Source organism: Rugamonas fusca (genome assembly GCF_014042365.1).
Taxonomy (GTDB): domain Bacteria; phylum Pseudomonadota; class Gammaproteobacteria; order Burkholderiales; family Burkholderiaceae_D; genus Rugamonas; species Rugamonas fusca.
In genome coordinates, this window is sequence record NZ_JACEZS010000001.1 from 398,322 (window position 1) to 513,306 (window position 114,985).

Here is a 114,985-nt window from a genome sequence, read left to right on the forward strand (position 1 = left end):
GGCCGGTGACCCTGCTGTTTGGCGCCCGCGGCGAGCGCGATCTTTACGGACTCGAAGCCATCCAGGACATCGCCCGGCACTGGCCGGCGCAGTTCAGCTTCCTGCCGGTCCTGTCCGGGCCGCCCGACGCCGATGGCTGGCAGGGTGCGCGCGGCATGGTCGGTGACCATCTCGCCCGGCATGTGGCTGGCGATGCGCACGCTTACCTGTGCGGGCCGCCAGTCATGGTCGACGCGTGCACGGCCACGCTGACGCACTGCGGGGTGGCCCGTGAACACATCTTTGCAGATCGATTTACAACTATAAGGGGACAACAATGAGCATTTTCCATTATCTCAAGTATTTTCTGTTTCACGTGATTGGCTTGTGCGCGCTGGCCGCGCTGGTCGCTGGCGGCACCGCCATCCCCATCGGCTTCGTTGCCGTGGTGGCGACCTACCTGATCGGCGACGCGATCGGCGGTGACGACACCAGCACCCCACGCATCGGCTATCCCAGTATCCTGACTTTCCAGTTGTGGCTGGCGTTACCCTTGCTGGCGACTATCGTGTTTGCATCGGTGTGGAGCGTGTGCCAGACAGACGTGCTGGGCTTCGGCGCCTGGGTCACGGGGCTGAGTGGTATCGACGTGCTTGCCTCACGGCATGCCACCACGCCATGGCAGCACGGCGCGGGCGTCCTGCTGACGGGCCTGATGATAGGCATGATAGGCACCATTCCCGGTCATGAATTGACGCACCGGACATGGGACAAGGTTTCCATGCTGGTTGGGCGCTGGTTGCTGGCGTTTAGCTTCGACACGATCTTTTCCATCGAGCACGTGTACGGCCACCACCGCTACGTATCGACCGTGGAAGACCCCGCCACCGCGCCACGCGGCCGCAACGTGTACTTCCACGTGATCATCTCCACCATCCGCGGCAATGTCAGCGCCTGGAACATCGAGAAGAAGCGCTTGCGGCGCGCAGGGCGGGGCGCCGTGTCGCCATACAACGCCGTGATCCGTGGCCACCTGATGAGCGCCTTGCTGGTCGCCGCCGCCTGGATGGCGGGTGGCGCGACCGCCGCCGGCTATTTCATCCTGTGCGGTTTGGCCGGTAAAGCGCTGCTGGAAATCGTCAACTACATGGAACACTACGGCATCGTGCGTGATCCCGCCACGCCGGTCCAACCACGCCACTCGTGGAATACCAACCGCCGCTTCAGCTCCTGGACCATGTTCAACCTGACCCGCCATTCCCATCACCACGCGCAAGGCGAAGTGCCATACCAGGACTTGAAGCCGTTCCCGGACGCGCCGATGATGATCAGCGGCTACCTGACGACGATCGTGGTGGCAATGATTCCACCGCTGTGGCACCGCCTGATGACGCCCAAAGTGATGGCCTGGGACCGCGACCACGCGACGCCGGCCGAGCGCAAGCTGGCAGCGGTGGCGAACGCACGCAGCGGCATGGCGGCGTTCGTGCGGCAGGAGGCCCGGCATGGAGTTTGATTATGTGATCGTAGGCGGCGGCTCCGGCGGCGCGACGCTGGCCGCCCGCCTCAGCGAAGACCGCACGGTGAGCGTGTGCCTGATCGAGGCCGGCGGCGAGGGCAACGGCATCCTCGTGCGCGCGCCGGCAGCCGTGGTGGCGATGGTGCCCGGACGGCCCAAGATCAACAATTATGCGTTTGAAACAGTGCCGCAAGCGGAGCTGAACGGCCGGCGCGGCTACCAGCCCAGGGGCAGGTGCCTGGGCGGCTCCAGCGCCATCAACGCCATGCTGTACATCCGAGGCCAGCGCCAGGATTACGACGAGTGGGCGCGCCTGGGCTGCACGGGCTGGTCGTTCGATGATGTATTGCCGTATTTTAAACGTGCGGAAGGCAATGAACGGGGTGCCTGTGCCTGGCATGGCGCGGACGGCCCGCTGCAGGTGGCGGAACAACGTAATCCGCGCCGCATCACGGAAGATTTCGTGCGGGCTGGCGAGGAGTGCGGATACCGGCGCAACCACGATTTCAATGGCCCCGATCAGGAAGGCGTGGGCCATTACCAGGTGACCCAGTTCCACGGCGGCGCGCGCAATGGCGAGCGGTGTTCGGCGGCCGCAGCCTACCTGCATCCGGTGCTGGATCGGGCCAACCTGAACGTGATGACCCATACGCAAGCGCTGCGGGTGGTGTTCGAGGGCAAGCGCGCGGTCGGGGTCGAGGTACGCCGTGGCGCGACCACTGCGGTCATCCGCGCACGCCGCGAAGTGGTACTTTCTGGTGGAGCTTTTCATACGCCGCAGCTGCTGATGTTGTCCGGCGTGGGCGATCCGGCCGAACTTGTTCGCCATGGAATTGCTGTCCGGCATGACCTGCCGGGCGTGGGCAAGAATTTGCAGGACCATCTGGATTACATCCTGGCCTACCGTTGCAAGGAGACGGATCTGTTCGGTATCGGCGCCACCGGCGCGTTGCGGCTGGCCAAGGCAGCCAACGAGTGGCGCAAGACAGGGCAGGGCATGATTGCGACGCCGTTCGCGGAAGGGGCGGGGTTCATCAAATCCCATCCGGGTGCGGAACGTCCGGATCTGCAGTTGCATTTTGTCATAGGCATCGTTGATGACCATGCGCGCAAATTGCGCCTGGGCTATGGCTTTTCCTGCCATGTCTGTGTGCTGCGCCCGAAGTCGCGCGGGGAGGTCGGCTTGCTAGACGCCCATCCGTCGTCGGCGCCACGCATTGATCCGAAATTTCTGTCCCATCCGGATGACCTGTCCGTGTTGATTAACGGCGCCAGGCGCACCCATGCCATCATGAGCGCGCCCGCCATGGCCAGGTATGGCCACCGGAATCTGTACCCGGTCGACTTTGAGGACGACGCTGCGGTGGCCGCGCAGATCCGGGCCCGCGCCGATACGATTTATCACCCGGTCGGTACCAGCAAAATGGGAACAGACATGATGGCGGTGGTTGATCCTCAATTACGCGTACATGGCATTGAGGGTTTGCGAATAGTTGACGCCTCTGTTTATCCGGCCCTTATCAGCGGCAATACCAACGCGCCAACCATTATGATCGCGGAGCGCGCGGCGGAGTTTATTCGGACGGCGGGCAGGGCTGCGGCGTGATGCCAGTTTGGCGGGCACAAAATGCCGGCAGTCGATGCCGGTATTGATTGCCCGCCAATTTCATTTCGATCTTTCGGTTCCCCATTTTTTAATTACCATTTTTCGTCCCCGCAGCCGTCAGACCAGGATCCTCGCGGTCTCGCGCGCGCCGCAAAACATGCTGGTTTCTGGTCTTTCCGTGCCAAAAGCTGGCACGTGGACGAGCGGAGCGAGGCTCGCCCAGGGATGGCGCTGATCCCATTCCAACTTCTCATACGCCCGCGAGCGGGCCATTCCAACAGTTCATACAGCGGGGCCGCCTGGTGCGCCGTGCATAGCGATAAATTCGTTTAAAAACATTGAGTTAGCTGTCGCATTTGCGTGTTTTGGCACCGGGCACGCCGATTGCTATTACCCCCTCCAGACCAGGACGCTGGTCGCCCTCGACAACAACGGAGCAGGCCAACGACGCCCGCTCCCATCCATAGGCTGGAGGAACGCAATGAAAAAACAACGCCCGTTGACCATCTATATCCTGATCGCGATGGTGCTCGGCATTTTGGTGGGCTATGCCTGCCATGAGACTTTCCCCGATCAGAAAATCACCACGGATATCGCCGCCCATATTTCGATTGCTACGGATGTATTTCTGCGGTTAATCAAAATGATTATTTCGCTACTGGTATTTTCCACCCTGACGATTGGTATTGCCCATATGGGCGATGGCAAAGCGGCAGGCCGGATTGGCGCCAAAGCGATGAGCTGGTTCATTATCGCTTCGCTGGTGTCGCTGACCCTGGGCATGTTGCTGTCCAATTTCCTGCAACTGGGCGCGCACCTGGGATTTCCATTGCCGGCGACTGATGCGTCCACCGGCCTGAAAACGGCGGCCTTTACGCTGAAGGATTTCGTGGCCCACATGGTGCCCAAATCGCCAATCGAGGCGATGGCCAACAATGAAATCCTGCAAGTGCTGGTGTTCGCCATCTTCTTCGGCAGCGCACTGGGCGCCATGGGTGACGCGGGCCGCAAGCTGACGGCCGTGATCGACCAGCTGGCCCAGGTGATGCTGCGCATCACGGGTAGCATCATGAAGCTGGCGCCACTGGCCGTGTTCGCGGCCATGGCGTCCGTCGTGACCACCAATGGCCTGGCCATCCTGGCCACGTTCGCCAAGTTCATGGGCGGTTTCTACCTGGGCATGTTCTGCCTGTGGGTACTGCTGATTGCCGGTGGCTTCGCCTTCATCGGTCGCCGCGTGTTCACCTTGATCGGCTTGATCCGCGAACCTTTCCTGCTGGCTTTCTCGACCGCCAGCTCGGAAGCGGCTTACCCCAAACTGCTCGACGCGCTCGATAAATTCGGCGTGCAGCGCAAGATTTCCAGTTTCGTCTTGCCCATGGGCTACTCGTTCAACCTGGACGGCTCGATGATGTATTGCACCTTCGCCGTGCTGTTCATTTCCCAGGCTTACGGCATCGACCTGTCCATCGGCACCCAAATCACGATGCTGTTGCTGCTGATGCTGACGTCCAAGGGCATGGCTGGCGTGCCGCGCGCCTCGTTGGTGGTGATCGCCGCCACCCTCAACCAGTTCCACATTCCGGAAGCGGGCTTGTTGCTGCTGATGGGCATCGACCAGTTCCTCGACATGGGCCGTTCGGCCACCAATGCGGTTGGCAATGCCGTCGCCACGGCGGTCGTCGCCAAGTGGGAAGGCGCACTGCACGACCCGCAGGAAGCCAGCGACGTGAACGTCGCCACCGCACAAATCCGCGCATAACAACTACATCTTTTATTTGGGAGACAACTATGAAAGCAGCAATCAAATCGGCAACCCGCGGCATGATGGCCTTCGGCATGGTATCGGGCGTGGCCATGGCACAATCGAACGTAACCATTTACGGCGTGGCCGACGCTGGCCTGGCTCTGGAGCGGGGTGGCCCGGCCGGTAGCGTCAGCAAGGTTACCAGCGGCATCGCCTCCGGTTCGCGCCTGGGCTTCAAGGGCAAGGAAGACCTGGGTGACGGTCTGGCTGCCAATTTTGTGGTGGAAAATGGCTTCGGCATCGATACCGGCGCGGCTGGACAAGGCGGGCTGCTGTTTGGCCGCCAGGCTTGGGCTGGCTTGTCCGGCAGCTTTGGCGCGGTGGCGCTGGGCCGCCAGTATTCGCCGCTGTACAAGACGCTGCGCGATGTTGCCGATCCGTTCTGCGATGGCCTGGCCGGCGCGATCACCAACGTCTTCGTGGGCAACACCCGCGTCGATAATATGGTGAGCTATGCCTCGCCGAGACTGGCGGGCTGGTCGGCTGAGCTGGCCTACGGCGCCGGTGAGGTGGCCGGTGACGCGGCGGCCAATCGTACCCTGGGCGCCAGTGCAACCTATGGCGAAGGCCCGTTGACTGTGGTGCTGGTCCACCACCAGCGCGAGAATCCACTCGCCACCGCGCATAGCCGCAACACCCTGCTGACGGCGCGCTATGTGTTCGCCAACGGTGTGACGGGCCACGTGGCCCATGCAGTCAACCGCGACCTGGCCGGCAACGGCAGCAAGGACACCTTGCTGGGCGGCACCATGCGCATGGGTGCTGGCAAGTTCATCGCCTCGGTGATCTACCATCAGGATGATACGGCGGCCGATCGCGATGCGCGCCAATATGCCGTGGGCTATCTTTACTCCCTGTCCAAGCGTACGGACCTGTATACTGCCTATGGTCACGTCAACAATCGCAACGGCGCGAGCTTCAAGATAGGTAATGCCACCGATAGCGGCTCCGGTGCCACGGGCGTTAACCTGGGCATGCGTCACGTCTTCTGAGGCCGGCTGCCGCTTGCTGCGGCATGCGGCGCGGTGCGTGTTTGATCGTGCACCGCGTCGCCCCGGAACCAGAAGAAAGCACTATGCCCCAAGCCGTTACAACCGCAGCCACCAACGTCACGCAAACGGGGCGCAAGCGCTGGACCGGCCGCGCCGTGGTCGTGTGGAGCGTCGTGGCGGCGGTGGGACTGGCGCTGGCCAGCGTCGCCTACCTGTGGGCCGAACGTCTCACCACCGAGCGCTTGCGCGTGAGCGGCGCGCAGCGGCTGGAGGTCTACGCCGGCAGCCTGGAGAATTTGCTCGGCAAGTACGATTTTCTGCCGGGCACGCTGGAATTGAGCGATGATGTGATCGATTTGCTGCAAAAGCCAGAGGATGGCGCTTTGCAGCGGGCGGTCAATGAGCATCTTGAACGGTTGAACGGACTGGCGGGTTCGACCAGCATCTATGTCAGCGATTTACGGGGCATAACGCTTGCGGCTAGCAACTGGCGCGAACCCAATAGCTTCGTCGGTGATAATGTCGCATTCCGTCCTTATGTCAGGGATGCTTTGCGCGGCAGGCCGGCTGGCTTTTATGGGGTCGGCACCACTTTCCTTGAGCCGGGGTATTTCTTCGCCCATGGCATATACCGCAACGGCCGGATGCTGGGTGTGGCGACGGTCAAGGTCAACATCGAAAGGCTGGAAAAGACCTGGATACAGGGGACCGACAAGGTGTTGCTCAGTGACGAACATGGCGTGATCTTCCTGACTTCGGTGCCCGCGTGGAAGTACACCACGCTGAGGCCGCTGTCGGCCGACGTGCGGCGCGAGCTGGCCGCCACGCGCCAGTATTATTCCCATGCACTGACGCCGCTCGATATCCGCTACGAGCCGACCCGTGACGATGGGGTGCAGTTCGTGACGATACGGGCCGCCGCGGCGGGCAGCGGGGCCGATACCTCGCGCCGCATGCTGAGCCAGCGGCTGTCGCTGGCGCCGCGACATTGGCAGTTCATTTATTTGTCGGATCTGAGCCCGGCCCGTTCCAACGCGCAGACGGCATTCCTGCTGGCCTGCCTGTTACAGGGATTCCTGATCGTCCTGTACCTGTATATGCGCCAGCGCCGCCGCAGCCTGCGGCTCAAGCTCAAGGCCAAGGAGGATTTGCAACATGCCTATGACAATCTGGAATTGATGGTGGCGGAACGCACCTACAACCTGAAGCAGATGACGCGCAGCCTGAGTGATGAAATCGCGGTGCGCCAGTGGGCCGAAGACAAGCTGCGCGAAACCCAGAATGAGCTGGTCCAGGCCGGCAAGATGGCGGTACTGGGCCAGATGTCGGCGGGCATCACCCACGAGCTCAACCAGCCTTTGACGGCCTTGCGCACCATGTCCGACAACGCGGCCGTCTTGCTCGATCGTGGCCGGATCGACGATGCCAAGGCCAATCTGGGCATCATCTCCCAACTGGTCGGCCAAATGGGCACGATTACGGGTCAATTGAAGGCATTTTCGCGCAAATCCACCGGTAATATGGCACCGGTGGCGATCCAGCCTGCCGTGGCCAACGCCTTGTTCCTGGTCGAGCGCCGCCTGGAACAGGAGCGGGTAGGATTCCGCCTGAACGTGCATCACCAGGATGCCTGCGCCCTGTGCGAAGGCAACCGCCTGGAACAGGTGCTCGTCAACCTGTTCAACAACGCGCTCGACGCCATGGCCGGGATGGACAACCGCCAGTTGACGGTCAGCATAGACCGCCAGGGTAGCCGGGTGTTGATCTGCGTGGCCGACACCGGACCTGGCATCCCGGACGATGTGCGCGCGCGTTTATTTGAACCGTTCTTCACCACCAAGGAGCAGGGGGCGGGGCTCGGCCTGGGCCTGGCCATTTCCGAGCGGATCGTGGTGGAGTTCGGTGGTATATTGAGGGCCGATCAGGCGCCCGGTGGCGGCGCCCAATTCACGATCGATTTGCCTATTTCGGAGCAGGGAGCGGTACATGGTTGACGGGTTGCAGGTGTTGCTGGTGGAAGATGACGCCACGGTGCGCGCCGGAAGTGTCCAGGCCCTGGACTTGGCTGGCATCACCGTGCAAGGCTACGCGTCTGCCGAGCCGGCGTTGAAAGTCTTAACGCCGCATTTCCCCGGCATCATCGTCACCGACGTCAAGCTGCCGGGCATGAGCGGGTTGGAATTGTTGACCGCCGCCAAGGCGATCGACCCGGAACAGCCCGTCATCCTGGTGACCGGCCACGGTGACATCAACATGGCCGTGCAAGCCATGCGGGACGGCGCCTATGACTTCATCGCCAAGCCCTATTCGTCGGAGCAACTGGTCGAGGTGGTGCAGCGCGCACTGGCGACGCGCGGCCTCATGCTCGAAGTGCAAAGCCTGCGGCGCAAGCTGGCGCAAAGCGCGGGGATAGAAGCCATGCTGCTGGGCGAGTCGCCCGCGATGCGCGAATTGCGCCGCCTGATCGTGGACCTGGCCGATGAGCCCGCCGACGTGCTGGTCTTTGGCGAGACGGGGACGGGCAAGGAAATGGTGGCGCGCAGCCTGCACCAGCACAGCATCCGTGCCAAGCACCACTTTGTCGCCATCAATTGCGGGGCGATACCTGAAAATATCTTCGAAAGCGAGGTGTTCGGACACGAACCGGGCGCTTTTACGGGCGCGGCCAAAAGGCAAATCGGCAAGATCGAACATGCCAACGGTGGCTCGCTGTTTCTGGACGAGGTGGAGAGCCTGCCGCTGGCCATGCAGGTGAAGTTGCTGCGCGTACTGCAGGAGCGCTACGTGGAGCGGCTGGGATCAAACCAGCCGGTGCCGGTCGATGTGCGCATCATCGCGGCGACCAAGGTGGACCTGAAGGAGCTATCGGACCAGCAAAAATTCCGCAGCGACCTGTATTACCGCCTGAACCTGATCGTGCTCCACCTGCCGCCGCTGCGCGAACGGCGCGAGGACATCCCCTTGTTGTTTGAACATTTCGTGCTGGGCGCCGCTGCCCGCTACAAGCGCGAGGTGCCGGTGATGCCCGGTGGGCTGATGCAACGGTTGATGGCGCACACATGGCCTGGCAACGTACGCGAACTGCGCAATATCGCAGACCGTTTCGTGCTCGGCCTGTCGAGCGGTGGCGATGGCTTGCTGGCCGCCTCGGCCGCCACGCCGTTGGCCTTGCCCGAACAGGTGAGCCGCTTTGAACGTGCGCTGATCGAGCAGGAACTGCGCAATGTGGCTGGCAATGTCGCGGAAGCGAGCGTGACCTTGGGCCTGCCCAAGCAAACCCTGTATCACAAGATGCAGAAGTACAACCTGGTGGCCGACGACTTCAAATAATTCGCGGCAATAAAAAAGCGCTTCACGGGGAAGCGCTTTTTTACAGGCGATGGGCCAGGACCAATTACTGGATCTTGGCTTTCTTCATCAGCTCGTCGCGGTAGGCGGCGATCTTACGCTGTTGCAGCGATTCCGCCACCTGGCCTTTGACTTCTTCCAGGGCCGGCAGTTTCACGGCGCGCGAATCTTCCAGCTTGATCACGTGGTAGCCGAATTCCGTCTTGACGGGGGTCTCGGTGATCTGGCCATTCTTCAGGGCCACCATGGCGTCGGCGAAAGGCTTGACCAGTTTGCCGGGAGTCATCCAGCCCAGGTCACCGCCATTGTTGGCCGAACCGTCTTTCGATACTTTCGCCAGTTCCTCGAACTTGCCGCCCGCTTTCAGCTTGGCGATGATGTCCTTGGCTTCAGCTTCGGTACCAACCAGGATGTGGCGCGAGTGGTATTCCTTGTCGCCCATGGCGGCCTTGTACTTGTCGTACTCAGCCTTGATGTCGGCATCCTTGACCGGGTTCTTCTTCACGTAGTCGGCCAGCATGGCATTGATGATGATGCTCTGGCGGGCGTTCTCGATGGCGGCCTTGACGTCGGCGTGGGTGCCGTAGCCTTGCTTGTCCGCTTCCTGGATCAGCACTTCACGGCCGATCAGGTCCTTCTTGATGGCTTCGCGCAGTTGCGGCGAATCCGTTTGCTGGCCCTGGGCCACGACTTGCTTGACGATCTGGTCGATACGCGATGCGGGAATGGCCTTGCCGTTGACGGTGGCGGCGTTCTGCGCGAATACCGGAGCTGCAACTACAGCGATCATCGCTAACAACAGGCGTGCTGGCTTCAAAATCATTATCAAATCCTATAAAAATACAAGAGATCGCGCCTGGCGGACAGTGCGCATTGTTGAACGCAGAACTAAAAACGGCGCCCAGTGGGCGCCGGTGACGACTATATTACTGAATCTTTGCTTTCTTGACCATTTCTTGTTGGTAAGTTTGCAGTTTCTTCTGGGTCAGTGCTTCCGCGATCTGTGGCTTCACTTCTTCCAGGGTAGGCAGCTTGGCTGGACGGATGTCGTCCACCTTGATCACGTGGAAGCCGTTCGGGGTTTGCACTGGCTTCTCGGTGAACTGGCCTTTTTGCAGGTTCACGAAGGCGTCCGAGAATGCAGGTGGGAACGACGATGGGGTCGCCCAGTCCAGGTCGCCGCCGGTCGAGGCGGAGCCGGTGTCCTTCGATGCCTTGGCCAGGTCTTCGAACTTGCCGCCGGCTTTCAGCTTGGCGATGACGTCGTTCGCTTCCGCTTCGGTGCCCAGCAGGATGTGGCGTACATGGTATTCCTTGTCGCCGGCTTGCTTGGTGAAGCGGTCGTATTCAGCCTTGATGTCGGCGTCCGAGACGGGGTTCTTCTTGACGAAATCGCCAACCAGGGCGTTGATGATGATGGCCTGGCGCGCGTTCTCCAGCTGTTGCTTGACGTTCGGATCCTTGGCGAAGCCTTGCTTTTCCGCTTCCTGCATCATCACTTCACGGCCGATCAGGTCTTTCTTGATCAGTTCACGCAGTTGCGGGGAATCTTGTTGCTGGCCTTGAGCGACCACTTGCTTGACGACGGCGTCGACGCGCGAAGTAGGAATAGCCTTGCCATTGACGACAGCAATGTTTTGAGCAAAAGCAGGTACGGCGGCAACGGCGAGAAGTGCAATCAGCAAACGGGCTGGCTTGAAAGTCATTATTAATTCCTGTAAAGGGAAAGTTTAAGCTAAAAGTAGTTGGCTCAGGTTAGACCGTCATGGTGGCGTCATGTTTCAAGACTATTCTGTATCCAACCTAAACCTTGCGCTACATCATACTTCGGATGGTGCCAGTGCGGTAATGGCCAATGCATGAATTTCTTTATGCATCATATCGTGCACGGAATCATACACGAGTCGATGTCGCATGACGAGTTTGATCCCTTCGAATCGGGCGGAAACAATGCGCACCGTGTAATGGCCACCACCGGAGGCGGCGCCGGCGTGGCCGGCGTGCATGGCGGACTCGTCGCCAATATCCATTGCCAGCGGCGCCAGGGCTGCTTGCAGGCGGGTACGGATCTTTTCCAGACGTGGATCGTTCATCAAGCTTCATCCTTCATGTGTTTCGACAAATACAGGGTCTGGCCCACGATAAATACAAACATGATGGACGTGGAACCAAAAGCCTTGAAGCTGACCCATGCGCCCGTATCGCCTTTGAACAGCACAAAGGCGACAAACAGGTTCAAGAAACCCATGGCCGCGAAGAAACAAATCCATGCCAGGTTAATCCGGTTCCAGATCACATCAGGTAAATGAATGATGTGTTCCATCGATTTACGCATGAGGTTCTTTTTGAAAGCCAGTTGCGAAACCAGCAGGCCGATGGCGAAACACCAATAAACGATAGTCAGCTTCCATTTGATGAAGTTGTCGTCATGGAAGTAAATCGTCAGGCCGCCGAAGAATATAAACATGAACAGGGACAGCCACAGCACGAAGTCCACTTTCCGGCCGCGCAGTTTGATGTAAACAATCTGGCCCATGGTGGCGATAATGCCGACCAGCGTGGCGATGATGATGGGCGACTGGGCCGCCGTGACCACGCCGCCGGATACCAGCGCGCTCAGGTAGGTATTGATGAAGTCTTGCGCCGCGTCGGCATGGATGCCGGCCAGTTTGTAGGCGGCGAAGAAGGCCAGCAGCGGGAGAAAGTCGAACAGGAATTTCATGGTGGGATAGAGAATGGCGGTCGATCAGGTTTCAGGGTCAAAGCGCAGCGAAGCTGAATTAATGCAGTAACGCAATCCGGTCGGCGGCGGGCCGTCCGGAAATACATGTCCCAGGTGGGCATCGCAGACGGCGCACAGGATTTCGGTGCGCAGCATACCATGCGAACGGTCCACTTTCTCCGTCACGTGGGCCGGATCGAGCGCTTCGAAGTAGCTGGGCCAGCCGCAGCCGGAATCGAACTTGGCGTCGGAACGAAATAGCGGCGTGTTGCAGCACACGCAGGTGTAGATGCCCGCTTCGTGGTGATCCCAGTACTTGCCCGTGAACGCCCGCTCGGTGGCGGCGTGGCGCGTCACTTCGAACTGCATCGGGTCCAGCTGGGCGCGCCATTCGGCTTCGCTCTTGTGTACTTTGTCTGTCATGTTGATCCTCAGGAAGAACAGCTCACTTCAAGATGGCTTGCCCAGTCCGGCGGCAAGGCGGCATAGTGCTCATGCTCTGGCTGTTCGTCGTATGGACGCTGCAGAACTTTCAACAAGCGTGCCACTTCAGTAAAGTCCTTATTTTGCGCCTTTTCAATCGCAAGCTGCGCGAGGTAGTTGCGCAAAACATACTTGGGATTGACACGGTCCATGGCGAGGCGGCGCGGCGCGTCCACGCTGTCTTCGGCGCGCAGGCGGGCACGGTACTGCGTGGCCCAGGCGTCGAAAGCAGGACGGTCCAGGAACAGGTCGCGCAGCGCGGTATCGGCGCCGGGATTGGCCACTTCCAATTTGCCCAGGGTACGGAAGAACAAGGTGAAATCAACGCTGTTCGCTTGCATCAGCGCGAACATGGCGTCAAATAGCGATTCGTCGCCGTCGCGCTCGCTGCTCAGGCCCAGTTTGGCACGCAACAGCGCGCTGATCTTGTTCGCGAACGCGGGCTGATAGACGTCCAATGCGGCCTGGGCCGCTTCGACCTCGCCGATCAATGGCAGCAACGCTTGCCCCAGGGCGTAGCAATTCCAGTGGCCGATCTGCGGTTGCATGGCGTAGGAATAGCGTCCTTGCTGGTCGGTGTGGTTGCAGATGTGCTGCGAGTCGAAGGCTTCCATGAAGCCGAACGGACCGTAGTCCAGGGTCTGGCCCAGGATGGACATATTGTCCGTGTTCATCACGCCATGCATGAAGCCGACGGCTTGCCAATGGGCGATCAGGTGCGCCGTGCGGCGCGTCACTTCTTCCAGCAAGGCCTGGTAAGGATTGCCAGTGTCGCGCAACTGAGGATAAAAACGGTCTATCACATAATCGGCAAGCAGCCGCAGCTGTTCCGGCTTGTTCTGGTAGAACCAATGTTCAAACGAGCCGAAGCGCACGAAACTGGGCGCCAGCCGGACCACGACGGCGGCCGTTTCCGGCGTTTCGCGCATCACGCCCTGGTCCGACCCGGTCACCGACAGCGCCCGCGAGGTGGGGATGCCCAGGGCGTGCATGGCTTCCGAACACAGGAATTCACGGACGGATGAGCGCAGCACGGCACGCCCGTCACCCATGCGGGAATAGGGCGTCAGGCCGGCGCCTTTCCACTGCAATTCCATGGGCCCCTCAGCACTGTCCACATTGCCCAGCAAGATGGCGCGGCCGTCGCCCAACTGGCCGGCCCATACGCCAAACTGATGGCCGGAATATACGGCCGCCAGCGGCTGGGACTGTTCAGGCACGAGGTTCCCCGTCAACAGGTCGACATAATCGGTTCGCCCCAGGCGTGTGGGGTCGAGCCCGATCAACGTGGCGGCCGCGTCGCTGACGCCGACCAGGTAAGGCGAGGGCAGCGGGGTGGGCATCAGCCGCGTGTAGAAGGCGGGAGGCAGGGACGCGAACGAATTGTCCAGCGGCAGTTTAGCGGCAGTAATGGTAATTCCAGTCGATGGTCATGGGTGCATAAGCGGGCTGTCGGATTTTACCCTACAGCGCCGATTCTATTGGGGCGCATCGCCAAATGACATGGTGGTTACACTCGGTAACGTCCGGCGCGCCACAGACCGGGTTGTTTATTGCAATGCAACATTGAAAAGCGTTGACGGCTTTCGGGCGGCCGTTTCAAACTTGAACGCAAGTCCAACCTCTCCAGGAGTGTCGATGTCCTTTCCACAAAGCCCCGTCATGGGGCAAATGATGAACCAGCCACTGCTGATCTCCAGTATTGTCGAATTCGCGTCGCGCCACAACGGCGGCAGTGAGATCGTCTCGCGCCGGGTCGAGGGCGACATGCACCGCTATACGTTCCGCGAGTGCCACCAGCGTGCACGCCGCCTGGCCAACGCGCTGCAGGGCCTGGGCGTGAAGATGGGCGATCGGGTGGCGACGCTGGCCTGGAATGGTTACCGGCACCTGGAAGCGTACTACGCGGTGTCGGGTTCCGGCGCCGTCTTGCATACCATTAATCCGCGCCTGCACCCGGAACAGGTGGCGTACATCATCAACCACGCGGAAGACCAGTTGCTGTTCTTCGACCTGACCTTCCTGCCCGCCATCGAGGCCGTGGCCGCCCACTGCAAGATGATCAAGGGCTATGTGCTGATGACGGACCGCGCCCACATGCCGGCCGACAGCAAGATCCCGGACCTGATGTGCTATGAAGATCTGATCAATTCGCACTCGGATGACTACACCTGGCCGCAGTTTGACGAAAATTCGGCGGCTACCTTGTGCTACACCTCGGGCACGACGGGCAATCCCAAGGGGGCCCTGTACTCGCATCGTTCGACGGTGTTGCACGCTTATGCCTCAGCGTTGCCGAACGCGCTCAACGTCACCTCCCACGACACGGTGCTGCCGGTGGTTCCCATGTTCCACGTCAACGCCTGGGGCTTGCCATATTCGGTGCCGTTGACGGGCGCGCGCATGGTGTTCCCAGGTCCTGCGCTCGATGGCAAGTCGCTGTACGAGCTGTTCGAGAGCGAAGGCGTGACCATGTCGGCCGGTGTGCCCACGGTCTGGCTGGGTCTGATCAATTACGCCTTGCAGAACAAATTGAAGTTTTCCACGTTCCGCCGCACGGTGATTGGCGGTTCGGCCTGCCCGCCGGCCATGATGAACACCCTGATCGACGAGTTCGGCGTTGAGGTCGTGCACGCCTGGGGCATGACGGAAATGTCGCCGCTGGGCACGGCATGTGTGTTGTCGAGCAAACACAAGGCTCTGCCGCAGGAGGAGCAGCGCAAGATCCTGCAAAAGCAGGGCCACGCCATCTTTGGCGTCGACATGAAGATCGTCGACGACGATGGCAAGGAGTTGCCGTGGGATGGCGTCGGTTATGGACACTTGCTGGTCAAGGGGCCGTGGATCATCAGCAGCTATTTCAAGGGCGAGGGCGGCGATGTGTTGCAGAACGGCTGGTTCCCGACGGGTGACGTCGCCACGATCGACCCCGACGGCTACATGCAGATCACCGACCGCAGCAAGGACGTCATCAAGTCTGGCGGCGAATGGATAGGCACGATCGACCTGGAAAATATTGCGATGGCGCATCCGGCCGTCCTGCAGGCGGCTTGTATCGGCATCTACCACCCGAAATGGGACGAGCGGCCGCTGCTGATCGTGGTGCGCCGCCCCGGCCAGGACGTGAGCCGCGAGGAGTTGCTGGCGTTCTATGAAGGCAAGATCGCCAAGTGGTGGACACCGGACGACGTCGTATTCGCCGACGCCTTGCCGCTGGGCGCCACCGGCAAGGTGCAAAAGAACAAGTTGCGGGAACACTACAAGGACCACCAGCTTCCCACCGCTTGAGCAAGCCGCCCCGGCTGGCCGGGGCGTTCTTGCTAAAAGGGCCGTACCCCGATCAGCCAGCCATGCAGCAGGAAGGCGAACACGGCCCAGCCGGCCAGGCCGGCCACCACCGTCGTCACCGTGGCGCCGGCGGTGCCAGCCGGATACACCTTGCCCTCGGCCGCATCGCGCTGGCGCGCGGCCCGGAAACAGAGGATGGCCCAGGCCAGGAAACTGCCGAACAGCACCACGTCATGCAGCTTGCCGTTCGCCAGCAAGTGGGCCAGGGCCCACACTTTCACCCCCAGCAGCATGGGATGGTGGACGCGGGCCTTGATGCCGTTGCGGGGAATATCCTTGGCCGCCAACAGGATGAAGGCCACCGCCGTCAGCAAGCCCGCCACGTGGCGCATGGCGACGGGCGGCGTCCACAGCACGACGGGGTTGTGCCGCGCCAGGCCGAAGCCCCATACGATCAGGATGAACCCCGCCAGCGATAGCAGGCTGTATCGCGCTTTCCACTTCGCTTCGCCAAGTTGCGCGCGTTGGGCCGTGCGCCAGTCGTCTGCCACGACGCGCACGGAATGCACGCCCAAGAACAGCACCAGTCCCAGTATCAAGATGACCATCGTTATCCTCTGTCGCAGATCGTGTTGTGGCGCCGCCAAAGACGCATCCCCATCGCCTTTTCGGCAACGTTGATTATACGTTCAGTCGGGCGCTGGCTTACAATGCAGCGCGCGGAGCACGATCGAACAAAAAATAATACGACCGTTCTTTTTCTGAGGTATAGTAAGGTTTTCGCAGCAAGCCCGTTACCAACACAACAAGGAAGAGACATGACCGCCGAATATCAAGTCAACGGTTCCGTTGCCGTCATTACCCTGAACAATCCACCCGTCAACGGCCTGGGCCTGTCCACGCGCACGGCCGCCGTGGCTGGCATCAAGCAGGCGCTGGCGGATGACGCCGTCAAGGCCATCATCATCACGGGCGCCGGCAAGGCGTTTTCCGGCGGCGCCGACATCAAGGAATTCAATTCGCCCAAGGCGCTGGCCGAGCCGAGCCTGCACACGCTGATCGCCACGGTTGAAAATGCCACCAAGCCAGTGATTGCCGCCATCCACAGCGTCGCCATGGGCGGCGGCCTGGAACTGGCGCTCGGTTGCCACTACCGCGTGGCCTTGCCGGGCGCGCAGATCGCCCTGCCGGAAGTGAAGCTGGGCTTGCTGCCGGGTGCCGGTGGCACGCAGCGCCTGCCGCGCGTGCTGGGCCTGGAAATGGCGCTCAACATGATCGTCTCCGGTACGCCGGTGATGTCGGAAAAGCTGGCCAAGACGGCGCTGTTCGACGAACTGCTGCCCGCCGACACTGACCTGATGGCTGGCGCCGTGGCGTTCGCCAACAAGGTGGCCGACGTGCGTCCGCTGCCGAAAGTGCGTGACCGCAAGGTCGATTATCCGAACCACGAAGCCTTCCTGCAGTTCTCGCGCAACACCGTGAAGGCCATGTCCGGCCCGTTCCCGGCGCCGCTGGAATGCGTGGAAACCGTGGCCGCCACCGTCACCAAGAAGTTCGAGGATGGCCTGAAGTTCGAGCGCGACCGCTTCCTGCACCTGATCCAGACCACGGAATCGAAGTCGCTGCGCCATGCCTTCATCAGCGAGCGCCAGTGCAGCAAGGTGCCCGACGTGCCGGCCGATACGCCGGTGCGCGCCATCAAGTCGGCGGCCGTGATCGGCGCCGGCACCATGGGCGGTGGCATCGCCATGAACTTCCTGAACGCGGGTATCCCCGTCACCCTGCTGGAAACCAAGCAGGAAGCGCTGGACAAGGGCATGGCCACGATCCGCAAGAACTATGAGAACACGATGAAGAAGGGCAAGCTGACGCAGGAGAAGTTCGACCAGCGCATGGCCCTGCTCGGAGGTACGCTGTCGTATGACGACATCGGCCAGGCCGATATCGTGGTCGAAGCCGTGTTCGAGGACATGGGCGTCAAGGAAACCGTGTTCCGCAAGCTCGATGAAGTGATGAAGCAGGGCGCCATCCTGGCCAGCAACACCTCCACGCTGGACGTGAACCAGATCGCCAGCTTCACCGCGCGTCCGCAGGACGTGATCGGCCTGCACTTCTTCAGCCCGGCCAACGTGATGAAGCTGCTGGAAATTGTGCGCGGTGCCAAGACCGGCAAGGACGTGCTGGCCACGGCGCTGGCCCTGTCCAAGAAGCTCAAGAAAACCGGCGTGGTGTCGGGCGTGTGCGACGGCTTCATCGGCAACCGCATGATCGAGCAGTACAGCCGCCAGGCCGGCTTCCTGCTGGAAGAAGGCTGCCTGCCTGAGCAGGTGGACAAGGCGATCGAGAAATTCGGCTTCGCCATGGGCCCGTTCCGCATGGGCGACCTGGCCGGCAACGACATCGGCTGGTACATCCGCAAGCGCCGCTACGTCGAGTCGCCCGAGATCAGCTATTCGAAGACGGCCGACCTGTTGTGCGAAATGGGCCGCTTTGGCCAGAAGACGGGCGCCGGCTGGTATGACTACAAGGCAGGTGACCGCAAGGCTTACCCATCGGACGTGGTCAACGCCATGATCGTCAAGCACTCGGCCGACATCGGCGTCGAGCGCCGCAAGATCAGCGACCAGGAAATCGTCGAGCGCCTGGTGTTTGCGATGGTCAACGAGGCGGCCCTGATCCTGGAAGAGGGCATCGCCATGCGTGCCTCCGACATCGACATGGTCTACCTGACCGGCTACGGCTTCCCGCTGTTCCGTGGCGGCCCCATGTTCTATGCCGACACGGTGGGCTTGCCCAACGTGTTGGCTGCCATCGAGAAGTACGGCCGCGGCCACCACGGCGAAGCGTGGAAACCGGCGCCGCTGCTGCTGCGCCTGGCCGCCGAAGGGAAGACCTTCAACGGCTAAGCAAGTCGGGCCGCCTGCCAGGGCGGCCTGCTATGGGGCTGGCGGTCCTCGCTGACCGCCCCCCCGCGTTCGCGCAGCCATGGTGCCGCTTCCATTTCGCTAGTGTTGCCGCGTTTGGACAGCGGGAGCGGATTCAGCGGCGCCTGTCCCCGCCCCATTGTCCCGGCTTGAAATTCATGTAAGACTTGCTCCAGATTCATTGCTCCCACCGCAACCGGAGAGGAAGTCCCCATGAGAGTCTGGCATCATGGCCGAAACCGCTAAACCCCGCAACGACATTAACCGCCTCAGCCTGCGCGCCAGGCTGCTCATCTGCTTCTCCGCGCTCGTGGTGCCGGCCGTGCTGGCGGCCCTGGCTTCGCTGCTGATCCACGAGCGGCTGGTGGCCACCATGGGCGCCTATCTGGACCAGGATGCCCGCATCGTCGAACTGGCCCTGCGCAGCAGCGCCGCGCTGGCGAACGCTGGCGCGACGCCGGCCGGCCAGAAGGCCGCGATGGAGGAAGTGCGCAACAACATGCGCAGCGCGGCCGCGCTGGCGCCGGACGCACTCAAGCAGGAAGCGCTCGACATTGGCGTGCTCAGCTACGACAGCCCACCCGATAAGCTGGCCGCCCGGCTGGCCACGCTGACCCAGCACGCGACCGACGCCAGTGCGGGCACGGAAGCGAGCTTGCGGCAATGGCGGGCCTTGTCGCGCGTGGTGCTGCTGCTGGGGCCCGCGTTGGCGCTCACACTGGGCACGGTATTGGCCTACGGCATCGCACGCGGCATGTACCGTACGCTCAGTGACTGCATCGCCTTCGCGCGCGACATCGCCGACGGCAAGATGCCATCGCGCCTGGTCCCGGACAGCAAGAACGAATTTGACGTGCTGGTCATTGCCGTCAACGACCTCATGCTCGACGCTCGCCACAATTCGCAATTGCGTCACGAACATGAGGCGCGGATCGCGGTGCTCGAGCGGGCCGCGCTGCTGCACGCGGCCGGCAGCAAGGCCCTGGCCACAGGCACGGACGAGGACGGCTTGTTGGCCGCTTTTTGTCACGGGCTGGTCGAGCAGGGCGGCTACCGGGCCGCATGGATAGGCCACGCGCGCCAGGACAGCGACCACAGCATCGAATTGGCCGCGCACGCCGGCATCGACCGCGAATTCTTCGAATCGCTCCACCTCAGCTGGGGCCAGGACTTGCGCCGCCATGCCGCGTGCGGCGGCGCCGTCCTGCTGAAGAAGCCGCAGGTGGTGCGCGACATGGCTGACGCGCCCGCGTTCGCCACGTGGCGTGGCGCGTTGTTGATGCGCAACTTGGTCAGTTGCATTGCCGTGCCCTTGTTGCGCGGTGGCGAGGCGCTGGGCGTATTGGCCGTGTATGCCAGCGACGCCAGTCCGTGCAACGACGACGAAGTGGCCTTGTTGCAGGAGCTCAGTCACACGCTGGCGGCCGGCATGGAGCGCTACCGTGAACTGGCCGCGCGCCAGCGCGCCGAGCAATTGCTGGAACGGCGGGCCAATTACGATGCGCTGACGGGCTTGCCAAACCGGGCCACGCTGGAGGCGCAATTGCTGCCGATGGCGAGCGCCGCCGATGCGGGCGGCAAGCGCCTGGCCGCCCTGTTCATCGACCTCGACCGCTTCAAGGAAGTGAACGACAACCTGGGTCACAAGGTGGGCGACACCATGCTGGTGGAAGTGGCGCGCCGCCTGGAAACGCTGGCCGGCGAGGGCAATCTGGTGGCGCGCCCCGGTAACGACGAGTTTGTGATCTTGCTGCAAAATCTGGAAGCGGGGGGCGATGCGGCCGCCGTGGCCAGTGCTGTCGTGGCCGGCTTGGCCCAAGCGCTGCCCAGCGGGCCGGCGCAAGTGCGCCCGCTGGCGTCGGTCGGCATCAGCCTGTACCCGGACGACGGCGCCGACGTGGCCAGCCTGCTGCGCCTGGCGGACCTGGCCATGCAGGACGCCAAGAGCACGGGCGGCAATACCTTCCGCTTCTACGCGCCCGCCATGAACGCGCGCATGGCGGACCGCTTCGCCATGGAGGCCGACTTGCGCCAGGCGCTGGAGAAGGGCGAATTGCTGATGCATTACCAGCCCCAGGTGAGCCTGGTCAACGGCGCCATCACGGGGGCGGAAGCGTTGCTGCGCTGGCGCCATCCCACGCGTGGCATGGTGGCGCCCAACGAATTCATCCGGCTGGCCGAGGAAACGGGTCTCGTGCTGCCGCTGGGCGAATGGGCGATCGGCCACGTGTGCGCGCAACTGGCGCGCTGGCGCAAGGCGGGGCTGGCCGTGCCCACGGTGGCGATCAATTTATCGGCCCAACAATTCCACCAGCCAGGACTGGTGGAGGTGGTGCGCAAGGCGCTCGACGCGAACGGGCTGACAGCGCGCATGCTGGAGCTGGAACTGACGGAGAGCGCCGTCATGCGCGATGTGCACGCGGCCACCGCCATCCTCAAGCAGCTCCAGCAGATGGGCGTGGGCGTGACGCTGGACGATTTTGGCACGGGCTATTCGTCGCTGTCCTACCTCAAGCGTTTCCCCTTGAACCACTTGAAGATCGACCGTTCGTTCGTGCGCGACGTCACCACCTCGCCCGACGATGCGGCCATCTGCAACGCCGTCATCAGCCTGGCGCACAGCATGCAAATCACGGTGATCGCGGAAGGCGTGGACACGGAGGGCCAGATGCACTACCTGCGCCGGCGCCTGTGCGACCAGATGCAGGGTAATCATTTCAGCAAGGCGCTGTCGGGTGACGCCTTCGCCCAGCTGCTGACGGACGGCAAGCGCATGCTGCTGCCGGCAGACCGGACCCAGCGCACCTTGCTGATCCTCGACGACGAGCCCAACATCGTGCGCGCGCTGGCGCGGGCCTTGCGTCCCGATGGCTACAAGCTGTTGCTGGCCACGTCGGCGGCCGAGGCGTTGCAACTGCTGGCTGTCAACGAGGTGCAGGTGGTGTTGTCCGACCAGCGCATGCCGGAAATGAGCGGCACGGAATTCCTGGCCAAGGTCAAGGACCTGTACCCGGAAACGATACGGCTGATCCTGTCCGGTTACGCTGACCTCGAATCGGTGATTGACGCCATCAACCGCGGCGCCATCTACCGCTTCTTCACCAAGCCGTGGGAAGATGAAGCACTGCGCCGCTGCATCGCCGAAGCGTTCCGCCAGCAGCAGGTGGAGCATGGCGCCGACGCCGTTGCTAGCGCCTGAGCAAAATCGGGGACGTAACACGGTTTTCCCATGCGGAAAAACCGTGTTACGTCCCCGATTTTGCTTTGGTGCTAGTTGGGCCTAGTCCGCGGCGTAGATGTCGTTGTCGCGGGTTTCCTTGACGAACAGCGCACCGATGACCACCGTGAGCAGCGCCACGACGATCGGATACCACAGGCCATAGTAGATGTCGCCCTTGAATGCCACCAGGGCGAACGCCGTGGTCGGCAGCAGGCCGCCAAACCAGCCGTTGCCGATGTGGTAGGGCAGCGACATGGACGTGTAGCGTATGCGGGTGGGGAACATTTCCACCAGCATGGCGGCGATCGGGCCGTACACCATCGTCACGTACAGCACCAGGATGAACAGGATCAGCACCATCATCGGCCGGTTGATCTGGTCCTCGTCGGCCTTGGCGGGATAGCCGGCGGCCTTGACGGCGGCCGCCGTATCCTTCTTCAGGGCCGCTTCGGCCTTCTTGCTGGCGGCGTCGAAGTTCAGGCCATCGGGCGTCATCACGGCGTTGAACGAGGCGATCTCCTTGTCGCCGATCTTGATCACGGCCACCGAACCGGCCGGCGCGTCCACCTTGGTGTAGGCGACCGAGCTGTTCGACAATATGCCGGTGGCGATGTCGCACGAGGACGGGAATTTCTTCTGGCCCGTCAGGTTGAACTGGAAGTGGCAGGAGGCCGGGTCGGCCACCACGGTCACGGGCGAATTCTTCAGGGCCGCTTCCAGCGCCGGGTTGCCATAGTGGGTCAGTGCGCCAAACAACGGCATGTAGGTGACGGCGGCCAGCAGGCAGCCGCCGAGGATGATGTACTTGCGGCCCACCTTGTCGGCCAGGCTGCCGAAGAAGATGAAGAACGGCGTCGCCAGCGCCAGCGCCACGGCGATCATCAGGGTGGCGTTGACGATGTCGATCTTCAGGGTCTGCTGCATGAAGAACAAGGCATAGAACTGGCCCGTGTACCACACGACGGCCTGGCCCATGGTCAGGCCGATCAGGGCCAGCACCACGATCTTCAGGTTGCGCCACTTGCCGAACGCTTCGCTCAGCGGGGCCTTGGAAGTCCGGCCTTCGGCCTTCATGCGGGCGAAGGCGGGCGATTCATTCATCGACAGGCGGATCCACACGGAAATGCCCAGCAGCAGCACGGACACGAGGAAGGGCACGCGCCAGCCCCAGGCGTTGAACGCCTCCTCGCCGATGGCCTTGCGGGTGCCCAGGATCACCAGCAGCGACAGGAAAAAGCCCAGCGTGGCCGTGGTCTGGATCCATGAGGTGAACGCGCCGCGCTTGCCGTTGGGCGCGTGCTCGGCCACATAGGTGGCGGCGCCGCCGTATTCGCCGCCCAGCGCCAGCCCTTGCAGGATGCGCAGCGACACCAGGATGATGGGCGCGGAAATGCCGATCGCCGCGTGGCTGGGCAGCAGGCCGACGATGAAGGTGGAACCGCCCATGATCAGGATCGTGATCAGGAAGGTGTACTTGCGGCCTATCATGTCGCCGAGGCGGCCGAACACGAGCGCGCCGAACGGGCGCACGATGAAGCCGGCCGCGAACGCCAGCAGGGCGAAGATGAAGGTGGTGGTCGGGTCGCCGACGAAGAATTGCTTGGCGATGATGGAGGCGAGCGAGCCGTACAGGTAGAAGTCGTACCATTCAAAGATGGTGCCCAGCGAGGATGCGAAGATGACCTTGCGCTCCTCCGCGGTGATCGCGCCGGCCTTAGGAGGCGGATTGCGCAGATCGGCACTGGTGCCGGATGAAACTGCCATGATGAGTCTCCTGATTTTATTGTGCTTTTTTTGTCTTGAATCACATGAACTGACGGGATACAACGTTGTCAGCTTGGTTTGAGTCTGAGCGCTTAACCTTACGGTAAGCTTGCGTCAAACTTACGCCAAGCTTACAGCCGGTGCCGCAAAAACGCTGGGCGTGCGGTGCCGGAAAAATTTGCGAACGGTCGTACTAAAATATGCTATTCTTACCTTCATCGCAGTAGTTACCGCGGCCGCCATGGGGTGCGCGCGCGGCTCAAAACCATTACCCATCAGGAGACTCACATGATAGATGCCGTCATCGTATCGACCGCCCGTACCCCTCTGGCCAAATCGTGGAAAGGCGCGTTCAACATGACGCACGGCGCCACCCTGGGTGGCCACGCGCTGCAGGCGGCCATCGCCCGCGCCAACATTGAAGCGGGCGAAGTGGAAGACGTGCTGGTGGGCTGCGCCAATCCTGAAGGCGCCACCGGCGGCAACATCGCCCGCCAGATCGCGATCCGCGCCGGTTGCCCGGTGACGACGGGCGGCATGACCGTCAACCGTTTCTGCTCGTCGGGCCTGCAAACGATCGCGCTGGCGGCCCAGCGCATCATCGCCGGCGAGGGCGACATCTACGCGGCCGGCGGCGTCGAATCGATCTCCTGCGTGCAGCAGGAGATGAACCTGCATATGTACAAGGAAGTGTGGCTGTCCGAGCACAAGCCGGAAATCTACTGGCCCATGCTGCAAACGGCCGAGACCGTGGCCAAGCGCTACAACATCAGCCGCGAGCGCCAGGACGAGTACGGCGTGCAGAGCCAGCAGCGCGCGTCGGCCGCCCAGGCCGCCGGCCTGTTCAACGCCGAGATCGTGCCCATGACCACCGTGATGGGCGTGGCTGATAAAGCCAGCGGCATGTTGCTGAGCCGCGAAGTGACCGTCTCGGCTGACGAGGGCATCCGCGCCGACACCACCTACGAAGCCGTGTCCAAGATCCGCAGTGCCGTGCCCGGTGGCGTGATTTCCGCCGGCAATGCCAGCCAATTCTCGGACGGCGCCTCGATGGCCGTGGTGATGAACGCCAGGACAGCCGCCGCCAAGGGCTTGCAGCCGCTCGGCATCTTCCGCGGCTTCGCCGTGGCCGGCTGCGAGCCGGACGAGATGGGCATCGGTCCCGTGTTCGCCATCCCCAAGCTGCTCAAGCAGGCCGGCCTGTCGGTGGCCGACATCGGCCTGTGGGAACTCAATGAAGCGTTCGCCGTGCAAGTGCTGTACTGCGCCGACAAGCTGGGCATCCCCATGGACCGCCTGAACGTGAACGGCGGCGCCATCGCCGTCGGCCATCCCTATGGCGTGTCGGGCGCCCGCCTGACCGGCCACGCACTGATCGAAGGCAAACGCCGCGGCGTCAAATACGTGGTGGTGACCATGTGCATTGGCGGCGGCCAGGGCGCTGCCGGCCTGTTCGAAGTGGTCTGACCCACCTGCCACGGGCGTCCTGCGGGGCGCCCGTTTCATTTCCGCTCACCGATAAAGGACTGCATCATGCAATCCACGATTTTGTCGCGCCGCGATATCGCGTTCATGCTGTACGAATGGCTCGATGCGCAGGCGCTGGGTCAACGCGCCCGTTTCCAGGACCATAATCGCGAAACCTTCGACGCCGCCATCGACACGGCCGAACAGATCTCCACCGAGCTGTTCGCGCCGCACAACAAGAAAAGCGACCAGCAGGAACCGCACGCCATCGCCGGCGACGGTTGTTTGCGCGTGCAGATCATCCCCGAGGTCAAGACCGCGCTCGACGCGTTCTCGGCCGCCGGCCTGATGGCGGCCGGCCAGGACTTCGAGCGCGACGGCATGCAATTGCCCACCGTGGTCGAGAAAGTGCTGTCCGCCTACTTCACCGCTGCCAACGTCAGCACGGCCGCCTATATCTTCCTCACCATCAGCAACGCCAACACCTTGCTCAAGCATGGGTCGGCCCTGCAGGTGCGCCGCTTCGTCGAACCCATGTTCGCCGGCAAGTTTTTTGGCACGATGTGCCTGTCCGAGCCGCAAGCCGGGTCCAGCCTGTCCGACATCACCACCCGCGCCGAGCCGGACCCCGTGGCGGGACCGGAAGGCGAGCGCCAGTTCCGCCTGCGCGGCAACAAGATGTGGATTTCCGCTGGCGAACACGATCTGGCTGGCAATATCGTCCACCTCGTGCTGGCCAAGATTCCCGGTCCCGATGGCAAGCTGGTGCCTGGCGTCAAGGGCATCTCCCTGTTCGTCGTCCCCAAGTTCCTCGTCAACGACGACGGCAGCCTTCGTGAGCGCAACGACGTGGTGCTGGCCGGCCTCAACCACAAGATGGGCAACCGGGGCACGAGCAACTGCCTGCTCAATTTTGGCGAAGGCAAGTTCAAGCCCGAAGGCAAGGGCGGCGCCATCGGCTATCTGGTCGGCCAGCCGGGCCAGGGCCTGGCGTGCATGTTCCACATGATGAACGAGGCCCGCATCGCCGTCGGCCTCGGCGCGGCCGTGCTCGGCTACACGGGTTATCTGCATGCGCTCGATTACGCGCGCAACCGGCCGCAGGGCCGCCATCCGGCCCAGAAAGATCCGGCCCAGCCGCAGTTGCCCATCATCGAGCACACGGACGTGCGGCGCATGCTGCTGGCCCAGAAAGCCTACGTGGAAGGCGGCCTGGGCCTGGTGTTGTACAGCGCGCGGCTGGTGGACGAGCAGCGCACGGCCGAGACGCCGGAGGCGCGCGAGCACGCCGGCCGGTTGCTGGACTTCCTCACGCCGATCACCAAGAGCTGGCCATCGCAGTGGTGCGTGGAAGCGAACAGCCTGGCCATCCAGGTGCACGGCGGTTATGGCTACACGCGTGAATACAACGTCGAACAGTTCTACCGCGACAACCGCCTGAATGCGATCCACGAGGGCACGCACGGGATCCACGGCCTGGACCTGCTGGGCCGCAAGGTGACGCTGCAGGATGGGGCGCTGTTCAAGTCCTTTGCGGGCGAGCTGCGCAAGACCGTGCGCAAGGTGCGCGGCAGCGTGGCCGTGCCACGCGAAGACAGCGCCAACCTCACGGTGGCGCAAGCCACGCAACTGATGGCCGACCTGACCGCCCACGCGGCCGCGCTGGAAGCGGCATGGCAGCGAGTGGAACAAGTGACCCAGACCCTGTATGCTGCGGGCGACATGAACAAGACCCTGGCCAACGCCAGCGTCTACCTGGAAGCGGTCGGCCACGTGGTGGTGGCCTGGATCTGGCTGCAGCAGGCCTTGCTGGCTGCCAGCCATCTGCCCGGTGCCAGTGCCGACGATGCCGATTTCTACCGGGGCAAGTTACAGGCGTGCCGCTACTTCTTCCACTGGGAATTGCCCAAGGTCGAAGCCCAGCTGGCCTTGCTGGAAAGCCTGGACACGACCACCCTTGATATGCAGGACAGGTGGTTTTAACTCATTCGATATGAAAAACATATGATCAAGCACATCGTGATGTGGAAGCTGAAAGACCATGCGGAGGGCGCCGACCGCGCCGCCAACGCCGCCCGCATGAAAGCCATGCTGGACGGCTGCGCCAACCTGACACCCGGCATCCTGGCGTTTGAAGCCGTGGTGGCCCAGCCGGGCCTGGAAGCGACCTATGACGTGATCCTGTACTCGGAATTCGCGGACAAGGCGGCGCTGGACGCTTACCAGAACCATCCCGGCCATCAGGCACTCAAACCGTTTTTCAGCGCCGTGCGCGAGGCGCGCCAGTGCATGGACTACGAAATCTGATCCTCGCATCAACCTTCCAACCATAGGACGACAGACATATGCGTACAACTCAAGAATTGTTTTCGCTGGCCGGCAAGACGGCCCTGGTGACGGGCGGCTCGCGCGGCCTGGGCCTGCAAATGGCGCTGGCGCTGGGCGAGCAGGGCGCCAGGGTGGTGATTTCCTCGCGCAAGCAGGCTGACCTGGACGAAGCGCTGGCCTTCCTGGCCCAGCATGGCGTAAGCGCCCACGCGATCCCGGCCGACCTGTCGCAGGACGCGGCGGCCGAGGCGCTGGTGACGGCTGCGCTGGCCCAGTTGGGCCATATCGACATCCTGGTCAATAACGCCGGCGCCACCTGGGGCGCGCCGGCCGAGGACCATCCGGTCGAAGCGTGGGACAAGGTGATGAACCTCAACATCCGCAGCATCTTCCTGGTGTCGCAGCTGGTGGGCAAGCGCTCGATGATCCCGCGCAAGTATGGCCGCATCATCAATATCGCCTCGATCGCCGGCCTGAGCGGCAATCCGCCCGGCACCATGCAGACCATCGCCTACAACACCTCGAAGGCGGCCGTGATCAACTTCACGCGCGCGCTGGCCGGCGAGTGGGGCGTGCACGGCATCACGGTCAACGCCATCGCGCCGGGCTTCTTCCCGTCCAAGATGACCAAGGGCATCCTCGATCACCTGGGTGCGGAAAAGCTGGCCAAGGGCGCGCCGCTGCAGCGCATCGGCGACGATGAGGACTTGAAGGGCACCACCGTGCTGTTCGCGTCCGACGCGGGCAAGCACATCACCGGCCAGACGCTGGCGGTGGATGGCGGCGTATCGGCGGTCTGAGCGATGACGATGACACAATACCAACGGCTGGTGCTGGCCGCCCGTCCGCGCGGCGAAGTCCAGGAATCGGATTTTCGGCTGGAGACGGTGGCCGTGCCCGAACTGGGCGATGGCCAAGTGCTGGTCCGTAACCACTACCTGTCGCTGGACCCCTACATGCGCGGGCGCATGAGCGCGGCCAAGAGCTATGCCGCCTCGCAGGCGCTGGATGAGACCATGATAGGCGGCACGGCCGGCCAGGTGGTGGCGTCGCGCCATCCACGCTTTGCGGAAGGCGATTTCGTGGCGGGCATGCTGGGCTGGGCCGAGATGGGCGTGGCCGACGGCGGCCAGCTGCGCAAGGTCGACACCAGCCAGATCCCGTTGTCGGCCTACCTGGGTGTGGTCGGCATGCCGGGCATGACGGCGTGGTATGGCATGCACCAGATCCTGCAGGCCAAGGCCGGCGAAACCGTGTACGTGTCGGCCGCCAGCGGCGCCGTTGGCAGCGCCGTGGGCCAGTTGGCCAAGTTGCGCGGCTGCCGTGCCGTGGGCGTCGCTGGCGGCAAGGAGAAATGCGACTATGTCGTCAACGCGCTGGGTTTTGATGCCTGCGTGGATTACAAGGCCGGCAACCTGGATGCCGACCTGGCCGCCGCCGCGCCCAACGGCATCGACGCCATTTTTGAGAACGTGGGGGGCGCCGTGTTCGATGCGGCGCTGGCGCGCACCAATGCCTTTGCGCGCGTGGCCCTGTGCGGCTTGATTGCCGGCTACAACGGCCAGGAACTGCCGATCCGCAACGCGCGCTTGCTGCTGCTGAACCGCATCACGCTGCGCGGTTTCATCGTCACCGAGCACATGGAATTCTGGCCGCAAGGCTTGACGGAACTGGGCCTGCTGGTGGCCCAGGGCAAACTGAAGTACCGGGAAACGGTGGCGCAGGGCCTGGCCAGCGCACCGCAAGCATTCAAGGGCCTGCTCCAAGGCCATAACTTCGGCAAACAACTGGTGAAATTAATCTGATGAAAAACTTCCAAGGAAAAGTAGCGGTCATTACGGGCGGCGCCAGCGGATTGGGGCGCGAATTCGCCAACGTGGCGGCCAGGCTGGGCATGAAGCTGGTGCTGGCCGACGTGCAGCGCGATGCGCTCGACCGCGCCCGCGATGAATTGGCGGCCCAGGGCGCGGCGGTGCAGGCCCTGGTATGCGATGTACGCAAGGGCGAGCAGGTCCAGGCGCTGGCCGATGCGGCCATGGAAGCCTACGGCGCCGTGCACCTCCTGTTCAACAACGCCGGCGTCGGTTCCGGCGGCCTGATCTGGGAAAACACGGAGGCGGACTGGGAGTGGGTGCTGGGCGTGAATGTGTGGGGCGTGATCCATGGGGTGCACATCTTCACCAAACTGATGCTGGAGGCGGCGGCCCGCGATCCTGAATTTGAGGGCCATATCGTCAACACGGCCTCGATGGCGGGCCTGGTCAACGCGCCGGCCATGGGCGTGTACAACGTCTCCAAGCATGCCGTGGTGTCGCTGTCCGAGACCCTGTACCAGGACTTGCAACTGGTGCAGGCGCCGATCGGTGCGTCCGTGCTGTGCCCGTACTTTGTGCCAACCGGCATCAGCCAGTCGCACCGCAACCGGCCCGCCGACGTGCGCATGACGCAGGGCCCCACGGCCAGCCAGCTGGTGTCGCAAGCGATGACGGACAAGGCGGTCACGTCCGGCAAGGTGTCGGCGGCCGAGGTGGCGGAGGTGACGTTCAAGGCCATCGCCGACGGCCAGTTCTACATCTACTCGCATCCGGGCGCGCTGGCTGGCGTGCGCGAGCGGATGGAAGACGTGCTGGCACAGCGCAACCCGAGCGATCCGTATCAGGGTAACCCCCAGGTGCGCGACCTCTTGCGTGCCAAAATGCAAGCAGGTGCTGGCCCGCGCTAATACCGCGTGCGACAATCGTGGCTGGTTCAACTATTATTAGCGTTATGAATAACGACACCAGCCACGACATCCGCCTGGGCACCTGGGACACCCTGAACGCCGACGCCAAGGCCATCCGCTTCGACGTCTTCGTGGCGGAGCAGAATGTTCCGGCCGAAATCGAACTGGACGACATGGATGCCGTCTGCCTGCACGCGGTGGCGTACGATGCGGCCGGCGTGCCCATAGGCACCGGCCGTTTGCTGCCAGATGGCCATATCGGCCGCATGGCCGTGCGCAAGACGGCGCGCGGCCGCGGGGTGGGCGGCGCCTTGCTGCAGGCGTTGATGGCGCAGGCGCGTGCGCGCGGCGACCAGCGCGTCGTGCTGAGCGCGCAGACCCACGCGGCGCCGTTCTACCAACGCCACGGCTTCAGCATCGCCGGCGAGGCGTTTTACGAAGCGGGCATCGCCCACATCGACATGCAGCTGACCTTTGCCTGACCTTCCGAAGGGAGTGCGCCATGCAACACATCGCAGATGAATACGATTCGGACCTGGACCTGGTGTTCGAACGGACGGTGGAACTGAGCCCGGCGCAGATCTGGGCGGCCTGGACCCAACCAGCCCACGTGGTGCACTGGTTCACCCCGGCACCCTGGAAAACGCTGACGTGCGACATCGACCTGCGCCCGGGTGGTGTGTTCCGCACCGTGATGTGCTCGCCCGAAGGGCAGCAGCACCCCCATGTGGGCTGCTTCCTGGAGATCGTGGAAAACCAGCGCCTGGTGTGGACTGACGCGCTCGCGCCAGGTTACGGCCCGTCGGCCAACCCGTTCATCACGGCCTACATCACGCTGGCGCCCGAAGGCAGTGGCACCCGCTACCACGCCCGTGCCCGCCACAAGAACAGTGAAGACATGCTGCGCCATGTCGACATGGGCTTTGAACGGGGCTGGGGCCTGGCGCTGGACCAGATGGTGGCTTACATGCAATCGCTCTAGCAGGACTTACTGGATCAGCACTTCGTGCAGTACGGCCGGCGCGTCGGCATACAGCTTGACGACGGTTGAGGTGCGGGTGCCATAGCCCGGCGTTTCGATGCGCACGGCCGACAGCACCCGTTCCAGGTCCAGCGGCACGCCCGTCTCCGGCAGCCGCTGGTCGGGCGCCGGGGTGGTATCGGCCAGCATTTCAAAGAACGCTTCGTCGGGCGCGCCCAGGCACAGCAGGCTGGCGAACTGCGCCTTCGTTTTCAGCACCTTGGGCCAGGGCGCGTCCAGCCGCGCGTTGGACAGGCCGTAGATGCCCGGTTCCAGCGGCTGGCCATTGCGCGGGTCGTCCTGGCCCTTGTTGGAGAACCAGATCAGGGTATCGCGGTCGCCCAACACCAGGTTGAAACCATTGTAGGCGTGGCAGTCGCCCCGGATCGCTTCCACGTACGCTTGCGGCGACATGCTGCCGGCCAGGTAATCGGACACCAGGTGGCCGCGCGAGGGCGCGTCATCGCGGTGCTCCGACGGGCAGCGGATGTTGGTGATGGCGGCGAAGCGCGGCGATTGCCCGGACTGGCCCGACTGGGCGATGCCCATCCAGCTGCCGCCGGCCTTCAGGTCGCGCCCGCCATAGACGTGGGGATGTTCGGGCCAGGCGCCGGCCGGCGCCGTGGCCCGTTCGTAGAATTCATCGCGGTTGGCGGCCGCGATCAGCGGCACGGCGGGCACCACTTTCCAGGCGAAGACGATCAGGCACATGGGACCATATCCATAAACACTTCAACGTGGCGCGCGCCGGCGATGAGCGCCGGCACGCCTGCCTGTTCCACGGCCGCGGCCAGCGCTGCGCTGAATCCTTCGCCGGTGGACGGATAGACTTCCATCCATGTCTGCAAGCCGTCGCGCGCTTCCGGCCGGCGCTTGAGCTGGCCGGCCACGCCTTGCTGGTGCGCCAGCGCTGCCTGCATGGCGGACACGCGGGGCAGCAGGGCAGGCGCGTCCGCTTCCCGCACCTGGTAATAAATGTACAGATCGCGCATGTCAGAGGTCGAGCGGGTCCAGCACGTAAGGCATGGGCAGAAATTGTAAAGCGATACCTTCAGCCGAACCCACCCGCACGGACGCCCGTTCGATGGCGTCCAGCTTCATTTCCACCAGGGCATCCACGCCGCCCAGGCCATTGGGGGCGGCGTTGACGATCATGCCGCAAGGCTGCTCGGGATCGGCGGTGGCGTATACTTCCATGCCGGGGGCCGCCTGCATGTCGGGAATGGCGACGAGCGTGGTGCGCCGCTTGAGCTTGCCCAGATACTGGCTGCGGGCGACGATCTCCTGGCCCGGATAGCACCCCTTCTTGAAGTTGACGCCGCCCAGCAGTTCAAAATTGACCATTTGTGGCACGAATTGCTCCTGGGTGGCGGCGGTCACCAGCGGCACGCCCGCGTGGATGGACGACAGTTGCCACGCATCATTCCCGCCCACGGCCAGCCGGGCCGACAGCACGGGCCACACGGCGGCGGCCGTCTCGGCGCTGGTGAGCCACTGGTAGCGCGGGGCGCCAAACGCGTCGGCCACGCGGATCAGGGTCCCCATGGTGTGATCGAGCTTGCCATAGGCTTGCGCGGGCAGGGCATCGAACCAGGTCGACAGGACGGCATCGGCCTGCTTGCCGCCCACGCCCAGCACCACGGCGTTGGCCGGCGCTTCGGTCGCGTCGCTCAGTTTGGTCTTGGCCCGCAGCACGAACATCTGCAGGCGCTTCTGCAGGGCGGGCTGGATGGCGCGCGGCAGTTGCAGGAAGACGGTGTCGGCGTTACGCCATACAAGGAAAGTGGCCAGCAAGCGGCCCTTGGGGGTGCAGTAGCCAGCCAGGCGGGCCGTATCGAGGCCCAGGTGTTCGACATCGTTGGTCAACTGATTGTGCAGGAAGGAAGCGGATTCCTCGCCGTTCAGGGCAATCAAACCCAGGTCCGTCAGCGGCGCGGCGAAGCCGTTGGCCAGCTCGGCGGCCGTCAAGGTGCGGCCGAAATCACGGAATTGCGCCGGGGCCTGTTCCGTACCGCGCGCGCCTTGCTGGGTTAAAAGTTGATTCCAAGTATTCATAATTTCCAGAAGTTTGACGATGAAAGCATTATCATTACGGGCTCATTATAGTGATCCCGCGAATTTCGCGCCGGAGGTGGCGCAAATCTGGCGTGCCGTGAGGCTGGCAAGCCGGGCGATTCTGGTCCACTATGCAGATATAACCTAAGACTTGACCATGATGTCCCTCATTAAAAAACTCATTAGCCTAGGTTTGCTGGCCGCGCTGGCGGCGGGCGGCTATTTCGCGTGGTGGGCGCAAAACCCCATCACGCCGGACGACGCGCCGCCGGTGGACTTCACCATCGCGCCCGGCAGCGGCGCCCATGCCGCTGGCCAGCAGATGGCCGACGCCGGCGTGCCCATGGAACCCTTGCTGTTCAACTTGCTGGCGCGCGCCACGTCCTCCAGCGCGCGCCTGAAGGCGGGCGCCTACGAGCTGAAACCCGGCACCACGCCCTTGCGCCTGATGGAGCAACTGGTCAAGGGCGAGTTCGCCCAGGAAGCGCTGACCATCATCGAAGGCTGGACCTTCCGCCAGATGCGCCAGGCCGTGGCCGCCAGCAAGGGCTTGAAACACGATACGGCCGACCTGTCGGACCAGGCGTTGATGGCGCAAATCGATAGCGACTTCAAGCGCCCCGAAGGCCTGTTCTTCCCCGATACCTATTTGTTCCCCAAAGGCTCCAGCGACTTGCTGGTATTCAAGCAAGCCCACGCGGCCATGCTGGCGCGCCTGGGTGACGCCTGGAGCAAGCGCGATCCCGCCTTGCCATACAAGACGCCATACGAGGCGTTGACCATGGCCTCCATCGTGGAAAAGGAGACGGGGCAAAAGTCCGAGCGCAACATGATCGCCGCCGTGTTCGTGAACCGCCTCAAGCTGGGCATGCTGCTGCAGACCGACCCCACCGTCATCTACGGCATGGGCGACAAGTACGATGGCAAGATCCGCAAGAAGGACCTGGAGACGGACACGCCGTACAACACCTACACGCGCGCTGGCCTGCCGCCCACGCCGATCGCCTTGCCGGGCGTGCAGTCGCTGGCGGCCGCCCTGGCGCCGGCCAAAAGCCCGGCCCTGTATTTTGTCTCGCGCGGCAACGGTACCAGCCAGTTTTCCGACAACCTGACCGACCACAACCGGGCGGTCAACCAATATCAACGATAGGCAGCATCGCTACATGACTCAACAACGCGGCAAATTCATCAGTTTCGAAGGCATCGACGGCGCTGGCAAATCCACCCATATCGGCTTCACGGCCGACTACCTGCGCACCAAGGGCAAGGAGCTGGTCAGCACGCGCGAGCCGGGCGGCACGCCATTGGGCGAGAAGCTGCGCGAACTGGTGCTGCATGAAAAAATGCACCTGGAAACGGAAGCCTTGCTGATGTTCGCCAGCCGCCGCGAACACCTCGCCCAGGTGATCGAACCGGCACTGGCCCGTGGCGCCTGGGTCATCTCCGACCGCTTCACGGACGCCAGTTTCGCCTACCAGGGCGGCGGGCGCGGCCTCGCGCGCGACAAGCTCGATGCGCTGGAGCAGTGGGTGCATCCCCACCTGCAGCCGGATCTGACCCTGCTGTTCGACGTGCCGCTGGAAGTGGCCCGCGCGCGGCTCGACGCCACCCGCGCGCTCGACAAGTTTGAACAGGAAAAGGCGGACTTTTTCAGTGCCGCGCGCAATGAATACCTGCGCCGGGCCGCCCAGTTCCCTGAACGCTTCCGCGTGATCGACTCGACCCAGACCATCGCCGCTATTCAAGATCAGTTGGCGGTCCTGCTTGATGCGCTGTTGTAACTTTAAAAGTATTGCATAAGCAGTTGTTTTAAAACAAAATACCACCAATGAGCAATTCCATTTACCCGTGGCAGCAAGATGCCTGGCGCCAGCTCCAACAGCTGCGCGCCCGCATGCCGCACGCCATCCTGTTCCACGGCGCGGCCGGCATCGGCAAGTCGGACTTCATCGAGCGCTTTGCCCAGGGTTTGCTGTGCGAAGCCGTGCTGCCAGACGGCCATGCCTGCGGCCAGTGCGTGTCCTGCGGCTGGTTCTCGCAGCAAAACCACCCCGACTACCGCCGTGTGCGGCCCGAGGCACTGGAAGATGAACCGGCGGCCGACGGCGAGGAGGGCGGCGACGCCGAGGCGAAGAAGTCGGCCAAGTCATCCAAGGCACCGTCCAAAGAGATCAAAATCGAACAGATCCGCAATCTGGCCGATTTCATGAACATCTCCACCCACCGCCAGGGCTTGCGCGTGGTGGTGCTGTACCCGGCCGAAGCGCTCAACATGCCGGCCTCGAACGCGCTGCTGAAAACGCTGGAAGAACCACCACCCGGCACCGTGTTCCTGCTGGCCTCGAACAGCCTGGACCGGCTGCTGCCCACCATCCTGTCGCGCTGCCGCAAGTTCGCGCTGCCCATGCCATCCCATGCCCAGGCGCTGGCCTGGCTGCAGGCGCAAGGCGTGGCCGATGCCGACAGCTGGCTGCGCGAGCAGGGCGGTTCGCCGCTGGCCGCGCTGGCCCAGGCCGAGACGGGCAACCGCGACGACATGGACACCTTGCTGCAGCTGCTGGCCCGCCCCAGCGTGGAAGGGGCGCTGAAAACGGCCGAAAAATTGCAGAAAGTGGCGCTCGCGGCCCAGGTTTCTTGGATGCAGCGCTGGCTTTATGACATGTTTTCCTACAAACTGGCGGGGAATATCCGCTACTATCCGCGCTACCGCAAGGAACTGGCGGGCCTGGCCGACAGGATCCACGTCAGCCGCCTGCTGGCCGCGCTGAAGGCGGCCAACGAGCGCCGGGCCACGGCCGATCACCCGCTGTCGCCCAAGCTGTTCATCGAAGACATGCTGCTCGATTACGCAGCATGCTGTGCCTGAAAGGAAACGCATGAGCGCTAACCCTGTCGATCCGAGCGCCGCGCCGGTTGCACGGCCCACGGTCTTGTCGCTGGCGATCAAGGAAAAGGCGGCCTTGTACGCCGCCTACATGCCGTTCCTGAAAAATGGCGGCATGTTCGTGCCGACCCAGAAACCGTACAAGCTGGGCGACGAGATCTACCTGATCCTGGCCCTGATGGACGACCCCAACAAATATCCGATCGCCGGCAAGGTGGCCTGGATCACGCCGCCGGGCGCCCACAACAACAAGGCGCAAGGCATCGGCGTGCATTTCCCCGATGACGAGAGCGGCCAAAGGGCCCGCCTGCGCATCGAGGAAATCCTCGGCGCCGCCCTGCGTTCGTCGCGCGCCACCCATACGCTTTAATTTGCCCTTTGTTTCCATGTCCGCTTTCCGTCACCGCCTGGCCACGCTGGCCGACCTGCCCACGATCGTGGCCATCTACAACAGCACCGTCGCCTCGCGCGAAGTGACGGCCGATACCGAGCCAGTGTCGGTCGAATCGCGCCTGCACTGGTTCAACGAGCATGCGCCCGAGCGGCGGCCGCTGTGGGTGATCGAGGCGGCCGATGACGACGGCGCCAGTCCCGCCATCCTGGGCTGGATCTCGTATTCGAATTTCTACGGCCGCCCCGCGTACGCGGGCACGGCGGAGGTGTCGATTTATATCGATGAAGCGTGGCGGGGCAAGGGCGTCGGTCGTTACTGCCTGGAACAGGCGATCGCCTACGCGCCCAGCATCAAGGTCCACACCTTGCTGGGCTTCATCTTCGGGCACAACGCGCCCAGCCTGGGCCTGTTCCGCAAATATGGCTTCGACACCTGGGCCAACCTGCCGCGCGTGGCCAATCTGGACGGCGTGGAGCGTGACCTGGTCATCCTTGGCAAGCGGGTGGATGGAACGGGCTGACCGGGGCAGGCTTGGCGGGTTACAATCACGCCATGTATATCGATTCTCATTGCCATATCAATTTCCCCGAGCTGGCCGCTCGCATGCCTGACATCCTCGCCAAGATGGCGGAAAACAAGGTCAGCCACGCCCTGTGCGTGTCGGTCGACTTGCCGGATTTCCCCCAGGTGCTGGCCCTGGCCGAACAATATCCCCACATTTACGCGTCGGTGGGCGTGCATCCCGATTACGAGGATACGCCGGAGCCCACCGTGGACGAGCTGGTCCGGCTGGCCGACCATCCGAAAATCATCGCCATCGGCGAGACCGGCCTCGATTATTTCCGCCTGACGGGCGACCTCGAATGGCAGCGCGAGCGCTTCCGCACCCACATCAAAGCATCAAGAATCACCCGTAAGCCCTTGATTATCCATACCCGCTCCGCCAGCGAGGATACGATACGCATCATGCGCGAGGAGGGCGCGGGCACGGATAAAGGTGGCGTGGCCGGCGTCATGCACTGCTTCACGGAGTCGCTCGAGGTGGCGCGCGCCGCCATCGACATGGGCTTCTACATTTCCTTCTCCGGCATCGTGACGTTCAAGAGCGCCAAGGAATTGCAGGCTGTGGCGCTGGAAGTGCCGCTGGAGCGTATCCTGATCGAAACCGATTCGCCCTACCTCGCCCCCGTGCCGCATCGTGGCAAGATGAACGAACCTGGCTTCGTGGCCCATGTCGGTGAATTCATCGCCAGGCTCAAAGGCTTGCCGGTGGAGCAGGTGGCGCAGCAGACCACGGACAATTTCTTCAATCTTTTCAACATCGTACGATGAGCTTTTGATGGGAATTTTGAACTCCAGACGCCGTCTGTTGATGGTCGCTGCGGCCTTATCGCTGACCATCCCCGCCGCGTTCGCCGCCGAGGATGCGCGCGCCGTCGATTTCTTCCGCGCCATCCAACTCGACAACGTGGGCCCCATCAAGCGGGCATTGTCCCAAGGCCTGGACCCCAATGTGCGCGAGCCGGAGCGTGGCGAAACGGGGCTGATCGTCGCCATGCGTTACGGCGCGATGAACACGTTTGACCTGCTCCTGGCCCAGCCCGGCATCCAGCTCGAAGCGCGCGCGCCCAATGGCAATACGGCGTTGATGATGGCCGCCTTCCGCCAAAACAAGTCTGCCGTGCTGACGCTGCTGGGCAAGGGCGCGGCCGTCAATCAGCCGGGCTGGACGGCGCTGCATTACGCCGCCGCCTCCAACAGCACCGACATCATCAACCTGCTGCTCGAGCGCCACGCCGCGATCGACGCCCCATCACCGAGCGGCCTGACGCCGTTGATGCTGGCCGCCCGTGAAGGCCAGGAAGCGGCCGTCCAGCTGCTGCTGGAACGGGGCGCCGATGCCACGCTGAAAGATGGCGCCTACCACCAGACGGCCGCGGAATTTGCCACCAAGGCCGATAAGCCCTGGATCGCTGAAACCATCCGCAAACACCTGGCCAGCCGCGCCAAACGTTAAGCTGTGCGTGTAGTTCATTTTACAAACGGGGAATTGGCGGGTAATTCCTGTCCAGCTCTCCGCTTGGCTAGTCGGCAAGCTTGACGATAATGGTCCCGCCGTATTGACGATTTGCAATACGATCCAACAAGGGACAACCATGCTGAACGAACGCGAAATTGAAAGCTGCTACCTGGGGCAGTTCATTCCAGTCCACTACCATCACAACATGTTGATGGATCAAAACCGCATGCATGGTTTCAAGTCGGCCATCGACTACGCGGTCAAGCCCGGCGCCAAGGTGCTGGAACTGGGAGGCGGCACGGGCGTGCTGTCCTGGTTCGCCGCCGCCAAGGCCGACAAGGTCTATTGTGTCGAATTCAATCCGGACATGGTCAAGGAGGCGCGCAAGATGCTGGCGCTGAATGCCAATGGCCACAAGGTGGAGGTGATCCACGCGGACGCTTTCGAATACCTGCCGCCCGAACCAGTGGACGTGGTGATCTGCGAGATGATCCACGTCGGCATGCTGCGCGAGAAACAGGTCGAAGTGATTGAATCGTTCAAGCGCCGCTATGCCGCCCGTTTCGGCGGCCCGCTGCCCGTATTCCTGCCGGAAGCGGTGATCATGGCGGTGCAGCCCTTGCAGCAAGAGTATGATTTCGAAGGGTTCTATGCCCCCATCGTGCAGTTCCAGGAAACCACGGCTATCCATCCCGGCACCGTGGAAATGGCGCAGCCGGCCGTGTACAGCATCATCGATTTCAGCCAGCCCAATGAACTGGTCTACAGCTGGCAGGGCAAATTCGTTGTCGAGCGTGGTGGCCAGATCAACGCCATGCGCTTCGTCACCAAGAACATCCTGGCCGTTGTCAGCGAGCGTTCCACCACCATCGACTGGCTCAACCACTACATGACCCTGCCGCTGGCCATCCCCGTGCGCGCCAGCGAGGGCGACGTGCTGCAGGTGAGTTTCCAGTATCGTGCGGGCGGTTCCATCCCATCGCTGCAGGCATCGCTGAAGGCCGAGATCCTGTACGAAGCGGCGCACCAGCCGGTCCAGTTCGTTCCAGCCTACGCCTGAGCGCCGGGAAACGCCCGCGGCAGGCGCCGCGGGCTTATACTTCGTCTTTCACACTTGAGATGCAAGACGAATGAATATGGAACAGCAGGAAAAAATCGACCAGCGCTACCTGGTGCAGCAAAACAAAGTCAGCGATGGCGAAACCAAGCCGCCCGTTTTCGCCAAGGTCATGCGCAGCAAGACCGGGGTATTCGAGGGCGTGTCGTTCATCAAATCGAAGGACAAGGCGACCGTGATGACGCGCGCCGAGGCCAACCAGGCCATCGAATGGGCGACCAAGAAGAAGCCGAACGCGCGCGACTACGTCACCAAGATCATTTGCGTGGGCCAGTAAGCGGCTCCCTGCGGCTCGGCGCGCGCCTGTCGTGGCTGGTGCGGCCGTTGCGCCGTCTATCCGTTGATTTCCACCGTTTATCGCTTCCGGCCGCTGCCGGTCGCATGGTCTTTGCCCAAGCCTTGCCAGCGGCATACAGTGAGGGCTCGACCTTGTGGCCAGGCTTAAGGAGTGCCGTCATGCTGAGTTTTATCTTGTGGTTGGTGTTGCTGGTGCTGTGCTGGCCGCTGGCGTTGCTGGCGCTGTTCCTGTATCCCATCGTGTGGCTGCTGATGCTGCCGTTCCGGCTGGTGGGCATCGGCGTGGACGCCGTGTTTGAGTTGTTGCGCGCCATCGTCATGCTGCCAGCGCGCATGCTGCGCGGGGCGCCGGGACGCTAGCCGGCCGCGTGTGCTCCGCGCCTTGAAATTGCGCCGGCGCACCATACTTCAGTTCTCCATTGCTGTTAGAATTTGTGCACGACTTCGCCGTCGTCGGCAGTCGTCGTTCAAGGAGAATGTGATGACCCGCAAGACACCTATCGAGCGTTACCGCAATATCGGCATCAGCGCCCACATCGACGCCGGCAAGACCACCACCACCGAGCGCATCCTGTTCTATACGGGCGTCAACTACAAGATCGGCGAGGTCCATGAAGGTGCCGCGACGATGGACTGGATGGAGCAGGAGCAGGAGCGGGGCATCACCATCACGTCCGCCGCCACGACGGCCTTCTGGAAAGGCATGGCCGGCAATTTCCCTGAACATCGCATCAACATCATCGATACGCCGGGCCACGTCGATTTTACGATCGAGGTGGAGCGCTCGATGCGCGTGCTGGACGGCGCCGTCATGGTGTACGACGCCGTGGGCGGCGTGCAGCCGCAGTCGGAGACCGTCTGGCGCCAGGCCAACAAGTACGGTGTGCCGCGCATCGCCTTTGTCAACAAGATGGACCGGGTGGGGGCCGACTTCTTCCGCGTGCGCCAGCAGATCGCCGACCGGCTGAAAGGTGTCGCCGTGCCGATCCAGATCCCGCTGGGGGCGGAAGACAACTTCCACGGCGTGGTGGACCTGGTCAAGATGCGCGCCATCAATTGGGACGATGCCAGCCTGGGCGTCAAGTTCACCTACGAGGACATTCCCGCCCACCTGCAGGCATTGGCGGCCGAGTGGCGCGAGAAGATGGTGGAGGCGGCCGCCGAAGCGACGCCCGAGCTGATCGAAAAATACCTGAACGGCGAGCCGTTGACGGAGGAGGAAATCAAGTCCGGCCTGCGCCAGCGCACCATCCGCAATGAGATCGTCCCCATGCTGGCCGGTAGCGCCTTCAAGAACCGGGGCGTGCAGGCCATGCTGGACGCGGTGGTCGAATACCTGCCTTCGCCGCTGGACGTGCCGGCCATCGCGGGCCATGACGTGCATGACAACCTGATCGAACGCCATCCGTCGGACGCCGATCCGTTCTCCGCGCTCGCGTTCAAGATCATGACCGATCCCTTCGTGGGGCAGCTGACGTTCTTTCGGGTCTATTCCGGCGTGGTCAATTCGGGCGACACCGTGTACAACCCCACCAAGAGCCAGCGCGAACGGCTGGGCCGCATCCTGCAGATGCACGCCAACGAGCGCAAGGAGATCAAGGAAGTGTATGCGGGTGATATCGCGGCGGCTGTGGGCCTGAAGTCGGTGACGACCGGCGACACCTTGTGCGCGCCCGATCACATCATCGTACTGGAAAAGATGTCCTTCCCCGAGCCCGTGATCTCGCAGGCCGTGGAGCCGAAGACCAAGGCCGACCAGGAAAAGATGGGCATCGCCCTGAGCCGGCTGGCGCAGGAAGACCCGTCCTTCCGCGTACGCACGGACGAGGAATCGGGCCAGACCATCATGTCCGGTATGGGCGAACTGCACCTGGAAATCCTGGTCGATCGCATGCGCCGCGAGTTCGGCGTGGAGGCAACCGTGGGCAAGCCGCAGGTGGCCTACCGGGAGACCATACGCAAGGCGGTGCAGGACATCGAGGGCAAGTTCATCAAACAGTCCGGTGGCCGGGGCCAGTACGGCCACGTGGTGCTGTCGCTGGAACCGCTCCCGTCCGGCAAGGGCTACGAATTCGTGGACGCGATCAAGGGTGGCGTGGTGCCGCGCGAATTCATCCCGGCCGTCGACAAGGGGGTGCAGGAGACGCTGCAGAACGGCGTGCTGGCCGGCTACCCGGTGGTGGACGTGAAGGTGACGCTGACATTCGGCTCCTACCACGACGTGGACTCGAACGAGAACGCCTTCCGCATGGCAGGCTCGATCGCCTTCAAGGATGGCATGAAGCGGGCCGACCCCATCCTGCTGGAACCGATGATGCACGTGGAGGTGGAAACGCCGGAGGAATTCATGGGCAACGCCATGGGCGATTTGACGGCGCGGCGGGGCATGGTGCAGGGCATGGACGAAATCCCTGGCGGTGGCGGCAAGATCATCCGCGCGCTGGTGCCGCTGGCCGAGATGTTCGGCTATTCGACCACGCTGCGTTCACTCACGCAGGGCCGGGCCACGTACACGATGGAGTTCCAGCACTACGCGGCCGTGCCGCCGCACATCCTGGAGCAGGTGGCTGTGTCATCGCGCGCCCGGCACTGAGCGATGCAGAAGGCGGGGCGTGGGATGTCGCGCCCCGCCGCCCGCCGTTACTCGAACACTTTCAGTTTGAGCTGGACCGAGATGGCGCCATACAGGCGATCCTTGTAGCTCGGCACAATCGCCACGTTCACGCCCACGCTCTTGTATTCGGCGCTCAGGGTGGGGATGGCGGCCAGGAACCAGCCGCCACTACGCATATTGGGATAGCCGTTGAAGCCGCCGGCCACGGCGCCCAGCCGCACCGGGCCAAGCGCGAACGGCTGGTAGTAGATGCCCGCATAATTCGAGTAGAGACGGTCGCTGTTGTAGAAGCGGCCAGCCGTCACGGAAGCGACAGTCGAAAAGCGGTATTCCGCGCCTATGCCAGGATTGCGGTCGTTCAGGTGCTTGTCGCGCTGGAAGTGGTAGGAGTAGAAGCCGGGATTGAGCCACACTTCACTGAGCGGCTTGTTCTCGATCGTCGTGAACAGATCGTCCGCGTGGACGGGCAGGGCACCTGCCAGCAGCACGGCGGCGCAGGCGAGGCGGCAGGCACGAAGGCCGGGGGTAAGGATCATCGTCAAACTTTCGTCCAATTGGCGGGATGCGGCAAATTATAGCCAATTGGGGAAAGATCACACACCGGCGTGGTTGGCGCGCGCCAGGGTTGATCTGCGTTAGATGGTTTTAAATTTCCAGGCAGAAAATATGATCTCCTTCCTTCGGAGACACCGCCATGAAACTATCGCACCTGCGCCGCCATCTACAACTCGCCGCCGTCGCCGCCGCCATCCTGCTCAGCGCCTGCGCCAGCACCACCAAGCCGGGCGTGGTTGGCGTCCAGCGCCAACAACTGCTGCTCGTGTCGGCCGATACGGTCGAACGCATGGCGCTCGTCAACTACACGCAGCAAAACCAGAAGGCCAAGGCCGCCGGCCGCCTGGTCGCCAGCGGGCCGGAACTGGAACGGCTCAAGCGTGTGGCCGGCCAGTTGGAAAAGCAGGTCGGGGTGTTCCGCGACGATGCCGTGAAGTGGAGCTGGCAAGTGACGCTGATCGACGCGCCCATTCTCAACGCCTCCTGCGCACCCGGAGGCAAGATCACGTTCTACACGGGCTTGCTGCGCCAGCTCAAACTCAATGACGATGAAATCGCCGTCATCATGGGGCATGAGATCGCCCATGCGCTACGCGAACATGGCCGCGAGCAGGTGTCCAAGGCTTACGCCCAGAACGCGCTGACCCAGGTCGCGCTGACGGCCGCACCGGGCAGCGCGGCCCAGATCGAGGCCGCCAACCAGGTGGCGCATTACCTGTACGAGCTGCCCAATTCGCGCCAGAACGAATCGGAGGCCGATGGCATGGGGCTGGAACTGGCGGCCCGCGCCGGCTACAACCCGAATGCCGCCATCACCGTCTGGAAGAAGATGAGCGCGGCCAGCAATGGCAAGCAGCCGGCCGAGTTCCTGTCCACCCATCCGTCCAATGAGACGCGCATCGCCGACTTGAGCGCACTGATGCCCAAGGTGACGCCGCTGTACGAGGCAAGCCGCAGGAACTAGCGGATGGCTGCGGATGGCGGGTGCCGGGCATGCCGGTCCTCCGCCATCCGCCGTCCCTCGGCCGCGATACTAGACTGTGATGCGCCAGCCGCGCCGTTCGAAACCGTGCATGGCCAGCCAGAACAGGCCGGTGAAGACGGCCGCGAACAGCAGCGACGGCAGGAATGGCCCCATCAACGGAGTGAGCGGCGCGCGGAACAGGCGGTCGTACAGTGGGGCCATGGCGCCGCTGCCCTCCAACAGGCAGGTGGCCAGCCACGCGCCCGCATAGGCGGCGATGGCGTTGATGCCCAGGCAGCGGCCCAGGTCAGGCCAGCCCTGACGGTCGATCAGACTATGGGCCAGCGCCACGGCCAGCATGCCCAGCCCGCCCATCCACAATACGAACGAGGACGTCCACAGCTGCTTGTTCAATGGCAGGACTAGCGACCACAGGCCGCCCACGGCCAGCGTCACCAGTCCGCCCCACAGCAGCGCGCGCAGATCCCGTGCCCGCAGCCAAGCGCCCGCGCGCATGCCCAGCATAACAGTGGCCAGCGCCGGCAGGGTACTGAGCACGCCTTCCGGATCGTGGGCCAGTCCGGTGGCCGGATTGAATTGATAGGCCAGTCGGCCCAGTAGGGCTGTGTCCACGCGGTCCACCAGGTTCAGGTCGGGCGCCAGCGCCCCGCCCGCCCAAAGCAGCGCCCAATAGCCGGCCAGGATGCCAGCGATGATGGCCCACTGGGTTCGCGCCCTGGGCACATAAATGGCGAGCAGGCCGGCCCCGGCGAAACAGATACCTATCCTTTGCAGTACCCCCAGCAAGCGAAAGTCCCTGCCATGCAGCAGCAGGGCGGCCGCGCCATGCAAGGCAAGGCCGAGCAAAAAGATGCGCGCGCCGCGGACCAGGACCGCACGCGCCATGGGCGCGGCCGGCGCCCGCGCATCGATCTTCGCCCCCAGTGCCAGCTGGATCGAGATACCGACGATCAGCAGGAAGAAAGGGAAAATGAAATCGGCCGGCGTGGCGCCATGCCATTCGGCGTGTTCCAGCCACGGATAGACATGGGACCAGTCGCCGGCGTCGTTCACCAGCAGCATGGCGGCGACGGTCAGGCCCCGCAGGGCGTCGATGGAGGAGATGCGGGAGGTGGGCGGCATGGTTGGCACAGGTGTAGAGAAGGTTAAAGGCGCAGCGTGATGTGCATGCGGTTCAGCAGCGGGACCGAGGCCACGACCGCGCAGGCATAAGCCAGCGCCGCCACCATGCCGGGCGCGCCCGCGGTGAGCTTCGCTGGCAACGTCACGTGCAGGTAGCGCGTCAAGGCATAGACGATGTAAGGCACGACGTAGGCCAACAGCGGGTTGGCAGCGGCCGGCAGGAGCGGGGCGGTCCAGCGGGCTATGCCGCGCAGGTCCACCAGCCAGTACAGCCAGCCGAAGGCGGCCACGCAGATGGCGGCGCTGTACAAGGCCCAGCTAGGCGTGGCTGCGATCTTCGAGATGTGGAAATAGGGCCGCAGCGCGCAGCCGGCCGCCAACAGGCCGGCGGTCAGCAGCAGCGCCATAAGGTAGCGGGGGCGCGTATCCTGGCGCGCTGCGCCGCCAGGGAAGATGCGAGCCGTGAGCACCCCGCTCAAGACGATGGCCGCATGGACGGCGTTGCCCGCCTGCCCGGCCAGCACACCAGGCGCGCCCGCTTGCGCCGCGCAGTAGAACGCAATGCAGCCGGCCAGCGCACCGGCCAGCATCATCGGACGGTCGCCAGCGAGCATGTAGATCACGCTTGCGACCAGGTAGGCCCAACCGATCAAGCCCAGTATGCCCCACCATTGGGGCGCCAGCCTGTCCACGCCGCTGGCACCGCCCCGGTAGAGCAGGCCGAGAACCAACAACACCAGGGCCCCCAGCACTCGTAGTGCGGTGCCGGCTTCGCGCCGGCTGAAGCTCTGGCCATGCCAGACCAGCAGCGCGCCGCCGTACGCCGCCAGCGACCAGAGATGGATAGACATGCCCATGGCCGCTTCGTTGTAGCCGCTCTCCGCGTTGACCATGAAGACCCCCAGCACCAGCAAGCCTGTCGTGCGCGCCGCGACGTGCCGCGCCAGTTGCCATCGGCTGTCGCCCGCCGCGCTGCGCCGTGCCATGGCGAACGGGATCGACATGCCGACGATGAACAGGAACGCGGGAAAGACGACATCGGCCACGGTCATGCCATCGACGCCGGGCGGTGCGTGTTCCAGCCATGCCGGCACGCCCGGCACGCCGGCCACGGCGTTCACGAAGATCATGAACAGGATGGTCAGGCCCCGGAAAGTGTCCAGCGCGAGCACCCGTTGCGGCGCGGCGCGCGGCGCCGGCTCGACAGACTGCGGACTATCCTGGCGTTGTGGTGCGGCGGACGGCATGTGTGCTTTCCCGGTTCTGGTCGCGGCAAGGTTGATGTGAGCGGCTATTATCCATGCTCATTCTTAACGACTGCGCAACGCAACCTTCAGTTTTCCTATAGTTTTGGCGCGCCGCCATGTTGACAGGTGCCCATGAAGATGCGTACATAGCCGCCTTCACGCGTATTGGAAAAGACACATGAAAATATGCCTGGTCGAAGACGACCTGGAACTTGGCAAGGCCCTGCAATCGTCGCTGCAGGATGAAGGCCAGGAGGTACTATGGCTGCGGCGGGCGGCCGATGCGCGCCAGCGTATCGCCGGCGAGCCGTTCGACGCGGTCCTGCTTGACCTCGGCCTGCCCGACGGGAATGGCATAGACCTGCTGCGCCAGTTGCGGGCCGATGGCAAGACGCTCCCCATCCTCATCATCACGGCGCGCGACAGCCTGGAGGACCGCTTGCAGGGCCTGGACCGGGGCGCGGACGATTACCTGGTCAAGCCATTTGCCGTGTCCGAGCTGCTGGCTCGCCTGCGGGCCGTGGTGCGGCGCGCCACCGGCTGGAGCGAGACGGGGGAGCTGGTCTGGAAGATCAAGGACCTCGCGCTGGACGAACGGCGCCGCGTGCTCACCCGCGCCGGCGCCGGCGTGGACCTGTCCAAGACGGAATTTGCACTGCTGCTGGCATTGATGCGATACCCGGAACGGGTGCTGACCCGGCGCGAGCTGGAATCGCGCGCCCTGCCGCAAGGAGAAGGGCAGACGCTGGACGTGCACATCTCGCACCTGCGGCAAAAGATAGGCGATGGCTACATTCGCACCGTGCGTGGCGTGGGCTACGTGATCGACAAATGAGCGCGCTGCCCGAACGCTCGCTGTTCCGCCGCCTGATGCTGGGTTTTTGCGGGGTGATGCTGGCCATCTGGCTGGCCAACCTGGCATGGGATATCCATGAAACGCACACCACCAAGCAGCGCGACATGCAGCGCGAGCTGCGCGCCAGCGCCTTGCGCATCCTGGTCCTGATGCAGACGGTGGACGGCCGCCCGCCGGCGCAAATCCGGCCGTTGCTGCACAAGATGGAGGAACTGCATTACGCCCTGTACCGTGACTTGGGCTGGTACGTCCCCGCGCTGCAAACCCAGGTATGGCGGCACGGCCAGTTGCTGTACGCGTCGGGCGCCCCGGTGCCGGCTGCCGCCGCGCCCGAGCGGCTTGCGGTGCCCGACGGCTGGGTGGCCGTCATCGAATCGGACCCGGCCACCGGCGTCACCGTGCGCATGGCCACCCAGGTGATCGGTGAATGGCTGTTGCAGACGTCGAGCATTGGCTACTATCTCGCGCCCCTGCTATTCAGCCTACCGTTCCTGTTGCTGCCGGCCTGGTACATCATCCGCGTCGGCCTGCGGCCACTGCGCAGCATCGTGGCCGAGATCGAGGAGCGCTCTGGCACGGACCTGACACCGCTGGCGCCATCGCCATTCCGGGAACTATCGCCGCTGGTGGACTCCGTCAACCGGCTGATGCGGCGACTGGTCGAGCGGCTCGAGCGGGAGCAGGAATTCCTGGCCGACGCGGCCCACGAACTGAAAACGCCGCTGTCCATCATCCAGATCAACGCCGAATCGCTGGCCCACGCCCACACGCCACAGCGGGTACAGGAAGCCGGTGAAGGCTTGCGTCAAGGAGTGCGGCGGGCCACCCATACCGTGCACCAGCTGCTGGCGCTGGCCCGGTCCGGGCCAGACAGTGATGCGGCGCCCTTGCGTGCGCTCGACCTGGTGGAGCTGGTGTGCGACCGCCTGGCGTTGGCCGGCCCGCTGGCGGCAGCGCGCCATATCGACCTGGAACTGGAAGCGCCCGACCTGTGCGCCATGTGCCTTCATCGCGAGAGCATGGCGGCCCTGATCGACAACGTGGTTGGCAACGCGATCAAGTATTCGCCCGATAGCGGCCGCGTGGCGGTGACCATCACCGCCGACGCCGGCCTGATCACGCTGGCCGTGCGCGACGAAGGCGCCGGTATTGCGCCCGGATTCCAGCGCAAGGTGTTCGAGCGCTTCTACCGCTTGCCGGACCAGGACCAACCGGGTAGTGGCCTGGGCCTGGCGATCGCGGAGCGGGCCGCCATCCGTAACCGGGGTAGTATCGCGCTGGCCAACCGCGACGACGGACCGGGCCTGTGCGTGCAGGTGACGTTTGATGTGACCATGGCCGTCAGATGATGCTTTGTGCAACTGAATTCCACTATAATCAGCCGGCCAACAATCACATGCCGACAATATGACTCGTCTACCACGCTGGAGCACTCCGCTGATCCTCTCCTTGCCGCTGCTGCTCGGCGGTTGCCAGGCCACGATGGAGCGCATCGCGGATTGCAAGGCCGGCGACTGGAACGGCATCGGCCACAAGGATGGCGTGGCCGGAGAAGTCCAGAACTTCGCTGAGCGCAAGGACTTCTGCGACAGCCACGACGGCGGCAAAGGGCAGGGCGATGCGGCGGCCGGTTACCTGGCCGGTTGGGCGCAAGGCAACTGGGATTTCTGGTCCGCGCGCGGCGTGAGCGACGGCCGCCAGGCGCTGCCGCAGTCCACCTACGAACGTCATGTGGCCAGCGAAGCGGTGCAAAAACAGCACACGCCATTGAATCGCCCGGCCTACGATGCAGGCTGGATGATCGGTAACGCCGATTACTGGAACGGCCAGGGCAAGCGCGACGGCACCGACGGCAAGCCCGCGACGGTCAAAGAAGCGGCACGCAACCGCGCCGCCCAGCAAGGCTTGCGCTTCGACGAGGCCAGCTACACGAGCGGCTGGCAGACTGGCAACCGCACCTATTGGCAGGACGCCGGCTACACCGATGCCCGCAACGGCGTGCCCGATAGCGAGTTGAAGCCGCGTGTGGCCGCTGCCCGCGCCGCTGGCGTGCAAGTGCAGGAAGACGCCTACCACGCCGCGTGGAACGCTGAAATCGTCAACTACTGGAAAAACCTGGGCACGCAGGACGCCGTCTCCGGCAAGGCTTTCAACATGCGCCGCGCCGAAGCGCGCGCCAAGGGATTGAAAGTGTACGAAGCCGAATATCGCCAGAGCTGGGAGAACCGGCTGGTCGACTACTGGCGCAAGGCGGGCCAGGATGACGGCTATGGCCATCCGTTCCTGCTCGAGGACCGCATGGCCAACGCCGGGCGCGACGGCGTGTTCGTGATCCCGCGCACGCGCGAGCTCTACACGGCTGCCTGGGACGAGCAGAACGCCCGCTACTGCAATCCCGACAACGCCTTCGACCTGGGCCGCCACGGTGCCGGTATGGCGTTCGAGGTGTGCCGCGACCCGGTGCGCAACCAGATGAAACGCGCCTATCTGAGCGGCCAGGATTACGAAGTGGCCGCCGCCAAGTACAACCGCGCCGTCAGCGACGTGGACGAGCTGGCCGGCCGCGCGCGCGAGGCGCGGGGCCGCCTGGGCCGCATCGAGCGCGAGATCCGCGCCAACCTCGATAACAAGGACCGCCCAGTCAACGACGAGACCCAGAAGCAGGACCGCCGGCGCGAACAGGAACGGCGCGACGTGGCCGACTACCTGCAGCGCACGGAGCGCCAGCTGGACGAGGCCCGGCGCTGGGCCGATCGCCACCAGCAGGAAATGGAACGGCTGCGGCGTGACATCTATCTGAACTGAGCCAGCGGCATCAGCTATCCAGCTTGCCGATCAATTCCTTGCAGACGTCATGGGCGATCTCGATCGCGCGCCGGGTTGCGGGCGCCAGCGTGCGTCCCGTTTGCGCGATGATCGTGTGTGGCAGCAGGCCGATCACATCCGAATGGGCCGTCAGATGAACCAGGGTAGTCACGTCATCGCACTCGACAGTTTGCGGTAAGCCCGCCGCATCAAAGCCCAGGTCGTGGGACAGTGCCTCGTGCCAGGCAGGACTGAGCGCGATCGCGGCCAGGCCATAGCGTCCGATTGCGGCACCTCGCATGCGGGCGTGCGCTGCGCGAAGTCGGTCGACTGAGCGTCGGTGTGCGCCGTCGCCCTCACGCAGCCACCCCGATTCAAGCGCCCTGGCGGGGCTGGCGCGTCAAGCGGTCGGCCAGGTCCTGCGCCAGCCCACACATGGTCAGCGTGGGGTTCCACGAGCCGCAGGTGGGGAACAGCGCGCCACCCGTCACGTACACATTGCGCACGCCGTGGGGACGATAATCGAGGCCGACCACGGACGTGGCCGGGTCCGCGCCCATCCACAACGGCGACGCTTCGTGCACGATGATGTTGAGCCGGATCTGTTCGCGGCTGGGTCGCGCGCGGCGCCAGCTGCCGCCGCCATTGCCTTCGTCGATCCAGTATTCGATCTCGGGTGGCGCATCCACGCGCGCGCTGACGAGGGCCGTGATGGTCTGGTAGGTGGCTTCGTCGAGCACGTCCCACAACTTTTCGTCGGCCGCGCCGGTTTGCAGTTGCAGCGTGATGTTGGTGGTCGGGTCGCCCTGGTCGTTGCGGCGTATCCAGTTCTCCGCGTTGCGCTCGCTCACTTCGCCCAGCGTGGCGCACACCAGGACCACGTAGTCCTCGGAGCCGCGTAACTGGGCCGGCGAGACGACGGCCGCCGCATCGGGCGCCTCATGGGCGATGGTCTGGGCGTCCTGTTCCGGTCGCGTCGAGGCGAAGGCGCTCGCTTGCACGTGGTATTGCAAGCCCTGCTGGTCCACGCCGTCCAGATAAACTGCGCCGATCTCCAGCGGCGACAGGCCATGAAAGGCGGTGCGTTGTACGCGCGCCGTCACGTGCGACATGAAGTGCCCCGTGTAGCGCTTGCCGGCATTGGGCAGCGCGTCGCCGAAGGAATTCATCAGCAAGGTGGCCGGTGGGATGGTGCCCATCGCCAGTATGATGCTGGCCCTGCCCACGCTGAGCGGGCCATGGTTGGTCGCGATCGCCGTCACCGTGCCGTGGCCGTCATGCAGCAGTCGCTCGACCAGGCAGCGGTCCACGATCGTCAATGGATGGCCCTTGCCCTGGGCGGCCTGCGCCAGCTGGCGTTGCTGCAATCCGAACAGGGTGCCGACGGTGGCGTATTTGTAGAACTTCACGCCTTGCCAGTCCGGATTGCCGACCGCGATCGGCGCCGGGCAGGCGCTCAGCGCCGTCGGTACGCAGCGCTTGAAGTTCTCCCTGATGTTGCTGTCCAACTGGGCCTGCAGCTTGCCGTAGACGCCATCGTTGATCTGGTCCATCGATGTCACGTGAAGGAAGGCGCGCGCACGCTCCCAGAAACCGGGCGCCAGCGTCACGTCGATCAATGCGCGCGGCCAGTCGCGCATCTGGCCCGGCGTGGGCGCCGGGCACCACGCGCTCCAGTAGGTGGAACGGCCGCCGACAATGGGCATGTAGCCGGCCTGGAACAATTGCATGCCGGTGGTCGCCATGCGCGTGCTGCGCGTCCACGGGTAAGTGGTGGGCGGCGAGCCGGTGGCGGCCTGGAAGGCCATGGGCAGCATCTGGTAATGTGCCGGCAGCCAGTAGCCGCCCCGTTCCAGCACCAGGATGTTGGCCTCCGGCTGGTTGCGCAGGGTCTGTTCAATGAAGGCCACGCCGGTGGGGCCGGTGCCGATCACGATGAAATCGTAGGACGTGGCCTGGATGGTGTTCCAGTCCGCGTCGCCGGCGAAGAAGGCCTTGCCGGCGATCTGGTCGGCGCTGGCCGACTGCCGGCCCGGCACAGGATAGCCCAGTGCGATGCCGCCGGGGATTTGGGCGGCGTCGGCGAAGAAGCGCTTGTAGGTATAGGACATGCTGCCTCCTTGTTGGAAGTGAGGACTGCGGGCGCGGATCCTGCCGCCTATTTGGCGGTGGGGTCCGCCACGTGCTTGCCGGTACGGTCTATCGCGTTCAACAACTGGGGCGTCTTGCTGGTGGCGGCGTACCACAAGGGCAGCGACTTGAAGGTCAGCACCATGTCGAAGTCGGCCGCCACACTGCCAGCGTTCATCGGCACATCGCCCTTGCGGTTCTGGAACCAGCGCTGCCAGTCCGGCGAACCGGGCGCCGGCGAATTCAGGTAGGGGCTACCCGTCGAACTGTCGCTGGGCAGGTGCGTCATCAGCGGCAGCAGGAAGGATTGCATGCCGACCTTGGGATTCTTGACGTCCCATTGCGCCGTGCTGTGGCAGCTCATGCACGATGAATCCTTGGCGTTCTTGACGTACTGGCGATTGCCATCGGTCTCGAACGAGATGTCATTCATCGCACCGTCGTTGGGGCCGGACAGCCGCTCGCCCCAGCCGAAGGTGGCGCCGCCATAGGCCGGCGCAGCCGGATTGTTCCAGTTCTGCGTGAGCGGCATGTGCGGGTCCTTGGTGGAATTGACCAGCGGGTCGTTACCCCACTGGGCGCCCAGCACCACCATCTGGTCCCACACGCCGTTGGCGCCGGGCTTGACGTTGCGGTCGTACACGAGCGTGGAGAACACCCAGCCCGTATCGGGCGCCGACGCGCTGTCCTTGACGATGATATCGAACTGCATCAGGTAGGTGCTGTACACGCGGGGCTTGGCGAATTCGCCGGTGGTGGCGTTGGTGGTGATGTAGGCGGGCCACACCAGGCTGCCCGTCATCACAGGCCAGACAGTGGGATCGGCCGTGATGAAGGCGGCCTTGATGATCAGCGAGCCTTCCGGGAACTGGGTGGTCCTGGGCGTGACGGCGGGCGTCATGGCCGTCGTGCCCCACACATTTTTCAGCGTTTGCGCGGCCGTCTTGTCGTAGTAGGTCAGCACGTAGGTGGTGATGGGCTTGGTCAGCCCGCTGGCGGCGAACAGCGAGGTGTCGAGCGAACTGCCGCCCACGTACATGCCATGGATGGCCTCGCGCTTGGCGCCCAGCCACGGCTCGTTGTACCAGCCCCGTTGCGCCGCGTCCCAGTGCGCGTAATCCTGCAGCAGCACCATCATGTCCTTGCCCACGGCGTCCTTGAGCGCCTGCGCGTAGGCGCCCGCGTTCTGGGTGGTGATGCGTCCGTTGTTGATGGCCGTGCGCCAGGGCATGGCCGGCGCAGGCACGTTGGATGGATACTGGTGGCTCAGCTTGAACAGCGGGCCTTTGTATTCCGAAGCGGGCGGGATGGCGCCGTTGTTGTCAGCGAACGGCGTAACCGTTGCCGCGGCGGCGTTCAATGCGAGGGTGGAACCGGCGATCAATGCGAACCAGGTGGACGTCATCTTCTTCTCCAGTGAATTTCCAGCACCAAGGGGGTGAACAGCGGCGCGCCAGGCCAGTGACCGGACTTGCGCTGCTGGCCATGCCTGTCGTGGGCCGATAGTAGCACTGGGGAAATTGTGAAATCTCTCGGAAGATCACTGCCAAATGATCAATATTTCACTTGCTTTTTTGATTATTGATGGGCGCCCGCAGCCACGGGCACAGTGACGCACGCACTTGCATGCGGGTACGAAAACCGCGGCGCGGACGAGACACATTCTGGTGCCGGCCGCCACAGCGGCGGCCGACAATTCAGGACTGTGGCGCGCGCGCGCTGACCATCCAGCAGGCCGCCGTGAAGCGTGCCTTGTCGCCCTGCACGAACGGCAAGAAGGCGTCGCGCATGGCGGCCTCGACCTCGGCGCGGCGCTCCGTGCTTTCCTGCTGGAGCAGCTGGCCCACCGGACCCAGCATGGTCGCGTAGCGGAGCAACTCGCGTGCAGGCAGCGTGCATTCCTCGTCCGCCGCTTGAATGCTGAGGCCTTCCCAGCCGGCCTGCTCGAGGATGCGCGTGATCAGCGCACGGTCAGCCAGGCCGAACTGGCCCGGTTCGTTGGGACGGCGCGGGGGCAGGGCGGGCAGCAAGGGCGCTGCCGCCCGTTCCGCCGCCGTCATGAATGGATTTTCTTCCGCGGCGCGCCAGGCGACGAAGCGCAGTGCGCCGCCGGGCGTGATGGCCCGGCGCAGGTTGCCAAAGGCCCGCACCGGATCGTCGAAGAACATCACGCCCATGCGCGACACGATCATGTCGACACTGGCGGCGGCGAACGGCCAGGTTTGCGCGTCCGCCGCGATAAATTCGGGTGCCAACGCTTCCCGCGCCGCGCGGGCGCGGGCCAGCGCGATCATCGGCTGCGAGATATCGACGCCGGTACAAGCGGCACCCTGGCCCAGCCGGCGTGCGATGGCCAGGGTGGTGGCACCCGTTCCGCAACCGACATCGAGCACGGAGCCGGGGCGCTGTTCGCACACGGCATCGACCAGCAGGCGTTCGAACGGCGCAAGCATGTCATCGAGCTGTTCCTGTAGCGCGACCCAGGCCCGGCCAGCCGCGCCGTTCCAGCGTTGATCCTGATCGTGGTTCGCTTTTTCAGCCTGCATGGCGTACTCCTCGGTTGTTGTCATTTCGATATTTTGCCGCACATGGCGGCGGCGCGGCCGCGAACTGTGCTACAAGGAAGTCGATCAACACGCGCACGCGATGAGACAGATGGCGGCCCGGCGGATAAATGGCATACAGGCTGCCCGAAGCGAGCGTGTATCCCGTCAACAGCGGCACCAGGGCGCCGCGCTCGATCAAGTCGCGCGAAATGAAACCCGGCACCGCCGCGATACCGAGCCCCGCGGCGGCGGCCGTGATGACGGCCTCGCCATTGTTCACCTTCAGCCGCACGGCCGGCCGCGCCAGATAGTTGCCACCGTCCGGCAGCGCGTAATTCCAGTACACGGATTCGGCCGCGTTGGAGGACACCAGGCCATCGTGGTGCTCCAGATCCATCGGTGTGTGGGGCGTGCCGCGCGCGGCAAGATAGGCCGGTGAAGCGCAGGTTACCCGTCCCATGTCCGTCAGCTTGCGGGCGACCAGGCGCGAATCGCTGAGCGTGCCGGCGCGAATGGCGATGTCGAAGCCTTCGTTGACGATATCGACGAAGCGGTCCGACAGGCTCAAGTCCAGCGTGAGCCCCGGATGCAGGCTCAGAAATTGGCTAATGTGCGGCATCAGCACCAGGTTGGTCAGGCTGACAGGCGCGGACATGCGTATGGTCCCGAACAAATTGGCGCTGGCATCGGTGACCGTCAGTTCGGCCTCATCGAGATCGGCCATGATGCGCGCGGCGCGCTCATAGAACGCCTTGCCCGCTTCGGTCACACTGAGCCCAGCGGTGGAGCGCACCAGCAACCGTGCCTTGAGGCGGTCCTCCAGGTCGTTCATGCGCCGGCTGACGGCCGATTTGACGATGCCCAGTTTTTCCGCCGCTCGCGTAATGCTGCCCGCGTTGACCACCTCAACGAAGGTGCTGATTTCGTCCAGCCTGCTCAATTGTTCTCCTTTGAAGCACAAGATGTTGATCAATCACAGGCTTCCGCCATGAATTGTGCACACCTATCATGGCATACATCAACAACTTTTTACAGAGATACCACCATGAACGAGCACGAACGCTTCCTGTCGCTGTTCAACCAGCAAGTGACCCTGAGCCTGAATACGCTGGAACAGATTCCCGCTGCGCTGTGGAGCAGCATCCCCGCCGATTCGGAGACCAATTACCTGGGCCAGCGCATTAGCCGCATCACGATCGAAGCACTGACCGGCCACCTGATGCGCGCCGAGGATTACTGGAGCACCACCCTCGCCAACATGGCGCCAGGTGGGGAAATGGTGCCGCCGGTCGGCATTCCTATGCTGGAACTGGCCAGCGCCGGACAACCCCTGGTCAGCCAATACCGCGGGGTACTCGAGAACAATCTCAACCGTATTCGCGCCATGTCGCCGCAGCAGCTGGGCACGGAGTTCACCTTTATCGGCCGCAAATACACGGTGCAGGGTTTCCTGTGGGCAGTCTACGCCCACCACGGCTACCACTACGGCCAGATCGACCTGCTGCTGCGCCAGCAATCGTACTTGCCGCCGGAGTTCCTCGAGTTACCGCAACTCGGTGGCCTGATTGCCTGAGCCGCGCCATGCGCCAACAGCCACCCACCGGCTCAACGGCCAACCCACAGGTGTGACCAATGACTAGCACTAAACAATCCGTCCCCGACGCCATCAACGCGTCCTATCAACAGCTGCTGGGCGCCGTGCCGGACATGGTGGCGCAGCGCCAGCGGCTGGCCCGCGCCACCGGCCGCGTCGCCGCCGTGGCGGCCATCGAGGAATTCCGCGATGAACTGATCCACCGCAATCCGCTCGACAGGCGTACCCAGCAGTTGGTCCACTTCGCCATGCTGATCGCACGGGGGGAAGCGGCGCCGGCACGCCTGCATGCGGCAGGCGCGGTCAGGGCAGGGGCCAGCCTGTCCGATCTGCAAGGGGTGGTTGAAACGGCCGCGGTCGTGTGCGGTATGCCAGGCGCGGGGCTGGCCGTGGAAGTGATCGCCTCCCTGGGCCTGATTCCGCCCATGGACGAGGCGGCAACCGCCATCCGTGAAGGATAAGGCATGACCAACTTCGCGCCATTGGCCCCGGCTTTCACCGCGGGTCCCGCAATGCATCCGCCCGATCGGGCTGGCCGCTAGTAAGCCTGCATAACAACCTGGCACAAGAAAAATGTTAAAGAAAAAATTAGTTGTGATTGGCGGTGGCTCGGCAGGCCACAAGATCGCCTATTTGTTGCAAGACACCCTGGATGTGACCCTGGTCGATCCGAAAACCTATTTTGAAGTGCCGATGGCGCTGCCGCGCTTGCTGGTTGAACCGAACGCGCTGCCCGCGCAACTGCGGTACCAGCATTTCCTGCCCGGCGTGCGCCACGTGCAGGGCAAGGCCGTTTCCATCGCAGCGCGCAGCGTGGTGGTCGATACCGGCGCCGGCAGTGTAACCATCCCGTTCGATTTCGCCGTCGTGGCGACGGGTTCGCGCTGCGTCGATCCCCTGATCAAGGCCGAGGTGGCCGGCGAGGGGGCCCGGCGCGCCCAGATCGCAGACGCCCAGCAACGTTTGAAGACGGCGCGCAGCGTGGTGGTCGCCGGCGGCGGGCCGGTTGGCGTCGAGATCGCCGCGGAACTGTGTGAATCGTTCCCCCGGCTGTCGGTGACGCTGGTGCATGGCGCTGGCCAATTGCTGGAGCGCGCGCCATCGAAATTTGGCGACTGGGCGCTGGGCAGGCTGATCGCGATGGGCGCGCGCGTGCTGCTCGATGACCCGGTGACACAACCCGCCATCGGCACCCAGCCGGTCGATGGCAAGGTGCGCACCAAAGGTGGCAAACTGCTGGACGCGGGCCTGGTGATCTGGGCGGCCGGCGCCCGGCCGAATACCGGTTTCGTGGCGGCATCGTGGCCGGCGCTGGTGCAGGACGATGGCCTGCTCTTGACGGCGCAATTACCTGCGCCTGCAGGGCTTTGCCAACATCTTCGTCACGGGCGACGTGTCCAATCTGCCCGAAGGGCGGCTTGCCATCACCGCATCGTTCCATGTCCCGGCAATCGTGGCCAACATCAAGGCCATGCTCGCAGCCCCATCGGCGGACGCGGCCCGGCTCAAGCCGTACGCCCCGCGGCTGCCGGGCAAGGGGATGGGCAAGATGATGATCGTCACCCTGGGCCGCGGCGGCGGGCTGACCTCGCTGCCATTTGGCCAGTTCCGCGCGGACTTTATCGCCCGCAAGATCAAGTCGGAGAATATGTTCGTCCACCAGTACCGCAAGGACGTGGGGATGCGCTGATCGCCTGGCAGCACCTGGCCCGTCCGCTACGCGTACGCGACACCCGCCTAACGTGGAGCAGTATTAAAATGACAATGCTGTAAATTTCGCTTGAAAATCCATAACCACTTGGCTATAGTTTAATCCATAACCTGGAGGCTATGGATTGACATGACGACGACGCAAGACGCGCTGTTCCGGGCACTGGGCGATCCCACGCGGCGCGCCATTTTCGAACAATTGTGTGCCGGCGGCGAACAGACCGTTGGCGCGCTGACCGGCCACGCCCAGGTGTCGCAGCCGGCCGTTTCCAAGCATCTCGCCATACTCAAGCAAGCGGGACTGGTGCTGGATCGCCATGCCGGGCGCCAGACGCACTACAGCGCACGGCCCGACGCCTTGGTTCCACTGCGCGACTGGACGGACCAGATGACCCGATTCTGGGACAACAGGTTCGATGACCTCGAAGACTTACTGAAAAGGATGGATCAATGAACGCCACCGCACCCGAACTGCGCACCGTTGTGATTGAACGGGACTTTCCCCATCCGCCGGAAAAGCTCTGGCGCGCCCTGACCCAGCCCCATCTGATCGAAGCCTGGCTGATGAAAAGCGATTTCATGCCGGTGGCGGGCCACCATTTCCATTTCCGGGCGGAGTGGGGCGCGGTCGACTGCATGGTGACGGAAGTGGCGCCGCAGCGCACGCTGGCGTACACCTGGTCCGCATACGGACTGGAAAGTGTCGTGACCTGGACCCTGGAACCGTCGGCCAGTGGCACGCTTCTGCGCATGGAACAGTCCGGCTTTCGGCCTGACCAGGAACAGGCCTACCAGGGTGCCAAGTTTGGTTGGCAGAAATTCTTCGGCGCGCTCGAACAAGTGCTGGCGACGGAGGCAGCATGACGACGGCGCCCATCGAAGGCCAGCCCGCTTCCGCCTTTATTGACCAGAAGATCGCCACGCTGGACGATTGGCGCGGCGCGACCCTGAGCCGGATGCGCGCCCTGATCCACGAAGCCGTGCCCGACGTGGTGGAGGAAGTGAAGTGGATGGGCACGCCGGTCTGGTCCAGCGGCGGCATCATCTGCACGGGCGAAACCTACAAGGCCGTGGTCAAGCTCACATTCCTGAAGGGCGCTTCGCTGGACGATCCGGCCGCGCTGTTCAATTCCAGCCTGGATGGCAACGCGCGGCGCGCCATCGACATCCATCAAGGCGAGTCCGTGGATGGTGATGCGTTCAAGGAACTGGTGTGCGCGGCGGCGGCGTTGAATGCGCGGGCCGGCGCCGCGAAGCGCCGCCCGAAACCGGCCGCCTAGTCCCGCTGGCCAGGCAGCGGCGAGACGGGGATGGCCACGGTCAGCTGATCACCTGACCAACGTGCCTGCGTTGCGGGCAATGGCGGCCCAGGATTGGGGCCGGGGTCACGCGCGCCTATGCCGCTCGGCCAAAAGCGCCGATAATAGCGGCCAGATCAATTTAAGCACTGTTTGGAATCCCCATGGAAATTAAGGTCAACTTTCTCGATAAGCTACGCCTGGAAGCGAAATTCGATGATTTCACGGTCGTGGCCGACCAGCCCATCCGCTACAAGGGCGATGGTTCGGCACCTGGTCCGTTCGATTACTTCCTGGCATCGTCGGCCCTGTGCGCGGCTTATTTCGTGAAGTTGTATTGCACAACTCGCAATATTCCGACCGAAAATATCCGCCTGTCCCAGAACAACATCGTCGATCCCGAGAACCGTTACAAACAGATTTTCAAGATCCAGGTCGAGTTGCCAGAGGATATTTCCGCCAAGGACCGCGAGGGCATCTTGCGCTCGATCGACCGCTGCACGGTGAAGAAGGTGGTCCAGACCGGGCCCGAGTTCGTCATCGAGGAAGTGGAAAATCTCGATGCGGATGCCCAGGCATTGCTGACGCTGAATCCATCGTCCGAAACGAGCACCTACATCACGGGCAAGGATTTGCCGCTGGAGCAAACCATCGCCAATATGTCCGGCTTGCTGGCGAATCTGGGGATCAAGATCGAAATCGCGTCGTGGCGCAACATCGTGCCCAACGTGTGGTCGCTGCATACGCGCGACGCGCATTCGCCGATGTGCTTTACCAACGGCAAGGGCGCGACCAAGGAGAGCGCCCTGGCTTCGGCCTTGGGCGAATATATCGAACGTCTGAGCTGCAATCACTTCTACGCCGGCGAGTATTGGGGCGAAGAGATCGCCAATGCGCCATTCGTCCATTACCCGGATGAGCGCTGGTTCAAGCCCGGCCGCAAGGATGCGCTGCCGCCTGAAATCCTCGATCCGTATTGCCTGGAAATCTACAATCCCGATGGCGAATTGCGCGGCACGCACCTGTACGATACGAACTCGGGCAATATCGAGCGCGGCATCTGCTCGCTGCCGTTCGTTCGCCAGTCCGATGGTGAAGTCGTGTATTTCCCGACCAACCTGGTGGAAAACCTGTTCGTGAGCAACGGTATGAGCGCCGGCAATACCTTGGTCGAAGCGCAAGTGCAGTGCTTGTCGGAGATCTTCGAAAGGGCGGTCAAGCGCGAAATCCTGGAAGGCGAAATCGCGCTGCCGGACGTGCCCCAGGAAGTGCTGGCGAAATACCCGGGCATCGTGGCCGGCATCAAGGGGCTGGAGGAGCAGGGCTTCCCGGTGCTGGTCAAGGACGCTTCGCTGGGTGGAACATATCCGGTCATGTGCGTGACGCTGATGAACCCGCGCACTGGCGGCGTGTTCGCCTCGTTTGGCGCGCATCCAAGCTTTGAAGTGGCGCTCGAGCGCAGCCTGACGGAACTGCTGCAGGGCCGTAGTTTTGAAGGCTTGAACGACTTGCCGCGGCCCACGTTCGTCAGCAACGCCGTCACCGAGCCGAATAACTTTGTTGAGCACTTCATCGATTCCAGCGGTATCGTGTCGTGGCGTTTCTTCAGCGCCAAATCCGATTACGAGTTTGTCGAGTGGGATTTCTCTGGCCAGGGCGAAAACTCCAATGCGGAGGAAGCGGCGACCTTGTTCGGCATTCTGGAAAACATGGGCAAAGAGGCCTACATGGCTGTCTACGACCAGTTGGGCGCCACCGCGTGCCGGATCCTGGTGCCCGGCTATTCGGAAATTTACCCCGTTGAGGACTTGATCTGGGATAACACGAACAAGGCGCTGTCGTTCCGTTCCGACATCCTGAACCTGCACCGGCTTGATGACGACAGCCTGGAAGCGTTGCTTGAACGCCTGGAAAACAGCGAACTCGACGAGTACAGCGACGTCGCCACCTTGATCGGTATCGAATTTGACGAAAACACGGACTGGGGCCAGCTGACCGTCCTGGAACTGAAGTTGCTGATCAATCTGGCCTTGCAGGATTGGGATGCGGCCAAAGACCTGGTCGAAGCCTTCCTCCAATACAACGACAATACGGTCGAGCGCGGCTTGTTCTACCAGGCCATGCTGGCGGTGCTGGAAGTGTCGCTCGATGACGAGATGGAACTGGACGACTACGTCGTCAATTTCCGGCGCATGTTCGGCGACGCGCGCATGGACGCGGTGCTGGGCTCCGTGGATGGCAGCGTGCGTTTCCACGGCCTGACGCCAACGAGCATGAAGCTGGAAGGGCTGGATCGCCACCAGCGCAAGATCGACAGCTACCGCAAGCTGCACGCGGCGCGGGCGAGGGCGGTCCAGCAAGGCTGACCGAGGCAGACCGCACGCCATCAAGACCGTTGCGGCCCCCGTTCGCGGGGCCGCAAGCGCTGCGCCATGGCGGCGCACCAATCCAGATCCACGCGCAGCACGTAGTCGACTACAGGGATTAGTGTAGTCAAACTAACTAATACATTTTTTGCGTTTCAAGCATAAATTTCACTTTATACAGGCAAATAAGTTTGCTACCCTGATTTTGCGGAGTAAAACTACATTAAGTAGCGCCCGTCAATTTAGTGTTACTACAAATATCAGGAGACAACATGCGTAGAAAACTTGCCTTAATTGCAGGTGCGGCATTGCTATTCGGTACTGCCAGCCACGCCGCGACACCACCCGAACAGGCCGGCGGCAGCCGCGCGATCATGTTGCAGGGTTTTCACTGGAATTCGGCCAATTACGCCAATCCGAACTGGTACAACACGCTGGCGGGTAAAGCTGCCGACATTCAGAGCCTGGGCTTTACCCACGTCTGGTTCCCGCCACCATCGGATTCCTCGGCGACTCAGGGTTACATGCCACGCCAGCTCAACAGTCTGAATTCTTCCTATGGCAGCGCCAGTGACCTGCAGGCCGCCGTGTCGGCATTTACCAACCTCGGCGTGCGCGCCGTGGCCGACGTGGTGGTCAACCATCGGGTCGGTTCCACCGGTTGGTACGATTTCACCAATCCCATCTGGTCGCAATATACGATCGTCAACAACGACGAATGCAACTGCGGCTGGGGCAATCCCGACACGGGCCAGGGTTTCAGCGCCGCACGCGACCTCGACCACAAGAACGTGGCGGAGGTGCAGAACGGCATTACGTCCTGGCTCAACAACGTGCTGAAGCCGGTGGGTTTCAGCGGCATCCGGTTTGATTACGTGAAAGGCTATGGCGCCCAATATGCCGGCCAGTATTCGAACGCGTTTGGCTCGGAACTGTGCGTGGGCGAAATGTGGCCGGACTCGTTCGACTTGAACAATCTGAACGCGAACCGCCAGGCCATCATGGATTGGATCAACGGCACCAGCAACAGCTGCGGCGCGTTCGACTTCACCACCAAAGGCATCCTGAACGACGCGCTGGCCAACGGTAACTATTGGCGCCTGAAGGACACGTCGGGCAACCCGGCCGGCGCGATTGGCTGGTGGCCCGCCATGTCCGTGACCTTTGTCGACAATCATGACACCGGTCCGGCTGAAAGCTGCGGCAGCGGCCAGAACCTGTGGCCAGTTCCATGCGGCTCGGTGATGGAAGGTTATGCCTACATCCTGACGCATCCGGGCATTCCCAGCGTTTTCTATCCACACATCTATAACTGGAATCTGGAGACGCAGATCCGCGCCTTGATCAGCGCGCGCAAGTCGGCTGACGTGACGTCGACGTCGCCGGTGTCCATCCAGCAGGCGACGCAAGGCCTGTACGCGGCCATCATTACCGGCAACACCGGCAAGCTGGCCATGAAGATCGGCCCGAACAGCTGGTCGCCAGGCAGCGGCTGGAAGCTGATGACGTCCGGTAATAACTACGCGGTGTGGATGCAGTAAGCCCGCCGGATGGACGAACAGCGCGTGATCGGCTGGTCACGCGCTGTTCGCCAAACGGGCATATTGCAGTCTTAGTTGTTCGGGGATGATGTTGCGTCATTTTTGCACTGCAGAGGCGCAGGGTCGAAACTTGTTCTTCCCAGTAAGAATATGTTTAACATCAAAGGCTTGCGAGATTTTCTGGCAAGCCTTTTTTATTTGGCGTGAAAATAGCATGAAAACAGCTTGGGCGAATTGGGGGCAGGCTGGACGATTCAAATTTTCAATCGGTTCGGTGTCAGATTCGCTGGTCAGAAAGTCTCACACGAAAGGCGCCCACCATGATGACGAGACATCGCGAGCTGCACCGGCTGGACAACGTCGGATGGCTGCGTGCGGCGGTGCTGGGAGCAAACGACGGAATTGTATCGACGTCCAGCCTGATTCTTGGCGTGGCGGCAGCGCACGCGAGTCACCAAAGCATCCTGATCACCGGGGTAGCCGGCTTGGTCGCCGGCGCCATGTCGATGGCCACTGGAGAATATGTGTCCGTGCAATCCCAGGCGGACACCGAGCGGGCAGCGGTCGAAAAGGAACGTACCGAATTGCGGGAAAATGCTTCGGGTGAACACAGTGAGCTGGCGAACATTTACATTAGGCGCGGCCTCGAGCCTGCGCTTGCCAGTCAGGTTGCCACCAGCCTGATGGCTCACGACGCTCTGACGGCCCATTCTAGGGATGAACTGGGAATCACTGATGCCATGAGCGCGAAGCCGCTGCAAGCGGCCTCGGCATCGGCGCTCAGCTTTGCCATCGGTGCCGCGCTGCCGTTAATCGTGGTACTTGTGGCGCCGCATGAAAATCTGATTCCGCTCACCGTTGGCACGTCGCTGCTCTTTCTGGCTGTCCTCGGCGGTCTGGCGGCCAAAGCCGGCGGCGCCAATGTAAAAAGGGGGGTATGCCGGGTGGCGTTCTGGAGCGCTTTGTCAATGGCGGCGGCTGCAGGCATCGGGGCCATGTTTGGAACGGTTGTGTAGCTTCGCGCCACAATCGGGGCAATGCGGCACGATAGCGTTTTCGGGGCGAGTGCGCTCGCGTGGGACTGGCCGTCCTATGGGGGCTGTTTTTGGAGTGATGTTGCGGTATTTCACGCAACCTCGGACCACGAAATGGACTGCTAACAGTTCGCATAATTTATATTATGTCAAATCGAGTGCGCAACCGCCGTGCCCTGCATAGAGCATTTTCAGCTTGGTTGAAACGGGTATTTTTGCCCGGAGGAACGCTGCCAGCGGCGAGCTAGTAAGCCCTGATCTTCACGCTTTGATATGCCTGCCATGAGCAGGCATTTTTTTTGACAAACTAAAGATATAACGAGTTCAACAGTCCTTTCTATCCGCCCACCCCTCTTCAAGCGTCATTGGTTAGGGTCGATAGGAAATTTGAAGTCCGAGGTAAGGTTGCGAACCCATTTGGGAATGTCCTGTTTCCCCTCCATACGCGCCTGAATATATTCTTCAAGGGGCATCTTAAACTCCCTGACCATGCGTCGGCCGCTTGGCCCCATCTCTTTCAGCGCTTCAACAATGACACGTCTTGATTCTTCGCCAATGTTCATGAACTCATCCCATTCTGTTTCCATTTCCCCGATGTCAAACACACGATCGACCTCATAGATGCTGCCATCGGTAGTCGACAAAATGGACGTTGGGCGACGTAAGCCCGGTCTGTCGAGGTTTGTCATTTCGCTCGCAAACTCGATGACTTCTCTGATCCCGAGTTTTTCCAGCAAGGCAGGCCATTTCATTGAAGGTCCGATTAGTGCCTCTCCACCACCACGAAGGGCGCTCACAAAGTCAATTAGCTTTCTAAATCGAACCACGCCCCTTGCAACTTCTTTCTGATCTTTGCTGCCGCCAAGTGCAGTCAGGATTGCAGTCTTGAGGCCCTCAAACTGATCCGTTAAGGAATCGATTCGCCTGGAGTCAATAGCGCGGGCGCGCTGCTCATATAGCAACCGTTGCAAGAGCCCAGACCACTGCTTGCGCAGCGAATCCTCGATATCCTGCAGACGCGAAAATGTGGTGATTCCGTTGTTTGTGGATCGCAGTCGTAGGAAATTGATGAATTCGAATATGTAACGTGCAGTTTCCGGCTTATCAATCGAGTCGAACTCAATTTCGCTGGCAATCGCCTTAGACTTGTTCTTCTCATAGGTGGCATGATCGTGCATTACTCGATCATCAACGAATACGAATAGAGGGATAGAGCTTTCTATTGCTTTGAGTACTTCAAGTTGAGTGATCGAGAGGTTTTCCTTTGTCTTGAGGATTTCGTGACTCTTGCTGACGGACTTCAGCGACTCGAGATCGACTTTCTGCAAAGCTTGCGGGACGACCCGGCCACCAAAGCGCGAACCGATAATTACGACGACAGCGTCTGCCCCAGCTACTTCATCGATGCAACTGGTATGAGTGTGGGTGCGAGGATCGTACACAACATCGTTATAATCACTCATGACAGGCTCATGGCCGAGTGATTCAACAAATTGACGCAACTGACCACGTACAACTGAGAGGTCATAGCAAGTAGATGAGAGAAATACGCGGAGATTGGCCATAATCTATTATTAAGAGTTGTTGTCAGTTCAAGTCAGCATTAGCATACATTGCTACCGCATGTCCACAGCTAAGTCTACTGAGGGCAATATTTGCATGGTATGAAGGGATGTTTGTACCGAGAGCATTTTAACCGACAGCACTTTAGCAAATCTAAGATTTCACGCTTAGATACGCCTGCCATAAGTAGGCGTCTTTTTTGAACTTCAACAAGACGATACTGTTTTCGCGCCCTCGCCTGACCGAATCGACCTGCACGCAGGTTGCGTAAATACCAGTAGCTGTTACGGATCAAACTGTAGATATACGAGCGCTCAGCTGGACTCAGCGCATCGAACGGGAATAACTCTAATTGCATTTGGGCAATAGTAGCCGACTGGTAATTATCCTGCAAAACTAGCCCCCAAAAACTTGATTAAAATCCTTAACCGAAGGACTCAACCGGCCAGTTCCGCCCCAGCACCGATCAAAATGGGCACTCCATATCGGCCCCCTTCGGTCGTGGCGCAGTCGATAACCAGACGACGCCCAACCCGTTGTTACACCACGACTGGATACCTTCAAGCCCAAACTGCGCGGCGATACTGAACGCGGCCTGCACAGCCCCCAGCATCGTTGTGCAGTGCAAGCGCACCGAATCGACCTCAGGCACTACAATTCCCTTGGACCGGAAATATCGCTTCTGATCCAGGGCACGGCATTGCATCTGCTTAGAGCAATACTTGGCGATGTAGGCAGCGAGCTTGTGGGCACCGTTTTGCCCAAAGCCGAACCTATGCGGATCGCGGACGTTGACTTGCCCCATCTGCTGACCATCCGGCCCACGGCCAAGAACGCTTTGCCAGATTGACCGCAACAGCGCATACATCTGCCGACCTGTGACGGCCACATGGAAATGCAGCGCTCCCCGTTCCTGTTCTTCAATGACCGCTACATAGTGGAATTGCTTGTGCTTCCCGAGCTTTCGGCAGAACGCTTTCCAGTGCTTCAGTGCCGTCTCCCGGTCAACCATGTTTTCCCGGTATGTCAGCGTCACCATGCGATCTGCACCGATGGCTTTGCAGCACTCCCGAACCTTCTTTTTCGCACGACGGCCAGCGTCATCATCGTTCTCTTCCCGCTTCTCGGACTCGCCGCGTCTTGCATGCGGCTTGCGCTTGATAGCCGGGCCTACAAAGTGGCGATCCTTAGTTACCGAGACTTCGCACTGCCCATCAGGAAAAACGCGCCTGCGGGCTGTATACGTGTCCTGCCATGTACCCTTTACCCCATCGTCAGACCAGTGTTCCGGCTTTTGTTCGACCGTATCAAGGCAGAAAGGCGAAAGAGAAATTGACAACGCATCTAAACTACTATCCAATACCGACATCGGTTTTCCTGTTGTAGCAGGTTGATCGAGGCCCGGAGTGTTTCGACCACTACCGGGCTTTTTTTTGTCCTTCAAAAACCAAGAAACTTTTCTTCAAGAAACGCCGCGAATCCGTCTGTTTACCGTGGCTGTTCTTAAGTGTCCCTAATACAAGTTTAGGCGGCGCTCCGCGCCGCCCCTCGCTAGCTCCGCAACGCTTCGGGCGTCGCAGCACGCGCCACCAGCGAGAACGAGCAGCCCGAGGCAATCAACATGCCCTTCGGGCTTCCGATCGGATGAAACCCCCATCCGACCGGCAAGGGGAAACCTACATACCCACAGAAGGCTTATGCGGCGCTTCCGGCGGTGGATTGCCAAATGCTGACACCTGCCCCGCACCGTGCGCCCCGACCTCACCAGCCGCCGCCAACTGCCCTCCCCGCCCTTCCATCACACGCACCGATGCCGCCGTGCGCTCAGAAGCAACACGATCCTTTTCCGGGTCAAAATCTTGGAAGAAGCCATTTCGCGCAAACTCAATGCACATGTTGTATCGCACGTCCATCGGCGTGCCCTGCTGCGTGTAGCACTTACAGTCATTGCGGAACTGGAGGCAGGCGGCAGGCACCGGCACGCGTACTGGCTTGGTCAATTCGTCATATTTCGGCGCAGTTTGCGGAAGCCCCGCTACACGAGGCGTATTCATCTCAACGTAATGCTTGGCATCCTCAAGGGGATCAAACTTCGCAGGCTGCGCGCCAGCCGTAGCAGGCGGAACTTGAACAGAGCTAGTTACCGCACCAGCCGGAACAACCGAAGCGGAGTGCGCATGCTGGGGAACTTTATGCCGATTCATGATCGTATAACCGTCGTGCCCTGTGTCGTGTATCTTGCTGGTAGGCGCAGAGTTCACCTGCGTCTACGCCCTCACCTTCGGCTCGCAAAAGGCGGTGAAGAAGGCGGCGTCGGCCGATCCTTGAACCGTCGCATCCTGTAATCGATATCCATCAGTGTCGCGTGCAGGTTTCGCGCCCTCGCCGCAATTGTGACCACAACAAGCTTCTTTTGCTTGCTCTCCGCGCTTATCTCCATTCATCGTTGCGTCAAAGTGCCATGCCGCACAGACATCGATCGTCTCTCATTCATAAACTTCGAGACAACATCGTCGCCACATAGTGGAATTGTTTGTGCCGTCCGATGTTGGGGCAGCACGCATTCTGGCGCTTCAGTGCCATAACTTGGTCAACCATGTCTTCCCGGTACGTCAGCGTCACCATGCGATCAGCGCCTGTGGCTTGGCAGCACGCCCGACCCTTTGGACTCAGGACTAGCACCAAGTCCGCCTCGGACAAAGACTGCGACTTTGCCCCCCCAACTGGACGGCAGAAGCGACCAGCGCGAGGCACAATCGGTACTCTGCACATCGTTCAACCCGCCAATGAGGCGCACCTCACCCTCGGTCACTGTCATCGTGATCTTTACCTGGCGCTTTATGAGGATGGGCGCACCGATAGCGCCGGTACCGGTGGCCTTGACATTGCTGATCTGGCCGTCCATGGGCCTGGAACTGCCCAAACTTTCCGGCATACAATTTCCTAAAATAAAAATACCCCCAGGGATCAAACTTGATACTGACTGCACTTTCTGCGTGAACAGAAAACACCTATATTCGTAGCGTAGCGCCAATCTTTGTAGCGTGTTCCAGATCGTAATTGAGGAGCATGTCATGAACAATAGGATTCAATGCCAGGAAACAACCTTGATATTCTCTAGGAAATCTGCAAAGACCGACGCCGAATATTGGGGAGAATGTTTCTATTTTCCAGAAGCCGAGCCCAACACCGACGATCTGATCGGTATCATGTGTATCTGGAAGAAAGGACAAAATAAAAATAACGAGAAACCAATTCTGACTCGTACGTACATGACACGGTTTCCCGGTACATACCCGACGGAACCAGATTTGCGGTCACTACTTCCGCATACCTCATGGGAGAATTGCTTCCAGAGTGAGATTGAAAATATAGATGGAAGTAGCAACTAATTGCATGGCAGCCGGCATCGCAGCTGCTATGAATGCAACCTCAAGCTGCTCTTGCAACACGCCCGGCAAGAGCATCACCTTTCAAGCATGTTATCTCCGATGATATTGTCTAAACAATATCGTCTATAATTGCACGTAGAGGTTAGTGAAATGAAACCAGAAGTATTGAAACGCGAATTCGAAATACTCATCATCGATAGCGGCGAACAATTGAAAGAGCTGTCGTTGCATCAGGGCATAAAATACATGTTCAAGTTCTACGTTGAGAATTACGCAGATCCGCGGGTGAATGGATTATTAACTGACATGTTGTTGTATCAATGGGGAACTGTTTCCTCGGATGGTTCTGACCACTTTGATATGAGGATTGCCAGGCAATTTACCCGACAATGCTTGTCATCAAACTCAACTATCACGCAGCTTTCGTGTGTGTTTCGTTATGAGCCTAGTCCTGAAACCAAGGCTTTTAACAAGGGCTATCGATGGTGCAATGGATTGGCCCACTTACATGAATTTGAAAAATTCATTGATGGGAATGACGCCAACAAAAACTTTAAATCGGCAAAACCGATATCCGTCGGCTTGTCTTACATAAATTTCTGACATATGCCCTGCCCTACAAGACGCAACGCCTACGTTGGACGGTGCCTGCCACCTTTCGATCAGCGCTGTCTGTATGGGCAGCGGCCAGGCCACCCCGCGTAACAGATGGCAAGTCCAGCGCCAGTGCGCCTGCCCGCCCGCCTCCTCCAACCGCGTGCGCACGGCCTGCTGGTCTGCGCTGGGGACGGTCAGCCTGATCGAGCGCACCAAGGCCACCCGCGTGGTGATCGATTCGCTGGCCGGTTTGGAGTTGACGCTGGCGTCGGTGTTTCGCGAAGACTTCCGTGAATCGCTTTACCGTCTGGTGGCTGTGTTGACGGGCTTGGGCGTCACCGTGCTGATGACGGCCGAGCTGGAAGACCAGTACTCGGCGCTGCGTTTCAGTACCTACGGCAACGCCTTCCTGGTTGACGCGATCGTCATGCATCGCTATGTGGAACTGGCGGGACAGCTCAAACGGGTGATTTCCGTGATCAAGGTACGTGGCAGCGACCACAGCAAGGATATCCGCTTCTTCGACATCGGCACCGACCAGATCACCATCGGCGCGACGCTGAGCGAATACCAGGGAATTCTGTCGGGTCAACCGGAGGTGGGCGCAATGAACGCCGAGCCGAACTTGTATGGCGGGGGGCGGGATGACGTAACGCGGCAAGGCGCGCGTACGGTTGGGCAGCCAGATGGATGCTTGCTGCCCGTTTTTTCTTATTCGAACTTCTGCTTCGGCATTTTGCGCGAGATGGTCAGACCCAGCAGGCCCAGGCCCAGCATCATCAGCAGATAGCCGGACGGTTCCGGTACGGCCGTGACGGTGATGTGGCCGGAATACGCTGCCAGTGGCGATGCGCCGGCGACGCCGTTCAACGTCAGCGTAAACGGTGACAGGCCGATAATGTCAAAGCTGCCCAGGCTGGTTTTTGTCCCGGCAATCAGTGCGTTCGGCGTCATGCCATTGAGCGAGGCGGAAGTGATGTCCACGTAGTTGCCGCTGTAGGACAGCACGGCTCCATAGGCGCCGGTCGCGAGCCCGCCAAAGGTGATCACGTCGGCGCCTCCCGACAGCAAGCCATCGCCTGCCAGGGCCAGGCCGTTGAAGTCGAACGTGACACCGGGAACGATGGAGAACGACTGGTTGGCCGCGTTGGCACCGAAGGCGGCGAACGCGAGCACACTTGCAGCAATGAATTTCAGTTTCATAATTTACCCCTAAAAGAATATTTACTTTTGCTTATGGTTATAAGCAAACTTGTCGAGCTCGCCAAAAAGGCAATTCAGCTTATCAAAGTAAGAATTTTTCTTTTTTTTAAAAGGGCATGTGTGCAAAGCAATTATGACGTGGAAATTGAAAGTTTATCCTCCTGGCCAACGTTTGAATGCCCATGCCGCGAAAGTGTGGTGTAATCGGAAACATTCTTCGCCATCGTGGGCAGCGACGGCACATTTGACCGCGCGAATTCACAATTGACGGGTCAAAATATATTTCCGCCATACCCAATATATCTGGCAAGAATGCGCATGCGGGTGTTGACCGGCCCCGCCGCTGGCGTGAAATGGGTCAAAAGACCGCGCCTGCGACGGCGCTGCTTCGCCGCGCCCTTTCTGCGGATGGCGGTCGTTGGATCGCCAGGCTTCTTTTCCGACCGCGAGGCACAAAAGGACGCCACGAAGCGCCAGCCCGGCCCACGCTAAGACGCGTCTTTCGCCCCCTCCAGGGGCGCCATGTCGACCCTTCCGACCAATTTCAATGACGCGCCAACCAGAAATTGTCGTCCCATCCGGTGCCCCCTACTCCACGACGGAATGAATTGCTTCGTGAAACGGTGACTTAAGCGCTTGATTTTGCTAAAATTTCGGCCTTCGTTTGTGAGAATGCCGCCATGTCCCTGCTCGACCACCAAATTGAACTGCTGTCGCCCGCCAAAACCGCCGAGATCGGCCGAGAAGCCATCTTGCATGGTGCCGACGCGGTCTACATTGGCGGCCCCGCATTTGGCGCGCGGCATAACGCCAGCAACCCGATCGAAGACATCTCGTCGCTGGTCGAATTCGCCCATAAATTCCGCTCGCGCATTTTCGTCACCATCAACACCATCCTGCACGACGCGGAGCTGGAGGCAGCGCGCAAGCAGATCTGGCAGTTGTACGACGCCGGCGTCGATGCGCTGATCATCCAGGACATGGGCCTGCTGGAAATGGACCTGCCTCCGATCCAACTGCACGCGAGCACGCAGTGCGACATCCGCACCGTGGAAAAAGCCAAATTCCTCGGCGCCTCCGGTTTTTCGCAGCTGGTGCTGGCACGCGAACTGACGATCGAACAGATCCGCAAGATCCGCGCGGAAGTCGATACGCCACTCGAATATTTCATCCACGGCGCGCTGTGCGTGGCGTTCTCCGGCCAGTGCTATATCTCGCACGCCGACACGGGCCGCAGCGCCAACCGCGGCGACTGTTCCCAGGCCTGCCGCCTGCCCTACACGCTGAGCGACAGCAAGGGCCGCGTGGTCGCCTACGAAAAGCACCTGCTGTCGATGAAGGACAACGACCAGAGCGCCAACCTGGAAGCGCTGGTCGACGCCGGCATCCGTTCCTTCAAGATCGAAGGCCGCTACAAGGATATGGGCTATGTGAAAAACATCACCGCCCACTACCGGCTGCTGCTCGATGAAATCCTCGAACGCCGCCCCGAATTGAGTCGCGCCTCCAGCGGCCATACCCGCGTGCTGTTTACGCCGGACGTGGACAAGACCTTCCATCGCGGCCACACCGACTACTTCGCCAATGGCCGTCAGGACGAGATCGGCGCCTTCGATTCGCCCAAGTACGTGGGCGTTGAGCTGGGCATTGTCAGCCGCCTCGGCACCGACCATTTCGACCTGGTGACGAACGCGCCCATGGCCAATGGCGATGGCCTGAACTACATGAACAAACGTGAAGTGGTGGGCGTCCAGGCCAATGTCGTCAAGAAGCTGGGCGACAGCACGGAGGGCGAATTGTGGCGCGTGTTCCCCAATGAGCAGATGCGCGAGCTGCCCGGCCTGAAGGCTGGCGCCTCCGTCATGCGCAATCGCGACCACCACTGGGAAGCGTCGCTGCAAAAGAAATCCTCCGAGCGCAAGGTCGCCCTGCAACTGGCGCTGAGCGAGGACGGCGACGGCCTGCGCCTCACGTTGCGCGATGAAGACGGCATCACCAGCAGCACGCATGCGGCCATGGCGCTGCAACCGGCGCAACATGCGGACCAGGCCGAAGCGGCGCTGCACGCCAGCCTGGGCAAGCTCGGTAACACCATGTTCGAAGTGGATAGCATCGCATTGTCGCTGTCGCAGCCGTGGTTCGTGCCGTCGTCGGCCATCAATGCGCTGCGGCGCGACGCCATCGCGGCCCACGAGGCGGCCCGCCTGGCGGCCTGGCAGCGTCCGGAGCGCAAGACGCCGGACGAACCGCCGGCCGTGTATCCCGATACGCAGCTGAGCTATCTGGCCAACGTCTACAATGAAAAAGCGCGCGCCTTCTACACAAAACATGGCGTGCAGATGATTGCCGCCGCCTACGAAGCCCATGAGGAAGCGGGCGAAGTGCCGCTGATGATCACCAAGCACTGCCTGCGCTTCTCGTTCAATCTCTGCCCCAAGCAGGCCAAGGGTGTGCAGGGTGTGCAGGGCCAGGTCCGGGCCGAGCCGATGACGCTGGTCAGCGGCGATGAGCGCTATACGCTGCGCTTCGACTGCAAGCCGTGCGAGATGCATGTGGTGGGCGCCATGAAGCCGGGTATTCTGGCCTCGCCGCCGCCATCGAACGTGCCCTACAGCCCCCTGACCTTCCACCGGCAGCGCCCGCGCGCCTGACGCTGCGCGCACGCCGCGGCCAGCCAGCATTCAATTTGTTGGCCGCGGTTCGGCGCTGGCCCTCACGCGCACGCCATCGGCCAGGGTATCGGGCGGGTACAGGACCACCGTCTCCCCTGCTTTCAAGCCCTGCAGCACCATGGCTTCACGCGCGTTGCGCAGCCCCGGCCGCACTGCGCGCAGCCGCGCGCGGCCGCCATCGACCACATACACAGCCCAGTCCTCGCCCTGGCGGAACAAGGCGCCCACGGGCACGCGCAGCGCGTCGGCTTCGCTGCGCACCACCACCCGCACTTCGACGCGGAAGCCGTCGCGCAAGCCGTTCGACTCGTCGGCGGCGGAAACAAGGTCGATCACCAGGTTCACCCGCTGCTCCTCCACGCCGAGCGCGGACACTTTGGTGAATGCCGATGGCTCAACGCGGCGCACCCGTCCCGGCAAGGACCGGGGGCCGCCCCAGCGCTCGATGCGCACCGCGCTGCCGGGCTGGATCCGGACCGCATCAGCCGACAGCACGTTGGCGACGATTTCAATGTCGGACGGGTTGCCCAGCTCCACCAGCGGCGTGCCCAGGATGACGCTGCCTTCGCTCTCCTGCAGGACCTTGAGCACGGTGCCGGCGACGGGCGCCCGCACCGTCCACGTTTCGCCCGGCGTGCCGCCGCGCGAGAGCTGCAGCGCGGCGCGGGCCGTGGCCAGATCGTGGTCTGCCACGTGCACGGCCTGGCGCGTGGCGTCCAGGTCCCGCCGCGCCAGCTGCAGGTCGAGGTCCGCCTGTTCCAGCTGGGCCGGCGAGAGGAAACCTTCCTTCGACAGTTTCTGTACCCGCGCCAGGTCGGATTCGCTCTTGCGCAGCGCGGCCTGGGCACGCGCCATGCCGGCCTGCGCCCTCGCCCGCGCCGCTTCCGCGCCACCCACGCGCTCAGCCAGTTGCTGCTGCGTGCGGGCATCGATCAGCGCTGGCGCCAGTGGCGTCAGCACGGCCAGCGCCTGCCCCGCTGCCACCGTGTCGCCCGGCTTGTAGCCGGAGCGCGCGACCCGGCCCGCCAGCGGCGCCGATACCACGTAGCGTTCGCGCACCCGCGTCTTGCCCTCTTCATCGATCGTCTGTTCAAACGGCCCGCGCGTGATACTGGCCACCTGCACCGTCACCGGGCGCGGCGCGAGCGACCAGACCAGCAGGCCGGCCAGGATCAGGAACGCGAGCAAGATGGTCAGGGCGCGTCGCATCGTCACTCCCGGGTCTTCAATACGGCGATCAGGTCGAGGCGGTCCACGCGCAGCCGCACGATCAGGGCACTGGCGGCGGCGGCCAGCGCCGTGGCACCGGCCGCGTAGGCATAGGTGCGCGCGTGGATCACCAGCGGCAGGGCGAACGTCTCGGTCGCCATCAGCCGCACCAGCGTGGCCGACAGCAGATAGCCCAGCCACAGCCCCAGCGGAATGGCGACCAGCATCTGCGCCGCCATTTCCCCCAGCAGCAGGCCCGATACTTCGGCCCGCGTGAAGCCCAGCACGCGCAGGCTGGCCAGCTCCCACGCCCGTTCAGCCAGCGATACCCGGGCGCTGTTGTACACCACGCCCACCGTCAGGGCCACGGCAAAGCCGGTGATGATGGAGGTGAACACCAGCATGTTACGGGCCGATGTGCGTTCAAACGTGACCAGCGCGGCCCGCTTGTCGGACACGGTCGCAACCCGTGGCATGGCCTTCAGCGCGGCCATCAGGGCCGCCGTCATCCCTCCCCTGTTGTTGAGCACCACGGCCGATACGCTGTCCTGCTCATTGAGCATGCGCCGCATGGCCGACAGGTCCATGTACGCCGTCAGGCCGAACATGTCGTTGACGATGCCCGCCACCGGCAGCGTGCGCTGGACGCGCTGGCCCTCCAGGACATCGATCTCCAGCGGGTCGCCGGCCACGACGTGCAGCCGGCTGGCCAGCCGGTCGCCCAGCAGCACGCCCTCGGGCGGCAGCGCGACGGGACGCTGACGGGCGTCGAGCAGTCGGCGCAGGCGCGCGTCGGGGGCCATGCCCAACACGCTGCCCAGATATTGGTGCGGGCCGGCCCGCAGCCGCACGGGCAGCGCCCGCAGCGGCTCGGCCTCCAGCACGCCCGGCAGCCGCGCCACCTCCGCCAGCACGCCGCCGGGCGCCGGTTCCGCGAACGTGAGAGTCACGTCGCCCCGTTCGGCCTGGTGAAATTGCACGTCGATCAAATGGTCCAGCGAATCGCGCCAGAAGGTGCCCGAAACGATGACGGCCACGCTGCAGCCCACGCCGATGCAGGTCATGCCGGAGCGTACGGCGTTGCGCTGCAGCGTGCGGGCGACCATGCGGGCCTGCGGCGGCAGCCGCCGCGCGAGGCCGGAGCGCTCGAACAGGCCGTGGCCAAAGCGTGGCGGCAACGGTGGCCGCAGCGCTTCGGCCGGCGGCAAGCGGACCACGGCGCGCACCGCCGTCATCGTCCCGCCGATACCGGCCGCCAGGCTCACGGCGGCCGCCGCGATGGGTATCCACGGCGCCACCTGGAAGGCCAAAGTGGGGAAATGGAAGAACTCCGTGTACATGCCGGTCATCTGGTGGCCCAGCCATGCCCCCAATGCGAAGCCCGCGACGATGCCGGCCACCACGATCACGCCGGCCAGCTTGAGGAAATGCAGGGCGATCACATGGTCGGCATAGCCGACGGCCTTGAGCGCGGCGATCTCGGGCCGTTGCGCGGCTACCTGGCGCGACAGCACCACGTGCAGCAGGAACGCCGCCACCGCCAGGAAGATCGCGGGGAATACATGCGCCATGGTGCGTTGCTGCCCGATTTCCTGGCTCAGCATCCGGTGCGACATCTGGTCATCCCGGCCGATGGCGCCATAGCCGCCGTAGGGCGCCAGCAGGCGGTCGAGCGCGTCGATGGCGGCGGGCGCGCTGGCGCCGGGCGCCAGCTTGAGGTTCAGGTGGTTGAACGCGCCGTCCATGCCAAACGCCGACGCCAGCTGGTGGCGCTCCATCCAGAACACGCCAAAGCCACGGTCATCGGGCAAGGCTCCGCCCAGGCTGGCGAACACGTATTCGGGCGACAGCACCACGCCCACCACCTGCAAGACCTGGTGGCGGCCATTCAACACGGCCGTCAATGCGCTGCCCGGGCCCAGCTTGCGGGCCAGCGCGAAGCCTTCCGACACCAGCACGGCGCCTGTCTCCGTGGGCAAGGGCCAGCGGCCCATGCGCAGCGTAAGGCGGTTCAAGCCAGGCTGGATGGCTCCTTCCAGTCCTATCATGCGGCCCACCAGCGGCTCATGCGCGTCCGGCAAGTCGATCGACACATCGAACTTCACGGTCGCGTCGGCCTGGGCCACGCCCGGCAATTCGGCCACGCGCGCCTGCAGGGCCGTCGGCGCGCGCTTGAGGTCGGCGAACACGTCGGCGAAGCGCGCTTGCTGGTAATAATCGGCCCGCGTCGCCACCAGCGAATGGTAGGTGGACAACTGGGCCACAAAGGCCCCCACGCCGGCCGCCACCACCAGCGCGATGGTGCAGGCCTGGCCGGGCATGGCGGCCAGGTCGCGCAGCAGCTTGCGGTCGAGCGCCCTCACCACGACAGCTCCGCGGCCGCGCAGCGGCTGGTGTTCGATTCGATGCTGGCGATGGCGCCGTTGGTCATGTGCAGCACCCGGTCGGCCATCCTGGCGATCACGGCGTTGTGGGTGATGACTACCACGGTGGTGCCCAGGTCGCGGTTGATGCGCGCGATCAGCTCCAGCACCAGCCGGCCCGTGTCGACGTCGAGCGCGCCCGTAGGCTCATCGCACAGCAGCACGTCGGGCCGCTTGGCGATGGCGCGCGCAACGGCCACCCGCTGCTGTTCGCCGCCGGAAATCTGGGATGGAAAATTGTCGGCCCGGTCGCCCAGGCCCACCAGGGCCAGCGCTTCGTCGGGTGGCATGGGATGCTCGGCGATGTCGGTCACCAGCGCCACGTTCTCGCGCAAGGTCAGGCTGGAGATCAGGTTATAGAACTGGAACACGAAGCCCACGTGCTCGCGGCGGTAGCGCGTCAGCTCGGCCTCGCTGGCGGCGGCCAGCGCGTGGTCGCGCCACCACGCCTCGCCGCTGGTGGGGGTGTCAAGCCCACCCAGGATGTTGAGCAACGTGGATTTGCCGCTGCCCGATGGCCCCAGCAGGACGATGAACTCCCCTTCGCCGATGTCGAGCGACAGCGCGCGCAGGGCATGGACTTCCAGCTCGCCGGTGCGATAGATCTTGCAAAGATTGCGCGCCATGAAGACGCGCGGTCGCTGGCCTGGCATCGCGGCTCCAGGTTGTGGCTCGGATGCAGGCCATTTTAGGTGCCGGTGTGTGCAATTTGTATGACCCAGATCAAAACGTCGAGAAAGAACCCCTGGCCGCTCACTCGTCCCCGCTTGCGCGGCGTGATGGACAAGACCGCTACGCGACGGGCATTATCTGAGCCAACGGAACCTTTGCTTGCGATCAGGGATATGATGGAACGGCCACATACAGACCATGTTTTCAAGGCATCGCACTGCCTGCTCCTGGCGCTTGCCGCGTCGTGCGTGCTGCTGGCCGGCCCCCATGCGCGCGCCGGAACGTGTGCCGTGCTGGCCTATCACCGCTTCGGCCCGCGCGCGGACGACAGCATGATGGTGCGCACGGAAAATTTCGAGCAACAGATCAGACTGTTGCGCGAACGGGGGTATCAGACTGTCACGCTGGCCGCGCTCGTCGATGGCGTGCGCGGCCAGGCCAGCTTGCCCGACAAGGCGCTGGCCATCACGGTCGATGATGGCCATGCCTCCGTCTATACGCAATTGCTGCCCGTGCTTACCCGGCTGGCGCTCCCCGTCACCCTGTTCATCTATCCCTCGGCCATTTCGCGCGCGGACTACGCGATGACGTGGGAGCAACTGGGCGCCCTGTCCCGTCACCCGCTGGTCACCGTCCAGTCCCATACGTACTGGCATCCCAATTTCCACACCGAGCGCCGGCGCCTGTCCGACAACGACTATGCGGCCCTGGTCCACATGCAACTTGAACGCGCGCGCGTCGTGCTCGAGGAACGGCTGGGTGTGTCCGTGCGTTATCTGGCCTGGCCCTACGGCATCGAGGACGCCACGCTGCGCGACGCGGCCCGCGCGGCCGGCTACACGGCCGCCTTTTCATTGGGCAATCGGATGATCTCGGGCAGCGATGCGATGCTGGCCCTGCCCCGCTTCCTCGTCACGGATGGTTACACCCCCGCCGGCCTGCTCCATGCGCTCGAGCACGCGGCCGCGCCCTGCCCGGCGGGCCTGCATTAAGGCCTTGCGGGGTCAAGCCGGCCAGCGGAAGCGGACCTTGATGCTGTTGTTTCAACACTACGTCCGTGCAAGTTCGCTGTAAATTTCAGTCACCGTTAGTGCTGGTAATATTACAATGTGTACGGAATAGCACCGCCCCACCCTCAACGCGGTCGCTAGCGACGCAACGCCCCAAATCCTGGCGAGGATGCCCCGTCCTGCTGACGCCCGCATCCGTCAGCGCGCGCCAGCGCGCCGACCACCCACCCGATATCTGTTCGATCGTAGACGATAGCCACGCGCTGTGGCACCTGGCGTTGCCGCGCGCATACCTTGAGGTTGCATCCATGAATACTCTGATTTCACCCGCACTGCGGACTGGCGAGGGAACAAATGATCTTTGCGCGGCATGCAAGAGCAAGGCCGCCTGCCTGCCCATGACAGATGACGGGCAGGCGCCGCTTCGCCAGTTGATCAGGCAACGCACACGCGTGCTGCGCGGTGAGACCTTGTTTATGGCTGGCGACCAGACGGACAACAGCTATTTCGTCGTGCGTTGCGGCAGCATGATGTCGATGCGGGTCGATTCCATGGGGCGCAAGAACATCAACCGTTTCCTCATGAGTGGCGACTACGCGGGCCTGGAGAGCATCGGCTTCAAGCGCCACGGCTGCACCGTGGTGGCGCTGGAGGATACGGAAGTGTGCGAAATAAGCTGCCGCCTCGATCCGGCCCAGGTGACGCTGCTATACGAGCGTTTCGGCAAATTGTTGTCCGAGGAGCAGGTGAACGGCCTGGCGCTGTACCACACGCTGGCGATCCAGCGCGTGGCCGCTTTCCTCATCAACCTGTCGGCCCGCTTCAAGGAACGGGGCTATTCGCCATCGTGCTTTCGCCTGACCATGGAGCGCAAGCATATCGCCCAGTTCCTGGGCTTGACGGCCGAGAGCGTCAGCCGGCAGCTGTCGCAGCTCAGGGACTTCGGCATGATCGCGGTGGACGGGCGCGTCGTCACCCTGCGTGATACGGCCGCGCTGGGTCAGGTGGCGAGCGGCGCCTCGGCGCGCGCGCTCGCCCATTGACCGGCTGTCCCCACCCGACGGCGCCACGCGCGTATGATGCAGGGGTGATTGCTGGCGCATCCTCAACGCTGGCGGCCCGCGGGAGGTCTGATGCAAGATCATCAATGTATCCACGCGCCCGGCGTGATCCGGCCGGCGCGACACCGGCCCGTGCGGTGGCCACATGGCTGACAGCGCGCCCCAGGCCGGCGACCCGGGCGAGCGCCTGCTGGCGCTGATCGGGCAGTTCGCGGCGGAAGTCCATCCCCGGCACGTCACCCCGGTCACGCTCACCAGCTCCTTCGAGCGGGAGCTGGGCTTCGACAGCCTGGCGCGCGTGGAATTGTTGCAGCGGGTGAGCGCAGCGTTTCACATCGAGCTGCCCGCCTCGGCCTTGTCGGCGACGGACAACGCGGCCCAATTGCTGCGCCTGCTGGACCAGGCCGGCGGCGCCGGCGCGCCGCCGGCCACCGTCATCGACCTGCACCAGGGCAGCGCGGCGGGCCTGCCCGACCAGGCGGCCACCTTGCTGGACGTGCTCGCATGGCACGTGGCGCACCAGCCCGAGCGCACCCACATCGTCCTGCATGACGACCGCCACGACGAGCACCGGCTCCGTTACCGTGACTTGCTGGAAGCGGCGCGCGAGATCGCGACCGGCCTGGTCGAACGTGGCCTGCTGCCGCGCCAGAGCGTCGCCCTGATGCTGCCAACCGGCGCCGATTACCTGGCCAGCTTCTTCGGCGTGATGCTGGCCGGTGGCATCCCCGTGCCGATCTATCCGCCCGCGCGGCAGGCCCAGCTGGAGGACCACCTGGCGCGCCACGCGCGCATCCTGGCCAACGCGCAAGCCACCTTCATCGTCACCGTGGCGCCGGCCAAGGCGCTGGCCCGCATCCTGCAGGCCAGCGTGCCGGGCTTGCGGGCCATCCTGCTGCCGGCCGAATTGCGGCGGCCAGCCACGCCGCTGCCATTCCGGGCCGCCGCCAGCGACATCGCGTTCCTGCAGTACACCTCCGGCAGCACGGGCGACCCGAAAGGCGTGATGCTGACCCATGCCAACCTGCTGGCCAATATCCGCGCGCTGGGCCAGGCGTGCGGGGTAACGGCCGGGGACGTGTTTGTTTCCTGGCTGCCGCTCTACCATGACATGGGCCTGATCGGCGCCTGGTTCGGCTCGCTCTACCATGGTATCCCGCTGGTGCTGATGTCGCCGCAAGCGTTCCTGGCCCGCCCCGCGCTGTGGCTGCAATTGATCAGCCGCCATCGTGGCACCATCTCGGCCGCGCCCAATTTCGCTTACGCGCTGTGCCTGCGCCATGTGGGCGCCGACACCATGCGGGGGCTGGACCTGTCGTCCTGGCGCCTGGCATTGAATGGGGCCGAGCCGGTCAGCGTGGACACGGTGACCGGCTTCACGCGCCAGTTTGGCGCTTGCGGCCTGTCACCGCAGGCCATGACACCCGTCTATGGACTGGCAGAGTCCTCGGTCGGCCTGGCCTTCCCGCCGCTGATGCGCGGCCCGCGCCTGGAAGTGGTTGCGCGCGCCGGCTTCGTGGAGGCCGGTCGCTGCCTGCCGGCCGGGCCGGGCCAGGATGACACGCTCACGCTCGTGTCCTGCGGGCTACCCTTGCCGGGCCACCAGCTGCGCATCGCGGACGAGCTGGGGCGCGAGCTGCCCGATCGCCAGGTCGGGCGCGTGGAATTTCGCGGCCCGTCCGCCACGGCCGGCTATTATCGCAATCCGCAGGCGACGGCCAGGCTGTGCCACGGCGGCTGGCTCGATACGGGCGACTTCGGCTGCACCATGGAGGGCGAGCTGTTCATCACCGGCCGCAGCAAGGACTTGATCAAGCGTGGCGGCCGCAATATCTATCCCTATGACCTCGAACAGGCCATTGGTGAGGTGCCCGGCATCCGGCGCGGCTGCGTGGCCGTGTTCGCCAGCGCCGACCCGGCCAGCGGCAGCGAACGCCTGATCATCATGGCCGAGACCGGCAGCCAGGACCCGGCCGCGCGCGCCGCGCTGCGGACACAGCTCCAGCAGCTGGCGCTGGACGTGATCGGCGTACCGCCTGACGAGATCATCCTGGCCAGTCCCCATGCCGTGTTGAAGACCTCCAGCGGCAAGATCCGCCGGCTGGCCTGCCGCCAGTGGTATGAGGCGGGCCAGGGCGCGGCCTTCCATGCCCATCCAATGGCGCGGTTGCGGCTGGCCGCGGCCCGCGCCCGGGTGACGCTGGCGCTGCGCGTGGCCGGCGCGTGGGCGTTCGGCGCCTACGCCTGGGCCGTGCTGGCCGCGCTGGCCACGCCGGCCGGCCTGCTCATCGCGCTGCTGCAGCGCCCGGCCCTGGGGCGGCGCATCGCCCACCTGGCCGCACGTTGCCTGTTGCGGCTGACGGCCACGTCCATCGCCGTGGACGGGCTGGAGCGACTGCCGCGCCAGCCGCACGTGTTGCTGGTCAATCACGCCAGCTACCTCGACACCTTCGTGCTGACGGCCTTGCTGCCGGACCGGCCGGGCTATGTGTTTGCGGCCAAGCAGGAATTGCGTCGCCACGCGCTGGTACGCGCCGTGTTGACGGGGCTGGGCGCCATCTTCGTGGAGCGGGCCGACGTGCGCCGCTCGGCCGACGATGTGGCGGCCATGGCGGCCGTGCTGGCGCGTGGCGACAACTTGCTGGTGTTTCCAGAGGGTACGTTCGAACGGGCGGCTGGCTTGCGGGCCTTCCATCTCGGTGGCTTCATGGCCGCGGCGCGGGCCGCCAGTCCGCTGGTGGTGGCCGGCCTGCGTGGCACGCGTGCCGCCTTGCGCGACGGCAGCTGGCTACCCCGCCGGGCCGAACTGGCGCTCACGGTGGGCGCCGTGTTCCAGCCTGCTGGTACGGCATGGCGCGATGCCGCCCGCATCAGTGCGCCGGTACGCGCCGCCATGCTGGCCTTGTGCGGCGAATACGATGCACAGGGCCATCCCTAGGCGCGGTTGTCCTTTGTGCACGGGCCACTTGGTAGTACAGTAAGTACCATTGCCATGCCGCGCCGACTAAACTTGCTATATGGAAAAATTCTTCCCCGCCCCCGTCGCCAATTTCGCCGATCTGTTGCTGGACGCCGTTTGCATGGTCGATGCAGCCGGGCGGTTCGTGTTCGCCAGCGCCGCCTGCGAACGTATCTTCGGCTACACGCCGGAGGAAATGCAGGGCCGCGTGATGATCGACATGGTGGCGCCGGAGGACCGTGCACGCACGCTGGCGGCCGCGCGCGACATCATGGCCGGCGAGCCCAATCGGCATTTCGAGAACCGCTACCTGCGCAAGGATGGCACGCTGGTGCACATCCTGTGGTCGGCCCGCTGGTCGGAACAGCACCAGTTGCGGGTGGCCGTGGCGCGCGACATCACCGCCGCCAAGCAGGCCGAGGCGACACGGGCCGCCCTGTACGCCATTTCCGAGGCGGCCCACGCGACCGACGACCTGCCCCAGCTGTTCCAGCACATCCACCAGGTGATCGGCGGCCTGCTGCCGGCGGCCTGCCTGGCCGTGGCGCTCGACGATGAGTGCGGCGGCCAGCTACGCTTCGCCTACCATGCCGACCAGCAAGGCCCGCTGCCCCAAAGCCTGCTGGCGCGCCTGATGGGCGAGGAAGTGCGGCGCCAGGCCCGGCCGTTGTTGCTGGCCCCGGCCACGCTGGCCAGCCTGCCGGAACCACTGCGCGCGGCGGCCGGCCTGGCCCCCGTGAGCTGGCTGGGCGTGCCCCTGACCAGCTCGCAGGGGCCGATCGGGGTGCTGATGCTGCAAGGCCCGCGCGAACATGCCTACACGGATGCCGAGCGTGACCTGCTGCTGTTCGTGTCGACCCAGGTGGCCACGGCGATCCAGCGCAAGCGCATGCATGCGCAACTGCGTTTCATGGCCCAGCACGATGAACTGACCCGCCTGCCCAACCGGCGCCTGTTCCATGACCGGCTGGAAACGGCGTTCGCGCGTGCCCAGCGGCAGCAGAACCGGCTGTCGCTGTTGTTCATCGACCTCGACAAATTCAAGCGGGTCAATGACGAATACGGCCACGACAGCGGCGACCTGTTGCTCAAGGAAGTGGCGTGGCGCCTCCAGGCTTGCGTGCGCGAGAGCGACACCGTGGCCCGCATCGGCGGCGACGAATTCGTCGTGATCCTGGAAAACGTGGGCTCGTCCGAGCATGCGCTGGTGGTCCGCGACAAGATCCACCAGGCGCTGGCCGAGCCCGTGCCGCTGGCCGAACGGGGCAGCCTGCGCATCGAGGCCAGCATCGGCGTGGCCCACTACCCGGAACATGGCGCCGATACGCAGCAACTGTTGCGCCACGCCGACAACGCCATGTACGCCAGCAAGACCCCGGCCCCCCTGCCCGCCTGAGCTGTTGCAAAACCATATGGCGCGGGTCACGCCGTCTCCCCGGTGCAGCGCGCCATGCTATATTTTGTGATCTGGGGCAACAATCTGGGCGCCTCCGAAACGCCCAGCTGCCCCATGCCCACCTTACTTGAGGAGACGTCATGCCGAAATCGCCCGCCTTCCTGTTCGCCCTCCTGCTGTCTGGCGCCGCCCTGTCTGCCGAGGAAATGGTCCCTGCCTACAACACCTATCAGGCCGTGCCGTTCGTGGTGGGCGATGGCGGCCTGGCCGCCGACCTGGTCGGCTACCTGAACAACAAGCTGAAAGGGAAATACCAGTTCAAGCTGACCCAGATACCGCGTGAGACGCTCAACAAGACGGTGCTGGGCGACGCCGGCTTCAAGGGCGCCGTGCTGTTCCTGAGCCCGCCATTTGTCGATGACGCGGCCAAGACCCGGTATCTGTGGACGCAACCGATGATGCATGATTCGAACGCCGTCGTCAGCCTGGCCAGCCGCAAGCTGGAATACGCCGGCCCGGACTCGTTGAAAGGCTTGAAGTTCGGCGCTGTGCGCGGCAACCGCTACCTGGGCCTGGAGGATCGCTTTGGCAAGGATATCCAGAAGGAGGAAGTCAATGAGGAACTGTCCAACATCAAGAAGGTCGCGGCGGGCAAGATCGACGTCACCATCATGGCCAACAGCACCTTCCGTTACCTGATGAAGCAAATGGGCAAGCAGAATGCCGAGCACAGCAATCTCTACACCTCCGGCAAGACCCACCTGGAATTTGACCGCCACCTGTTCGTCGCCAAAGACAACGCGGCCCTGGCCAAGCAACTCGATGGCGTCGTCGCCGGCATGAAGGCGGACCCGGCATGGAAAGCCGTGCTGGCCAGGTACGGGCTGGAATGACATGGGCGCGGACTGGCGCGCGCGCTGGTGGACCGGCTCAACGACAAGCTGGCGCCCCGCTACTACCTGTCGTTGCGCCAGATCCCGCGCATACGGCTCGATTTGAGCGAGCTTAGTAAAGGCAGCGCGTTCGCGGGCGCTGTGCTGTTCCTTCATCCCCGCTTTGTCGATGACGCAGCCCGCACCCGCTTCCTGTGGTCCAAGCCCTTGTTCACTGACTGTAACCTCGTCATCTCGAGCAAGGAGGCGCCGCTTGATTACCAAGGCCCGGCCTCGCTGGAAGGCAGGCGCTTTGGCGGGGTGCGTGGCTACCGCTACAGCACCGTGGATGCGCTGGCCAGCGCCGGCAAACTGGTGCGGGAGGATAGCCAGGACGAGCTGAGCGGCTTGCAGAAGGTGGCCCGGGGCCGGCTGGACCTGACCGTGGTGCCCTACACCATCTACAGCTACGCGGTGGCCGAACACGCGCTGGCGCCCATGTTGCACGTGGCGCCACGGCCTTTGCAGTGCTTTACGCGCCACATCCTTGTCGGCCGGGCCCATCCGGCGCTGCTCGGTGCGCTCGACCAGGCCATCGATGCGCTGGCCGGCGACCCGGCTTGGCAGGCCTCCCTGGCCAGCTTTCACCTCGACCTGGACGCCATGGCCCGCTGGTCCAGCTATCCAGGCGAGGCGGGCCACCAGCCCTGAACCAGCCGCGCTGGCCCCGAGAGTGAGCAATTTGGCTCGCCAAGGCTAGCGATTTATTGCCGAAGTTACATGCCCTTCTGGTCTAATTGGCGTCATGCACGACGCGCGCGCCCGCCTGTGAGCGTGGCGCTGCCGTTGGCCGTTCCGACTATCCGACCTTGCCCAGCTAGCCATCGACAATGCAAAAAACCTACGCCGTCCTCGTCTTCGCGCTGAGCCTGCTCAGCCGTTCCGCCCTCGCCTTCGAACCCCTGCCGCTGGAAACCATGGAGGATACCCATACTTTCCGGGTGGAAGTGTTGCAAGTGACGGATATCGAACCGTATCAGGAAGCCTATGCCGGTTTCCTGTCGGCGCTGCAACGTAACGACGTGGTGGTGGGCAAGAACCTCGAAGTGAACCGGGTCAAGATTGATTTCGACATCGAGAACGGCGGCTTCTGGAGCCGCCTCGGCGTGCTGATGCGTATCCGCCAGGAAGCGGCCCGCATCGTCGCGGCCAAGCCGGACCTGGTGCTGACCATCGGCACCCCGGCCACCAAGTTCGCCCGCGGCATGCTGGCCGACGCCCACATCCCGCTGGTATTTACTGCCGTCGCCAATCCGGAGGACGTCGGTTGCCTGTCGCTGGAGGACGCCGGCCCTGGCGCCACCGGTTCCACGCTGTACGCGGACATGGGCCATTCGCTCAAGGTGGTGCATGACATCTTCCCCCACGTGAGCCGGATCGGCATGATCCACACCGACGATGAGAACGGCGTGGCCAACGTGGCCGCCGCCGCCGCCAGCGCCCGCGCCATGCGCATGAGCGTGGCGTCGCGCCTGGTGGCCAAGACGGATAGCATCATTCCTTCGCTGAAGGAACTGTACGACGATGGCAAGGGCGTGCAGATGTACGCCGTGCCGCTGGACACCTACTACGGTTTGCGCCACTACGAGGCGGCCGTCGACTTGGGCAATTTCGGCACCGAGCACAAGATTCCCGTTGTGACGCTGGCCATGGTGCGCGTGCCGGGCGCGGCCCTGTACGTGGGCGCCGATTTCGGCCTGGTGGGCAGCCTGGCCGGCGTACAGGCGGCCAAGATCCTGAAGCGGCGCGTGAAACCGGATGTGTTGCCTATCCTGCGCCAGGAAAATCCGACCGTGCTGATCGATCCGCAGCGGGTGGCCAGCCTGGGTGTGCAATTGCCCCAGGCCATCCTCGACCACAAGACCGATGGCAAGAACGGCTACTGGCAGATCGACCTGGTCAAGCAATAGCCGTGTCGTGTCGAGCGGCTGGCCCGGTTGGCGAATGCCGTGCCGCTTTTACGGTAGAATCGGCTTTGCCCCCGTTCACCGCTTGCCTCCTCATGAAACTCGCCGCCGCCGCGCTCTCGCTCACCGCCCTGCTGGCGCCGGTGACGGGCTGGACACAGGTGCCGCGCCCCATCGTGCTGGCCGGCACGTGGGATCAGCATGGTCCCGGCGCGGGAATGTTGCTGACCATGATCTACACGGAAGCTTTTCGCCAGCTCAACATTCCGCTGCAGATCCGCGTCCTGCCGGCCATGCGCGCCAGCGTCGAGGCACTGGCCGGTAATGTCGATGGCGAATTGGTGCGCGGCTACGACTATGGCCGCATGCAACCGTCGCTGATCCGCGTGGAGGAACCGGTGCTGTACCTGACGGCCGCCGCCTACGCCCACAAGCCCGGCATCAAGGTCCAGGGCTGGGACAGCTTGCGGGGGACCAGTTACCGGGTCGAATACCGTAATGGCTACGTGGTGGTGCGGCAGCGGCTGGAAGCGGTGTTGCCGGGCGATAGCCTGAGCGCGGTGGGCGGGGCCGAACAGGGTTTGCGCAAGCTGCTGCTGGGGCGCACCGACCTGTACGTGGATACGGAGGAAATGCTGCAGCCCATGTTGCAATCGGACGCTTTTCGCGGCAGCGGCATCTATAGCGCGGGTATCCTGGAGCGGGCCCCCACCTACGGCTACCTGACCAAGGGCCATGAAAAACTGGCCTTGCAGTTGGCCGACGTGCTGCGCAAGATGCGCGCCTCGGGCCAGCTTGACCGCTTCCGCGCCATCGCCTACGATCCCGCGCGCTGGCCATGCGCGAGCGCCCCGGCCGGCTGCGACGCCACCGTGCCCCGCTGGCAGACGCACTGACAACGCGCTGTCAGACAGAGTATGATAGGCGCTGCTTAGCCTTTTGCTTCGGAGTATCGTATGTCCGCCCTGGTTCCCCCCGGTTCGACCGACACCGTGTTTTCCGTCGATACCCTGCTCAAATACATGGGCGACGACGACAAGGCGCGTGCCGTGGTCACCAAGATTGTCCGTGACGCCTGCGCGCCGGCGATGACGCCTTTGCTGCAAGCGCACCAAGCCATCGCCGAGGGCCGGCTGGCCGACGCGGGCCGCATCTTCCACGCCCTGCGCGGTTCGGTGGGCAGCCTGGGCGCCAGGCGCCTGGTGACGGCTTCGCTGGCGCTGGAACTGGCGCTGGCGGAACAGCGCATGGCCGACATTCCTGCTCTGTTTGCCGCCGTGGAAGACGCCTACCGGCAGGTGCTGGACCAGGCTGGCGACTGGCTGGCCGCCCACGCCAGTGACCGGGGCCGGCCCTGAGCTGGCCCAGCGCCCTTATTCGCCGCCCTCATGCTGCGTTGCCAAAAAGCCGCAACAATAGTGACGGAAAATAAGGACTTAACACTCGGTTACACTTGTTACAGCGAACTGGCGCTGGCACGCGGATGGCGCTTGCCGTTCATGCTAGTATGCCCAAATTGCACTGGCCAGGCCGGAAGCGGCCTGGCGGGCGCGTCGATTTTGCATAATTGGAACATTGTGCATTAGTCAATTAGTTTCCGGTAGGGTATAATTGTGCACCGCATCGTGTTCAACGTTCAGCGATGGGCCGCACGGCGTTCGCTTCGATCAAAAGGTAGTCATCCATGGATTTATTCAACAAGTCGGGATTGTTGGTGGCATCGGCACTGGTACTGGTAGGGGCGCTGATCGCCCGCCAGGCCAACGAGGACGCCATCCCGTCGCCGACCGTGGTTGAACAGGCCGTGCGGTCCATGGGGCCGGGCGCCGACGGTGCAGCCAGCCGCCGGCTGGAGGAATGGGCTGCGCTGGGTTCCCCGGTGGCGCAGCGTGAACTGGCGCTGCGCTATCTGTCCAATCCGGCCCGGCAGGGCGAAGGCATGCGCTTGCTCAAGCAGGCCGCCCGCGGCGGTGATGTGCAGGCGGCACGGGGCCTGAGCGAGGTGTACGCCGACGGCGAGACGCTGAGCGGCGCCACCCATATCGGCGAGATCGGCAGCTTGCGCCTGCTCAAGGGCGCGGCCAACACCCCCTACGCGCTACACTGACCGCCCTGCCCTGATGCCGCCGGAAGACGGCGCGCTCCCCCTGTCCTCTATACTTCAGCATGGCAAGGCGTCGTCATCGGCGCCATGGTGTGGCATTTGTGAACTGGAGCAGGCGTATGGACCGATTGCGGGCCCTGGAAGTGTTTGTCGAAGTCGTGCGCCGCGAAGGCTTTGCGCGCGCCGCCGAGGCGCTCGATACCTCGCCCGCCAACGTCACGCGCTATATCAGCGACCTGGAAGCGCACCTGTGCACCCGCCTGCTCAACCGCAGTTCACGCAAGATGTCACTCACCGCCAGCGGCGAGGCGCTCTACGAGCGCGCCAGGTCCATCATCGACGACGTGGCCGAGGCGGAAGCGGTCGTCACGGCGGCCACCCTGCGGCCACACGGCCTGTTGCGCATCAACGCGCCGCTCAGTTTTGGCGTGCTGCAACTGGCGCCTTTGTGGCCCCTGTTTCATCAGCAATTTCCGGATGTCGCACTCGAAGTGGCGTTGATAGACCGCGTGGTCGACATCGTTGAGGAAGGCTATGACCTGGCGATCCGCATTTCAGGCGCGGGATCCGGCACGCACGCGGCGCGCAAGCTGGCCACCTCCCACAATCTGCTGTGCGCCTCGCCGGACTACCTGCGGCGCGCCGGCGCGCCGGCCACGCCGGCCGAGCTGCAGCAGCACCAATGCATAGGCTACAGTTACGCGGCCATGGCCGATCAATGGCAATTGCTTGACGCGACGGGCCGGCCGCAAACGGTCAAGGTGCGCTGCGCCATGCACACCAACAATGGTGATACAGCGCGGATCGCCGCGTTGGGCGGCATGGGCATCATCTGCCAGCCCACGTTCCTGGTCGGCGCCGACGTGCGTGCCGGGCGCTTGGTGCGGGTGCTGCCCGAGTATAGCGTCCCCGGAATCGACGTGCTGGCAGTCTATCCGAGCCGGCGGCACCTGAGCGCGAAGGTGCGCGTGATGATTGATTTCCTGGCCCAGCACTTCCAGGGCACGCCGCCATGGGACCGGGCCGGGATCGCGTAGGCGAGTGGCGCGGCAGCACCGGGCCGGCGGGACGGGCGCTCCAGCCTCAGGCCGCCGCCGGCTGCCGGAGCAGGTACCAGCGCAGCGCCTGTCGCAGGCCGCGCCGCAGGTCATGGGTGGGGCGGTAACCGAGCAGGCGCGCCGCCTTGGCGATGTCCGCGTGCGAATGGCGCACGTCGCCGGCGCGAAAGGCCTGATGCCGCGGCGCCGGCACTTGCAGGTCCGGGCACCGCTCGGCGATCAGTTCGACCAGCAAGGCATGCAATTCATTGAGGCTGGTGCGGGCGTTGGCTGCGACGTTGTAGACCTGATTGACCGCCTCGGGCCGTTCCGCCAGTGCGGCCAGCAGGTTGGCCTGCACCACGTTGCCCACGTAGCAGAAATCGCGGCTGGTCTCGCCGTCGCCGTTGATCAAGGCCGGACGGCAAGCCAGCATGGCCGCGATCCACTGTGGAATCACGGCCGCGTAGGCGCCGGCCGGATCCTGGCGCGGCCCGTAGACGTTGAAATAGCGCAGTCCGATGCTTTGCTGGCCATAGCAGCGCGCGCAGACGCCGGCATATAACTCGTCGGCATATTTGCTGACGGCATAAGGCGACAAGGGATTGCCGATCACATGTTCGACCTTGGGCAGGGCCGCGTGGTCGCCATAGGTCGCACTTGAGGCGGCGTAGACCAGGCGCCGCACGCCCGCTTCACGTGCCGCCACCAGCATGTTGAGAAAGCCGCCGACGTTGATCTCGTTGCACAAGCTAGGTTGTTCGATCGAGCGCTGCACCGAGCCCAGCGCCGCCTGGTGCAGCACGAAATCCACTTGCGCGCATGCCTCCTGGCATGCTGGCGCATCGCGGATATCGGCCTGCAGGAAGCGAAAGCGCTGCCATGCCTGCGGGCCCACGCCGTCCCGCACCTGCTCGAGGTTGTGGGCGTGGCCGGTCAGGAAGTTGTCCATGCCCGTCACCTGCTGGCCCAGTTCCAGCAACGCTTCCAGCAGGTGTGAACCGATGAAGCCGGCCACGCCCGTGATAAGCCAATGGTAGCGGTGCAACTCCAGTCGTTCGCGGGCGCGCTGGTAAGCTGATTCCGGCAGGCCGTCCGCGCCGGCGTCGTTGCTTACAGTCTCCATACGTTCAGGCCGCTGTCACGCAGGCCGCGCTGGTCGAAGTGGGCTTTGATATCGATGAAGCAGCCGGCCTCGATCACTTTTTCCTGGTAATGCGCCAGCGGACGGGCCAGCAGTTCGCGGTGGGCCACGGCGCTGATCAGGGCGTCGGCGCGCGGCAACTGGTCCCAGCTTTCCAGCCGCAAGCCATATTCGTGCAAGGCTTCCTCCGGGTCCGCCACGGGATCGTGCACATGGACGTGCAAGCCGTAGGATTGGAGCTCGCGGATCATGTCCACCACCTTGGAATTGCGCAGGTCGGGGCAATTTTCCTTGAACGTCAGGCCCAGCACATTTCGCACGGCGTCGTCAACCGAAGCGCCGTAGCGGTAACGCACCTGGGCCAGGCCCGTGATGCCGGGTTTGATGCTGTGGCGCACGTTGTAGTACGCCACCTGGCCGCACAACTGGTCAACGAAATAGCCGCGCTCGGGGCGTGGCCCGACGAAACTCATCTCGCCCTTGAACACATTGAGCATTTGCGGCAGTTCGTCGATACGCAGCTTGCGCATCCAGTGGCCCACGCGCGTCACGCGCGGGTCGTCGGCGCTGGCCCAGCGCGGCTGGCCATCGCGTTCGGCGTCCATGCGCATGCTGCGGAACTTGAGCACATTGAAGTTGCGGCCATCCTTGCCTACCCGCTGCTGCTGGTAAAACACGGGGCCGCCGTCCTCGGCCACGATCAGCGCCGCCGCCAGCACCATCAGGGGCATGGTGACCAGGCAGATGGCGCCGCTGGCCAGCAGGTCGAAGCCGCGCTTGACGGCCGCCCGCAGGAAGCTCTGGTCAAAGCCGCCGCCAAAGATCAGGAAGCTCGGCTGCAGCGAATCGATGCGGATCTGGCAGGCTTCGCGCTCGAAGAACGTGGCCGCGTCCGTGATGCGCAAGCCGCCCAGCGCGCATTCCAGCAACTGGCGCACGGGAAAGGCGCCATTGCGCCGGTCGCCGACCGTGACGACAATTTCCGCGACCCCATGGCGCCGTGCCAGGGCCAGCAGCGGCTGATCGGCCGGCAGCAGGGACTGGGGTGCTACCCGCGACGCCTCGCCCGCCACCGGCACGCAGCCCACCACTTCGAAGCGGTGCAAGCCGGCCCGGCCGGTGGCCAGCGCCAGGCACTCGCTGGCGGTGGCGCCGTCGCCGATCAGGATCACTTTCTCCACCAACATCCCGGACTGGGACGAGGCCAGCACCGCCAGCCGGGTCACCAGCACGCCTAGCGCGCCGAGCAGAAAAACAACGATGGCCGATGGCCCGTAGGCGATGGTTGGCGCCACGCCGATGGGCATGCTCAGCAAGCCGAAGCCCAGCGCAAACGACGGCAAGATGCGTAACAGCGTATGCTTGATGTCTTCCCGGGACGTGTTCTGGTACATGCCCAACGTGCTCATGCTAAACACCAGCACCAGAGCAAAGGCCAGCGCGGACAGATACGGGGAATCGTGGTGGCGCCCGCCCAGCCAGGCAGCCGATGGGGCCGCAGCCACCGCCAGCAGGATCAGCAGCTCCATCAGCAACAGCATGAAGCCCAGCTTCGACACATAATGGTGGAATATCCTGATCACGACGACCTCCTGCCCACCCGGCCCGCGGGGGAGCTTTCATCATGGCGCACTGCCCGGCATGCGTGTTGAGGCGCCACAAGGCCGGGTTAGCCCGGCACGAAAATCCCGCTTCCGCCTCCGCCTGGCTGACGTCCTGCTGCCAAATGGTCTATAGTAGAGGTCTTCACCGGAAACAGACTTCACCATGAAATTTGATGTTGCTATTGTCGGCAGCGGCTTGGCCGGCTTGTCGGTCGCCCTGCACCTGGCCGAAACGCGCACGGTCGCGATCATTTCCAAACGCGCGCTGCAGGACGGCGCCAGTAACTGGGCCCAGGGCGGCATCGCCGCCGTGCTCGATTCAGGCGACAGCCACGCGGAACATATCAACGATACCCTGGTCGCCGGCGGCGGCCTGTGCGACGAAGGCGCCACCCGCTTCATCGTCGAGCACGGCCGGGAAGCGATCGAATGGCTGATAGAGCAAGGCGTGCCCTTCACGCGCGATGAATCGGCCGAGCTGGGCTTCCACCTGACCCGCGAAGGCGGCCATAGCCAGCGCCGCATCATCCACGCGGCCGACGCCACCGGCCATGCGGTGCAGGTCACGCTGGAGGAAAAAGTACGTGCCCATCCGAACATCACGCTGTTCGAGCACCACTGCGCGATCGACCTGATCACCTCCGACAAATTGCACCCGGCCAAGAAAGGCCATGCCCAGCCCAAGTGCCACGGCCTGTACGTGCAAGATGAGCAGAGCGGCCAGGTGCATACCTTCGCGGCCGAGCACACGGTGCTGGCCACGGGCGGCGCCGGCAAGGTCTACCTGTACACCACCAATCCGGACACGGCCAGCGGCGACGGCATCGCCATGGCGTGGCGGGCCGGCTGCCGTGTGTCGAACATGGAATTCATCCAGTTCCACCCCACCTGCCTGTACCACCCCTACGCCAAGTCCTTCCTGATCACGGAAGCGATCCGCGGCGAAGGCGGCCTGCTGAAACTGCCGCCCGAAGCCGGCGCGGCGGCCGGCAGCCGCTTCATGCTGGCCCACGATGAGCGGGCCGAGCTGGCCCCGCGCGACGTGGTGGCGCGCGCCATCGACTTTGAAATCAAGAAACGCGGCCTCGACTACGTGCACCTGGACATCAGCCACAAGCCGGCCGCATTCCTGATCGAGCACTTCCCTACCATCTACGCGCGCTGCCTGGAGCTGGGCATCGACATCACCAAGCAACCGATCCCCATCGTGCCGGCCGCCCACTACACCTGCGGCGGCGTGGTGACCGACCTGTCCGGCCGCACCGACCTGCCCGGCCTGTACGCAGTCGGCGAGACGGCCTGCACCGGCCTGCACGGCGCCAACCGCCTGGCCAGCAACTCGCTGCTCGAATGCCTGGTGATCGGCCGCGCCTGCGCGACCGATATCGCGGCCAAGGAAAAGGACGAGATTCCCTACCTGCCGGACTGGGACGAAAGCCGGGTCACGGACGCGGACGAGGAAGTGGTCATCGCCCACAACTGGGACGAGCTGCGCCGCTTCATGTGGAATTACGTGGGCATCGTGCGCACCACCAAGCGCCTGGAACGGGCCCAGCACCGCATCGCCTTGCTGAAGGAAGAAATCGACGAGTATTACCGCAACTTCCGCATCACGCACGACTTGCTGGAGCTGCGCAACCTGGTCGACGTGGCGTCGCTGATCGTCAACAGCGCGCTGCAACGGCACGAAAGCCGCGGCCTGCACTTCAGCCGCGACTATCCCGAAACGCTGCCGAAGGCGCTGCCCAGCGTGCTGACGCCGTCGCGCCGCAGCGTCTGACCGGCAACCGGATGGACTAAGGTACTTCCACCCCGTAGCGCTGGCCGAGCCGCTTCAGTTCTCCGCGCTCGACCAGCGTCCTGAAGGCCGCGTCGAAACGGGCGCGCAATTCGTCGTGCTCCGCATCGTGCGGAAAACCGAAATAGCCGTCCTGCTGGTCGAACGCCTGCGGCAAGGCCACCACCGCGCCCCCCAGATGCAGCCGCGCCAGCACCGGCTCGGTGTTGCGCACATTGGTCGCGAACAGGTCCACGTGTTGATGGACGACCATCAGCAAGCCGCTTTCCACCGTGTTGGCCACGCTCGTATGCAACCCTGCGCTGGCCTGGGCGAACGCCGCCCCATACACCCAGCCATTGAGGATCACGATGCGGCGCTCGGCCAGCTTGCCATAATCGCCGGTCCATGCAATATGCGCGCCTGGGCGCGCATAGAACACCATCTGGTCGCGATAGAACGGCAATTGGGAAAAGGCCATCTGCCCCAGCCGGGCGGGCGATTTGTAGGGACCGACCAGCAGGTCGGCCTTGCCCTGGGCAACCAACGCCTGCGCCCGCGGCCACGGATAGAGCTCGAAGCGCACGGTATCGTTCATCTGCTGGGCCACGCGCCGCACGATGGCCGGCCCGAGGCCGGTGAACTCGCCCTCGGCCGTGCGTTCGTACACGCGCTCGAAGTGGGCGCCGGCCACCAGCCATTCACGCGCCGGCGCCGGCCCGGGCGCGAGCAGCGCCAATGGCGCCAGCACCAGCAAGGTCAAGCGGCGCAAATCCCGGTTCGACCATCCAATCCGCATAAGCTACCCCGTGCCAGGCAAACGTCTCGATGCGCCGGTCATAGCCGCGAAAAATCGTAATCGCGCTCCACTTTGCAGATACGGGTCTTGTAGCTGTCATACCACCGCTCCCTGCCCAGCTCTTGCGCCACCCGGTGCGCCGCATCGCGTTTCCAGGCCGCGATCGATTCCAGGCTGTCCCAGTAGGATACGGTAATGCCCACCGTTTCACGCGCCGATTCCACACCGAGGAAACCGGGCTGCTTCGCGGCCGCCTTCAACATGGCATCGGCCATGTCGCCGTACCCGGCATCGCCGCTGGTCCGGATGGAGGTAAAGATCACCGCGTAATACGGCGTCGCGCCGGTCCGTGCAATGGACATCGTGTTTCTCCCGTTTAATGATAGCAGGGCGACCGATACGGCCGCAGGCGCCAAAACGGTACAATATATAACATTTCCGGCAACGCGTTCCCACCGTCATCCCCAGTCCACTCTTTTTCACCGCTACCGAATGCATCCCGCCCGCGATTCCGCCAACCGGCTCCACCTCCGCATCGCACAAGCTTGCGACATTCCGGCCATGGAAGCGTTGATCGCCCGTTCCGGGATCGAACTGAGCGCCGGATTCTACACGCCGGCCCAGGCGCAGGCCGTCACGCGCCACGTGTTCGGCGTCGATACGCAACTGGTGGCGGACCAGACTTATTTCCTGATCGAGCGCGATGGCGAGGCGCTGGCCTGCGGCGGCTGGAGCAAGCGCAGCACCCTGTTCGGCGCCGACCGCGCCAAGACCGGGCCCGACCCGCTGCTCGATCCGGCCTGCGAACCGGCCCGCATCCGCGCCTTTTTCGTCTCGCCGGACGCGGCCCGCCAGGGCCTGGGCCGCAGGTTGCTGCGCCACTGCACGGAACAGGCGGCGGCAGGAGGCTTCCGCGCGCTGGAACTGGCGGCCACCATGCCGGGCGTGCCGCTGTATGAGGCCGAGGGTTTCGCGGTTGTGGAGCGCATTGAACTGGCGCTGCCGGGCGGCGTGCACGTGCCGCTGGCGCGCATGCGCAAGGAAATTGCCGCCTGACATTGGGGAAAATTGCCGAACATCAAGTTTGGCAAGATTGCTGATTTGTCAGCGCATCATGCGATGCTAGAATGCTCGCCATGTTCATGATTCACCCCAGTCGTCCACGCATCCTGCTCGTGCTGCTGCTCTACCTTGCAGCGCTGGGCGTGGCGATCAGCGCGCCCATCGTGCATCCCAAGGTCATGGACCTGGTCTGCAGCAGCACCAGCATCAAGCTGGTGAAACTCGGCGCTGACACCAACGACGGCGACCGCGGCACATCCCATACGCTCGATTGCGCGCTGTGCATGCCAGGCGGCATCGTAACAGCCTTCCCCTCCTTCGCTTCGGCGCCGGCGCCAGCCGTGCTGGCGTACGTGCTGCGCGCGATACCGACCGCCCGCCTGGCCGGTATCGTCGCCGCGCCCCTGCCGGCGCGCGGTCCACCCCACTTCGGCTGATTCCCTTTCCTGATAACGCACATCCCGGCTCCCGCAAGGGCCGGGTGCGCGCACGCGCGCGCGCGTCCCGCACCTATTCAAAGGAACAAAGATGAAACCGAAGTTTAACCACCCATGGTGGATGATGTCGCTCGCAGCAACCGTACCCCTGCATGGCCATGCGGCGGAACTGGACACCCCGGCCGTGCCGGAAGTGGTGATCAGCGCACCGCGCGCCAGCACGGCGACGACCGGCGACAACCAGCACCACCACCTCGCCGATACGGCTGCCCTGCTGCGCGGCGTGGCCGGCGTCGGCCTGGCCGGCGCCGGCGGCGTCTCCAGCCTGCCTATCCTCCACGGGCTCGGCGATGATCGCCTGCGCATCCAGGTGGACGGCATGGACCTGATATCGGCCTGTGCCAACCATATGAATCCGCCCCTGTCCTACCTGGCGCCGGCCCAGGTCGACACACTGGAAGTGCTGAACGGCGTGGTCCCGGTCAGCGCCGGCGGCGACAGCATCGGCGGCGCCATCCGCGTGCGCTCAGCCGAGCCGCGCTTTGCCGCCAGCGGCCAGGGCACGCTGGTCGAAGGCCAGGTCAGCGCCTACCTGCGCAGCAACGGCAATGTGCGCGGCGGCGACGTGGCCGCCAGCTACGCCAACGACACGCTGAGCCTGCGCTACAGCGGCGCCACGGCCCAAGCGGACAACTACGTGGCGGGCGGCGATTTCAAGCCAGCCACACTGCCAACAGGGCGCCCGCACCAGCTGGCTGCCGACGAGGTGGGGTCGAGCGGCTTCCGCTCGCACAACCAGTCACTGGCCATGGCCATGCGCGCCGGCCAGCAACTGCTGGAACTGCGCCTCGGCATGCAGCGCATGCCCTACCAGGGCTTCCCCAATCAGCGCATGGACATGACGGGCAACGACAGCGAGCAGGTCAACCTGCGCCACCTGGCCGAGACCAGCTGGGGCAGCGTTGAAAGCCGGCTGTACCACGAGCACACGCGCCATGCCATGCAGTTCGGCCAAGACAAGCAATACTGGTACGGCCCGCGCCGGGACATTCCCGGTATGCCGATGGATACGGCTGGCCACAACAGCGGCGCCAGCGTGCGCGCGGAAGTGCGCGCCTCCGCGCGCGACACCGTGCGCCTGGGCGCCGAATGGCAGCGCTACCGGCTGGACGACTGGTGGTCGCCGTCCGGCGGTGGCATGGCGCCCGACACGTTCTGGAATATCCGCGACGGCAAGCGTGACCGCGCCGGCTTGTATGCCGAGTGGGACGCGCACTGGAACGCACAATGGTTCACCCAGCTGGGCGTACGGGGCGAGCGCGTGAGCAGCGACGCCGGCCCCGTGCAGGGCTATAACGCGATGAGCGCGGCCGACATGGCCGCCTTCAACGGCCGCGCGCACGGCCGGCGTGACCACAACCTGGACTTTACCGCGCAGGCGCGCTATACGCCCGATGCCATCTCGGCCTACGCGCTCGGCCTGGCGCGCAAGAGCCGCAGCCCCAACCTGTATGAACGCTACAGCTGGGCCACCGATGGCATGTCGATGAACATGGTGAACCTGTCCGGCGACGGCAACGGCTACGTCGGCGACATTGGCCTGCGCCCGGAAGTGGCGCATACGCTGAGCGCCAGCGCGGAGTTCCACGACGCGGCGCAGCAATCGTGGAGCCTGACGCTGGCGCCGCACTACAGCTATGTCCACGATTACATCGACGCGCGCTGTCTGAAGGCCTGCCGCGCCAACAGCTTCGTTTTCCTGCGCTGGGCCAACCAGGATGCGTGCCTGTATGGCGCCGACCTGTCGGGCCACCTGCTGCTGGCGCGCGACGGCGCGTTCGGCCGCCTGAATGCGACTGGTGTGCTGAGCTACCTGCGCGGCAAGAACACCACCGCCGGCGATAATCTGTACAACATCATGCCGCTGAACGCGCGGCTGTCGCTGGCGCAGTCGCTGGGGCGTTGGATCAACACGGCGGAGCTGGAGGCGGTCGCCGCCAAGGACCGCGTATCGGCCGTGCGCAACGAGCTGAAGACGGCCGGATATGGCCTGCTGCACCTGCGCACACGTTACGCGTGGAAGGCGGCGCAGCTTGAAGTGGGGGTGGAAAATGCGCTGGACCGCGCCTACGCCCTGCCGCTCGGTGGTGCCTACGTCGGTCAGGGCAAAACCATGTCGCAGATGGGCACACCTTACGGTATCGCCGTGCCCGGCAAGGGCCGCAGCTTCTACGTCGCCGTGAGCGCGACCTACTGAGCCCCATGCCATCCGCGCCACGCGCCATCGCAACAGGATGGCGCGTGGCCGGCGCCGCCTGGCGCGGCGGCGAGAGGCTCTGGCTTAGCCGACGATGCGCATCGAATAATCGGTGGCGCGCACGTCCTTGGTCAGGCTGCCGATGGAGATGCGGTCCACGCCCGTTTCGGCGATGGCGCGCACGGTGTCGAAGTTGATGCCGCCGGACGCTTCCAGCAGCGCGCGGCCCGCGTTGCGGCCCACGGCTTCGCGCATCATGTCCAGGCTGAAGTTATCGAGCAGGATGGAGGTGGCGCCGGCCGTCAGCGCTTCTTCCAGTTCGTCCAGGCTTTCCACTTCCACCTGGATGGTCACGCCCTTCTCCAGCCGCATGGCTGCCGCAATGGCGGCCGTGATGCCGCCCGCCGCCGCGATGTGGTTTTCCTTGATCAGGATGCCGTCATACAGCGCCAGGCGCTGGTTCTGGCCACCGCCCACGCGCACGGCGTACTTCTGCGCCAGGCGGAGGCCGGGCGAGGTCTTGCGGGTGTCAAGGATGGCGGCCGGGGTGCCTGCCACCACATCCACGTAGCGGCGCGTGACCGTGGCCACGCCCGACAGCAGTTGCAGGAAGTTGAGTGCACTGCGTTCGGCCGTCAGCAAGGCGCGGGCCGGGCCCTGGATGGTGCACACCAGGCTGTCGGCCGTCATCAGGTCGCCCTCGGCGTATTGCCAGTCGATCTCGATGCCCGAGTCGAGGCAATTCATGATGCCTTCGAACCAGGGCGCGCCGCACAGCACGGCGTTCTCGCGCACGATCACGCGCGCGGTGGCGCGCCCGCCGGCGGGCACCAGCTCACCGGTCAGGTCGCCGGTGCCGACGTCTTCCAGCAGCGCGGCCAGCAGGTTCGCTTCAAACGCCGCCTTGAGCGGCGCGTCGAACGGGGCAAAACGATTGACCAGGGTACTCATGCGGGACCGACTCCGGAAAACAGTGCAGCTTCCTTGGCCAGGTCCGCGCTGGGCTGGACCTTGGCCTTTTTCGCCGCGGCGAAATCGAGCATGCGGTTGATCGACTTGACGGCGGCCTGGCCCACGGCCGGGTCGACGTGGATTTCATTGCCCATGTTTTCCAGCACATCGGCCAGGTTCTGCAGGCCGTTCATGGCCATCCATGGGCAGTGGGCGCAGCTCTTGCAGGTGGCGCTGTTGCCGGCGGTGGGCGCCTCGATGAAGGTCTTGCCCGGCGCGGCGGCGCGCATCTTGTGCAGGATGCCGTTGTCGGTCGCGACGATGAACGTATCGCAATCCGATTCCACGGCGGCCTGGATCATCTGGGAGGTCGAGCCCACCACGTCGGCCAGCGCCACCACGTTGGCGGGCGACTCCGGGTGCACCAGCACTTTGGCGTTCGGGTGTTCGGCCTTGAGCAGGTCCAGTTCAATGCCCTTGAATTCGTCGTGCACCAGGCAGGAACCCTGCCACAGCAGCATGTCGGCGCCGGTCTGCTTCTGGATGTAGGAACCCAGGTGCTTGTCCGGCGCCCACAGGATCTTCTTGCCCTGCGCGTGCAGGTGGGCCACGATGTCCAGGCCGATCGAGGAGGTCACCATCCAGTCCGCCCGCGCCTTCACGGCCGCGCTGGTGTTGGCGTACACCACGACCGTGCGGTCGGGATGGGCGTCGCAGAAGGCCGTGAATTCGTCGGCCGGGCAGCCCAGGTCCAGCGAGCAGGTGGCGTCCAGGTCCGGCATCAGGATGCGTTTTTCCGGGCTCAGGATCTTGGCCGTCTCGCCCATGAAGCGCACGCCGGCCACCACCAGCGTCTTGGCCGGATGGTCGCGCCCGAAGCGGGCCATTTCCAGCGAATCGGAGACGCAGCCGCCCGTTTCCTCGGCCAGGTCCTGCAGGTCGGCGTCCACGTAGTAGTGGGCCACCAGCACGGCTTCGCGCTCTTTCAGCAGGCGCTTGATGCGCTCGCGCAGTGCGGTGCGCTCGGCCGGGGTGGGCGTGGCCGGGGTGCGGGCCCAGGCGCGCGCCGTGCAGCTGGCGCCATCCTGGGGATGTTCATACTCGACTGACTTGATCGGTAAAGTTTGCATGGTGTTCGGTGACGTAAAGCGTGAAACGACACTATCGCATATCGCGGCGCGTCGTGCAGGGCGCCCACCCGCCGAAGGGCGGAACGGGCGCCCGGTGAATCAGGCGATGCCCTGGCTGGTGAGGTAATCCTCGTAGTTGCCGTGGAAGTCGACCACTTCGTTTTCCTTGATCTCGATGACGCGGTTGGCCAGCGACGACACGAATTCGCGGTCGTGCGACACGAAGATCAGGGTGCCGGCGTACTTATCAAGTGCCACGTTGAGCGATTCGATCGATTCCATGTCCATGTGGTTGGTCGGTTCGTCCAGCAGCAGCACGTTGTGGCGGCCCAGCATCAGCTTGCCGTACATCATGCGGCCCTTTTCGCCACCCGACAGCACGCGCACGGACTTTTTCACTTCGTCGCCGCCGAACAGCAGGCGGCCCAGGATGGAACGCACGGCCTGGTCGTCGTCGCCTTCCTTGGTCCACTGGCCCATCCAGTCGGTCAGCGTCATGTCGGTGGCGAAGTCCTCGGTCGGATCCTGCGGCATATAGCCCACGTTGGCGTTTTCGGCCCACTTGACGCGGCCCGTGTCGGGCTGCAGGTGGGCGATCTCGCCGGCGATGCAGCGCAGCATGGTGGTCTTACCGGCGCCGTTGGCGCCGATGATGGCGATGCGTTCACCCGCTTCGACCATGATGCTGAAGTCCTTGAACAGCTGGCGGTCGTACTTTTTCGAGATGCCTTCCACTTCCACGGCCAGGCGGTGCAGCTTCTTCTCGCCTTCGAAACGCACGAACGGATAGGCGCGCGACGATGGTTTGATATCGTCGACCTTGATCTTCTCGATCTGCTTGGCGCGCGACGTGGCCTGGCGGGCCTTGGACTTGTTGGCGGCGAAGCGGCGCACGAAGTCCTGCAGCTCGGCGACCTTCTCTTTCGCCTTGGCGTTGTTGGCCAGTTGCTGGTTGCGGGCCTGGGTGGAAGCCAGCATGTAGTCATCGTAGTTGCCGGGATAGATCTTCAGCGTGCCGTAATCCATGTCAGCCACGTGGGTGCAGACCTGGTTCAGGAAGTGGCGATCGTGGGAAATGATGATCATGGTGGAGTTGCGCTCGTTGAGCACATCTTCCAGCCAGCGGATGGTGTTGATGTCCAGGTTGTTGGTCGGTTCGTCCAGCAGCAGGATGTCCGGGTTCGAGAACAGGGCCTGGGCCAGCAGCACGCGCAGCTTCCAGCCGGGCGACACGTTGCTCATCGGCCCCTGGTGCAGGTCGATGGACACGCCAGCCCCCAGCAGCAGTTCGCCGGCGCGCGCTTCGGCCGTATAGCCGTCGTACTCGGCCACTTTGCCTTCCAGTTCGGCCGCGTGCATGTAGTCGTCGTCGGTCGCTTCGGGATTGGCGTAGATGGCGTCGCGCTGCTGCATGGCGGCCCACATTTCCGTGTGGCCCATCATGACCACGTCCAGCACGCGCATTTCCTCGTACGCGAACTGGTCCTGGCGCAGCTTGCCGAGGCGCTCGTTCACGTCCAGCATCACCGTGCCGGCCGACGGCTCCAGGTCGCCGCCCAGGATCTTCATGAAGGTGGACTTGCCGCAGCCGTTGGCGCCGATCAGGCCGTAGCGGTTGCCATCGCCGAACTTGACGGAGATATTTTCGAACAACGGCTTGGCGCCGAACTGCATGGTGATGTTTGCTGTAGATAGCACGAGTAAAGCCCTTAAAGCAGTGAATTTGGATAACCGGGCATTTTACCATTACTCGCCCCGCGCCGGGCAGCAACGTGGGAAGCCGCGGCATTGGTCAGATCAAGTGATATTGCAAATGTGGCAAAGAAAGGTAAAATTGGCAATTTTGCCAGACAGGAATCTCCACCATGCATGTTGAAGTGCCCAAACCGAAGTTTTCCTCGATACGCGAATTTGCCGGCGAATACCTGATGATCGTGATCAGCATCGGAACCGCTTTGGCGCTCGAACACGCGGTACAGAGTTGGCACCACCTCCATTTGGCCGAGGAAGCGCGCCAGCGCATGGATGTGGAGATACAGCAAAATACACAGCAAATCCTCAAGGATCTCGAGCACAACAAGGCAGAAATGCAAGCGCTGGCCAAACTGCACGCCAGCTTGCTCAAGGATATCAAGGCGAAGGTGCCAGACGCGCAAGCGATCGCCCACCTGACCAGCAACAGCAAGGGCAATCTCGGCTTTTCCCTCAACTCCCCGACCAGCAGCCATGATGCCTGGGACGTCGCCGTCGCCAATCAATCGGCCAGTTGGCTGGAACCGGCTGAGTTGCAGCTCTATTCCCGCACGTACGCACTGTTTCGCGACACGGCGCCGGTGACAAATATGAGCGTTTCCATGTTCAACGGCGCGCAAATGATGAAGACGGCCAACGATCTGCAAATGGGCGCCGCCAAACCCGGCGAGGTGCTGTACACCATCACCTCCATGCTAGGCAGCTACGCCATCGTCATCAATGAATTGAGCCGCTTGAGCAAGGAGCTGGAGGCGGCCAAGGCGGCGTTGCATCGCCGCGCTCCATAACAACTTGAGTGGTCAAGTAAATATTTGTGCCGCCCCGCAAAAATTGCTATGATCACTGCCGCTTGCTGGAGATGGCATTCCTCCCTTAACCGCCACCGCAGTCGCCGGTGGCTGATGATGCCTACAGTCGTTCCTGGTCTGAGGGATCTGTAGGCGTTCGCGCTGCGTTGACGATAGACCAGGTAATTGAAGTGGTAGCCTGGCCCATATGAAGAACGCAAAACATCCCGAACCCATCGATTTGCTGCCCTACATGGGCAAATGGTCCGCTTTGTCGGTGCTGGTCGCCATCCTGGCGGGCAGCGCGTCCGCCGCCTTCCTGTACGCGCTTGACGTCGTCACGGCGTGGCGGGAGGCGCACGGCTGGATTATCTGGCTGCTGCCACTGGCCGGTTTTGCCGTGGGCTGGATCTATCTGCGGCTGGGCAAATCCGTCGAGGCGGGAAACAACCTGCTCATCGACGAGATCCACGATCCCAAGAAGGTGATCCCGCTGCGCATGGCGCCGCTGGTCCTCGGCGGCACCATCGTCTCCCACCTGTTCGGCGCTTCCGTCGGCCGCGAAGGCACGGCTGTGCAGATGGGCGGCGCCCTGGCCGACCAGTTGACCCACGTGTTTCGCATGGACCAATCGCACCGCCGCTTGCTGATCATGGCCGGCATCAGCGCCGGTTTCGCATCCGTGTTCGGCACGCCGCTGGCCGGCGCCATCTTCGGGCTGGAAGTGCTGGCCATCGGCCGCATGCGCTACGACGCCATCATGCCCTGCATGCTGGCGGCCATCGTCGCCGACCAGGTCGGCCTGGCCTGGGGCATCCACCACACGCACTATGTGGCCGGCGCAATTCCTCACATCACACTGTGGACGCTGGCGGCCACGCTGATCGCGGGCATGTTGTTCGGGACGGCAGGCATGGTGTTCGCAAATGCGACCCACGGCCTGTCCGATTTCATGAAGAAGCGGGTCAGCTACGCACCGATGCGCCCCCTGATCGGCGGCGCCGTCGTCGCCACGGCCGTCTGGGCGCTGGGCACCCAGCGCTACATCGGCCTGGGCATTCCCACCATCGTCGAATCGTTCACCCGGCAATTGCCGGCAACGGACTTCCTCGGCAAGATCACGTTCACCGTCGCCTCGCTCGGCACCGGCTTCAAGGGCGGTGAAGTGACGCCGCTGTTTTACATCGGCGCCACGCTCGGCAACGCGCTGGCGCCGCTGCTGCACATGCCGTTCGCCACGCTGGCAGCGATCGGTTTTGTCGCCGTCTTCGCCGGCGCGGCCAATACGCCGATCGCCTCCACCGTGATGGCGATCGAATTGTTCGGCTCCGAGATCGCGCCCTATGCGGGCCTTGCCTGCGCGGTCAGCTACCTGTTCTCCGGCCACACGGGCATCTATCGCGCGCAGCGCGTGGCGCAGGCCAAGCACCAGCGCCATATTCCGGAAGGGATGCGGCTTGGCGACCTGCCGGGCTACCTGCGTCAACTGCGCAACAAGTCTGACCGCGAGCAGTAAAGGACAGCGCGCCCTGCCTTATTCGGCTGGCGCCACCAGCACTTCCACCCCGGCCGCGTCGAACGCGGCCAGCGCCTCGGGCGGCACCGGCAGGTCGGTGATGAACTTGTCGATCTGCGCGATATTGCCCAGCCGGACCAGCGCGTGACGGCCGAATTTGGTGTGGTCAGCCACCAGCCACACTTCACGTGACTGCTCGATGATGGCCTGGGTTACGCGCACTTCCCGGTAATCGTAATCGAGCAGCGTGCCATCGTTCTCGATGCCGGACACGCCGATGATGCCGATGTCGACCTTGAACTGGCGCATGAAATCGATGGTGGCCTCGCCCACGATGCCGCGGTCGCGCTTGCGCACGAGGCCACCAGCCACGATCACTTCCACCTCGCCACTGCCCGACAGCAGCGATGCCACGTTCAGGTTGTTCGTCACCACCCGTATGCCCTTGTGCTGCTGCAGCGCCTTGGCCACTTCCTCGGTGGTGGTGCCGATGTTGATGATCAGCGAACGACCAGGCTCCACCTGGGCGGCCGCCATCTGGCCGATACGGCGCTTGGCATCCGTGTCCATCACGCGGCGGCGGTCGTAATCGATGTTCTCCACCGTGGACGGTATCCCCACCCCGCCGTGATAGCGCGCCAGCAGGCGGGCATCTTCCAGCTCGCGAATGTCGCGGCGGATGGTCTGCGTGGTAACCCCCAGCAGTTTCGCAAGCTCTTCGACGGAGGTATCCCCGTGGGCCCGGATATGGTCCAGCAATCGGCGGTGGCGTGGCGTCATGATTTTCTAATGAACAAAAATGAACGGATTTTCACTGGTTCGCAATCATACCCGGCCCGCACGCCGGGCGCCCGGATTTTTTTCATTCTTGTTCGTTACTGTTGCCATTTAAGCCATCAAGACTGCCACTAATACGAGCTGCGGCACCTAAATCCAGTACGCTGAGCACCATGTTTCGAACACCTCCCGATAGATCCATAGTATTCACATGAAAATGAACGAACATTAAAATGAACAAATATTTGTTGTAGTTTTTTCGGGTTTGCGTACAATGGCCATTCAAGCAATGCAGACTTGCTAACAAAGCTAACAATATCTTGTCGCGAAATCAAGTGCAGGCATGGAAAACGGTGGTCGGGTCCGCCGGATCCAACATGAGGAATCAGTAAATGAACAGATATCAACAGCTGTCGCCCGCTCCGGTATGCGTCGGCAACATGACCGCGGGCCGCCCATGAAGATGACTAACGACCTGCCAGCAGCCAAGCGCAGCTGCGACCTGCTGATCATCGGCGGCGGCATCAATGGCGCCGGCATTGCCCGCGACGCAATCGGCCGGGGCCTGAGCGTCATCCTGTGCGAACAGCACGACCTGGCCCAGCACACCTCCTCGGCCAGCACCAAGCTGATCCACGGCGGACTGCGCTATCTGGAGTACTACGAATTCAAACTGGTGCGCAAGGCCTTACTGGAGCGCGAAGTGCTGCTGCGCGCCGCGCCGCACATCATGCATCCGCTGCGTTTCGTCATGCCGCACGACGCCGGCCAACGCCCCGCCTGGATGATACGGGCGGGCCTGTTCCTGTACGATCACCTGGCGCATCGCAAATTCCTGCCCGCGTCGAACGGCATCTCGCTGCGCGGCCATGAAGCGGGCACGCCGCTCAAGGGCAGCTACCGCAAGGGCTTCGTGTATTCGGATGGTTGGGTGGACGACGCCCGGCTGGTGGTGCTGAACGCGCTCGACGCGCAAGAACGGGGCGCCACCATCCTCACCCGTACCAAGTGCACGACCATCGCGCAGCAAGGCCAGGGCTGGCAGGCGACGCTGGACAGCGAGGACCACGGACGGATCGACGTGCACGCGCGCGCCATCGTCAACGCGGCCGGTCCCTGGGCCGGCCAGATGGCCAACGCGGCCGGCGGCGGCAAGGGCCACGGCCTGCGGCTGATCAAGGGCAGCCATATCATCGTGCCACGCCTGTTCAGCCACCCCTACGCCTACATCTTCCAGAATCCGGACAAGCGCATCATCTTCGCCATTCCGTACCAGGACGAATTCACGCTGATCGGCACCACCGACCTCGAATACACGGGCGAACCGGGTGCAGTGCGCATCGACGACAGTGAAGTCGAGTATCTGTGCCAGATGGCCAACCGCTATTTCAGCAAGCAGATCAGCGCGGCCGACGTGGTAGGCACCTATTCCGGCGTGCGCCCGCTGCTGGACGACGCGTCGCAATCGGCGTCCGCCGTCACCCGCGACTACCTGCTCGAATGCGATCCAGCTGCCCCGCCCTTTCTCAACGTCTGGGGCGGCAAGATCACCACCTACCGCAAGCTGGCCGAGGAAGCGCTGGACATGCTGCAGCCGCGCCTGGGCACTTCGGCGCCCGATTGGACGGCCACGGCGCCGCTCCCCGGCGGCGACCTGCAACAGCCCGGCGCCCTGGTGCGCAAAGGTGCGTTCGACCAGTTCATGGCGCGCCTGGGCCAGTCGCATCCCTGGCTGCCTGCCAAGCTGGCCAAGCGCTACGCGCGCTGCTACGGCACCCGTTTGCTGCACATGCTGGGCGACGCCACGAAGATCGCCGACCTGGGCGAGGAACTGGCGCCTGGCCTGTACGAACGCGAAGTGCGCTACCTGGTAGAGGTGGAATGGGCGCGCAGCGCCGACGACATCCTGTGGCGCCGCACCAAGTGCGGCCTGTACGCAAAACCGCAGCACCACGCGCGCCTGACGCAGTGGCTCAATCATGAGCGAGCGAAGCAGCCGGCATAAACGATCAACGCAAGGAGACGTGCAGTGATATTAGAGCTTAAAGATATAAGCCTGAGAGTTGGCGCCGAGACGTTCCTGTACCCGATGGATCTCAAACTGGTTCCCGGCACCATCAACGTGCTGCTGGGCCCCACCCAGGCCGGCAAGACCTCGCTGATGCGGGTGATCGCCGGACTGGATCGCCCCACCGATGGCCGCGTGCTGGTCGATGGCAAGGATGTGACGGGCGTCAGCGTCCGCGACCGCAACCTGGCCATGGTGTACCAGCAGTTCGTCAACTACCCGGCCATGACGGTGTACGAAAACATCGCCGCCCCGCTGCGCCTGCAGCGCTGCCCGGCGGCGGAAATCGACCAGCGCGTGCGCGAGATCGCCACCAAGCTGCATATCGATCACCTGCTGCAACGGCTGCCCGGCGCCCTGTCCGGCGGCCAGCAACAGCGCTGCGCGCTGGCGCGGGCGCTGGTCAAGCGCGCCCCGCTGGTGCTGCTGGACGAACCGCTGGTCAACCTCGATTACAAGCTGCGCGAGGAATTGCGCATGGAGCTCTCGTCGCTGTTCGCCGATGGCCAGACGACGGTGGTCTATGCTACCACCGAACCACAGGAAGCCTTGCTGCTGGGCGGCCACACAGTGCTGATGGACGCGGGCCGCATCCTGCAGACCGGCCCCACGCTGGCCGTCTATCAGCGCCCCGCCTCGATCCGCGCCGCCGCCATCTTCAACGATCCGCCGATGAACATCTTCGATGGCCACATCGAGAGTGACAGCAGCGTGCGCCTGACCAATGGCCCCGCCCTGTCCGTGGCCGCGCCGGCGCTGGACCTGCCGGCCGCGCAGCCATGCAAGATCGGCGTACGCTGCCACCACGTGCGCCTGGCCGATGACGCCAGCCACGCCAACCGCATCGACTGCACGGTGGAGCTGGCCGAATTGAGCGGTTCCGAAACCTACGTCCACCTGCATCAGGGCGCCACCAGCCTGGTGGCGCAAGTGCCGGGCGTGTACGCGGCCAGCTTGGACGCGGCCGTGCAGGCGAGCGTCAGCCCCGATCACCTGTTCATTTTCGACGCAGATGGTGCGCTGCTGCGCGCACCCAAGGAGGCCGCCCATGGCGCGCATTGAATTCCGCGACCTGGGCCACGCCTACGGCGCCAACCCGAGCAGCCCGCAGGATTTCGCGCTGCAGCCAATGAACATGGTGTGGGAAGACGGCGGCGCCTACGCGCTGCTGGGCCCATCGGGCTGCGGCAAGTCCACCCTGCTCAACATCATCTCCGGCCTGCTGGTGCCTTCACATGGCCAGGTGCTGTTTGACGGGAAGGACATGACGCAGGTGCCCACGCGCGGGCGCAACATCGCGCAGGTGTTCCAGTTCCCCGTCCTGTACGACACCATGAGCGTGTACGACAACCTGGCTTTCCCGCTGCGGAATCGCAAGGTGCCGGAGAAGGAAGTGCACCAGCGCGTCCATGAAGTGGCCGAGATCCTGGGCATGACGCACGAGCTGAAGGTGCGCGCGGCCGCCATGTCGGCCGACGCCAAGCAGAAAATCTCGCTGGGCCGTGGCCTGGTGCGCAAGGACGTCGCCGCCATCCTGTTCGACGAACCGCTGACGGTGATCGATCCGCACCTGAAATGGCAGTTGCGCCGCCAGCTCAAGCAGATCCACCAGCAGCTCAAGCTGACGCTGATTTACGTCACCCACGACCAGGTGGAGGCACTGACCTTCGCCGATGAAGTGGTGGTGATGACGAACGGGAAAATCGTCCAGAAGGGCACGCCGGACGCGCTGTTCGAACGGCCCGACCATACCTTCGTCGGCTACTTCATCGGCAGCCCCGGCATGAACTTCTACCCTGTCAGCCTGAATGGCGAGGCGGACGCGGTTCACATTGGCCAGCACCGGCTGGCCGTGGACCCGGCCACCGTGGCCGCGCTGAAAGGCGCGAACGGTAAGGTCAGTCTCGGCATCCGTCCCGAGTTCGTGCAACTGGCGGCGCCCGGCAGCGCCGGCGCGCTGGAGGCCGAGATCTGGCAAGTGCAGCAGCTGGGCACCTGCCAGCTGGTGACAGGCACGGTGGCCGGCCATCCGCTCAAGGCCAGACTCGATAGCGCGGTCCACGTGCAGGCCGGCCGCCACTGGCTGCGCCTGGCCCGTCCGGAAACCATCTTCTTCTGCAACGATGAAAGGATAGCGGGATGAACAAACCCTATCACAACAAGGCGTGGTTCTTCATCCTGCCGGTGTTCCTGTGCGTGGCCTTCTCCGCCATCCTGCCGCTGATGACGGTGGTGAACTACTCGGTGCAGGACATCATCAGCCCGACCCAGAGCGTATTCGTGGGCCTGGAATGGTTCCGCGCCATCATGCGCGACCCGGACCTGCACGGCGCGCTGCTGCGCCAGCTCGTCTTCTCGCTATGCGTATTGCTGGTACAGATTCCGCTGGGCGTGGCGCTGGCGCTGTCCATGCCATCCAAGGGCTGGAAGTCGTCGGTCGCGCTGGTGGTGTTGTCGATGCCGTTGCTGATTCCATGGAACGTGGTCGGCACCATCTGGCAGATCTTCGGCCGTGCCGACATCGGCCTCGGTGGCTACGCGCTCAACCTGCTGGGCGTGGACTACAACTACGCGTCCCATAACAGCGATGCCTGGCTCACCGTGCTCTTGATGGACGTGTGGCACTGGACCCCGCTGGTCGCCCTGCTCGGTTTCGCCGGCCTGCGCTCGATCCCGGACGCCTACTACCAGGCCGCCCAGATCGACGGCGCCAGCCGCTGGGCCGTGTTCCGCCACATCCAGCTGCCCAAGATGCGCGGCGTGCTTATGATCGCCGTGCTGCTGCGCTTCATGGACAGCTTCATGATCTACACGGAGCCCTTCGTGCTGACCGGCGGCGGGCCTGGCAACTCGACCACCTTCCTGAGCCAGTACCTGACCCAGAAAGCCGTGGGCCAGTTCGACCTGGGACCGGCGGCCGCGTTCTCGCTGATTTACTTCCTCATCATCCTGCTGTTCAGCTTCGTGCTCTACAACTGGATGCAAGGCGCAGGCAACAGCGCCGCCACCACGGAGACCGCCCATGGATAAGGCCAACCGCCTGCCGCGCGCGCTGATGCTCATGCTGTACGTGGGCTTCACGCTGATCCCGCTGTACTGGATGCTCAACACCTCGCTCAAGACCAACGAGGAAACCCTGTCGGTGTTCAGCCTGTGGCCGCACCAGCTCACGTGGGACAACTACAAGACCATCTTTACCGATCCATCCTGGTACAACGGCTACATCAACTCCATCATCTACGTGGCGTTGAACACGGTGCTGTCGCTGCTGGTGGCGCTGCCGGCCGCCTATGGCTTCTCGCGCTACCGCTTCCTGGGCGACAAGCACATGTTCTTCTGGCTGCTGACCAACCGCATGACGCCGCCGGCCGTGTTCCTGCTGCCGTTCTTCCAGCTCTACTCCACCGTGGGGCTGATGGACACCCACATCGCCATGGCGCTGGCGCACATGCTGTTCAACGTGCCGCTGGCCGTGTGGATCCTGGAGGGCTTCATGTCCGGCATCTCGCGCGAGATCGACGAGACGGCCTACATCGACGGCTTCTCGTTCCCGCGCTTCTTCCTGCGCATCTTCCTGCCGCTGATCAAGGCCGGCGTGGGCGTGACGGCCTTCTTCTGCTTCATGTTCAGCTGGGTGGAACTGCTGCTGGCGCGCACGCTCACCTCCGTCAACGCCAAGCCGATCAGCGCCATCATGACGCGCACCGTGTCGGCCGCCGGCATGGACTGGGGCGTGCTGGCCGCCGCCGGCGTACTGACCCTGATCCCCGGCATGCTGGTGATCTGGTTCGTGCGCAATCACATCGCCAAAGGTTTCGCCATGGGGAGGGTTTGAGATGGAAATGACATTTGCCTGGATGGCGTGGACCACGCCGATCGCCATTTTCTTCACCGGCATCGTGCTGATGCTGGCCGGGATGACGGTATGGGAGCTGCGCTCGCCCACGGTGGAGCGCAAGGGCTTCCTGCCCATGCGTACCACGCGCGGCGACCGCCTGTTCATTGGCCTGCTGACGGCGGCCTACATCAACCTGGCCTGGGTGGCGTTCACGGAGATGAACCAGTGGATCGCCGCCGGCCTGGGTTTCCTGGCCCTGGTCGTGATCATGGCCAAGGCGTAGTTTTTTTTGTCCGTAGCGTTATCAAGTTGCCAGTCTTGGCGATTTGACTGGCTAGAAGTTCCAGCAAGAAGAGACACCCTTCCGTCTCCATTGCGGCAGTCCCTGGGAAGGCAATACTACAAGTGGAGAAGACATGAAGAGAAGCACTCAAGCGGCGTTCAAGCTCAGTCTCGTGGCAGCGGCCGTGCTGGCACTGTCCAGCAACGCGTGGGCCGACAGCAAGGCGGCGGAAAAATGGATCGACACGGAGTTCAAGCCCAGCACCCTGTCGCGCGCCCAGCAGATCGAGGAGATGAACTGGTTCATTAGCACCGCCGCCAAACTGAAGGCCAAGGGCGTCAAGGAAATCCACGTCGTATCCGAAACCCTGGACACCCACGTGTACGAATCGAAGACGCTGGCCAAGGCGTTCGAGGAAATCACCGGCATCAAGGTAATCCACGACGTGATCCAGGAAGGCGACCTGGTTGAAAAAATGCAGACCTCGATGCAATCGGGCCGCTCCATCTACGACGGCTGGGTCAACGACTCGGACCTGATCGGCACCCACTACCGCTACGGCCAGACCGTGGTGCTGTCCGACTACATGGCCGGCCCCGGCAAGGAATACACCAATCCGGGCCTGGACCTGAAGGACTTCATTGGCACCAGCTTCACCACGGCGCCGGACGGCAAGATGTACCAGCTGCCCGACCAGCAGTTCGCCAACCTGTACTGGTTCCGCGCCGACTGGTTCGCGCGCAAGGACCTGCAGGCCAAGTTCAAGGCCAAGTATGGCTATGAGCTGGGCGTGCCGCAGAACTGGTCCGCGTATGAAGACATCGCCGCCTTCTTCACCAACGACGTCAAGGACCTGGACGGCAAGAAGGTGTTCGGTCACATGGACTACGGCAAGAAGGATCCATCGCTGGGCTGGCGCTTCACCGATGCGTGGCTGTCGATGGCCGGCACCGCCGACAAGGGCATCCCGAACGGCCTGCCGGTGGACGAATGGGGCATCCGCGTGGCCGCCGACAAGTGCACGCCGGTGGGCGCCTCCGTGGCGCGCGGTGGTGCGACCAACTCGCCGGCCGCCGTCTATGCGCTCACCAAATACCTGGACTGGATGAAGCACTACGCACCGCCTGAGGCGCTGGGCATGACCTTCTCCGAAGCCGGCCCCGTGCCCGCCCAGGGCCAGGTGGCACAGCAGATCTTCTGGTACACGGCCTTCACGGCCGGCATGACCAAGCCCGGCCTGCCTGTGGTGAACAAGGACGGCACGCCGAAATGGCGCATGGCGCCCGGCCCGCACGGCCCGTACTGGAAGGAAGGCATGCAGAACGGCTACCAGGACGTGGGTTCCTGGACCTACCTGAAATCGACGCCGCCGGACCAGATGGCCGCCGCCTGGCTGTATGGCCAGTTCGTGACCTCCAAGACCGTGTCGCTGAAAAAATCGCTGGTGGGCCTGACCTTCATCCGCGATTCGGACATCCGTTCCAAGGCCATGACGGAGATGGCGCCCAAGCTGGGCGGCCTGATCGAGTTCTACCGCAGCCCGGCCCGCGTGGCGTGGACCCCGACCGGCAACAACGTGTCGGACTATCCGAAGATGGCGCAGCTGTGGTGGAAGAACGTCTCCACGGCCATCTCGGCCGAGAAGACCCCGCAGGGCGCGATGGATAACCTGGCCGAGGAGATGGACCAGATCATGGCCCGCCTGCAGCGCGCAGGCATGAAGAACTGCACGCCGAAGCTGAACGACAAGAAGGATCCAGCCTCCTGGCTGAGCAACAACGGCGCACCGTGGGCCAAGCTGGCCAACGAGAAGCCGAAGGGCGAAACCATCGCCTATGACACGCTGCTGAAGGCGTGGAAGGAAGGCCGCGTGCGTTAATCGCGCCCGCGTCCGCAGGGCCAGGCCGCAAGACCTGGCCCTTCAGCTCCAACTCATTATTCGCAGGACGAGAATTACTATGGCCTATTTGCTGGCACTGGACCAGGGCACCTCAAGCTCGCGCACCATCGTCTTCCGCGACAGCGGCGAAATCATCGCCTCCGCGCAGCAGGAATTCACCCAACATTTTCCCCAGCCCGGCTGGGTCGAGCACGATGCCAATGAGCTGTGGAGCAGTCAGCTCGCCACGGCCCGCGCCGCACTGGCCAAGGCTGGCATCAACGCGGCCGACATCGCCGCGCTGGGCATCACCAACCAGCGCGAGACCACCATCGTGTGGGAACGCGCCACGGGCCGCCCGATCTTCAATGCCATCGTGTGGCAGGACCGCCGTACCGAAGCGCTGTGCGACCGCCTGCGCGCCGA

Annotated in this window: 105 protein-coding genes and 1 riboswitch (2 of these 106 only partly in view); of the genes, 70 read left to right on the top strand and 35 right to left on the bottom strand. The window is 63.5% G+C overall.

The window, feature by feature from the left end; translation table 11 throughout:
* The 3 genes in view from H3H36_RS01645 to H3H36_RS01655 are tightly spaced (each overlapping or abutting the next) and all read left to right on the top strand, a layout consistent with a single transcriptional unit that may run on beyond the window.
* Nucleotides 1–320, top strand: the 3' end of a protein-coding gene (locus H3H36_RS01645) for a 2Fe-2S iron-sulfur cluster-binding protein (RefSeq protein WP_182213241.1). The gene continues 703 nt to the left of window position 1, outside the view; 320 of the gene's 1,023 nt are visible here — the last part of the coding sequence; its start codon lies off the left edge, out of view; the stop codon is at nt 318–320.
* Nucleotides 317–1,495 carry an alkane 1-monooxygenase gene (locus H3H36_RS01650; RefSeq protein ID WP_182213244.1) on the top strand — a complete coding sequence of 393 codons (1,179 nt, stop codon included), beginning with the start codon at nt 317–319 and terminating at the stop codon, nt 1,493–1,495. Before H3H36_RS01645 ends, H3H36_RS01650 begins: the two co-directional genes overlap by 4 nt.
* Nucleotides 1,485–3,104, top strand: a complete 1,620-nt coding sequence (locus H3H36_RS01655; protein WP_182213247.1) for a GMC family oxidoreductase — start codon at nt 1,485–1,487, stop codon at nt 3,102–3,104. Before H3H36_RS01650 ends, H3H36_RS01655 begins: the two co-directional genes overlap by 11 nt.
* A 343-nt stretch (nt 3,105–3,447) precedes the next feature.
* Here the strand turns inward: H3H36_RS01655 and H3H36_RS26830 are convergent, their stop codons facing one another.
* Nucleotides 3,448–3,708, bottom strand: a complete 261-nt coding sequence (locus tag H3H36_RS26830; RefSeq protein WP_229219707.1) for a hypothetical protein — start codon at nt 3,706–3,708, stop codon at nt 3,448–3,450.
* Here H3H36_RS26830 and H3H36_RS01660 point away from each other — a divergent pair.
* From H3H36_RS01660 to H3H36_RS01675, 4 genes are all read left to right on the top strand, one after another.
* Nucleotides 3,628–4,866, top strand: a complete 1,239-nt coding sequence (locus tag H3H36_RS01660) for a dicarboxylate/amino acid:cation symporter (RefSeq protein WP_229219692.1) — start codon at nt 3,628–3,630, stop codon at nt 4,864–4,866. The genes H3H36_RS26830 and H3H36_RS01660 overlap by 81 nt on opposite strands.
* A gap of 41 nt (nt 4,867–4,907) precedes the next feature.
* The gene (locus H3H36_RS01665; RefSeq protein ID WP_511268649.1) at nt 4,908–5,903 is read left to right on the top strand and encodes a porin; all 996 of its coding nucleotides are present in this window, start codon (nt 4,908–4,910) and stop codon (nt 5,901–5,903) included.
* Between the two features lie 83 nt (nt 5,904–5,986).
* Complete coding sequence (locus H3H36_RS01670; protein WP_182213254.1) at nt 5,987–7,897, top strand: sensor histidine kinase; 1,911 nt, start codon at nt 5,987–5,989, stop codon at nt 7,895–7,897.
* Entirely contained in the window at nt 7,890–9,233 is a 1,344-nt protein-coding gene (locus tag H3H36_RS01675) for a sigma-54-dependent transcriptional regulator (RefSeq protein WP_182213256.1), read from the top strand. The genes H3H36_RS01670 and H3H36_RS01675 overlap by 8 nt, the downstream gene beginning before the upstream one ends.
* 64 nt (nt 9,234–9,297) lie before the next feature.
* Here H3H36_RS01675 and H3H36_RS01680 read toward each other — a convergent pair whose 3' ends face one another.
* From H3H36_RS01680 to H3H36_RS01705, 6 genes are all read right to left on the bottom strand, one after another.
* A complete protein-coding gene (locus tag H3H36_RS01680) occupies nt 9,298–10,074 on the bottom strand; it encodes a peptidylprolyl isomerase (RefSeq protein WP_182213259.1) in 777 nt (258 codons plus the stop codon).
* 103 nt (nt 10,075–10,177) lie between these two features.
* Nucleotides 10,178–10,957 (bottom strand): peptidylprolyl isomerase, encoded by a 780-nt coding sequence (locus H3H36_RS01685; RefSeq protein ID WP_182213261.1) that lies wholly within the window; start codon nt 10,955–10,957, stop codon nt 10,178–10,180.
* A 114-nt stretch (nt 10,958–11,071) separates the two neighbouring features.
* Entirely contained in the window at nt 11,072–11,344 is a 273-nt protein-coding gene (locus H3H36_RS01690; protein ID WP_182213263.1) for a BolA family protein, read from the bottom strand.
* On the bottom strand, nt 11,344–11,973 hold the full coding sequence (locus H3H36_RS01695; RefSeq protein ID WP_182213266.1) for a septation protein A: 630 nt from the start codon (nt 11,971–11,973) through the stop codon (nt 11,344–11,346). Before H3H36_RS01695 ends, H3H36_RS01690 begins: the two co-directional genes overlap by 1 nt.
* A gap of 24 nt (nt 11,974–11,997) precedes the next feature.
* Complete coding sequence (msrB, locus tag H3H36_RS01700) at nt 11,998–12,396, bottom strand: peptide-methionine (R)-S-oxide reductase MsrB (RefSeq protein WP_182213269.1); 399 nt, start codon at nt 12,394–12,396, stop codon at nt 11,998–12,000.
* An 8-nt stretch (nt 12,397–12,404) separates the two neighbouring features.
* The gene (locus tag H3H36_RS01705) at nt 12,405–13,799 is read right to left on the bottom strand and encodes a protein adenylyltransferase SelO (RefSeq protein ID WP_229219656.1); all 1,395 of its coding nucleotides are present in this window, start codon (nt 13,797–13,799) and stop codon (nt 12,405–12,407) included.
* 295 nt (nt 13,800–14,094) lie between these two features.
* Between H3H36_RS01705 and H3H36_RS01710 the strand changes: the two genes are divergently transcribed.
* On the top strand, nt 14,095–15,744 hold the full coding sequence (locus H3H36_RS01710) for a 3-(methylthio)propionyl-CoA ligase (RefSeq protein WP_220459561.1): 1,650 nt from the start codon (nt 14,095–14,097) through the stop codon (nt 15,742–15,744).
* A 32-nt stretch (nt 15,745–15,776) separates the two neighbouring features.
* Here the strand turns inward: H3H36_RS01710 and H3H36_RS01715 are convergent, their stop codons facing one another.
* Nucleotides 15,777–16,352, bottom strand: coding sequence for an NnrU family protein (locus H3H36_RS01715; protein WP_182213271.1), 576 nt, complete (start codon nt 16,350–16,352; stop codon nt 15,777–15,779).
* A 210-nt stretch (nt 16,353–16,562) separates the two neighbouring features.
* On the opposite strand from H3H36_RS01715, the gene H3H36_RS01720 reads away from it, so the two are divergent.
* Both H3H36_RS01720 and H3H36_RS01725 read left to right on the top strand, forming a co-directional pair.
* A complete protein-coding gene (locus H3H36_RS01720; protein ID WP_182213274.1) occupies nt 16,563–18,650 on the top strand; it encodes a 3-hydroxyacyl-CoA dehydrogenase NAD-binding domain-containing protein in 2,088 nt (695 codons plus the stop codon).
* 247 nt (nt 18,651–18,897) lie between these two features.
* Complete coding sequence (locus tag H3H36_RS01725; RefSeq protein WP_182213277.1) at nt 18,898–21,867, top strand: EAL domain-containing protein; 2,970 nt, start codon at nt 18,898–18,900, stop codon at nt 21,865–21,867.
* Between the two features lie 81 nt (nt 21,868–21,948).
* Here the strand turns inward: H3H36_RS01725 and H3H36_RS01730 are convergent, their stop codons facing one another.
* Nucleotides 21,949–23,652, bottom strand: coding sequence for an MFS transporter (locus tag H3H36_RS01730; RefSeq protein WP_182213280.1), 1,704 nt, complete (start codon nt 23,650–23,652; stop codon nt 21,949–21,951).
* 288 nt (nt 23,653–23,940) lie between these two features.
* Here H3H36_RS01730 and H3H36_RS01735 point away from each other — a divergent pair, with 288 nt between their 5' ends.
* The 8 genes from H3H36_RS01735 to H3H36_RS01770 all read left to right on the top strand — a co-directional run bounded on the left by H3H36_RS01735 (nt 23,941) and on the right by H3H36_RS01770 (nt 31,151).
* Nucleotides 23,941–25,119 carry an acetyl-CoA C-acyltransferase gene (locus tag H3H36_RS01735; RefSeq protein WP_182213282.1) on the top strand — a complete coding sequence of 393 codons (1,179 nt, stop codon included), beginning with the start codon at nt 23,941–23,943 and terminating at the stop codon, nt 25,117–25,119.
* 66 nt (nt 25,120–25,185) lie between these two features.
* Nucleotides 25,186–27,102 carry an acyl-CoA dehydrogenase gene (locus tag H3H36_RS01740; RefSeq protein ID WP_182213284.1) on the top strand — a complete coding sequence of 639 codons (1,917 nt, stop codon included), beginning with the start codon at nt 25,186–25,188 and terminating at the stop codon, nt 27,100–27,102.
* A gap of 21 nt (nt 27,103–27,123) precedes the next feature.
* Nucleotides 27,124–27,426 carry a Dabb family protein gene (locus H3H36_RS01745; RefSeq protein WP_182213286.1) on the top strand — a complete coding sequence of 101 codons (303 nt, stop codon included), beginning with the start codon at nt 27,124–27,126 and terminating at the stop codon, nt 27,424–27,426.
* 38 nt (nt 27,427–27,464) lie between these two features.
* Entirely contained in the window at nt 27,465–28,247 is a 783-nt protein-coding gene (locus tag H3H36_RS01750; RefSeq protein ID WP_182213289.1) for an SDR family oxidoreductase, read from the top strand.
* A gap of 9 nt (nt 28,248–28,256) precedes the next feature.
* Nucleotides 28,257–29,252 carry an NADP-dependent oxidoreductase gene (locus H3H36_RS01755; protein WP_375539562.1) on the top strand — a complete coding sequence of 332 codons (996 nt, stop codon included), beginning with the start codon at nt 28,257–28,259 and terminating at the stop codon, nt 29,250–29,252.
* On the top strand, nt 29,252–30,169 hold the full coding sequence (locus H3H36_RS01760) for an SDR family oxidoreductase (RefSeq protein ID WP_182213293.1): 918 nt from the start codon (nt 29,252–29,254) through the stop codon (nt 30,167–30,169). The genes H3H36_RS01755 and H3H36_RS01760 overlap by 1 nt, the downstream gene beginning before the upstream one ends.
* A gap of 44 nt (nt 30,170–30,213) precedes the next feature.
* Nucleotides 30,214–30,651 carry a GNAT family N-acetyltransferase gene (locus tag H3H36_RS01765; protein WP_182213295.1) on the top strand — a complete coding sequence of 146 codons (438 nt, stop codon included), beginning with the start codon at nt 30,214–30,216 and terminating at the stop codon, nt 30,649–30,651.
* A 20-nt stretch (nt 30,652–30,671) separates the two neighbouring features.
* The gene (locus H3H36_RS01770; RefSeq protein ID WP_182213297.1) at nt 30,672–31,151 is read left to right on the top strand and encodes an SRPBCC family protein; all 480 of its coding nucleotides are present in this window, start codon (nt 30,672–30,674) and stop codon (nt 31,149–31,151) included.
* 6 nt (nt 31,152–31,157) lie between these two features.
* Here H3H36_RS01770 and H3H36_RS01775 read toward each other — a convergent pair whose 3' ends face one another.
* From H3H36_RS01775 to ygfZ, 3 genes are read right to left on the bottom strand one after another with little or no spacing between them, the layout of a single operon-like run.
* On the bottom strand, nt 31,158–31,901 hold the full coding sequence (locus H3H36_RS01775) for an NRDE family protein (RefSeq protein ID WP_182213300.1): 744 nt from the start codon (nt 31,899–31,901) through the stop codon (nt 31,158–31,160).
* On the bottom strand, nt 31,892–32,182 hold the full coding sequence (locus H3H36_RS01780) for a DUF4936 family protein (RefSeq protein ID WP_182213302.1): 291 nt from the start codon (nt 32,180–32,182) through the stop codon (nt 31,892–31,894). The genes H3H36_RS01775 and H3H36_RS01780 overlap by 10 nt, the downstream gene beginning before the upstream one ends.
* 1 nt (nt 32,183) lies before the next feature.
* Nucleotides 32,184–33,245, bottom strand: a complete 1,062-nt coding sequence (gene ygfZ, locus H3H36_RS01785) for a CAF17-like 4Fe-4S cluster assembly/insertion protein YgfZ (protein WP_182213304.1) — start codon at nt 33,243–33,245, stop codon at nt 32,184–32,186.
* A gap of 160 nt (nt 33,246–33,405) precedes the next feature.
* Here ygfZ and mltG point away from each other — a divergent pair, with 160 nt between their 5' ends.
* The 11 genes from mltG (at nt 33,406) to fusA (ending at nt 42,550) form a co-directional block, all read left to right on the top strand.
* Nucleotides 33,406–34,395, top strand: a complete 990-nt coding sequence (gene mltG, locus H3H36_RS01790; protein WP_182213962.1) for an endolytic transglycosylase MltG — start codon at nt 33,406–33,408, stop codon at nt 34,393–34,395.
* Nucleotides 34,396–34,408: 13 nt separating this feature from the next.
* Nucleotides 34,409–35,026 carry a dTMP kinase gene (gene tmk, locus H3H36_RS01795; RefSeq protein ID WP_182213306.1) on the top strand — a complete coding sequence of 206 codons (618 nt, stop codon included), beginning with the start codon at nt 34,409–34,411 and terminating at the stop codon, nt 35,024–35,026.
* A 47-nt stretch (nt 35,027–35,073) separates the two neighbouring features.
* Nucleotides 35,074–36,111 (top strand): DNA polymerase III subunit delta', encoded by a 1,038-nt coding sequence (locus tag H3H36_RS01800; RefSeq protein WP_182213308.1) that lies wholly within the window; start codon nt 35,074–35,076, stop codon nt 36,109–36,111.
* 10 nt (nt 36,112–36,121) lie between these two features.
* Nucleotides 36,122–36,499 (top strand): PilZ domain-containing protein, encoded by a 378-nt coding sequence (locus tag H3H36_RS01805; protein ID WP_182164529.1) that lies wholly within the window; start codon nt 36,122–36,124, stop codon nt 36,497–36,499.
* Nucleotides 36,500–36,515: 16 nt separating this feature from the next.
* Entirely contained in the window at nt 36,516–37,043 is a 528-nt protein-coding gene (locus H3H36_RS01810; RefSeq protein ID WP_182213311.1) for a GNAT family N-acetyltransferase, read from the top strand.
* Nucleotides 37,044–37,075: 32 nt separating this feature from the next.
* Nucleotides 37,076–37,855, top strand: a complete 780-nt coding sequence (locus tag H3H36_RS01815) for a TatD family hydrolase (protein ID WP_182213313.1) — start codon at nt 37,076–37,078, stop codon at nt 37,853–37,855.
* Between the two features lie 7 nt (nt 37,856–37,862).
* Nucleotides 37,863–38,540, top strand: coding sequence for an ankyrin repeat domain-containing protein (locus H3H36_RS01820; RefSeq protein ID WP_220459563.1), 678 nt, complete (start codon nt 37,863–37,865; stop codon nt 38,538–38,540).
* 139 nt (nt 38,541–38,679) lie between these two features.
* Complete coding sequence (locus H3H36_RS01825) at nt 38,680–39,603, top strand: class I SAM-dependent methyltransferase (RefSeq protein WP_182213315.1); 924 nt, start codon at nt 38,680–38,682, stop codon at nt 39,601–39,603.
* A gap of 70 nt (nt 39,604–39,673) precedes the next feature.
* The gene (locus H3H36_RS01830) at nt 39,674–39,937 is read left to right on the top strand and encodes a hypothetical protein (protein ID WP_229219657.1); all 264 of its coding nucleotides are present in this window, start codon (nt 39,674–39,676) and stop codon (nt 39,935–39,937) included.
* A 179-nt stretch (nt 39,938–40,116) separates the two neighbouring features.
* Nucleotides 40,117–40,317 (top strand): hypothetical protein, encoded by a 201-nt coding sequence (locus tag H3H36_RS01835; protein WP_182213317.1) that lies wholly within the window; start codon nt 40,117–40,119, stop codon nt 40,315–40,317.
* A 121-nt stretch (nt 40,318–40,438) separates the two neighbouring features.
* The gene (fusA, locus tag H3H36_RS01840; RefSeq protein ID WP_182213319.1) at nt 40,439–42,550 is read left to right on the top strand and encodes an elongation factor G; all 2,112 of its coding nucleotides are present in this window, start codon (nt 40,439–40,441) and stop codon (nt 42,548–42,550) included.
* 47 nt (nt 42,551–42,597) lie between these two features.
* On the opposite strand, the gene H3H36_RS01845 is transcribed toward fusA, so the two are convergent.
* Nucleotides 42,598–43,107 (bottom strand): hypothetical protein, encoded by a 510-nt coding sequence (locus H3H36_RS01845; protein WP_182213321.1) that lies wholly within the window; start codon nt 43,105–43,107, stop codon nt 42,598–42,600.
* Nucleotides 43,108–43,265: 158 nt separating this feature from the next.
* Between H3H36_RS01845 and H3H36_RS01850 the strand changes: the two genes are divergently transcribed.
* Entirely contained in the window at nt 43,266–44,090 is an 825-nt protein-coding gene (locus H3H36_RS01850) for a M48 family metallopeptidase (RefSeq protein WP_182213323.1), read from the top strand.
* Nucleotides 44,091–44,159: 69 nt separating this feature from the next.
* On the opposite strand, the gene H3H36_RS01855 is transcribed toward H3H36_RS01850, so the two are convergent.
* The gene (locus H3H36_RS01855) at nt 44,160–45,233 is read right to left on the bottom strand and encodes an acyltransferase family protein (RefSeq protein ID WP_182213325.1); all 1,074 of its coding nucleotides are present in this window, start codon (nt 45,231–45,233) and stop codon (nt 44,160–44,162) included.
* A 23-nt stretch (nt 45,234–45,256) separates the two neighbouring features.
* Nucleotides 45,257–46,480 carry a DUF5009 domain-containing protein gene (locus H3H36_RS01860; RefSeq protein WP_182213327.1) on the bottom strand — a complete coding sequence of 408 codons (1,224 nt, stop codon included), beginning with the start codon at nt 46,478–46,480 and terminating at the stop codon, nt 45,257–45,259.
* A 178-nt stretch (nt 46,481–46,658) separates the two neighbouring features.
* Here H3H36_RS01860 and H3H36_RS01865 point away from each other — a divergent pair, with 178 nt between their 5' ends.
* Genes H3H36_RS01865 through H3H36_RS01875 form a run of 3 tightly spaced genes read left to right on the top strand, consistent with a single transcriptional unit; the run spans nt 46,659 to nt 50,141 of the window.
* Nucleotides 46,659–47,315 carry a response regulator transcription factor gene (locus H3H36_RS01865; protein WP_182213329.1) on the top strand — a complete coding sequence of 219 codons (657 nt, stop codon included), beginning with the start codon at nt 46,659–46,661 and terminating at the stop codon, nt 47,313–47,315.
* Nucleotides 47,312–48,685 carry a sensor histidine kinase gene (locus H3H36_RS01870; RefSeq protein WP_182213331.1) on the top strand — a complete coding sequence of 458 codons (1,374 nt, stop codon included), beginning with the start codon at nt 47,312–47,314 and terminating at the stop codon, nt 48,683–48,685. Before H3H36_RS01865 ends, H3H36_RS01870 begins: the two co-directional genes overlap by 4 nt.
* 58 nt (nt 48,686–48,743) lie before the next feature.
* Nucleotides 48,744–50,141 (top strand): DUF2799 domain-containing protein, encoded by a 1,398-nt coding sequence (locus H3H36_RS01875; RefSeq protein ID WP_182213334.1) that lies wholly within the window; start codon nt 48,744–48,746, stop codon nt 50,139–50,141.
* Between the two features lie 10 nt (nt 50,142–50,151).
* Here the strand turns inward: H3H36_RS01875 and H3H36_RS01880 are convergent, their stop codons facing one another.
* The 5 genes from H3H36_RS01880 to H3H36_RS01900 form a co-directional block, all read right to left on the bottom strand.
* Nucleotides 50,152–50,442, bottom strand: a complete 291-nt coding sequence (locus H3H36_RS01880; RefSeq protein ID WP_182213337.1) for a hypothetical protein — start codon at nt 50,440–50,442, stop codon at nt 50,152–50,154.
* A gap of 73 nt (nt 50,443–50,515) precedes the next feature.
* A complete protein-coding gene (locus H3H36_RS01885) occupies nt 50,516–52,252 on the bottom strand; it encodes a GMC oxidoreductase (RefSeq protein ID WP_182213339.1) in 1,737 nt (578 codons plus the stop codon).
* A 47-nt stretch (nt 52,253–52,299) separates the two neighbouring features.
* Nucleotides 52,300–53,676 (bottom strand): hypothetical protein, encoded by a 1,377-nt coding sequence (locus tag H3H36_RS01890; RefSeq protein ID WP_182213342.1) that lies wholly within the window; start codon nt 53,674–53,676, stop codon nt 52,300–52,302.
* Nucleotides 53,677–53,968: 292 nt separating this feature from the next.
* Complete coding sequence (locus H3H36_RS01895; protein ID WP_182213968.1) at nt 53,969–54,817, bottom strand: class I SAM-dependent methyltransferase; 849 nt, start codon at nt 54,815–54,817, stop codon at nt 53,969–53,971.
* The gene (locus H3H36_RS01900) at nt 54,807–55,757 is read right to left on the bottom strand and encodes a LysR family transcriptional regulator (protein WP_182213344.1); all 951 of its coding nucleotides are present in this window, start codon (nt 55,755–55,757) and stop codon (nt 54,807–54,809) included. The genes H3H36_RS01895 and H3H36_RS01900 overlap by 11 nt, the downstream gene beginning before the upstream one ends.
* Nucleotides 55,758–55,862: 105 nt before the next feature.
* Between H3H36_RS01900 and H3H36_RS01905 the strand changes: the two genes are divergently transcribed.
* From H3H36_RS01905 to H3H36_RS01945, 9 genes are all read left to right on the top strand, one after another.
* Nucleotides 55,863–56,390: a DinB family protein gene (locus H3H36_RS01905; protein ID WP_182213347.1), complete on the top strand. Its 528-nt coding sequence runs from the start codon at nt 55,863–55,865 to the stop codon at nt 56,388–56,390.
* A gap of 59 nt (nt 56,391–56,449) precedes the next feature.
* A complete protein-coding gene (locus H3H36_RS01910; protein ID WP_182213349.1) occupies nt 56,450–56,872 on the top strand; it encodes a carboxymuconolactone decarboxylase family protein in 423 nt (140 codons plus the stop codon).
* Between the two features lie 112 nt (nt 56,873–56,984).
* Nucleotides 56,985–58,184 (top strand): FAD-dependent oxidoreductase, encoded by a 1,200-nt coding sequence (locus H3H36_RS01915; protein WP_182213352.1) that lies wholly within the window; start codon nt 56,985–56,987, stop codon nt 58,182–58,184.
* A 67-nt stretch (nt 58,185–58,251) separates the two neighbouring features.
* A complete protein-coding gene (locus H3H36_RS01920) occupies nt 58,252–58,575 on the top strand; it encodes an ArsR/SmtB family transcription factor (protein ID WP_182213354.1) in 324 nt (107 codons plus the stop codon).
* The gene (locus H3H36_RS01925; RefSeq protein WP_182213356.1) at nt 58,572–58,985 is read left to right on the top strand and encodes an SRPBCC family protein; all 414 of its coding nucleotides are present in this window, start codon (nt 58,572–58,574) and stop codon (nt 58,983–58,985) included. The genes H3H36_RS01920 and H3H36_RS01925 overlap by 4 nt, the downstream gene beginning before the upstream one ends.
* On the top strand, nt 58,982–59,401 hold the full coding sequence (locus H3H36_RS01930; RefSeq protein WP_182213359.1) for a DUF1801 domain-containing protein: 420 nt from the start codon (nt 58,982–58,984) through the stop codon (nt 59,399–59,401). The genes H3H36_RS01925 and H3H36_RS01930 overlap by 4 nt, the downstream gene beginning before the upstream one ends.
* 182 nt (nt 59,402–59,583) lie before the next feature.
* On the top strand, nt 59,584–61,785 hold the full coding sequence (locus H3H36_RS01935; RefSeq protein ID WP_182213362.1) for an OsmC domain/YcaO domain-containing protein: 2,202 nt from the start codon (nt 59,584–59,586) through the stop codon (nt 61,783–61,785).
* A gap of 245 nt (nt 61,786–62,030) precedes the next feature.
* Nucleotides 62,031–63,326, top strand: a complete 1,296-nt coding sequence (locus tag H3H36_RS01940; protein WP_311196559.1) for a glucan 1,4-alpha-maltotetraohydrolase domain-containing protein — start codon at nt 62,031–62,033, stop codon at nt 63,324–63,326.
* Nucleotides 63,327–63,646: 320 nt separating this feature from the next.
* Nucleotides 63,647–64,342, top strand: coding sequence for a VIT1/CCC1 transporter family protein (locus H3H36_RS01945; RefSeq protein WP_182213365.1), 696 nt, complete (start codon nt 63,647–63,649; stop codon nt 64,340–64,342).
* 380 nt (nt 64,343–64,722) lie between these two features.
* On the opposite strand, the gene H3H36_RS01950 is transcribed toward H3H36_RS01945, so the two are convergent.
* From H3H36_RS01950 to H3H36_RS01960, 3 genes are all read right to left on the bottom strand, one after another.
* Nucleotides 64,723–65,925 carry a DUF4062 domain-containing protein gene (locus H3H36_RS01950; RefSeq protein WP_182213367.1) on the bottom strand — a complete coding sequence of 401 codons (1,203 nt, stop codon included), beginning with the start codon at nt 65,923–65,925 and terminating at the stop codon, nt 64,723–64,725.
* Nucleotides 65,926–66,389: 464 nt separating this feature from the next.
* Complete coding sequence (locus H3H36_RS01955; RefSeq protein WP_220459565.1) at nt 66,390–67,292, bottom strand: rolling circle replication-associated protein; 903 nt, start codon at nt 67,290–67,292, stop codon at nt 66,390–66,392.
* Nucleotides 67,293–67,599: 307 nt separating this feature from the next.
* Nucleotides 67,600–68,127, bottom strand: a complete 528-nt coding sequence (locus tag H3H36_RS01960; RefSeq protein WP_182213369.1) for a hypothetical protein — start codon at nt 68,125–68,127, stop codon at nt 67,600–67,602.
* Nucleotides 68,128–69,465: 1,338 nt separating this feature from the next.
* Between H3H36_RS01960 and H3H36_RS01965 the strand changes: the two genes are divergently transcribed.
* Together H3H36_RS01965 and H3H36_RS01970 are read left to right on the top strand one after the other, a co-directional pair.
* Nucleotides 69,466–69,918, top strand: a complete 453-nt coding sequence (locus H3H36_RS01965; RefSeq protein WP_182213371.1) for a hypothetical protein — start codon at nt 69,466–69,468, stop codon at nt 69,916–69,918.
* Between the two features lie 73 nt (nt 69,919–69,991).
* Complete coding sequence (locus H3H36_RS01970; RefSeq protein WP_182213374.1) at nt 69,992–70,702, top strand: RAD55 family ATPase; 711 nt, start codon at nt 69,992–69,994, stop codon at nt 70,700–70,702.
* On the opposite strand, the gene H3H36_RS01975 is transcribed toward H3H36_RS01970, so the two are convergent.
* Nucleotides 70,624–71,115: an FxDxF family PEP-CTERM protein gene (locus H3H36_RS01975; RefSeq protein ID WP_182213376.1), complete on the bottom strand. Its 492-nt coding sequence runs from the start codon at nt 71,113–71,115 to the stop codon at nt 70,624–70,626. The two genes, H3H36_RS01970 and H3H36_RS01975, sit on opposite strands and share 79 nt — an antisense overlap.
* 680 nt (nt 71,116–71,795) lie before the next feature.
* Here H3H36_RS01975 and H3H36_RS01980 point away from each other — a divergent pair.
* Complete coding sequence (locus H3H36_RS01980) at nt 71,796–73,766, top strand: peptidase U32 family protein (protein WP_182213378.1); 1,971 nt, start codon at nt 71,796–71,798, stop codon at nt 73,764–73,766.
* Nucleotides 73,767–73,796: 30 nt separating this feature from the next.
* On the opposite strand, the gene H3H36_RS01985 is transcribed toward H3H36_RS01980, so the two are convergent.
* The 3 genes from H3H36_RS01985 to H3H36_RS01995 are packed head-to-tail and all read right to left on the bottom strand — an operon-like array spanning nt 73,797 to nt 78,045.
* A complete protein-coding gene (locus H3H36_RS01985; protein ID WP_182213380.1) occupies nt 73,797–74,996 on the bottom strand; it encodes an efflux RND transporter periplasmic adaptor subunit in 1,200 nt (399 codons plus the stop codon).
* A gap of 2 nt (nt 74,997–74,998) precedes the next feature.
* Complete coding sequence (locus H3H36_RS27425; RefSeq protein WP_182213383.1) at nt 74,999–77,362, bottom strand: ABC transporter permease; 2,364 nt, start codon at nt 77,360–77,362, stop codon at nt 74,999–75,001.
* Nucleotides 77,356–78,045 (bottom strand): ABC transporter ATP-binding protein, encoded by a 690-nt coding sequence (locus tag H3H36_RS01995; protein WP_229219658.1) that lies wholly within the window; start codon nt 78,043–78,045, stop codon nt 77,356–77,358. Before H3H36_RS01995 ends, H3H36_RS27425 begins: the two co-directional genes overlap by 7 nt.
* 336 nt (nt 78,046–78,381) lie before the next feature.
* Between H3H36_RS01995 and H3H36_RS02000 the strand changes: the two genes are divergently transcribed.
* The 11 genes from H3H36_RS02000 (at nt 78,382) to H3H36_RS02050 (ending at nt 90,497) form a co-directional block, all read left to right on the top strand.
* Nucleotides 78,382–79,083, top strand: a complete 702-nt coding sequence (locus H3H36_RS02000; RefSeq protein ID WP_182213388.1) for a polysaccharide deacetylase family protein — start codon at nt 78,382–78,384, stop codon at nt 79,081–79,083.
* Between the two features lie 416 nt (nt 79,084–79,499).
* Complete coding sequence (locus H3H36_RS02005; protein WP_255461761.1) at nt 79,500–80,144, top strand: helix-turn-helix domain-containing protein; 645 nt, start codon at nt 79,500–79,502, stop codon at nt 80,142–80,144.
* A 163-nt stretch (nt 80,145–80,307) separates the two neighbouring features.
* On the top strand, nt 80,308–83,100 hold the full coding sequence (locus H3H36_RS02010; protein WP_182213393.1) for an AMP-binding protein: 2,793 nt from the start codon (nt 80,308–80,310) through the stop codon (nt 83,098–83,100).
* 79 nt (nt 83,101–83,179) lie between these two features.
* Nucleotides 83,180–84,517: a sensor domain-containing protein gene (locus H3H36_RS02015; protein WP_182213402.1), complete on the top strand. Its 1,338-nt coding sequence runs from the start codon at nt 83,180–83,182 to the stop codon at nt 84,515–84,517.
* A gap of 140 nt (nt 84,518–84,657) precedes the next feature.
* Nucleotides 84,658–85,410 (top strand): substrate-binding periplasmic protein, encoded by a 753-nt coding sequence (locus H3H36_RS02020; protein WP_182213405.1) that lies wholly within the window; start codon nt 84,658–84,660, stop codon nt 85,408–85,410.
* A 27-nt stretch (nt 85,411–85,437) separates the two neighbouring features.
* Nucleotides 85,438–86,100: a substrate-binding periplasmic protein gene (locus tag H3H36_RS02025; RefSeq protein ID WP_182213407.1), complete on the top strand. Its 663-nt coding sequence runs from the start codon at nt 85,438–85,440 to the stop codon at nt 86,098–86,100.
* Between the two features lie 179 nt (nt 86,101–86,279).
* Nucleotides 86,280–87,359 carry an ABC transporter substrate-binding protein gene (locus tag H3H36_RS02030; RefSeq protein WP_182213409.1) on the top strand — a complete coding sequence of 360 codons (1,080 nt, stop codon included), beginning with the start codon at nt 86,280–86,282 and terminating at the stop codon, nt 87,357–87,359.
* Nucleotides 87,360–87,451: 92 nt separating this feature from the next.
* A complete protein-coding gene (locus H3H36_RS02035; RefSeq protein WP_182213411.1) occupies nt 87,452–88,252 on the top strand; it encodes a transporter substrate-binding domain-containing protein in 801 nt (266 codons plus the stop codon).
* Between the two features lie 60 nt (nt 88,253–88,312).
* The gene (locus H3H36_RS02040; RefSeq protein ID WP_182213413.1) at nt 88,313–88,714 is read left to right on the top strand and encodes an Hpt domain-containing protein; all 402 of its coding nucleotides are present in this window, start codon (nt 88,313–88,315) and stop codon (nt 88,712–88,714) included.
* A 326-nt stretch (nt 88,715–89,040) separates the two neighbouring features.
* A complete protein-coding gene (locus tag H3H36_RS02045) occupies nt 89,041–89,463 on the top strand; it encodes a hypothetical protein (protein WP_182213415.1) in 423 nt (140 codons plus the stop codon).
* A gap of 116 nt (nt 89,464–89,579) precedes the next feature.
* The gene (locus tag H3H36_RS02050) at nt 89,580–90,497 is read left to right on the top strand and encodes a LysR family transcriptional regulator (protein WP_182213417.1); all 918 of its coding nucleotides are present in this window, start codon (nt 89,580–89,582) and stop codon (nt 90,495–90,497) included.
* A 46-nt stretch (nt 90,498–90,543) separates the two neighbouring features.
* Here H3H36_RS02050 and H3H36_RS02055 read toward each other — a convergent pair whose 3' ends face one another.
* Both H3H36_RS02055 and H3H36_RS02060 read right to left on the bottom strand, forming a co-directional pair.
* The gene (locus H3H36_RS02055) at nt 90,544–91,623 is read right to left on the bottom strand and encodes an SDR family oxidoreductase (protein WP_182213420.1); all 1,080 of its coding nucleotides are present in this window, start codon (nt 91,621–91,623) and stop codon (nt 90,544–90,546) included.
* Nucleotides 91,611–93,224 (bottom strand): TIGR03013 family XrtA/PEP-CTERM system glycosyltransferase, encoded by a 1,614-nt coding sequence (locus H3H36_RS02060; RefSeq protein WP_182213422.1) that lies wholly within the window; start codon nt 93,222–93,224, stop codon nt 91,611–91,613. Before H3H36_RS02060 ends, H3H36_RS02055 begins: the two co-directional genes overlap by 13 nt.
* Before the next feature lie 184 nt (nt 93,225–93,408).
* On the opposite strand from H3H36_RS02060, the gene nadB reads away from it, so the two are divergent.
* Nucleotides 93,409–95,025, top strand: a complete 1,617-nt coding sequence (gene nadB / locus H3H36_RS02065; protein WP_182213424.1) for an L-aspartate oxidase — start codon at nt 93,409–93,411, stop codon at nt 95,023–95,025.
* A 16-nt stretch (nt 95,026–95,041) separates the two neighbouring features.
* Here nadB and H3H36_RS02070 read toward each other — a convergent pair whose 3' ends face one another.
* Nucleotides 95,042–95,821, bottom strand: a complete 780-nt coding sequence (locus H3H36_RS02070; RefSeq protein WP_182213426.1) for a substrate-binding periplasmic protein — start codon at nt 95,819–95,821, stop codon at nt 95,042–95,044.
* A 38-nt stretch (nt 95,822–95,859) separates the two neighbouring features.
* Nucleotides 95,860–96,183, bottom strand: a complete 324-nt coding sequence (locus H3H36_RS02075) for an antibiotic biosynthesis monooxygenase family protein (RefSeq protein WP_182213429.1) — start codon at nt 96,181–96,183, stop codon at nt 95,860–95,862.
* A 199-nt stretch (nt 96,184–96,382) separates the two neighbouring features.
* Here H3H36_RS02075 and H3H36_RS02080 point away from each other — a divergent pair, with 199 nt between their 5' ends.
* The 3 genes from H3H36_RS02080 (at nt 96,383) to H3H36_RS02090 (ending at nt 99,577) form a co-directional block, all read left to right on the top strand.
* Nucleotides 96,383–96,877 (top strand): GNAT family N-acetyltransferase, encoded by a 495-nt coding sequence (locus H3H36_RS02080; RefSeq protein ID WP_229219659.1) that lies wholly within the window; start codon nt 96,383–96,385, stop codon nt 96,875–96,877.
* A gap of 80 nt (nt 96,878–96,957) precedes the next feature.
* Nucleotides 96,958–97,320, top strand: coding sequence for a hypothetical protein (locus tag H3H36_RS02085; protein ID WP_182213434.1), 363 nt, complete (start codon nt 96,958–96,960; stop codon nt 97,318–97,320).
* 91 nt (nt 97,321–97,411) lie between these two features.
* Nucleotides 97,412–99,577 carry a TonB-dependent receptor gene (locus tag H3H36_RS02090; protein ID WP_220459567.1) on the top strand — a complete coding sequence of 722 codons (2,166 nt, stop codon included), beginning with the start codon at nt 97,412–97,414 and terminating at the stop codon, nt 99,575–99,577.
* Nucleotides 99,578–99,661: 84 nt separating this feature from the next.
* On the opposite strand, the gene nadC is transcribed toward H3H36_RS02090, so the two are convergent.
* From nadC to H3H36_RS02105, 3 genes are all read right to left on the bottom strand, one after another.
* Complete coding sequence (gene nadC / locus H3H36_RS02095) at nt 99,662–100,528, bottom strand: carboxylating nicotinate-nucleotide diphosphorylase (RefSeq protein ID WP_182213436.1); 867 nt, start codon at nt 100,526–100,528, stop codon at nt 99,662–99,664.
* Nucleotides 100,525–101,658: a quinolinate synthase NadA gene (gene nadA / locus H3H36_RS02100; protein ID WP_182213438.1), complete on the bottom strand. Its 1,134-nt coding sequence runs from the start codon at nt 101,656–101,658 to the stop codon at nt 100,525–100,527. Before nadA ends, nadC begins: the two co-directional genes overlap by 4 nt.
* Nucleotides 101,659–101,757: 99 nt before the next feature.
* Nucleotides 101,758–103,356, bottom strand: a complete 1,599-nt coding sequence (locus tag H3H36_RS02105; protein WP_182213440.1) for an ABC-F family ATPase — start codon at nt 103,354–103,356, stop codon at nt 101,758–101,760.
* Nucleotides 103,357–103,523: 167 nt separating this feature from the next.
* On the opposite strand from H3H36_RS02105, the gene H3H36_RS02110 reads away from it, so the two are divergent.
* Together H3H36_RS02110 and H3H36_RS02115 are read left to right on the top strand one after the other, a co-directional pair.
* Entirely contained in the window at nt 103,524–104,198 is a 675-nt protein-coding gene (locus tag H3H36_RS02110; protein ID WP_182213442.1) for a hypothetical protein, read from the top strand.
* A gap of 58 nt (nt 104,199–104,256) precedes the next feature.
* Nucleotides 104,257–104,329: riboswitch (Fluoride riboswitch) on the top strand.
* A 77-nt stretch (nt 104,330–104,406) separates the two neighbouring features.
* Nucleotides 104,407–105,714 carry a voltage-gated chloride channel family protein gene (locus H3H36_RS02115; protein WP_182213444.1) on the top strand — a complete coding sequence of 436 codons (1,308 nt, stop codon included), beginning with the start codon at nt 104,407–104,409 and terminating at the stop codon, nt 105,712–105,714.
* Between the two features lie 18 nt (nt 105,715–105,732).
* Here the strand turns inward: H3H36_RS02115 and H3H36_RS02120 are convergent, their stop codons facing one another.
* On the bottom strand, nt 105,733–106,494 hold the full coding sequence (locus H3H36_RS02120) for a DeoR/GlpR family DNA-binding transcription regulator (RefSeq protein WP_182163726.1): 762 nt from the start codon (nt 106,492–106,494) through the stop codon (nt 105,733–105,735).
* Nucleotides 106,495–106,948: 454 nt separating this feature from the next.
* Between H3H36_RS02120 and glpD the strand changes: the two genes are divergently transcribed.
* From glpD to glpK, 8 genes are all read left to right on the top strand, one after another.
* On the top strand, nt 106,949–108,496 hold the full coding sequence (glpD, locus tag H3H36_RS02125; protein WP_182213447.1) for a glycerol-3-phosphate dehydrogenase: 1,548 nt from the start codon (nt 106,949–106,951) through the stop codon (nt 108,494–108,496).
* Nucleotides 108,497–108,520: 24 nt separating this feature from the next.
* Entirely contained in the window at nt 108,521–109,621 is a 1,101-nt protein-coding gene (locus H3H36_RS02130; RefSeq protein WP_182213450.1) for an ABC transporter ATP-binding protein, read from the top strand.
* Entirely contained in the window at nt 109,608–110,702 is a 1,095-nt protein-coding gene (locus H3H36_RS02135) for an ABC transporter ATP-binding protein (protein ID WP_182213452.1), read from the top strand. The genes H3H36_RS02130 and H3H36_RS02135 overlap by 14 nt, the downstream gene beginning before the upstream one ends.
* Nucleotides 110,699–111,589, top strand: coding sequence for a carbohydrate ABC transporter permease (locus H3H36_RS02140; protein ID WP_182213455.1), 891 nt, complete (start codon nt 110,699–110,701; stop codon nt 111,587–111,589). Before H3H36_RS02135 ends, H3H36_RS02140 begins: the two co-directional genes overlap by 4 nt.
* A complete protein-coding gene (locus tag H3H36_RS02145) occupies nt 111,582–112,394 on the top strand; it encodes a carbohydrate ABC transporter permease (RefSeq protein ID WP_182213458.1) in 813 nt (270 codons plus the stop codon). Before H3H36_RS02140 ends, H3H36_RS02145 begins: the two co-directional genes overlap by 8 nt.
* A gap of 1 nt (nt 112,395) precedes the next feature.
* On the top strand, nt 112,396–112,680 hold the full coding sequence (locus tag H3H36_RS02150) for a DUF2160 domain-containing protein (RefSeq protein WP_182213461.1): 285 nt from the start codon (nt 112,396–112,398) through the stop codon (nt 112,678–112,680).
* Nucleotides 112,681–112,813: 133 nt separating this feature from the next.
* Nucleotides 112,814–114,559 (top strand): ABC transporter substrate-binding protein, encoded by a 1,746-nt coding sequence (locus tag H3H36_RS02155; RefSeq protein ID WP_182213463.1) that lies wholly within the window; start codon nt 112,814–112,816, stop codon nt 114,557–114,559.
* A 79-nt stretch (nt 114,560–114,638) separates the two neighbouring features.
* Nucleotides 114,639–114,985, top strand: partial view of a glycerol kinase GlpK gene (gene glpK, locus H3H36_RS02160; protein WP_182213465.1) — the 5' end (the start) only. The gene runs 1,135 nt beyond the window's last position; 347 of the gene's 1,482 nt are visible here — the first part of the coding sequence; its start codon is at nt 114,639–114,641; its stop codon lies off the right edge, out of view.

Coding starts and splice junctions, on each gene's coding strand:
- H3H36_RS01650 (WP_182213244.1), top strand. CDS start 317: ATGAGCATTTTCCATTATCTCAAGTATTTTCTGTTTCACGTGATTGGC.
- H3H36_RS01655 (WP_182213247.1), top strand. CDS start 1,485: ATGGAGTTTGATTATGTGATCGTAGGCGGCGGCTCCGGCGGCGCGACG.
- H3H36_RS01660 (WP_229219692.1), top strand. CDS start 3,628: ATGGTGCTCGGCATTTTGGTGGGCTATGCCTGCCATGAGACTTTCCCC.
- H3H36_RS26830 (WP_229219707.1), bottom strand. CDS start 3,708: ATGGGCGGCGATATCCGTGGTGATTTTCTGATCGGGGAAAGTCTCATG.
- H3H36_RS01670 (WP_182213254.1), top strand. CDS start 5,987: ATGCCCCAAGCCGTTACAACCGCAGCCACCAACGTCACGCAAACGGGG.
- H3H36_RS01675 (WP_182213256.1), top strand. CDS start 7,890: ATGGTTGACGGGTTGCAGGTGTTGCTGGTGGAAGATGACGCCACGGTG.
- H3H36_RS01680 (WP_182213259.1), bottom strand. CDS start 10,074: ATGATTTTGAAGCCAGCACGCCTGTTGTTAGCGATGATCGCTGTAGTT.
- H3H36_RS01685 (WP_182213261.1), bottom strand. CDS start 10,957: ATGACTTTCAAGCCAGCCCGTTTGCTGATTGCACTTCTCGCCGTTGCC.
- H3H36_RS01690 (WP_182213263.1), bottom strand. CDS start 11,344: ATGAACGATCCACGTCTGGAAAAGATCCGTACCCGCCTGCAAGCAGCC.
- H3H36_RS01695 (WP_182213266.1), bottom strand. CDS start 11,973: ATGAAATTCCTGTTCGACTTTCTCCCGCTGCTGGCCTTCTTCGCCGCC.
- msrB (WP_182213269.1), bottom strand. CDS start 12,396: ATGACAGACAAAGTACACAAGAGCGAAGCCGAATGGCGCGCCCAGCTG.
- H3H36_RS01705 (WP_229219656.1), bottom strand. CDS start 13,799: ATGCCCACCCCGCTGCCCTCGCCTTACCTGGTCGGCGTCAGCGACGCG.
- H3H36_RS01710 (WP_220459561.1), top strand. CDS start 14,095: ATGTCCTTTCCACAAAGCCCCGTCATGGGGCAAATGATGAACCAGCCA.
- H3H36_RS01715 (WP_182213271.1), bottom strand. CDS start 16,352: ATGGTCATCTTGATACTGGGACTGGTGCTGTTCTTGGGCGTGCATTCC.
- H3H36_RS01720 (WP_182213274.1), top strand. CDS start 16,563: ATGACCGCCGAATATCAAGTCAACGGTTCCGTTGCCGTCATTACCCTG.
- H3H36_RS01725 (WP_182213277.1), top strand. CDS start 18,898: ATGGCCGAAACCGCTAAACCCCGCAACGACATTAACCGCCTCAGCCTG.
- H3H36_RS01730 (WP_182213280.1), bottom strand. CDS start 23,652: ATGGCAGTTTCATCCGGCACCAGTGCCGATCTGCGCAATCCGCCTCCT.
- H3H36_RS01735 (WP_182213282.1), top strand. CDS start 23,941: ATGATAGATGCCGTCATCGTATCGACCGCCCGTACCCCTCTGGCCAAA.
- H3H36_RS01740 (WP_182213284.1), top strand. CDS start 25,186: ATGCAATCCACGATTTTGTCGCGCCGCGATATCGCGTTCATGCTGTAC.
- H3H36_RS01745 (WP_182213286.1), top strand. CDS start 27,124: ATGATCAAGCACATCGTGATGTGGAAGCTGAAAGACCATGCGGAGGGC.
- H3H36_RS01750 (WP_182213289.1), top strand. CDS start 27,465: ATGCGTACAACTCAAGAATTGTTTTCGCTGGCCGGCAAGACGGCCCTG.
- H3H36_RS01755 (WP_375539562.1), top strand. CDS start 28,257: ATGACACAATACCAACGGCTGGTGCTGGCCGCCCGTCCGCGCGGCGAA.
- H3H36_RS01760 (WP_182213293.1), top strand. CDS start 29,252: ATGAAAAACTTCCAAGGAAAAGTAGCGGTCATTACGGGCGGCGCCAGC.
- H3H36_RS01765 (WP_182213295.1), top strand. CDS start 30,214: ATGAATAACGACACCAGCCACGACATCCGCCTGGGCACCTGGGACACC.
- H3H36_RS01770 (WP_182213297.1), top strand. CDS start 30,672: ATGCAACACATCGCAGATGAATACGATTCGGACCTGGACCTGGTGTTC.
- H3H36_RS01775 (WP_182213300.1), bottom strand. CDS start 31,901: ATGTGCCTGATCGTCTTCGCCTGGAAAGTGGTGCCCGCCGTGCCGCTG.
- H3H36_RS01780 (WP_182213302.1), bottom strand. CDS start 32,182: ATGCGCGATCTGTACATTTATTACCAGGTGCGGGAAGCGGACGCGCCT.
- ygfZ (WP_182213304.1), bottom strand. CDS start 33,245: ATGAATACTTGGAATCAACTTTTAACCCAGCAAGGCGCGCGCGGTACG.
- mltG (WP_182213962.1), top strand. CDS start 33,406: ATGTCCCTCATTAAAAAACTCATTAGCCTAGGTTTGCTGGCCGCGCTG.
- tmk (WP_182213306.1), top strand. CDS start 34,409: ATGACTCAACAACGCGGCAAATTCATCAGTTTCGAAGGCATCGACGGC.
- H3H36_RS01800 (WP_182213308.1), top strand. CDS start 35,074: ATGAGCAATTCCATTTACCCGTGGCAGCAAGATGCCTGGCGCCAGCTC.
- H3H36_RS01805 (WP_182164529.1), top strand. CDS start 36,122: ATGAGCGCTAACCCTGTCGATCCGAGCGCCGCGCCGGTTGCACGGCCC.
- H3H36_RS01810 (WP_182213311.1), top strand. CDS start 36,516: ATGTCCGCTTTCCGTCACCGCCTGGCCACGCTGGCCGACCTGCCCACG.
- H3H36_RS01815 (WP_182213313.1), top strand. CDS start 37,076: ATGTATATCGATTCTCATTGCCATATCAATTTCCCCGAGCTGGCCGCT.
- H3H36_RS01820 (WP_220459563.1), top strand. CDS start 37,863: ATGGGAATTTTGAACTCCAGACGCCGTCTGTTGATGGTCGCTGCGGCC.
- H3H36_RS01825 (WP_182213315.1), top strand. CDS start 38,680: ATGCTGAACGAACGCGAAATTGAAAGCTGCTACCTGGGGCAGTTCATT.
- H3H36_RS01830 (WP_229219657.1), top strand. CDS start 39,674: ATGAATATGGAACAGCAGGAAAAAATCGACCAGCGCTACCTGGTGCAG.
- H3H36_RS01835 (WP_182213317.1), top strand. CDS start 40,117: ATGCTGAGTTTTATCTTGTGGTTGGTGTTGCTGGTGCTGTGCTGGCCG.
- fusA (WP_182213319.1), top strand. CDS start 40,439: ATGACCCGCAAGACACCTATCGAGCGTTACCGCAATATCGGCATCAGC.
- H3H36_RS01845 (WP_182213321.1), bottom strand. CDS start 43,107: ATGATCCTTACCCCCGGCCTTCGTGCCTGCCGCCTCGCCTGCGCCGCC.
- H3H36_RS01850 (WP_182213323.1), top strand. CDS start 43,266: ATGAAACTATCGCACCTGCGCCGCCATCTACAACTCGCCGCCGTCGCC.
- H3H36_RS01855 (WP_182213325.1), bottom strand. CDS start 45,233: ATGCCGCCCACCTCCCGCATCTCCTCCATCGACGCCCTGCGGGGCCTG.
- H3H36_RS01860 (WP_182213327.1), bottom strand. CDS start 46,480: ATGCCGTCCGCCGCACCACAACGCCAGGATAGTCCGCAGTCTGTCGAG.
- H3H36_RS01865 (WP_182213329.1), top strand. CDS start 46,659: ATGAAAATATGCCTGGTCGAAGACGACCTGGAACTTGGCAAGGCCCTG.
- H3H36_RS01870 (WP_182213331.1), top strand. CDS start 47,312: ATGAGCGCGCTGCCCGAACGCTCGCTGTTCCGCCGCCTGATGCTGGGT.
- H3H36_RS01875 (WP_182213334.1), top strand. CDS start 48,744: ATGACTCGTCTACCACGCTGGAGCACTCCGCTGATCCTCTCCTTGCCG.
- H3H36_RS01880 (WP_182213337.1), bottom strand. CDS start 50,442: ATGCGAGGTGCCGCAATCGGACGCTATGGCCTGGCCGCGATCGCGCTC.
- H3H36_RS01885 (WP_182213339.1), bottom strand. CDS start 52,252: ATGTCCTATACCTACAAGCGCTTCTTCGCCGACGCCGCCCAAATCCCC.
- H3H36_RS01890 (WP_182213342.1), bottom strand. CDS start 53,676: ATGACGTCCACCTGGTTCGCATTGATCGCCGGTTCCACCCTCGCATTG.
- H3H36_RS01895 (WP_182213968.1), bottom strand. CDS start 54,817: ATGCAGGCTGAAAAAGCGAACCACGATCAGGATCAACGCTGGAACGGC.
- H3H36_RS01905 (WP_182213347.1), top strand. CDS start 55,863: ATGAACGAGCACGAACGCTTCCTGTCGCTGTTCAACCAGCAAGTGACC.
- H3H36_RS01910 (WP_182213349.1), top strand. CDS start 56,450: ATGACTAGCACTAAACAATCCGTCCCCGACGCCATCAACGCGTCCTAT.
- H3H36_RS01915 (WP_182213352.1), top strand. CDS start 56,985: ATGTTAAAGAAAAAATTAGTTGTGATTGGCGGTGGCTCGGCAGGCCAC.
- H3H36_RS01920 (WP_182213354.1), top strand. CDS start 58,252: ATGACGACGACGCAAGACGCGCTGTTCCGGGCACTGGGCGATCCCACG.
- H3H36_RS01925 (WP_182213356.1), top strand. CDS start 58,572: ATGAACGCCACCGCACCCGAACTGCGCACCGTTGTGATTGAACGGGAC.
- H3H36_RS01930 (WP_182213359.1), top strand. CDS start 58,982: ATGACGACGGCGCCCATCGAAGGCCAGCCCGCTTCCGCCTTTATTGAC.
- H3H36_RS01935 (WP_182213362.1), top strand. CDS start 59,584: ATGGAAATTAAGGTCAACTTTCTCGATAAGCTACGCCTGGAAGCGAAA.
- H3H36_RS01945 (WP_182213365.1), top strand. CDS start 63,647: ATGATGACGAGACATCGCGAGCTGCACCGGCTGGACAACGTCGGATGG.
- H3H36_RS01950 (WP_182213367.1), bottom strand. CDS start 65,925: ATGGCCAATCTCCGCGTATTTCTCTCATCTACTTGCTATGACCTCTCA.
- H3H36_RS01955 (WP_220459565.1), bottom strand. CDS start 67,292: ATGTCGGTATTGGATAGTAGTTTAGATGCGTTGTCAATTTCTCTTTCG.
- H3H36_RS01960 (WP_182213369.1), bottom strand. CDS start 68,127: ATGAATCGGCATAAAGTTCCCCAGCATGCGCACTCCGCTTCGGTTGTT.
- H3H36_RS01965 (WP_182213371.1), top strand. CDS start 69,466: ATGAAACCAGAAGTATTGAAACGCGAATTCGAAATACTCATCATCGAT.
- H3H36_RS01970 (WP_182213374.1), top strand. CDS start 69,992: ATGGGCAGCGGCCAGGCCACCCCGCGTAACAGATGGCAAGTCCAGCGC.
- H3H36_RS01975 (WP_182213376.1), bottom strand. CDS start 71,115: ATGAAACTGAAATTCATTGCTGCAAGTGTGCTCGCGTTCGCCGCCTTC.
- H3H36_RS01980 (WP_182213378.1), top strand. CDS start 71,796: ATGTCCCTGCTCGACCACCAAATTGAACTGCTGTCGCCCGCCAAAACC.
- H3H36_RS01985 (WP_182213380.1), bottom strand. CDS start 74,996: ATGCGACGCGCCCTGACCATCTTGCTCGCGTTCCTGATCCTGGCCGGC.
- H3H36_RS01995 (WP_229219658.1), bottom strand. CDS start 78,045: ATGGCGCGCAATCTTTGCAAGATCTATCGCACCGGCGAGCTGGAAGTC.
- H3H36_RS02005 (WP_255461761.1), top strand. CDS start 79,500: ATGACAGATGACGGGCAGGCGCCGCTTCGCCAGTTGATCAGGCAACGC.
- H3H36_RS02010 (WP_182213393.1), top strand. CDS start 80,308: ATGGCTGACAGCGCGCCCCAGGCCGGCGACCCGGGCGAGCGCCTGCTG.
- H3H36_RS02015 (WP_182213402.1), top strand. CDS start 83,180: ATGGAAAAATTCTTCCCCGCCCCCGTCGCCAATTTCGCCGATCTGTTG.
- H3H36_RS02020 (WP_182213405.1), top strand. CDS start 84,658: ATGCCGAAATCGCCCGCCTTCCTGTTCGCCCTCCTGCTGTCTGGCGCC.
- H3H36_RS02030 (WP_182213409.1), top strand. CDS start 86,280: ATGCAAAAAACCTACGCCGTCCTCGTCTTCGCGCTGAGCCTGCTCAGC.
- H3H36_RS02035 (WP_182213411.1), top strand. CDS start 87,452: ATGAAACTCGCCGCCGCCGCGCTCTCGCTCACCGCCCTGCTGGCGCCG.
- H3H36_RS02040 (WP_182213413.1), top strand. CDS start 88,313: ATGTCCGCCCTGGTTCCCCCCGGTTCGACCGACACCGTGTTTTCCGTC.
- H3H36_RS02045 (WP_182213415.1), top strand. CDS start 89,041: ATGGATTTATTCAACAAGTCGGGATTGTTGGTGGCATCGGCACTGGTA.
- H3H36_RS02050 (WP_182213417.1), top strand. CDS start 89,580: ATGGACCGATTGCGGGCCCTGGAAGTGTTTGTCGAAGTCGTGCGCCGC.
- H3H36_RS02055 (WP_182213420.1), bottom strand. CDS start 91,623: ATGGAGACTGTAAGCAACGACGCCGGCGCGGACGGCCTGCCGGAATCA.
- nadB (WP_182213424.1), top strand. CDS start 93,409: ATGAAATTTGATGTTGCTATTGTCGGCAGCGGCTTGGCCGGCTTGTCG.
- H3H36_RS02070 (WP_182213426.1), bottom strand. CDS start 95,821: ATGCGGATTGGATGGTCGAACCGGGATTTGCGCCGCTTGACCTTGCTG.
- H3H36_RS02075 (WP_182213429.1), bottom strand. CDS start 96,183: ATGTCCATTGCACGGACCGGCGCGACGCCGTATTACGCGGTGATCTTT.
- H3H36_RS02080 (WP_229219659.1), top strand. CDS start 96,383: ATGGAAGCGTTGATCGCCCGTTCCGGGATCGAACTGAGCGCCGGATTC.
- H3H36_RS02085 (WP_182213434.1), top strand. CDS start 96,958: ATGTTCATGATTCACCCCAGTCGTCCACGCATCCTGCTCGTGCTGCTG.
- H3H36_RS02090 (WP_220459567.1), top strand. CDS start 97,412: ATGAAACCGAAGTTTAACCACCCATGGTGGATGATGTCGCTCGCAGCA.
- nadC (WP_182213436.1), bottom strand. CDS start 100,528: ATGAGTACCCTGGTCAATCGTTTTGCCCCGTTCGACGCGCCGCTCAAG.
- nadA (WP_182213438.1), bottom strand. CDS start 101,658: ATGCAAACTTTACCGATCAAGTCAGTCGAGTATGAACATCCCCAGGAT.
- H3H36_RS02110 (WP_182213442.1), top strand. CDS start 103,524: ATGCATGTTGAAGTGCCCAAACCGAAGTTTTCCTCGATACGCGAATTT.
- H3H36_RS02115 (WP_182213444.1), top strand. CDS start 104,407: ATGAAGAACGCAAAACATCCCGAACCCATCGATTTGCTGCCCTACATG.
- H3H36_RS02120 (WP_182163726.1), bottom strand. CDS start 106,494: ATGACGCCACGCCACCGCCGATTGCTGGACCATATCCGGGCCCACGGG.
- glpD (WP_182213447.1), top strand. CDS start 106,949: ATGAAGATGACTAACGACCTGCCAGCAGCCAAGCGCAGCTGCGACCTG.
- H3H36_RS02135 (WP_182213452.1), top strand. CDS start 109,608: ATGGCGCGCATTGAATTCCGCGACCTGGGCCACGCCTACGGCGCCAAC.
- H3H36_RS02140 (WP_182213455.1), top strand. CDS start 110,699: ATGAACAAACCCTATCACAACAAGGCGTGGTTCTTCATCCTGCCGGTG.
- H3H36_RS02145 (WP_182213458.1), top strand. CDS start 111,582: ATGGATAAGGCCAACCGCCTGCCGCGCGCGCTGATGCTCATGCTGTAC.
- H3H36_RS02150 (WP_182213461.1), top strand. CDS start 112,396: ATGGAAATGACATTTGCCTGGATGGCGTGGACCACGCCGATCGCCATT.
- H3H36_RS02155 (WP_182213463.1), top strand. CDS start 112,814: ATGAAGAGAAGCACTCAAGCGGCGTTCAAGCTCAGTCTCGTGGCAGCG.